Source organism: Chelatococcus caeni, assembly GCF_014196925.1.
In the GTDB taxonomy this organism is placed as follows: domain Bacteria; phylum Pseudomonadota; class Alphaproteobacteria; order Rhizobiales; family Beijerinckiaceae; genus Chelatococcus_A; species Chelatococcus_A caeni.
The window spans coordinates 615483-722470 of record NZ_JACIEN010000002.1 but is presented as its reverse complement, the minus strand read 5'-3'; the positions used below and the strand labels follow the sequence as shown (position 1 = coordinate 722470).

Here is a 106988-nt window from a genome sequence, read left to right as displayed (position 1 = left end):
GGCGTCGGTGCCGCCGGGGATGACGTAGTCGTAGTTGGAGATGCCGACGTCGGTGCGGGTGTTGAGCACCGTGCCGCCGACAGTGATCGCCATGTCGCCCAGCGCCTCAATGACCGAGGCGTGGTTCCTGAGGTCGCCGGCCGCGCGGATGTCGGCATCGCCGCGGGTGAACAGGACGCCGCCGCCGGGATTGCCCGGATCATTGCGGCCGACGAGGATCGAGCCGCCGGTCGAGGCGAGGCCGAGGAAAGAGCGCGAGGCGATGGTGCCGAGGACGGTGAGGTTGCCGGCCACGGCAAGCGCGAGGCTGCCGTCGACGATCAGCTGCTCGCCGGCGCCGATGGTGAGCCCCTGCCCCGTCAGGGTGAGCGCCAGGTCCCTGCCGAAGTTGAAGGTGCCGCGATCGGCGCCGCCGGCGCGCGTCAGGTCGAGGTCGGTGGTGGCCGCCTGGACGGCGGCGCCGTCGCGGCCCTGCAGGACGGAATGGGCGCGGTTGGCGAGATGGCCGGCGACGAGCGCCGTCAGGGTCTTGCCGGACAGGACGGCGAGGCTGCCGGCGGCGCCACGGCTGTCGAGGCTCGCCGCCTCAAGCTGCAGGGCACCCGCCGCATCGACGATGCCGGCATTGACGAGCGCGCCGGCGAGCGCCAGCGTCACATTGTCCCCCTCGACATGGGCGCCGGCGGCATTGGTGAGCCCGGCGGCCGCCAGGAAGATATCGCCGGCCGCCTTCACCGTGCCGCTGTTGGCGATGGTGCCGCCCGCCGCGATGCCGATGGCGCCGCCGCTCTCGATGCGGCCCGCATTGGCGAGGACCCCGCCGATCTCGGCCTCGACGAGGCCGAGCGCCTCGATGACGCCGGCATTGTCGACGTTGTCCGTGACGGCGAGCGCGACGAGCCCGCCCGCAAGGCTCGCCCCGGCGCGGTTGGCGAGGGAGCCGGCGGCGAGCGCGAGGCTCTCGGCGCCGATGGCGCGGCCGCCGTTGTCGAAGGCCCCGGCGACGATCAGGTCCGCCGTGACGGCCGACAGGAGGCTCGCCGCCGAGCCGGCGCGGTAGGAGGCGGAGCGCAGCGTTAGCGCCCCGTCGCTGGCGATGACGCCGCCCGTGTTGGTGACGTCGCCGGCGACGATGGCGAGGCTGCGCGGCGACAGGATGCGGCCGAGGTTGGTGAGGTCGCCGGCGACGGCGAGCGTCAGCTCCGGCCCGTAGACGACGCCGCCCGCTTCATTGGTCAGCACGTCGCTCGCCAGCGTCGCCGTCAGGCGGCCGTAGAGCGTGCCGGCATTGACGATGGCCTCGCTCGCGGTGAGCGCCAGGTGATCCTGGACGAGCGCGCCCGTGGCGCGGTTCTCGAAGCGCTTGCCGACGGTGAGCGCAAGATCGGGATAGTCGAGGACCGTGGCGTTGGTCAGCGTCTCGCGCGCGGCAAGCGTAACGCGCCCGGGCGCCGAGAAGGCCGTCCCCTCCCCGAGCGTCAGGTCGGGGGCCGCGACGGTGACGTCGGTCTCGGCGGCGAGCCCCGTGGCGTCGAGGCGGATGCGGCCGAGGCCCGAGACGGAGATGTGCCGGCCGGCGGCGACGAAGCCGTCGGTCGTGACGTCATCGGCCTCGATGGCCACGTTGCCGAGCGCCGAGGCGGTGCCCGTGGCGAACAGTGTGCCCGACGCGCGCAGGCTGATCGCCCCGCCGGCGGCGAGCGTGCCGCGGCTGTCGAGCGAGCGGATCGCCTCGGCGACGATGTGCTCGTTGGCGGCGAGGCGCGCCCCCGCCGCCACCGTCACGTCGCGGCCGCGCGCCGTGAGCCGGCCGGCCGCGGCATGGTCCCCGGCGAGGCTGAGCGCGCCCTCCGCCTTGAGGTCGAGGTCGCCCGCCGCCGCGGCGCCGGCGAGCGACAGGTCGCCGAGCGAGCGCACGACGAGGTCGCCCTCCCCCGCGCTCAGCGTGCCGGTGAGATGGACGCCGAGGTCGAGGTCGCGCGACAGCACCGAGATGCTGCCGGCGCTGACCGTGCCCGCCGCGCTCGAGCGGATGGCCGGGCCGGAGACGGCCGGGATGTCGACGCCGGCGAGCGGCGTCGCGACGTCGCTCTGCTGGTCCCAGTGGACCGCACCGGCCCTCAGGCGCACGCGCTCGCTCGCCGTCACCGCCCCGTCGATGGCGAGCTGGCGGCCGACGAGATCGATGCGGGAAAGGGCGCCGTCCGGCGCCGAGACGCCGGTGCCCTCGATCGACACGGTGCCGCGCCGCACCGCGAAGCCGACCGTGCCGGTCGTGTAGTCCGGCACCGGCACGCCGGTCGACAGCGTCACCCGGCCGGTGTTGAGGAAGGCGCAGGAACGGCAGGTCACCCCGTTCGGGTTGGCGACGATGACGTCGGCCTTGGCGCCGAACACCTCGGTCGGGCCGTTGAGCAGCGAGGACGCGGTGCCCGTGACCTCGTTGAGGATGACGCTCGCCGGCCGCCGGCCGACGAGGTTGGGGTTGGCGCCGATCTCGCCGCCCAGCACCGAGGTGCCGCCGAGCCCCGAGTTGTTGAGGATGAGGCCGCGCGTGTCGACGTTGTACGCGCGGAACTTGTTGTGCGAGAGCCCGCCCAGCGACGGCGCCGTGATGTCGACCACGGGCGCCCCGCGCGGCGAGACCCCCACCCGCGGCCGGAATTCGATCGGCGCCGTCGGATCCGTGATCACCTGCGCCTCAGCCAACCCCGCCGTCAGCGGCTGCAACGCCACCAGCACCGCCGCCAGAAGGCCGCCGGCCCGCCCGGCGAGCGAAGCCCCGATCCGCGACAGGCGAAACCCGGCCGGACGGGCGCTCGGACGCATGGCATCGACAGGAAAAGGACGCATCGGGAGGGATCTCGGACGTGGGCGGGCGAACAGGCGTGGCGGAATGGTGCTCAGCGCTCCGGAGGAGCCTCGGGCATGCCGTCGAGACGGGCGTAGACCTCGGCCAGGGTCGATTCCGGAGCCGGGCAGCGCTTGGTCCTGGCGATGTCCTCGAGCACGCGGTTGCGGTTGCGCAACGCGTCGATCTCGACCTTCTCCGGCGACTTCGGATCGATGAAGAAGAGCGCGGGCAGGAAGAGGACGACGCCGGTCGTCGCCAAAACCGCGTTCTTGACGTTGGCGCTGTCCTTTTCCTTGATCGTCGCGACGATCTGGCGCTCGTTGGCCTCGAACTCGCGCGCGATTGCCGGGCAATCGAGCGACACGTCCGCCACATTGGTCGCGGGGACGGGCTTCGCCTCACGCCCGCCGCAGCCGGACAGTGCGAGACCGGCGGACACGATCACAACGAGCGCCCCGGCCCGTCCAAGAACAGTCGTCATCATCTTCTTCCGTAAATGGCCGGGCATCGGCGCCGGCAGAAAATTCGCGCTCACCGCGCCGCCCTCCACGCCTTGGCCTCGGCCTGCGCCTTTGTGACGTCCTCGGGGGACAGCCCGGCCGTGACGCGGGCGAGGGCCTCCGTGCCGCCCGGGTGCTGGCGGGCGGCGGCGAGGTTGTAGTGGACGTGCGCCTTCATGAGGTCGGGCGGCAGGCCGAGGCCCGCCTCGTACATGGCGCCGAGCTCGAACAGGGCGACCGGATTGCCGAGGGCGGCGGCCCTGCCGAAATAATCCGCCGCCTTCCCTGGATCCCGGTCGACGCCGAGGCCGTCGCGCCAGATGAAGCCGAGCGCGTTGAGCGCGCCGATGTTGTTCTCGGCGGCCGCCTTCTCGTACCAGGCACGGGCCTTGGCCGGATCCTTGTCGACACCCCTGCCCTCGGCGAAGAGCCCGGCGCAGTTGAAGGCGGCATCGGCATCGCCCTTCCCCGCTGCCTCGCAGATCAGCTCCTGCGCCGCCGCATAGTCCTGCAGCACGCCCTCGCCGCGGTAATGCATGAGGCCGAGGCGGTTCATGGCCTTGGCCGAGCCCTTGTCGGCGGCGGCGAGGTAGAGCACCCGCGCCTTGTCGAAGCTCGCCTCGACGCCGATGCCGAGCTCGACCATGCGCCCGAGATAGAAGGCCCCGTCCGGCGCGCCGGCGTTGAAGGCCGCATTGAAGCGTGCGAGCGCCGTCGAAAAGTCCTTGCTCTCCAGCGCCGCAAGGCCCGCGGCCAGGGCGTCCGGGGCCGGCGCTGCGGAAGCCTTGTCCGCAGACTTATCCGCAGCCTTGGCCGCTGCGGGCTTGTCCTTCGCCGGCGGAGTGGCGGGCGATCTGGCCGGTGTCTGCTGGGCGACAGCCGCGGTGGCTGTCAGGAGAATGGCGGCGAGCGCTACCGTCGGGCGCATGAAAGGACCTTTCAGAGCAGTTTGAAGCTGGCGGTGAGGTAGACTTCTGGTGTCGTCGGCCCCTTCAGCCCGCGCTGGTAGACCGGCTGGGCGATGCTGGCGTCGAGGTTGAGCCGGCCATGGCGGTAGCGCAGGCCGGCACCGAGGCCGGCGCGGGCGAGGTTGCGGCCTTCGGCGAGATTGCGGCCGTAGCCGAGGTCGGCGAAGACATAGGGCTGCAGGGCCGAGAGCACCTCGTGGGCGAGGACGAGGTCATCCTTCAGGTCGCCGATGATCGCGTCGGCCGGCACGGCGAAGGCGAATTCGCTGCGCAGCACGGCCCCGCTGTCGACCTTGACGGCGCCGTTGGTGAAGCCGCGCACGGTCGACGAGGAGCCGAGCGTCATCTCGTCGTCGCCGTAGAGCGGCACGGGCGAGAACTGCGCTGCAAGGTCGAGGCGCAGGAGGCCGATGTCCGGCACGGCCTTGGCGAAGCCGGCGAAGGCGTCCAGTTTCCAGAACTGGGCGTGCGGCGCGTCTGCCGGCAGGTCCGGCGCATCCTTCGTCGCCCCGAGGACGGGAAGCCCGCGGTTGATGCCGGCGCCGTAGGAGAGTTGCGCCTTGTCGAAGAACAGGGTCTCGGAGAGCCCGAGGCGGGCCACCGAGAGCGCCTGCGGCGTCAGCTGGGCGGAATTGACGAAGCGCTCGGAGCGTCGCCATTGCAGCGAGCCGTCGATGGCGACGAGCCGGTCGGCGTTCTTGACGAGCGCATACGACAGCCCGCCCGTCACCGTGCCGCTGCGGCTGAAGAGATCGACGGTGGGGACGATTTCCGTCAGGGATTCCGAATAGCCGGCGGCGAAGGAGAAGGTGAAGCGCCGGAAGGGCAGCGAGGCGGCGGCCCGCACCTCGTTGCTGTCGACGCCGCCGGCATAGGACAGCTGCCAGGCGTCGCTGATGCCGATGAGATTGTCCTTGGAAAGGTCGAGCCGCAGGCGGTTGGCGACGGTCTGGCCCGAGCCGTTGATATCGGCGCCGTTGATCTCGTAGCCGGCGAGAAGACGGAAGCTGTCGGCCGGCCGGTTGACGACGACGACGTTGCTCGTCGCCGGCGCCTCGCCCGCCTCGAGCTTGGCCTCCGCATGGCCCGAGCCGACGCGGTTGATCTGGTCGACACCGTGCTGCACGTCGTGGAGCTGCAGCACGTCGCCAGGCCCGATGGCGAAGGCGAACCAGGGCTTGAGGCCGGGGTGGGACGCCCCGTCGAGGATCTGAAAGCGGTCGAGCGGGTCGTCGAGCGTGTCGAGAAGGCCCGAGAGGCCCGAAATGACGCCCCAGAGCCCCCGCGCCTCCTCCACCGTGCCCCAGGCCTTTGAGAGGCGTTCGCCGAGCGGCAGCGCCTCGTCGCCGGCCTCCTCGCGGTAGGTGATGGCATCGACCCGGCCGGTGAAGACATTGAGCGCGAGCGCCCGGCTCGCCACCACGTCCTGCTCCGGCACATAGGCCTGCGTGGTGACGTAGCCGCGGTCCGCGTGCAGCGCGTTGACGGCGCCGACAATGGCGTTGAGATCGTCCGTGGTGACGCAGGATCTCACCTTCGGCGCGACCGCCTGCCGGATGTCCTCGTCGTCGATGAGCTCGATGCCGGCGATGCGGATCTCGTCGATGGCGAAGCAGCCGGACGCCTCGGCCCCGTCCTGTGGCCCGGCGCCGCTCGCGATGGTCAGCGAGCGTCCCGTGGGCTGCAGCGGCTTCTGCCTGCCGGCCGCCTCGCCCTCTGCAGCGATGACCGGCGCTACGAGCGCGCCGCAGGCGAAGGCCGTGCAGGCAAGGGCCGCGACGAGGCCGCGCGCGATGGACCGGAGCGCTCTCGCCATCTCAGAACCAGTCCGCGACGAGGCCGATCTTGCGCCGCGGGGCAGCCGGACGCGTATCGGGCGAAGAGACCGCCAGGATTCCGTTCGCGATGTCGCTCGCGGCCCCGGCAAGGATGGCGCCGGCGTCCAGGATCACGGGCCCGTCGGAGACGATGCGCAAGGTGCCGAAGGTCGTCTCGAAGACGCCGCCGACCTGCTGGAAGGAGACGACCGTCGTCGGGCCGGCGAAGGCATTGCCGAGGCCGCCGGGCATGGTGGCGAAGACCGGTACGCTGCGGGCGGTGCCGCGCACCTCCGGGGCGGTGATGACCAACTCGCCGATGGCCCAGATGCGCCCGCCGTCGTTGACGACGCTCTCCCCGGCCGTGATCAGCATGCCGGCCTCGGCATTGATGTTGCCGCCGACGATCGCCGCGGTGGATGCTCCCCTCCTGGTGCAGGTGAAGCCGCAGGTCTCGCTGTAGCTCCAGGAGCCGCTCGCCAGCCCGATGTTGTGCAGGCGCTCGGTCTCCATGACCAGCGCGCCATAGGCGTCGATCTGGCCGCTGTTGACGACGTCCGCCGCAAAGATGAGGACCGTTTCGCCGGCGATATAGCCGAGCTGGAGCGGAATGCGCGGCAGGCCGTAGTCCATGCTCGCCACCGTGAACCGGCGGCGCTTGCCGAACAGCCGTCCGAAGAACGACCCATGCGCCCGTTGCACGACCGCCACCTGCGGCGTACCGGCCGGCGTCATGTCGGTGACATTCTCCAGCCGTGCCGCGGTGATGTTCACGCGTTCCGCGGCAACCAGGCGGCCGGTGCGGTTCTCCACCGTGCCGCCGGCCGTCACCGAGAGCCCGCCGTCGCCCGCGGCGAAGGCGATGGCGAGCCTGTCGGGACTGTCGGACAGGAGGCGGATATCGCCGGAGGCGAAGAGCGTGACGTCGCCTCTGGAATCGGGATCGTCCGCATCCATCGCCGCGCCGGTCACCCGGCCCTTCAGGACGAGGTCTCCGGCGCGCGCCAGCAGGGTCACGGCCGACTTGCTTGAGGCGAGCGTGCTCTGGCGCGCCGGCGCGTTGAGAACCTCGACGGCATCGGCGGCGATCTTCACCGCCCGGTCCGCCTCGATCGCGGCGCCCGCGAGCGTCACCTTGCCGTTGGCGTCGATCGTGAAAGTGCCGCGCGCCGCCTGGCCGGCGCCGGCATAGCTCACGCCGGCGCCCTTGGCGTTGACGGCGATGCTGACGCGGCTCGCCGACAGGGAACCGCGCTGCGTGACGTCGACGAGGACGTCCTCGGAAGCACCCGCCTTGATGCTCCGGCTCGTGATCCAGCCGGGAATGCTGTCGCCCGCGCGGACGGCGGCATCGAGCGTCAGTTCCGCGTCTCCCGCCGTCAGGCCGACGTCGGCCTCGGACATCGTGTTCGTGTTGGTGACGGGCCCGTCGATCCTGATCCTCGCGGCGAGCATCTGCAGGCTCGCCATGGTTCCGCCGAGCCCGCCGGGGCCGACCTCGATGTCGCCGGCACCGGACGTCGCCGTGATGGCGCCGCCGTCGATGCGCACCTGGCCGGTCGACAGCAGCACGCCGCTCGTGTTGATGAACGAGCCGCCGTTGACGGTGATGCCGTTGGGGTTGGCGAGGATGACGTGCGCCCTGTTCCCGAGCACCTCGAGCGGCCCTTCGATGCGGCTGCGATTGGCGGAGGTGACCTCGTTGAGGATCGTCCTGGCGCCGGCCCCGGCGCTGTTGTCCAGCACCACGCCGGCGGCCGGCACGGAGAAATGCGTGTAGGTGTTGCGGCTGATGTCATGGGCGCCGGGCGGCGCGATTCCGACGGTGATCCGCCCCCCGGCGCCGACCGTCACCATCGTCGCGGTGCCGCCATCGGCCTGCACGGCCTGCGCCAAGGCCGCCCCGTTCGCACCGAGGGCAAGCGCGGCGAAGCCGGCGGCCAGCGCGAGCGGCCGCCCCGATCGACGGGAGGGGATCATCGGGCCGGCCCGTCCAGCGCGCCGATAGCCTTGGTGAAGCCGGCGAGCGACACGGTCACGTCGGCCGGCTTCTCCTTCGCCGTCCAGACGCGGAACACCGCCTTGTCGCCCGCCTTCATCTGCGCGAGCACGTTGCCGGCGAGCGCAAAGCCGGCGTGGCAGCCCGAGGCGTTGCAGGTCTCGACGAGCAGCTTGTAGGGCTTGCGCCCGTCGATCCTGAGCTCGATGCCCGGCGCGAGATAACCGCCGAGCGGCACCGAGACGATGCCGACGAGCCCCTTGCCGCCGGCGTCCGGCAGGACGGTGAGGAGGAAGACGGTCTCGCCGCTGTCCTTCACCGCGAGCCGCTGCACGGCCTTGCAGTTGCCCTTTGCCGCGGCCGTCGCCCCCGTCCCCTCCCCGCAATGCACCTCCCAATCGTCGAACCGCTCCACCGCCGGCGCGGCGAGGGAGCGATCAAGGCCGGCGCCAAAGGCGGCAGCCAGGACGACGGGCAGGAGGACGTGAACGCGGGAGGAAAGCGCGAGGAACATGACCGGATCGCAATGGGGGACGAGCCGCGTGCGATCTAGCAGGGGTCAACCATAATCACAACCCCTGATTGGATATACATTGCGTGCACAACTTTTAATAAAATTTGTTCGAAATGTGGCGGACGGCGTTCAAAAACATGGCGCGAGGCCCGTTGTCAAGGCATCGCAGGCTCGGCGGGATACCCATGCTGCAGGTCGATCAAGCAGGACGGCCCTGTCCGCGATCTTGTCCGCTAGCGCCCCGTCGTGCGTGACCAGGAGCACGGCGAGCCCGGTGTCGCGCACGATCTCGAGGAGCAGCTCGACCACCTCCTTCTGGCTGACCGGATCGAGACGCGAGGTCGCCTCGTCGGCAAAGAGGAAGACGGGGTCGAGCAGGAGCCCGCGGGCGAGCGCGAAGCGCTGCAGCTCGCCGCCCGAGATCTCGCCCGGCCGGCGGTCGAGGAGGTGCTCACCGAGCCGCAGGCGCGCGATGAGCGCTTCGGCCTTGCCCCAGGAGAGGCCGTGGAGCCCGACGAGATCCGCCAGCGCGCGCCGGATCGTCTGATGCGGGGCGAAGGCCGCTGGCGGGTCCTGATAGAGCTTCTGGAAACGCACCGGCGGCACGCCACCTTGCCGCTCGACGGTGCCGCTGCCGGCCGGGGCGAGGCCGAGGAGGATGTTGCCGAGCGTGGTCTTGCCGCAGCCGCTCGGCCCGACCACCGCCACGATCTCGCCGGCGCTAACCTCTATGTCGAGCCCCTCGAACAGGCTTCGCCCGCCATAGGCCTTGGCGAGAGCGCGGCCGGTCACGACCGGGGCGCCGGCCTGTGTCGGCACCCGGCGCTGCCACGTCGCCGGATCGGCGGCGAGGAGTGCCTTCGTGTAGGGATGGGTGGGAGCCGACAGAACCTCCTCCGCCGGCCCGTAGTCGACGAGCCGCCCGTCCAGCATCACGCCGATCATGCCGCCGAGCGCGCCCGCGACGGCGACGTCATGGGTGATGGTGAAGACGAGCCGGCCGGCCGCGATCTCCTGCTTCAGCCGCTCCACCACGCCGTCGCGCAACGCGGCGTCGAGCCCCTTGGTCGGCTCGTCCGCGATCAGGAGGGCGCTGTCACTCGCATGGGTGATGGCGATGGCTGCCCGCTGGCACATGCCGCCCGACATCTGGAAGGGATAGAGCGTCCCGGCACGGTCGAGGCCGACCTCGGCGAGGTTCTCCTCGGCCCGAAGCCGGCTTTCCTGCGCGCTGCGCCCATGCACGAAGCGGTGCACCTCGGCCACCTGCCCGGCAATCCGCATGGTCGGATCGAGGGCGAGCCAGGGTTCCTGCGGCAGGAGCGAGATGGTGCGTCCCCAGCCCTTGCGGCGGACCGCGGCCGGGGCGGCGAGGAGATCGGTGCCCGCGAGGCGGATGTGCCCCGAGGCGGTCAGGCCCGGCGGCAGGCTGCCCATCACTGCCTGGGCGACGAGCGACTTGCCGGAGCCGCTTTCCCCGAGCAGCGTGAGCGGCTGTCCCGGCCGGACAGAAAGAGTGACGTCCCGCACGATGGGCCCGGCACCGCCACTGACGCTCAGCCCCGCGATCGACAGGTCGCGCATATCGGTGGCGACGTTCATCGGCCTTCTCCGCGTGCGACGAGTTGCAGCCCGAGGACCAGGAGGACGATCAGCACCGCGGGGGCGAGCACGTGCAGGGGCGCCTCGGCGTAATAGGGAAGCAGCTCGACGATCATGCTGCCGAGTTCGGGCGTTGGCGGCTGCAGGCCGACGCTGATGGCGCTCAAAGTGGAGATCGCGATGATCGCGGTGGCCATGGCGAAGGCGGCGAGCGTCGCGATCAGCGGCGCGATGACCGGCAGGACATGGCAGCGCAGGATGTATGCCGGCCCGAAGCCGAGGAGCTTCGCCGCCTCCACATGCGGCTCCTTGAGGAGCGAGGTCGTCGTGGCGCGGGTGACGCGGTAGAACTCCACCCACAGCGTGAGTGCAAGGCCGAGGTAGAGCGGCCCGAAATGACCGGGCGCGAAGGCGAGCAGCAGCAGGACGAGCATCAGCCCGGGCAGCGCCAGGACGATGTTCGCCAGAAGCTCGAAGGCCCGCTCGGCGAGGCCACCGCGCCAGGCGGCGACGAGGCCGAGGAGGATGCCCGGCACGGCGGCCGTCAGCATGGTGAGGAAGGCCATGCCGAACGACAGCCGCGCGCCATGGGCGAGCCGCGCCAGCAGGCTGCGCCCGTAATGGTCGGCACCGAGGAGATAGTCGCCGCCGACGGGCGCGAGGCTCGCCGACAGGTCCTGCGCCGCCGGATCGACCTCGATCACGAGCGGGCCCAGGATGGTAAAGGCGGCGAGAGCGGCGATGAGGGCCGCGCCGGCCCCGCGTGCCGTCACGGCGCGGGGCCGGGACGCGGTGAGAACGTCGAGGCCGGTGCTCATCGCGCGCTCCTCAGCCGTGGGTCGAGCCATGCGGAGGCGGCGTCGACACAGGCCGTGACGGCGACGAAGATGAGCCCCATGGCGAGTGCGGTGCCCTGGACCATGGGAATATCCCGCTCGACGATGGCGTGGACGAGGGCATGGCCGATGCCGGGATAGGCGAAGAGGCTTTCCACCACGACGACCCCTTCGACGAGATAGATGGCCTGCAGGCCGAGATAGGAGACGACCGGGATGGCGGCGTTGCGCAGCCCGTGCCGGCGCACGACGACCGCTTCCGGCAGCCCCTTGTGGCGCGCGAAGGCGAAATGGGGCGCCCTCGCGACCGCCGCAACGGCATCGCGCGTGACCCGGCTCGACACCGCGGCGAGGCCGAGGGCGAGCGTCAGCGCGGGCAGCACGAGGTCCCGCGCCGTCCCGAAGCCGGCGGGCGGCAGCCAGCCGAGCCAGATGGCGAAGACGAGGATGAGGACGAGCCCGAGCACGAAGGGCGGCACGGCGCGCAGGCTGACGGAGGCGGCGAGCCCCAGCCGGTCGGCCCAGCCGGTCGGCCTGAGCCCCGCGAGGACGCCGGCCACGGGGCCGATGGCGAGCGAGATGAGGAGCGCCGCGGCGGCGAGCCAGAGCGAAGCGCCGAGCTGGACCTTCAGCTCCTCGATGACCGGGGCGCCGGTGACGAGGGAGTGGCCGAGGTCGAGCCGGGCGAGGGTCTCGAGCCAGTCCAGGAACTGGGCGGGCCATGGCCGGTCGAGGCCGAGCTCGAGCCGCACCTTGTCCGCGGCTTGCCCGGTCATGGCATCCGGCCCATAGCGACCGGCCGCGATGCGCATCGCAGCATCCCCGGGCAGCGCCCGCATCAGCGCGAATGAGAGGGTGCCGACGACCAGCGCCACGAGGCCGGCCTGTGCGAGGCGGGCCAGGAGAAAGCGTCTCACGAAGCGTCTCCTATTCGGCCCAGCGGACGGCGGCGAGGCCGTAATTGACCTCGAGCGGATCGACCTTGACGCCCGTGATGCGCTTGCTGGCGACGATGGCGAGTTCCGACCAGGTGACGGGGATGCTCGGCAGCTCCTCCTGCAGGATCTCGACCGCCCGCCGCTGCAACGGCGCGCGCGCGCCGGGGTCGCTCATGCCCACGAGCCGGCCGACGAGCGCCGGCAGCTCCTCGTTCGACCAGCCCATGGCGCCCCAGTCGCTGCCGCCGGGGCCATAGTCCTGCAGCAGGGTTCCGATCGGATCCGGGACGATGGAATAGAGGCGCGAGACGAGACCCATCTCCAGCGTGCCGTCGCGATGGCGGCTCGGGATCTCGGAGCTGTTGCCGACGGACACCTTCACCTCGATGCCCACCTCCCTCAACTGCGCCTGCAGCGCCGTGGCGATGGGCGGCAGCTCGGGCCAGTTGGCGTAGGTGACGAGCGTCACGCTGAAGCGCCGGCCGTCGCGCTCGAGAATGCCGTCGCTTCCCGGCTTCCAGCCCGCCTCGGCCAGCAGCCGCTTTGCGGCCTCCAGGTCGCGGCCGAGCGGCGCGAGATCAGGCACGTGCCAGCCGGCGAGCGCGGGCGGGAAGAGCTGCGTGGCGGCAAGGTCGGGATTGCGCAGGATCACCTTCGCGATGCCCGCCCGGTCGATGGCCTGGCTCACGGCCTGCCGCACCTTCGCGTCGTCGAAGAAGGGCGAGCCGGCATTGACCTTGAGGATGCGCGTGCGCGGGATCGTCGCGATCTGCACGTCGAGCTTGCCGTTGCGCCGCAGGCGTTCGACGGAGACCGGCAACATGGAGAAGACGAGATCGGCCTCGCCGCTCTCGGCCATGAGCGCGCGCGTCTCGCCCTGCCCGACGGCGAGATAGCTGACCTCGGCGATGCCCGGCTCCCCGCCCCACCAGCCTCGCGACGCCTCGAGCTCGAGCTTCAGGGGCGGCGTCAGGCTCTTCACCTTGTAGGGACCGGAGCCGACGATCCGCGAAACCTTGCCGGCATCATCGTAGGACGAGGGGGCGAGGATGATGGCGCTGAAATTGACGAGATAGGCCGGCAGGGCGGCGAAGGGCTTGTCGAGGCGGATCACCACGTCCCGTCCGTCGCCTGCGATGCCGGCGATCGGCACCTGCGTGAGCACGCCGACCCCGGCCCGTGCGCGCTCCAGGCTCGCCGTGGCGGCTTCCGCCGTCACGGGCGTCCCGTCATGGAAGACGGCATCGGGGCGCAGCGTGAAGCGCCAGACAAGGCCGTCGTCGCTGACCGACCACGCCGCGGCGAGCGCCGGCACGAGCCGCCCGCTCGTGTCGGCGGTGACGAGCGTCTCGGCCACCTGCAGCCGGCTGAACACGTAGCCCGACTGCGCCGGATCGACACCGGCTATCTCCCAGGGGCCGACGACCTTGAGCGGCTTCGCCGCCACGGCCGTGGACAGGGCCGCCAGCGCGGCAGCAAGGAACCATGCGATGCGCATCTGAGCCTCGAAACGAAATGTTATATCGTTTCATTAACCGGATGAGCAGGGCCGATGCAAGCCGAAGCCACGCGATATCCTCAGAACCGCTAGCCGGTTTCCCGTCAGCTCTGATCCGCAGACAGGCTTCGCCGTGTGTTGCGCGCCTTGAGGAGTGCGGCGACGAAGGCCCGGACGATGCGGCCCTTCTGGACATCGGGACGGAAGAGGAGGTGACTTCTGAACGGCACCTCCGGCTTGAACGGCCGCAGGACGAGGCCGCGTTCCTGGAAGCCGTCGGCCGCGAGCGGATTGACGATGCCGATCCCGACACCTTCAAGGGCCAGCGCGCAGACGGTCGCCGAATTCGGCGTTTCCGCAACGAGGCGGGGTTTCACGCCGGCCTGTTCGCAGATCTGGTGCAACCGCAGGCGCACGCGGTCCTCCGGCGACAGGGCGATGTAGTCGTGGCCGTCGAGATCGGGCGGGGTGATCATGCTGCGCGCGGCAAGGGGATGCCCGCCGGGAATGGCGCATACGCCCGGGAAGCTGCCGAAGAGCTGGTGATCGACGCCCGAGAGATCGACCTCGTCGGCGGCGAGGCCGAGGTCGTACTGCCCGTCCGCGACGTGGTTGCGGACGGCCGAGGATGACATGACCGTCAGGGTCACCGTGATCGACGGGTGCTGCTCGCGAAAGAACCGGATCGCCCTCGGCACCAATGTGGAGCCGAGGGCGGCGAGACTCGCCACCTTCAGGCTGCCGGATCCGAAATCCCGGATCCGCGCCGCCGATGCCCTGAGCCGGTCGAGACCGACAAAGCTGGCGTCGACATCTCGAAAGAACAGCTGCCCTTCCGGCGTGGGCACCAGCCGCCCCTTGATGCGATCGAACAGGGCAAAGCCGACCTGGGCCTCGAGCTCGGCGATGCCGCGGCTCACGGCCGGCTGCGTGATGCCCATCAATTCTGCCGCGCGGGAGACGGTGCCGCTGATCATCACGGCACGGAAGGCTTCGAGCTGCCGCAGGTTCACCGGTCGGGCATCCTATAAGCTTTGCGCATGGACTCAGGCTTGTCCGTCAATTGTCCTTCTACAGTGAGTGTGGATCAATGGTCCCGCAAGCCTTGAGCAGGAGTTTTCATGCGCGACCAGACGCTCTGCGTTCACAGACCGGCCGTATCTCAGGAGGGCTTCGCAAGTCTGGCGATCCCGACCTATCGCGCCTCGACCATCGTTTTTCCCGATGCGCGCTCCTATGCCGAGCGCAAGCAGCGCGGACCGGACGGCTATTCCTACGGGCTGCACGGCACGCCGACGACGCGCACGCTGGAAGCGGCCTTGACGGAATTGCAGCAGGGCGTGCGCACGGCCCTCGTCCCCTCCGGGCAGGCTGCCATTGCCGTCGTGATGCTGACGGTCCTGATGCCGGGCGACACCGTGCTCGTCCCCGACACGGCCTATCCCCCGGCGACGGGCCTTTGCGAAAACTTCCTCAAGCCGCGCGGGATCAACTATCGCGTCTATGATCCGCTGATCGGCGGGGGCATCGCCGACCTCATGGATCCGACCGTCAAGCTGGTCTGGACGGAGTCGCCCGGCTCCACGACGATGGAGGTGCAGGACATTCCGGCCATCGTTGCCGCCGCGCACCGGCGCGGGGCGCTGGTCGGCTGTGACAACACCTGGGCGACCCCGGTCTACTTCAAGCCCCTGGTGCACGGCGTCGATTTCGTCGCCGAGGCGCTCACCAAATATGTCGGCGGCCATTCCGACCTGCTGATGGGCGCCATCAGCGTGCGGGAGCTGCCGCTCCACCGGCGCCTCAAGGATACCATGCGCATGCTGGGCATCGGGGTCTCGCCCGATGACGCGAGCCTGGCGCTGCGCGGCCTGGAGACCATGGGCGTGCGTCTCGCGCACGTCGCGCGGGTCGCGGCCGCTTTCGCCGAGCGGATGGCCGATCTCGTGCCTCCGCAACTCGTGCTCCACCCGGCCCTGCCGCATTGTCCCGGCCATGCCCTGTGGAAGCGCGACTTTTCGGGAGCGAGCGGCGTCTTCAGCCTCCTCGTTCCGCCGGATGCGGAGGCGGCGATCCCGGACCTGCTCACGGCGGCGAAGGTCTTTTCCATCGGCGCGTCGTGGGGCGGCACCCACAGCCTGATCGCGCCCATGAATGTCGTGGCCGACCGCCGGGTCAGCCGCAACGTTCATCAGGGCACGATCCTGCGCATCAGCATCGGGCTCGAGGACCCGGAGGACCTCTGGGCCGATCTCGCGCCCATCGTCGCGGCGATCGCCGCGGCGAAGCCGCCTGCCGCGCGGCTGGCGGCGCTCTGACCCAACAAGAAGAGAGGGGAACAAGATGTCGAAGAAATCACCGATCCTGTCGGCGCTGGCCGGCTTCGTTTTCGTCGCCTCGGCGGCAGGCAGCCCGGCCGCCGCCCAGTCGACCCTGGATGCCGTCAAGAAGCGCGGCCATGTCATCTGCGGAGCGAGCCAGGGCACCGTCGGCTTCGGCGCCCCGGACGGCAACGGCTACTGGCGCGGCCTCGACGTCGAGACCTGCCGCGCCGTCGCTGTTGCCGTCTTCGGCGACAAGGAGAAGGTCGCCTTCGTGCCGCTCAGCGGCCAGCAGCGCATCCCCGCCTTGCAGACCGGCGAGATCGATCTCCTGCCGCGCACGCTCACGTGGACCCTGCGCCGGGACGCCAACGGCATCAATTTCTCCGTTCCGAACTACTACGAGTTCACCGGGTTCATGGTGCCCAGGGAACTGGGAGCCACCAAAGTCGAGGACATGGCCGGCGCCTCCGTCTGCGTGCAGACGGGCTCCACGACCGAGGTTGTCGTCAACGACGTCTCGACGAAGCACAACCTCGGCCTGAAGCCGGTGATCTTCGACAATGTCGCTGCGACCCGGCAGGCCTTCTTCTCCGGGCGCTGCGATGCGCTCATCACCGATGCGGCCGCCCTTGCCTCCGTGCGGGCGACCCAGGCCAGCAACCCGGACGACTACGTCATCTTTCCGGCCACGCAATATATGGACGCCCTGACACCGGCCGTCCGGCACGGGGACGACCAGTGGTTCGACATCGTGAAATGGTCGATCCAGGCACTCCTGGCGGCCGAGATGTACGGCATCACCCAGGCCAACGTCGATGAGATGTTGACCTCGAGCGACCCGCGCGTGCGGCGCTTTCTCGGCGTGGAGCCCGGCAACGGCGCGGCCCTCGGGCTCGACGAGACGTTCGCCTACAACGTCGTCAAGCAACTGGGAAACTACGCCGAGATCTATGACCGCAATCTCGGCGAGGGGAGCCCGCTCAAGATCGATCGCGGCCCGAACCGTCTGTTCAGGGACGGCGGCCTCATGTTCCCGCTCGACTTCCAGTAGCCGACGGCCCCGGAACGGGAGGCGCTCATGCTCACCAGCCTCTGGTACAGCGAAAGGGCACGCAGCTGGCTGATGCAGGCGCTGCTCCTCGCTGCCGTCATCGCCCTTTTTTCCTGGCTCGCCGCCAATACGGTTGCGAACCTCGCCGCCCGCGGCATTCGCGTGGGCTACGACTTCCTGTGGCGGCCGGCACGCTTCCCGATCTCGGAAAGCGTGATCGCCTACAGCCCGGCGGATACCTTCTTCTGGGCCTTTGCCGTCGGCATTGCCAATACCCTCTTCATCTCGGTTCTCGCCATCGCCCTGTCGACCGCGTTCGGCCTCGTCGTCGGTCTGGCGCGACGCTCCCGAAACCCGCTGGCGGCCGGCGTCACCGGCGCCTATATCACCGCCGTGCGGAACACGCCGCTCATCGTGCAACTGCTCTTCTGGTACGCGCTGACGACCACCGCCCTGCCTGCGCCACGCAACGCCTGGAATCCGATCGACGGCGTGTTCGTGTCGCTCAGGGGCGTGTTCCTGCCGCAGCTGAGCCTGACGGGGGATGTTGGAAACTTCTCAGGCCTCGGCGTCGCCATCATCATTGCCGCGGCCGCCGCACTCGTCCTGGGCCGGCGCGCGGGCCTGCGGTTGCGCACCAGCCATGTCGTTGCGGCGGCTCTTGTTGCGCTCACTGTCGCCGCCCTTGCCTGCGGCATCGACATCTCGGCCACGCGGCCGGAGCTGCGCGGCTTCAACTTCGCCGGCGGCTTCAGGGTGTCGACCGAGTTCACCGCGCTCATCGTCGGCTTCGTCGTCTACACCTCCGCCTTTATCGGCGAGATCGTTCGTGGCGGCATCGACGCCGTGGGCAAGGGCCAGTGGGAGGCGGGGCGGGCGCTCGGCCTCAGTGAGCGCCAAACCCTCGGCAAGGTCGTGATCCCGCAGGCGCTGCGCATCATCATCCCGCCGCTGACGACGCAATATCTGTCGACCGTCAAGAACACGACGCTCGCGCTCGCCGTCGGCTATCCCGAGCTTGGACTGATCGTCGGCACGGTCATCAATCAGACCGGCCAGGCCATCGAGAGCATCGTCATCATGCTCGCCGTGTTCCTCTCGATCAGCCTCGCGGTGTCGCTGTTCATGAACTGGTACAACCGCAAAGTCGCATTGGTGCAGCGATGACCTCCACAACCTCCGTCGTATCGGCCCCCATCGAGGTCCTGCGCCCGCCCGTCGCGCCGCGCCGCTCCGCCTTCACGCTTCTCTTCGGCGATCTTGCGAGCGCCGGCATCACCGTCGCGACCGGCGGGCTCCTCGTCCTCGCAGCCCCGAAAATGCTGGAATGGGCGATCTTCGACGCGGTCTTCGTCACGGACGACCCGCGCGCCTGCCAAGGGGCGGGGGCGTGCTGGGCCTTCGTTGCCGACAAGCTCCGTTTCATCCTGTTCGGCGTCTATCCGCCGGAGGAGCAGTGGCGGCCGCTCGCTGTCATCGGCCTCATCATCGCCGGCGTGCTGATGACCCTGTCGCCTGCGCTGTGGGGCCGGCGGCTCGTCCTCGGCTGGGGCCTCATCATCGGCGCCATGCTGGCGCTCATGTGGGGTGGCTTTCTCCGGCTCGCCTTCGTGCCGACGAGCAGCTGGGGCGGACTTCCCGTCACGCTTCTCCTGGCGGTGCTGTCCCTCGGCCTCGGCTTTCCGTTCGCGGTGCTGTTGGCGCTCGGACGGCGCTCCGCGAAGCCGGTCGCGCGCGTGCTGTCGGTGTTCACCATCGAGATCGTGCGGGGCCTCCCGCTCGTCGGCCTCCTGTTCGTCGCCTCCATCCTCCTGCCGCTCCTGCTGCCGGCGGACTGGACGATCGACAAGCTCGGCCGCACGGTCGCGGCGCTCACCGTGTTTTCCGCAGCTTATCTCGCCGAGGTCATCCGCGGCGGCCTGCAGGGCGTGCCGGCGGGGCAGGACGAGGCGGCGAGAGCGCTCGGCATCCCCTACTGGAAGACGGTCTGGCACATCGTGCTGCCGCAGGCGATCCAGAAGGTCATCCCGCCGCTGACGAACACGGCGATCGTCATGGTGAAGAACACAAGCCTCGTCATGATCGTCGGCGTGTTCGACATGCTGAACGCCGGCCGTTCCGCGGCGACCGACCCAGCCTGGCCCGCGCCTTACGCGGAGACCTATCTCTTCGTGGCCGCGGCCTATTTCCTCATCTGCTACGGGATCTCGCGCTATTCGCTCTGGCTCGAACGGCGCGTCCGCGAAAGGGATTATCGATGATCGAGACCTCGCAGCCCCCTCGAGCGGCGGACATGACGCAGGCCGAGCCGGCCGTTCGGATCGAGGCCGTGCACAAGTGGTACGGCGCCTATCATGCCCTCAAAGGGGTGAACCTCGACATCCGCCGCGGCGAACGGGTGGTCGTCTGCGGCCCCTCCGGCTCGGGCAAGTCGACCCTCATCCGCTGCGTCAACCGTCTGGAAGATCACCAGAGCGGGCATATCGTGGTGAACGGCGTCGAACTCACGGGCAACCTGCGCAACATCGACGCCGTGCGGCGCGATGTCGGCATGGTGTTCCAGCACTTCAACCTGTTCCCGCATCTGAGCGTGCTCGACAACTGCGCCGTGCCGCTCGTCCTCGCCCGCAGGACGCCTCGTGCCGAGGCGGAGGCCACGGCCAGGCATTTCCTGGAACGCGTGCGCATTCCCGAACAGGCGCACAAGTTCCCCGGCCAGCTGTCCGGAGGCCAGCAGCAGCGCGTGGCAATCGCGCGGGCCCTGTGCATGCAACCCAAGATCATGCTGTTCGACGAGCCGACGTCGGCGCTCGATCCCGAGATGGTGAAGGAGGTGCTCGACACGATGGTCGCTCTCGCCGAGGAGGGCATGACCATGATCGTCGTCACGCACGAGATGGGCTTTGCGCGGCGGGTGGCCGACCGGGTCGTCTTCATGGACCAGGGCGAGATCGTGGAAAGTGCACCTCCCGAGATGTTCTTCGCCAACCCGGCAAGCGAACGCACGAGAGCGTTTCTCAGCCAGATCGTCCATTGAACCATTCGGTGGCAAAGACCACCTATGGTCTCTCTACCCCTGACCACGCTGCCAGATGTACCTTGCTCCAGCCAGACTGGTGCAGCCAGTCTCTCGTGTCTCGCAGACGCTTGAGCATGACTACAACGCGTCGATCCACGCGGTCACTGCGGCGGTCACGTCGTCCTTGCGATCGAGCATGATCCAGTGTCCTGCTCCGGTCCACGCTTCCACCTTGGACTTGGGATTCGAGAACCACGGCCGCATGCGGCGCGCCTGGGCCGGATCCCGGCACAGGTGGTAGAACGGCATCGACAGGTGCCGGCAGAATCGGGCGCTCGCCTCCTCCACGCCGACTTGATCGGGTCCTGTGAAAAGCGGACCAAAGGACTCACGCACGACGTGCTTGGGCATGCCCTGGACCCGTCGTGTGTGCCAACGCGTGAAAGCCGGGTCCATGCCGCGGTCGTAGACGCCGGCGAACAGCGCGGGAACCACCGTGCCAGGGTCGCCGGCGGCGAGGTCCCGGGTGGTCTTGCCGAAGAGCCGCGCTGCCGCGGCATCGAAGCCGAGCGCACCGTCGATCGACACGACGGCGCGGATCAGGTCCGGTCTTTTCACCGCGAGCCGCGCCGCGATCTGGGCACCCATCGAATGCCCGACGAGGACGAACTTGCGTCCCTGATAGGCGGCGAGGATCAACGTCTCGATGTCCGCCACATAATCGGCGGGGGTGTAGGACCCGGGGGGCATGACTTCTGACCTGCCGTGTCCGCGCAGGTCGGGGGCAACCACGCGGTACTTGCTCTCGAACACCGGCAATTGCCAGCTCCAGTCGTGCGAATCGCAGGTCCACCCGTGGAGCAGCATGACGTCGGGACCGCTCCCGACATCGGTGAAGAATAGCCGTGCGGTTCGTCGCTCGTGCGCCACCGCGGGCGCGGCAGTTCCTGTTCCGGTGCCGATTGCAGCGGCTGCCGTGGTCGCCCCCATCAATCCCAGCAACTTGCGCCGGGAAAGTTCAAGACCTTCATCTGCCATGAGCCCTCCTTTGCCTTGCACCGGCAGCGCCAGGGAAGCGCGGGCCGGAATTGATCGCCTGGAGGGGATAGATATAACTTGGATATCTACGATCAATTATGCACTTTGAGGTGCGTAGATATACGCGAGGATATCGGCATGCCGAGGACCCGACCTGCGGACGTGGACATCGTCTATTTCGCCGATTGCGCGGCGCGATCCTTCTTCGACCAGGTCGCCAACAAATGGTCGGTGATGATCCTGACCATCCTCGCCGAGCGGCCGACGCGCTTCAACGCGTTGATGCGCCGATTGGAAGGGATAACCCATAAGGCGCTGACTCAGGCGCTGCGGCGGCTCGAGCGCAACGGATTGATCGCGCGCAAAGTGATGGCGACGTCGCCGGTCGCCGTCGAGTATTCGATCACCGATCTGGGGCGCACGCTGCAAGCTCCCTTCGGGGCGGTCTACGACTGGGCGATCCACCACCTCGACGACATCGAGGAAGCCCAGCGCCGATATGATGCAAGAGCCGGGCTCTGAGGGGGCGACGTGGGGACGGGGACGCGCCGCGAAGCCGACGGTCCGCTGTGTGCCCGCGTCGGCCGGCCGCCAATGACCGACAAGCGGGCGAAGAGCCCTTCCGACCAAGCGAAGCGCCTCAGATTTGGTCTGCAATCGCTGCCTTGTCGATTATCGACCAGACCCTTGCGATCCTTCCATCGGCAAATTCGTAGAACACATTCTCGTCGAACTGGATGCGCTTACCGTTGACGGGCAGGCCAAATAAGCTGCCGGTCGGAGTGCAGTCGAAATGCAGGCGGCTGGCGATGCGCGGCGGATCGGACAGTAAAAGCTCAATGTTGAAGTAAAGATCAGGGATGGCCCGAAAATCGCCTTCCAGCATCTCCCGATAACCCGCCAGCCCCACCCACCTTTCGTTATAGTGAACATTGTCGTCAACGAACTGTCCGAGATTCACCCAGTCTTGGCGGTTCAGGCAGTCGATATAGCTCCGATAGATATCGGACAGTTGGCCGTGGCGCATTGGCATTGTCTCTGGGGATAGGTTGTTCCGCTGCTGAAAATGGTGAAATGCGGGATTACCGAGGTCAAGCCTTCTCTCGCGACGCCCTTCTGTACGTTTGCGCAAGACTGCCGCAAGGCCATTTTACGATTGCGCCAAAGGGGCCGTTTGCGGACCGCTTTCAGGTGAAAAGGGTGAAGCCGTCGACATCTTTGGTCGTGCATCCAGCAGCTTCGCCGACCTGATGGAGCAATTCGGAACTTTACATATGGGATGGGACGCAGGGATGATTTCCAGCACGTTGAAGTTGGCGTTGATGTAACGCGACCTGTATTCTACTGCGTCTCATGGAATTTTCGCATCTCTGGCCTTGGATGGGGCTCGGCCTGGCCGCGATGCTCCTGCTAGGGCTCACCATCGGCGACATGCGCGGCGATCGCGCCGTGCCGCACACCCATGACATGGTGTGGCTCGCCTGGGCGGCCACTGCCGCCTATCTGCTCCACCAGTTCGAAGAGCATGGCATCGACGCGCGAGGCGCGCCCTACGCCTTCCGCGGCACGCTTTGCACCTTCTTCGGATTTGCCAGTGCGGCAGCCTGCCCCATTCCGGATGCCTTCATCACCGCGGTGAATATTCCCGTGGCGTGGCTCGCAGGTCCCATCGCCGCCCTGCTGGGGCGCCGCTGGCCGGCCATCGCGCTGAGCTATTTCGGTGTGCCGACGGTCAATGCCTTCGCGCACATCGGTCCGGCATTCGCGGCCGGCAGTTATAACCCGGGCCTGCTCACCGCGGTTCTTCTGTTCCTGCCGCTATCGCTTTGGACCTTGTGGATTGCGTTGCGGAGGCCGGACCTTGGATGGCGAATGGTGGCCGCCACCATCGCCGGCGGCATCGTAGTGCATGCGGTGCTGATCCTGACGCTCGGAGCCTTTTTGATGGGCTCGCTCGGCGAAAACACCCTCGTCGCAATTGAGGTCGCCAATCCGGCGATCCCGATCCTCCTGGTTGCCGCAATCATGCGGCGACCTCATGCTCCTTGGTCGGCGGAATACGAAAAGCAGCTCGCAGCTTTTAGGATCAGGCGTGGTCGCCAAGAATGACAGCCATGGGGGCGCGCAGCGGTAATCGCCTTGAGGAGAGCAAGATTTGCTCAAGGGCATGGAGCGAACGCGCTCATGCGGAAGGCGCAGCACCGGACGTGAGCCTTCCGAGCCCTTATCAAACCAGTGCCGAAAGCCGTTCTGCCGTATCGGGCATGCGCTTCAAACTCGCCTTGATCCGGTCACGCCAGCGAGGACCACGCGACAGCGCATCCTGATAGGCTTCTGCGAGATCGTCCGGGCGGTCCTCAGAAAGAACCGACACAAGGAACTCGGCCTGAGCCCGGTCCTTTCGAGCCTTCAACTGATCAGGCCCGCCAAGGCGCCGATCGGCCACGATCAGCTTGTGAATGGCGAATCGCTCGGGCCGCGGTATCTGAACCAGAACGCCAGAACGGTATAGAGCGACCGCATGAATCGGGTCGGCGATCAGAAAGTTCAGATAGTTCAGGGCCTGGGCGCTCACCCCCAATGCAGGCAGCGGCTTGACCTTTTCCTCGCCAAAGGCCGGCGTCAGAAACTCGACCATTGCTTCCGAGTGACTCTGCCGCCATTTCCAAATCTGCCGATCATTTATACCGGGCACCGGATCAAACTTGAGCAACTTGAGTATCTCGGCGGGATTCTCTTCAACCTTGTCTTCCAGAACAACCGACAGCCGTTCGAAACTGGCGAAATCGATGTCGCCGGTTTGGGCCAGCTCCTCGTAATCCATGCGCACCCCGAGGTCGCCCTGGTAGAGGCTGTAAGCTGATGTTCCCACGAGCGTACCGCCAAGCCGGAACACCCCTGCCCGAGAAAAAGCGAGAAGCAATGATCCTGTTTCGCGATCGGTCGTGATGAAGCCCTCGGCTCGGAGCGTCCTGGTGAGCCTCGCCATCCGCTTCCTGCGCTCTTCCGCGTCGGCCTTCAGCGCTTCCGCGCGTTCCAGGCGTTGACGCAACTCCGGTTTGTCTTCGCCGAGATACCGGCTCATCATCTCGGTTCCGATCCGGAAGCGCTCATAGAGATAGGTTCGCCCGTTGCGCTGCCGCTCCTCGATGGTGCCAACCAGACCGGAGGCCCTTTCGTCGAGATGAAGACGTAGCAGGTCCTGATAGGCCACGACGGCCGGACGGCTGTGAGCAACGATTTTCATGGCGCTCCATGTCTCCGCGCTATGTGCATCAAATAATATTTTGATGCACACGGACACAAGTGTGCAGCAGAAAAATGACTGATGCACATGGATCAGGCCTTCCGAGAAGCAGGCCATCTCATTTACCGCGCTGGCGCGCTCCGGCGTAAGCGATTGAACGATAGCGCATCGAGCCGGGGGAACGGTTCCGTTCGCCGACGACCGGCCCGGGCCGGATCATTGGATGGAGGAGATCGAGAAGATCGACCTGAGCAGCCGAACCGGCGGCCGGGGGAATGCGGCCGGGACTAAGTCTCGTCCTAACGGCGATCGACCTCGAAACCGTCAGCGCCAATGGCCGACAGGGGTGAACAGGGAAACGGCCGCTTTCCGGCGGAAGGCGGCGATGCTGCCGTCCCGAAAACGAGGGTACTCTGGGAAAATACCGCTGTCCTAATCGTTGTATCTATCGCTGCGTGGGGAGTTCGACAGTCTGGCCCACAACATCGATCGCCACCTTGCCGCGAAGCCCACGGGAGCTTCCGCCTTCGAGCAATTCATGCGCATCGCCGACCCGAGCCAGAGGCAGCACCGCGCCGATGACAGGCTTGATCAGGCCACGTTCGATGAGGTTTGTCAGCGCGTCGAGCTTGCCGCGGTTCTGCCGTGTGAACACGAAATGATAGGCGGCATTCTTGCCCCACGCCTCGATCAGGTTTTGCGGCTGTGCGATGTCGACGATGCTGACCACCCGTCCGGCATCCGCGAGGGCGAGCGGGCTTTTCGTCAGGGTGTCGCCGCCGATGGTGTCGAACACGACGTTCACCCCCTGCCCATGCGTCAGGTCCGCCACGGCTGAGACATAGTCATCGGAGGCGTAGTCGATTACCTCGTCCGCTCCGAGCGAACGGACGAAGTCATGGTTACTGGAGCGCGCCGTCGTGATGACCCGCGCACCCATCGCCTTGGCAAGCTGGATCGCCACGGTGCCCACACCGCCGGCGCCCCCGTGGATCAAAATCGTTTCATGGACGGCAAGCTGGGCGCGGGTCACCAAGGCTTCCCAGATCGTACCGCCAACCAGCGTCAGGCTGGCAGCCTCCAGATGACTGATATTGTGCGGCTTGCGAGCGACCAGATCGACATCGACGACGTGCTGCTCCGCATATGAGCCCGGGCCGCCGAAGATTTTGGGCGTGTAGTAAACCTCGTCGCCTATCTCGAACGCGCTCACGTCCGCCCCCTTCTCTTCCACGACGCCGGAAACGTCGTGACCGATGATGGCGGGGAGCGGCACGTAATCGACATAGTCGCCGCGGCGGATCTGATAGTCCAGGGGATTGATGGCAGTGGCGTGAACGCGCACCCGGACCTGTCGCGGCCCGACAGCCGGTACGGAAACATCGCGCAGCTCGAACGCGTCGTAGCCACCGAACTTTTCGAGGACGATCGCTTTCATCGTGTCGGTCATGATCTCACCCTTTATCAAACCCAATTGAGGGGAGGAGCCTTATGGGCAGGTACACATCATCGCTCTCATTTGGCTCCCGGCGACTTCCTCGGGAGCAGCGGGCCGGCCGATCAAGATGCCGGGGAGCGATGTCACGATCCGCCGGCTCCCTCTTGTGACCGACGCAGCACGTCCTGCCATTCCGGGTGGCGACCGATCTGTGCTTTCGCGAAAGGACAGAGCGGTATGATGGCAATGCCGTCGCGCCGCGCATCCTCGATCGCCTGGCGCACCAGCCGCTCGCCGACCTTGCGGCCGCGCAAGCCCGCCGGCACTTCCGTGTGGTCGATGATGATCAGGCCTTCGCCGGCCCGGCTGTAGGTCATCTCGGCCTCCATGCCGTCGACGACGAGGCGGTAGCGTCCCTTCGACGCGCCATCCTCGCGCTCGACCCGTTCCTCGCCCGTCGGGGCCGCGGGCTTGACCGTTTCGGCATCGGGCGTGCGGACCTGCCGCGGCGCTCCATGCGCGCATTCGAGAAGCTCGCGGTCCCATCCGCCCAGATCGGCGGCGGCCTCGTAGGTCGAGACGAGGAACGCCATCAGGGCTTCGTCGGGATCGGCGGCCGACCGCACGGCATCATAGGGGAGGACGAATTCCGACAGGCCCTCGTGCCAGAACGCGGCGTCGGGTCGGACCGACGCTGCGCGATAGCCGGCCGGGGCCGGATAGGCGTAGGCATAGAAGGCCGGATAGTCGATACCGTTGCCGCCCGGCCAGAAGCCCGCCGAGGACACCTCGCGGTCATAGGCCTCCTGCGCCACGTCGTCGGGCAAGGCGGGGATGCCCGCCGGATGAAGCGGCGCGCGCCTGCCCGAAAAGCGGGTGACCGCCAGGTCGAGCGCGCCCCAGAACAGATGAACGGGACTGGACTTGCCAAGAAACGACGTTCGGAATCGGTTGAAGACCCTGTCGACCGCCATCAGGGCCTGATGGAAGCGCTGGATGGCTTCGCGATCATAGGGTCGGTCGCGATCATCCTCGGCGAAGAGTACCGGGAAGGGCACCTCGTTCGGTCGGCCGTTGAAGGTCGGGGTGCCGCCGAGCTCCGTGATCAGTCGAACGAAACGCGCGTGGAACGTCGCGACCGTGGTCGGCCCGAGATCGAACGACACCCTGCGGCCGTTGCCGCTGGTGCCCACGACCTTGTGCTCGCGCAGGTCGAACAGGATTTCGATGCCCGGGCCGTCGGGAATGGGCGAGGAGGCGAGACCGTTCGGCGTGACGTAGAAGGTCGCGTTCCACGAATGGTTGAGCCATGGCGTGTGGGCGAGCCGGTACTTGCCGGCGACCTGGAGGTAGAGATGCAGCGCTGAACACGTCTCGCGCCAGCTGAGGTAGTCGAGGTCGGGCCACTTGGTCATTTCGGTCCTCCAGGCTGGCTCCGGTCAATCCGGAAGGGGAATGTGCTCGTTGCGGTCGTCGACGGGCAGATCGAAGCGGCCGTTGCCCCAGTTCGCGGCGCGCCATTCGGCCTTGGCGAGTTCGATGCGCTCCTGCGACGAGGCGACGAAGTTCCACCAGATGTAGCGCGGTCCGTTGAAGGTCGCGCCGCCGAGGATCATCAGCCGCGCGCCGCGGTCCCCGGCAGCAACCGAGATGCGGTCCCCCGGCCGGAACACCATCATCTGGCCTGCCTCGAATTCCTGTCCGGCAACCGAGATCGAGCCTTCGACGATATAGATGCCGCGGTCTTCGTGGTTGTCCGGCATCGGCAGCCGGCTTCCCGGCTCGAGCCTTACATCTGCGTAGAACGTCTCGGAGAGCATCGTGGCGGGCGCCGCCATGCCGTAGGCATTTCCGAGGATAAGCCGAACCGAGACGCCACGGTCCTCGATGACTGGAAGCGTCTCCTTGCCATGATGCTCAAAGCTGGGGGCCACATCCTCATGGCTGTCCGGCAAGGCCAGCCAGGTCTGGATCCCGAACAGGCTGTTCGGGCCGCTCCGCGCCGTCGCGGAGGTGCGCTCCGAATGCGTGACGCCGCGCCCCGCGACCATCCAGTTGAGCGCACCGGGCCTAATGATCTGATCGGCGCCGGTGCTGTCACGGTGATGGAAGTCGCCCTGGAAAAGATAGGTGACCGTGCCGAGGCCGATATGCGGATGCGGCCGGACGTCGACGCCCTGTCCCGTCAGCAACTCGGCCGGCCCGGCCTGATCGAAGAAGATGAACGGCCCGACCATCTGGCGCTTCGGTGCGGGCAGGGCGCGCCGGACCTCGAAGCCGCCAAGGTCGCGCGAGCGCGGGACGATCAGGGTCTCGATCGCATCGACCCCGACCTCGTCGGGACAGCCCGGTTCGATTGATGGGTTCCAGCTCATGTGCGTTATCCCTTGTCTTCGGAGCGCCTGATCCTGCCGAGCGATCGTCGGAGCTGGCGGCCGAAACGCCCCCGACATCGGTAATTTCCGCGAACGTCCGCGACGCAGCGTGGCAGGAGCAGGCCCTGCCGTATCGGTCTGGCAGTCACGCATTCCCGCAGGCAGATGCGTCGAAATTTGGTCGCACCCTTTCCGAGAAAACGAACGAACTCAAGCCTCCGCGTCGCGACGCGCCGGAAAGGGAGCAAGAACGGCACCAGAGCGGCATGTCCTGCACCGCAAGGCCCAAGCGCATTCGCTAGTTACCAGCCGCCGATGAGCGCTTCCCTCAGGACTCAGGAGATTGGAATGACTTTTCGCAACGGCCTTGCTTCGCTTCTTCGCCCCGAGGATTCCGTACTGGTCCTGATAGACCATCAGCCCTACCAGCTGGCGAACCTGAACAGCCACGATCCGCATACCGTGGTCAACAATTCGGCCGCGCTGGCGAAGGCTGCGAAGGTCTTCGGCGTGCCCACCATCCTGACCAGCGTCGTCGCGGATCGTGGCGGTCATATCTTCCCGCAGATCACCGACGTGTTTCCCGGCCAGGAGATCATCGACCGGACGCTGATCAACACCTGGGAGGATCCCAAGGTTGTCGACGTGGTCAAGGCGACAGGTCGCAAGCAACTGGTCCTGGCCGGCCTGTGGACCGAGGTCTGCGTCGCGATGCCGGCAATCCAGGCGGCCGGCGAAGGCTGGGACGTGACAGTCGTCACCGATGCGTCCGGCGCCGTTTCGACAGAGGCGCATGAAATCGCCATCCAGCGCATGATCGCGGCCGGCGTGAACATGATCACCTGGATGGCGCTGGCGGCGGAATGGCAGCGCGACTGGGCGCGGAGCGAGACCGCCGGGGCGCTCAACGAGGTGGTCATCCAGCATGCCGCGGGCAGCGGCATCGCCTATCTGTGGGAGCAGCAGTTGCTCAACACGCCGGTGCCGAGCCCGGCGAGCTGATTTGAGTTGCGATGGCGAGGCGAGCCCGAGGCATCCCGCGAACGGGCGTGGCCTCGTCATCCATGGCGCTGCTCAAAGCTGCCGCGAAGGAGGCACGGATGGATTTTGAGAAACTCATGCAGGCCAACCTCGATCTGGTGTTCGGCGAACGTGACCCCACGCGGCGCATCGCGGCGATCCAAAGGATCTACGCAGAAAACGCGGAGCTTCACGAACCCGAGCGTTCGGCGCGAGGACATGAGGCGATCTCGCAGGCCGTAGCGGACGTTCTGGAGCATCTGCCTCCGGGCTTCGTGTTCACCGCATTGAGGCCGGCAGTGGGCCACAACGGCGTCGGTCGCTTGCAGTGGGGCGTCGGCCCGGCCGGAGGTCCGTTCGCGGCCACGGGCACCGATGTCGCGCATGTCGAAGGCGGCCTCCTTCGAACCCTGCATGTTTTCCTCGATCAACCGGAACCTTGAATGGGGATGGCGTCCTGAGCGGAGAGCGTGCTGGCGACGACCCCGCCGGGGCCTCTGTCGGTTTAAAGGAGCTGCTGCACATGACCGGATCTGGCTTTCCTGTGGGACTGGAGATGGATGTCTCCTATCCGAATTTCCAAGTCAGCCTGACGCTCCTGTCCACTGAGCAATTGAGGTTCGAGATCAAGGAAGGACCGTTCGCCCGGACCGAAACCGTCGATATTCAGGTCGTGCCGATCGGCAACAGCATCTTCGCGGTCAGCTGGCAGGAGGAGAGCGGCGCGACGGTCACGAATGTTCAGGACTACGATCGCAGTCTGGTCTTCTCGTTTGCGACACTGCCCGACGGGCAGTTCCTACGAATGACCGGCAAAATGGCGATCACACGGCCCGCGCATCGCAGCTCCGACGATCGGCCGCGGCGCAACAAGGAACTCGTCCTCGAGGCGATGATCTCTCTTTTCCAGCGTCGTGACGCGTCGGCTGTGGAACGGCTCTACGCCCGGGACTACATCCAGCACAACCCCAACATCCCCCAAGGTCGCGACGCGTTGCAGGCGATCGTCACCGGCCTGCCGGAGCACGTCTTCTACGAGCCCGGACTGATCGTCGCCGGCGACGATCTCGTCGCCATCCACGGACGCATCCGCGGCTGGGCGGACGAACCGCTGATCGCAGTCGATATCTTTCGGATCGAGGACGGCAGGCTGGCCGAGCACTGGGACGTGTTGCAGAGCGAGGTGGCTGCGACGGCGGCCGACGGCGGCATTTCGATGTTCGACCCCGAGGAAGGAGCACATGGCACTGCGCCGAAGCCGGGGTAGTCGCGAGCCACCCCATCCGATGCGGTCCATCAGGATCGACAATGACTTGTGAGAACCCGTCATGGAACGGGCGTCGACAGTTTCGCGGACCTCCTTCCCGGCTGAGCGCATCTCACCGGGGCCAGCCGAGCGAGGGGCTCGGCGGCATCTCGCGCGTCACCTTCCAGATGAGCACCGCCTCGCGATGAAGCGGTCCATCGAGGTTCTTGGCACAAGTCGCCCCAATCGTCCGGGCATCTCATCAGGGACCGCACATGATCTGATCGGTCGTCGGCGACATGACTCCGGGGCGATGGTGGCAATTGCACTTACCCCTGTATGATCGCCGCGCGTTCCGTCGAAACCGTCAACACAAGGCTCTAAACCATGCCCAAAGGATCGGACCTTCTTGTTGCCGCGCTGGAGAACGAGGGCGTGGACCGCGTCTTCGGTGTGCCGGGCGAAGAGAATCTCGACCTCCTGGAGTCGTTGCGAACCTCCGGTATCGAACTGGTCTTGACGCGCCATGAGCAGGCCGCGGCCTTCATGGCCGCGACGCATGGGCGGCTGACGGGCAGACCCGGTGTCTGCCTGGCCACGCTCGGCCCCGGCGCGCTGAACTTCTCCACCGGTGCGGCCTATGCGCATCTCGGGGCCATGCCGATGATCCTCATCACTGGCCAGAAGCCGGTGATGAGCGCCAAGCAGGCCCGGTTCCAGATAGTCGATATCGTGGCGTCGATGAAGCCGCTGACCAAGATGACGCGTCAGATCGTCAGCGCAGCCGCCATCCCCTCCACGGTGCGTGACGCCTTTCGCGTCGCGACGGAAGAGCGACCCGGGCCGGTGCATCTGGAATTGCCGGAGGACGTCGCGGCCGAAGAGGTCGAGAACGCCTCCGTCATTCCGGTCCACACCGCAGAGCGGCCTGTTGCCTCGGCCCTGTCGCTCGATGGCGCGGCGGAGATAATCCTTGGCGCCGGCCGACCGCTCGTCATGATCGGTGCGGCAGGCAACCGGCCTGCTCTGGTCGAGGCGCTTTCGAGCTTCGTGAGGCGCACACGGCTGCCGTTCTTCAACACGCAAATGGGCAAGGGCGCGGTCACCGGCGGCTCGAATCTCTACATGGGAACCGCGGCGCTGTCGGAGGGCGACTACGTCCACGAGGCCGTCGAGCGCGCCGACCTGATCATCGCCATCGGCCACGATACGGTCGAGAAGCCGCCCTTCCTGATGAAAAGCGCCGGCGGGCCACGAGTCATCCATGTCGGCTACCAGTCCGCCACGGTCGAGCAGGTCTACCACCCCGATATCGAGGTGATCGGCGACATCGGTGCTGCCGTCGAGGGGCTTGCCGAGCGGCTCGAAGGAAAGCTGACGCCCGACGAGGGAATGCTCGATCTGCGCCAGCGTATTCTCGCCCGCCTCAACGACCGCGCCGAGGAGGACCGTTTTCCGGTCACGCCCCAGCGCATCGTTCATGACGTTCGCAAGGTGATGCCGGAGGACGGCATCGTGTGCCTCGACAACGGCATGTACAAGATCTGGTTCGCGCGCAACTACCGCACCCATGTCGCCAACACGCTGTTGCTCGACAATGCGCTTGCGACGATGGGCGCCGGCCTGCCCTCGGCGATGATGGCGGCAATGCTTCATCCGGACCGCCGCGTCATGGCGGTCTGCGGCGACGGCGGCTTCATGATGAATTCGCAGGAGATGGAAACGGCGGTGCGCCTCGGCCTGAATCTCGTCGTCGTCATTCTCAACGACAGCGCCTATGGCATGATCCGCTGGAAGCAGGCGGTCGACGGTTTTCCGGATTTCGGCATGAGCTTCGGCAATCCCGACCTCGTGCACTATGCCCAGGCCTATGGCGCGAAGGGTTCACGGGTTACGGCGGTCGAGGATCTCGTGCCGACGCTCGAGGCCGCTTTCGCCGGCGGCGGGGTCCATCTGGTAGATGTGCCGATCGACTATTCCGAAAACACGCGCGTGCTGGTCGACGAATTGCGCAACCGCACACCCGACGTGGAATGCGCGTGAATGCAGGTCGAGGAGCACCGCCAATGCTGACAGTCGTGCAAGCCTTCGATCGCGCGCCGATCGTGGAGATCGAGTCCGACGATGCCGCCGCGCTGGAGCGCAAGTTGCAAGCCGCCGATCGCGTCTTCAGGGATCGCGACGGCTGGCTGAAGCCTCACCAGCGCATTACGATCCTGCGCAAGCTGGCCGCGCTGATGGAAGGCAAACGCGATCATCTCGCCATGCAGATCGCGCGCGAGGGCGGAAAGCCGCTGCCCGATGCCACCGTCGAGACCAATCGCGCCATCGACGGGGTCCACAACGCCGCCGACGAGCTGCGCAATTTCGCCGGCCGCGAGATCCCGATGGGACTGTCGACGGCCGCCGAGAACCGCTGGGCCTTCACGACCAAGGAGCCCATCGGGGTCGTCGCGGCGATTTCCGCCTTCAACCATCCGCTGAACCTGATCGTTCACCAGGTCGCGCCGGCCATCGCAGTCGGCTGTCCGGTCATCGTCAAGCCGGCGACCACGACGCCGCTGTCCTGCCGCGATTTCGTGGCGCTGGTTCGCGAGGCGGGCCTTCCCGAGCATTGGTGCCAGACCTTCGTCACGGAAGACAACGCACTGGCAGAAAGGCTGGCGACCGATAGCCGTGTTGCCTTCCTCAGCTTCATCGGCTCTGCCCGGGTCGGCTGGTCCCTGCATTCCAAGCTCGCCCCCGGCGCGCGCTCGGCGCTGGAGCATGGCGGCGCCGCGCCGGCCATCGTCGACCGCAGCGCCGATCTCGACAAGGTCATCGAGCCGATCGTCAAGGGCGGCTACTACCATGCCGGGCAGGTCTGCGTGTCGACGCAGCGCATCTTCGTTCATAGCGACATCGCCGATGACTTCACGCAGAAGCTCGTCACCCGCGTCGACAAACTGCGCACCGCCGACCCCACCCTGAAGGACACCGAAGTCGGACCGCTGATCCTGCCGCGCGAGGCCGACAGGGTCGGACAGTGGATCGAGGAAGCGGTCAAGGGCGGGGCCACGCTTGCGACCGGCGGCAAGCGCCTGTCCGAGACGACCCTGCAGCCGGCGGTTCTGCTCGACCCCGCCGCCGATGCGAAGATTTCGATGCTGGAGGTTTTTGGCCCTGTCGTCGCGGTCTATCGCTACCGCGATCTCGACGACGCGATCCGTCAGGCCAATGCGCTGCCGACTGCCTTCCAGGCGAGCATCTTCGCGCAGGATATCGATGTCGCGTTGCGCGCCGCCGACCGCCTCGATGCCTCGGCCGTGATGATCAACGATCCCACCGCCTTCCGCACCGACTGGATGCCCTTTGCCGGCCGCAGGGAGTCCGGATACGGAACCGGCGGCATTCCCTACACGATGCGCGACATGACGCAGGAGAAGATGATCCTGATGCGCAGGAGCTGACCTCGTTCGATCAGAACTGCGGGTCCAGCGCGTCCAGCGCGGCGCAGACCTCGGCGCCGAAGTCCGGATGGACCTGCCGAAAAAGCTCGATCTGCCGTTCTTGCGATGTTTCGCTGCGGGTCGGAGATCGACGGACGGTCGCGCCATGCCGGCAGGAACGACGTGCTGCGTCCCCGCGCTGGTGCCGGCCCTGCTTCAACAGGTCCTGATGGCGGCATGCAGGGCGATGCCCAACCTGTCAAGTTCGGCCTTCGTGAAGCTTTTCCCTCGGACGATCATGCGTGAGTAGAGGGGAGCAAAGAGAAGATCGAGCGCCAGCTCCCTGTCGAGATCCGCGCGCAATTCGTTTCGGGCAATGGCGCGATCCAGCAGTCGATGTCCGAACTGTCGCCGTGCCTCCGCGATGCCATGCAGCATCGACGCCAATTCGTTCGATCGCAGACGTTCGGCAATCAGATCGGGGATTATGCGGCGGACCAGAGGATGCCGCAGGACCGCGCGCGTCGCTCGAAGGTACTCCCTGATGTCCGCCTGCAGAGAGCCTTGGTCTGTGGCACCCAACCGCATGACCTCGACACTTCGTATCGCTTCGCACGCGAATTCCAGCTTCGACGGCCAGCGCCGGTATATCGCCGCCTTGCCGGCGCCCGCCCGTGCCGCCACGCGCTCCAGGCTTACTGCCGCAAAGCCGGTTTCTGCCCACTCCTCGAACAAGGCTCTGAACAGCGCCGTCGTCAGTTCGGGCCGGATGACCGCCGCCCCACTCGGTTGCCGTCTTTTTGTGAGGTCGACACTCTTGCGTTCCATCCAAAAGCCCTCCACTGTGGATGGAACGGTAGCGTCTCAACCTATGCGTGAGAAGAGATCGAGGCGAGCTTCAGCGGGTATTTCTGACTGACTTCGGGGCCGGAGACGAAGATCGCGGCAATGCCTTTCGCACACCGCCGGAAGGAAGGATTTGCTTTGGCCAATTGCGTCTACCGGTCGGTCTGCGCGGCGCGAAACAGGCCCCCGGCTCGGATTGGGAGGGCTGCGAGAAGCATAGGAGACACCGCATGACCGTGCCTGCCTATTCCTCTTTCGCTCAATGGTACAGCAACGGTCACCTTGCGCACTATGTGCGCACGATTAAGTCCGCAGGTGACATCATTCATCTGCTGGAGGCCGCGCAGCCGGCCGGGGACATGTCCGACCCCGCCGTCCCGGATCTCGTCCTATACCAGGACCTGCATGGTGGCAGTCGTGTCAGCGGCGATATGGGAGGGGGGCGCTTCGTTGTGAGGAGTGAAAAGGGCAGCTTCTTTCTCTCTGCTCCGCGGTTCGCAAACACGGTCATTGTCGACGCAGCGCATGAGCTTCGCAGCTTGTCGTTTCCGTTGGCGCAGTGGCAGCCTGTTCTGGATGAAGCCGCCGAAGGGCGGTTTTCTCTGGACTATCAGAAACTCTGTATGGGGGCGTTCGCTTCGCCAACGATCCGGTCCGCGGTGCGGAACCTGTGGGTCTTGTGCGATGAGGAGGGTGCGCCGTCGCGCCTGTTGGCGCAGGCCGCAGGCTGCGAGATTTTGGCCGAGTTGTGCCGGCTGGGCGGAGCACCTTTCACTCCGACAAAGGGCGGCCTTGCCCCCGGGGCGGAGCGGCGCTGCCTGGAACTGCTGCGGACGCGGCTTTCGGAAGACATCAGCCTCGACGAACTGGCGGCCGAAGCGCGGCTCTCTCCCTTTCATTTCGCGCGCATGTTCAAGCAGAGCGTCGGTGTGCCGCCACGGGTGTACCTGACCCGGCTGAGGATGGAGAAAGCCTGCGAACTTCTCGAGCGGACGGACCTTCCGATCACGGAGATCGCGCAGGAGGTGGGATATTCGTCGAACCAGGTTCTCGCCCGGGTATTCATCAAGCATCAACACATGAGCCCGTCCGACTATCGTCGGGCCGTTCGCGATCCGGTTCGCCCATCGATCTCACTTCGCGCGCGTCCGGCTCTGGAGGGACGGCAATGACCGTCCATGCCCATTCGTCATTCGCCCAGTGGCACAGCAACGGCCGACATGCGTCCTACTTGCGCACGATGAAATCCCCGGGCGCAATTCTCGACCTTCTTGAGGTCCAGCGACCAGCCGGGGACATGTCCCGCCCGGCCCTGCCGGACATCGTCCTGATGGAGGACATGCTTGGCTGCAGTCGTGTCAGGGGAGACCTGGGAGGAGGCCGCTTCGATATCACGACCGTGAAAGGCACCCTCGCCGTCGCCGCGCCGAACTTCGCGACCACGGTGATCAATGACGACAGCCATCGGCTCCGCAGCCTGGCGTTCCCTGTGGCACAATGGCAAGGCGTGCTTGACGAAGCCGCCGGCGGCCGGTTCTCGCTCGACAACTCCTGCATCTACGGCCGAGTGTTCGACTCACCGGCCATCCGGTCGGCGCTGCGGAACCTGTGGGCTCTCTGCAATGACGAGGGGGTACCTTCGCGGCTGCTGGCGCGGGCTGCAGGTTTGGAGATTATGGCCGAGTTGTGCCGGTTGGGCGGGACACCGTTGGCGACTGCAAAGGGCGGTCTTGCTCCGTGGGCTCAGCAGCGGTGTTTGGAGCTTATGCGGGCGCGGCTTTCGGAAGACATCAGCCTCGATGAACTGGCCGCGGAGGCCCGACTCTCACCCTTTCATTTCGCGCGCATGTTCAAGCAGAGCGTCGGTGTGCCGCCACGGGTGTACCTGACCCGGCTGAGGATGGAGAAAGCCTGCGAACTCCTTGAGACGACGGACCTTCCGGTCACCGAGATCGCGCAGGAGGTGGGATATTCGTCGAACCAGGTGCTGGCCCGGATGTTCATCAAGCATCGGCACATGAGCCCGACCGACTATCGTCGGGCGATTCGCGATCCAGTGCGTTCTATCGCGCCGCAGTGACTTTCAATGGCGGCGCCTGGCGGCGGGAAGCTTGCCGATGGAATTAGCGTGTCATGCCTCTCCTCCCGAACCACGAGAAGCCCGCGCCGCTCTCGCCGTCAGGATATGCTCGAGATCCTTCAGCGCGGCGGCCGCGGTGGCGAGAGGCTCCGTTCCGGATCCGATCGCGATCGTCTCGCCCATCGCATCCGTGGTGATGCGGATCGCCTTGTTCTTTCCCGACACATGCGCAAGCGGATCGCTCGGCGGGTAGGTCCGGACGCCGACGGCTGCCCGCGTCGCGCTGTCTGTCCGGACAAGGCGACCGACGAGCTTGGGAACGAGACGCTGCTTTCGCCACGCTTCGATATCGTGCGCCGCAATCGACTGAACGCCCTCGACGGAGAGATCGTCCATCGTCAGGTCGGCATCCAGGCCGAAATTGGCGATCAGGATGAGCTTGCTGGCGGTGTCCCAGCCCTCGGTATCATTGCGCGGGTCGGCTTCTGCGAAACCGCCCGCCTGGGCGCGCGCCAGCGCCTCGTCGAAGCCGAGGTTCTGATTCATCATCGCGTCGAGCAGGTAGTTGGTGGTGGCGTTCAGAATGCCCTCGATCTCGAGCACTTCGCAGCCTTTCAGGCTGTGCTCGAGAAGGTCGATCGTCGGCAGCGCGGCGGCGGCGGCGCCGCTGAGTTTCAGCATCGCGCCCGAGGATCGCGCCAGGGCCCGCAACTCCGGTCCGCTGTGGACCAGCGCACCCTTGGATATGACGATCGCGTCGCGCCCCGACGAGAGGGAGGATCGGATATAGGCGAGGCCGGGACCCCCGGTTCGAAAATCGCTGGGGCCCGCCTCGATGAGAATGTCGGCGCCGCTCGCCTCGATGAAGGCCGGGCCCGACAGACCCGGCTCGAGCGCATCCAGGCGCCCGGGTTCGAGACCGTCCGCGTCGGCCAGTCCGGATCGCGAGCCGCATACGGCGACGAGGCGAATGTCGGCTCCATGGACCTGCCGGTAGCGCTCGCGGCGGGCCAGGAGAAGGTTGGCTGTGGCGCGGCCCACGCCCCCGAAACCGGCAATCGCGATCCTGACGACATTCATGGTTTCAATGCCTTATCTTCGAGCATCGAGCACGGATCGCCAAAGCTTCCAACAGCGCCGAACACATTCCCGTTGAAAGCCGACCCTATCCGGCCGTCTATCCTCGCGCCAGCGACGGCGAGCAGGGCGTGCACGAAGGCGCGCTTGCGGCGATCGCGGCCGGCGCGGCCGCCGACTGCCTTCGGCGAAGCCGTCTCAGGCGCGGATGAAGGCCAGCATATCCGGGTTCACCACATCCGGATGCGTGGCGAACATGCCGTGAGAAAGGCCGGGATAGGTCTTGAGCGTGCCGTCCCTGACGAGCTTGATCGCCTTCAAGGCCGAGTTCTCGATCGGCACGATCTGATCGTCCTCGCCATGGATGATCAGCACGGGAACGGTGATTACCTTCAGATCCTCCGTGAAGTCGGTCTCCGAAAACACTTCGATGCAGTCATGATGCGCCTTGGCGCCGCCGCTCATGCCCTGGCGCCACCAATTGTCGATCAGGCCCCGGCTGACCTTCGCGCCCTCCCGGTTGAAGCCGTAGAAGGGTCCGCTCGGCAGATCGCGATAGAACTGCGCGCGGTTTGCCGCCAGGGCGGAGCGCAACCCGTCGAAGACCTCCATCGGAACGCCGCCCGGGTTGGCGTCGGACTGAGCCATCACCGGCGGGATCGCTGCGATCAGAATGGCCTTGGCCACACGGCCGCGTTCGGCGCGCGCCGCATAACGCGCGACTTCGCCGCCGCCGGTCGAATGGCCGATATGGACCGCGTCGCGCAGATCGAGCGCCTTGGCGATCTCAGCCACGTCCGCGGCATATGTGTCCATGTCGTTGCCGGTGTCGGTCTGGTCGGACCGGCCGTGGCCGCGCCGATCATGCGCGATCACTCGGTAGCCTTCGGACAGGAAGAACAGCATCTGGTTGTCCCAGTCCTCGGCGCTGAGCGGCCAGCCATGGTGAAACACGATAGGCTGCGCGTCTTTCGGTCCCCAATCCTTGTAGAAGAGGGTGGTCCCGTCGGATGTGGTGATGGTTGCCATTGCACGTCTCCTTCCAAACCAGGTTGAGCGGATACCCGAAATGGCAGGAGTCTTTCGTAGCGGCGCTCTCACCGGGTCGCAACGCTTGCCACCTGCTTTTCGCGTGATGGTTCTAGCGGGTTGGCGAACGTGCTGCGGCGCGGAAGCTGCTGCGCAAGTGCCGATCTTGCGGGCCGATTGCCGCCGCAGACGGATTCCTGCCCCGGAACATCGTGGCGAGGCGCGTACCGTGCCATCGCTCGGTCATAGAGGTCTCAGGAGATGACGCCGGCAATCCGACCAGGCTGCTGCCGGCGCAGCCCAATGCGACGATCCTCTGTTCGCCGCTGGCCAAAGGGGCCGAAGCTGGATTGCGAGTACCAGATCAATTCGTCCCGCCATTGCATGCGCGAGCGGAACAGCCTCGGGATGACGAGCGTCGTCGACGCCGACGGCGGTTTCCGGAGCTATCCCGACGACGACGCGATCATCGAGAAGCTGCGTGCCGAGCCGGCTCCAACCCAGGATGGGAGAACTCGACCGCGAGATCGACAGGCTGGTCGTCTCGCGATCCCTCGAAGCCGGGCGGGGTCCAGGTCGAGATCGCCGGCCGGCTCAATGCCCTCCTCGGGGAGACGGCCTATCCGAACGGCGTGCGTGGGGTGTGGGGAAAGGTGGTAGCGGAGGCCCGTTTCGGCCGCTATAGCCGAACGCAAGCCGTTGAAATCATTGACCTCGGATTGTGGCGCGGGTTCGGCGCGCCGAATGAGGTTGCCGAACTGGCCGCTTGATTGATGAAATGGCGGCGAGCCGACGAGGAGCCGCCCATGTGCAATCTCTACAATGTCCGGAGCAACCGCGAAGCGATCCTTGACCTTACGCGCGGCATGGTCGACCGAAGCGGCTGGAACGAACCGTCGCGCGACATCTATCCCGGCACGCTCGCACCTGTCGTCCGCGTCGGGGCGGACGGTGAGCGTGAGATGGTCATGGCGACCTGGGGCATGCCCTCGCCGCCGGCCTTCATCAAAAACTACGACCCCGGCGTGACTAACATCCGCAACACGAGCTCGCCGCACTGGCGCCGGTGGCTCGGCCCCGAGAGCCGCTGCGTCGTGCCGTTCTCCAGGTTCGCCGAGCCAAACCCGGCGGCCAAGGTCGAGGGGCAGCGGACACCGAACGCCTGGTTCGCACACCGCGATGAGCGGCCGATCATGTTCTTCGCAGGCATTTGGGCGCCGTGGCGCGGCGTCAAGAAGGTGCGGGACGGCGAGAGAGACTTTGAGCTTTATGGCTTCTTGACCTGCCCGCCAAACGCTGTGGTCGCACCGATCCATCCCAAGGCCATGCCGGTGATCCTCACAGACGCCGAAGAGGTCGAGACGTGGATGACGGCGCCGTGGGAGATCGCCCGCGAGCTGCAACGCCCACTGCCCGACGACATGTTGGCGATCGTGCCGCCGCCGGAGCGCCCGGAGTAGCGCCTCGCCGCTTGACCTCCCACATGAGAACGATACAAGAACGCCCCTTCCGAACAGGAGGGTATCATGTCGGGCCGCTCGATCACGATCGCCACGATCGCACAGTGCATTCGGTACGGGCACCGCATCACGGCGTACTGCCTCAATCTCGACTGCCGACACTCGCAGGAGCTTGACCTGCACGCCCTCGCCGAGCGCCTTGGCCCGGATCACAGCACCCTGCACAAGCACCTGGCGCCGCTCCTCAGATGCAAGGCCTGCGGCGGCAAGCGCGTCCAGCTCACAGTGCACCCGGATCCTCGCCCAGCGTGGAAGACCGCCGAGGAGCGAGGCGGCGCTTGACTATACACCATAACGGTGTATGTTAATTCCATCAGCGACGCGCTGAGCCCGCTCCTCGGGGCCAACAGTGGGAAGGATACAAAGATGACCCGCCTCGTCGTCACCCTCAAGGACAACGGCAGCGCCTACACCGGCTATCGCGTCGAGCTCGTCGAGGCGCCGGAACTCGTGGGCTCCGAAAAGCAGGTCGCCTGGGCCAAGGACATCCGCGCCAAGGCGCTTGACGAGGTCGCCGACATGGTCGCTCGCGCCGCTCAGGCGCACGGCATGAGCGTTGGCCCGATCCGCCTCGACGATCCGGCCGAGTGGATCGATGAGACCAAGGCCAAGGCGGCCGCCCTCACCGAGAAGCTCGCCGGCGAACGGGCCCTCATCAAGATCTTCGCGCAGTCGGGCGCCAAATGGTGGATCGACCGCCGCGACCTGGGTCTTGCTGCCCTCGCGAAGGAGGTCCGCTGATGTTCGTCGCTCCCCGCCCTCGCATGGCGCTCCTTTCCCTGGTCGAGGCCGGCCGTCAGGCCGGTCTCTACCTCGAGGCCAAGATCACCCGCGGCCGCGGCTGGCGCAGCCGGCATGGCCGCGACGACGGCTCCCAATGGGCGTGGATCGGCATGGATGCGCAGGTGCATGGCCGCGCCATCGGTTACGAGTTGATCCATGCCGCGAAGTACCTGACCGGCTACCGGACGCGCGAGGAGGCTTGATCGTGGACGTCTCACCCGAGACCCAAAGGCTCAGAGACGGGGCCTTTTTCGAGGACTGGTCGGCATGGCGAGACCTGGGCGGAGGCCCACGATATACCAGCCATCCGGTTGGCAAGCGTCCGACGGGCAGACCCGTCTATAGCTGCACCCTCCATGGGAGGGCCGTGCTCTTGGATGGCGCGCCCGGCTTCGAGGTCGCGTTGCCACCGGACAGTCGGTGCGTGCGCCTGATCGAGAGCGTTCAGGGTGCCCGTAAATGGCCGCGCGGCCTGGTCAGAGAGGGGCACGTCTGGATGTGGTCCGTGCCGGCGGAGCGGTGGCGCGAGATGCGCAAGATACTGCCGATCCTCAAGGGGATTATCACAGTCAAATACGCCAAAGAGGGCGCCCCCGCATGACCTATCTCTGGCATTATACCATCGACACCGGCCATAGCCGACGCTCGCCGCGAGACGAGATACCGGAGCACGTATTGCGCGCCATGCGGGTGCATTTGTCGCGAGCGCTCGAGGACGGCCGCGATCCGGTCCCGACGCTCGCGCCGTATCGCCTGCGCGCCACATCGCACGGTGGATTTCTCGTGGCGACGGTCGAGGATGGCGACGGCATGCCGCTGGCGACCCTCGGCGTCGCGCCTCGATCGCGGGGCGCGGACAAGCTGTGGCGTAGCCTCCATAAGGCGAGCGCGGGAGATATCGGCCCAATGCCTGATGCGCCATGGCTCGCGGTGCGGATCGATAATCCCGATCTGCTTATCCCGGCCGCCTCGTGGTTAGCTGATTACGAGCGCTGCATCGCCTGGGCATGGATCGAGATGGGAGACGCGCCCCGTGGCTGATCACGATTGGGAGGCAGACCCGCGGCCATTTAGCGAGTGTCTCAAGGCATGGGTCGCCGAGCGCGGTTGGACGCGCAACCAGGCTGCGGCCGAGCTGCGCGTGCCGCGCTCCACCTATGACAAATGGTGCGACGGCGGAAAATGCGACCGCGAGGCAAGCCTGCGACGGCTGATGACGCTGATCGACCGCGCCGGCCCCTGAAACGTGAAAAAGCCCCGCCCGGCCGAAGCCGAGCGGGGCAAGTCAGGCAACAGCCAGAGTGGCGCTGGGAGCCACTCGGCATCCGGACTGTCCGGATCTATGAGGCGCCGGAGCGCCAATTCTCAACAGCGGTTGATGGGAGGCGATGGCGGCAGGCTGTCGCGGAGCTTGCGTGCCCAGCCGACGGCGAGGTCGCCGCGTTTGCGAGGCGCTTCATATCCCATTAGATACGTGGCCCGGGGCAATTTTGGGCGGGAGGCTGGCATGGAGTTTATCTTTGCGTCTATTTGCTTTTTCGCTATTGCAGCGATAATTTGGAACTTGGCGGCCGCCGCTTTCTTCGGAGACAAGGAGAAGCGCAAGGCGCTAGCCGGATTCTTCTTAGTTATTGCAGCTATTGCCGTGTATGCTGGCATGGAATACGCCGACTATAATTCTCGCAGGGCAGGATTTATCGACAACAAAGACCGCATCGCTGCCGAGAAGGAGGGTTTTTCACGGGCTGATGAATGGCGCGCTTTCAACGAGGAAAAGCTCGCGAAACAAAAAGCCGATGAAGAGCAGAAGGTGGCGGCATGCCGATCTGATCTCGAATGCTGGAGCAAGAAAGCCGTACAGGTGGGGATATCCCTTTGTCTAAAGCGGGTCCAAACAATGGCCGAGTACGAATATGAGTGGCTTGGGGGGGTATTTGATCGGCTGTCGAGAGTTCGCTGGCAGGATAAAGAAAATGGCATTATCACGCTTATTGGAGACAAGATTGCGATGCGGGATGAATTCGGCTCGTGGGCGCGCAAGATGTATGAATGTGACGTCGACCCCGTTGCGGAACCCTATGATAAGAGGCTGCTAGAAGTCCGGATTTATTGAGCCCTCACGCGCAACTCAAATCTCGCGGCGCTCGCTGATCCCTGGCCATTCGAACAACTGAGCGATAAAGTGGCCCGTGGGCTCAACATGTTCTTTGCGGTGGGGGCGGAAGGGGAGCGGACGGTGGACCGTCGCGCCAGCGACGCGCCCAGCGGATCACGGCATCGCAGATCGTCATGCCGCACAGCCCGAGCAGGAAGCCCACCGAGCCCTCGACATCGCCGAAGGGGTACCCCCAGAGCTCAAGCCAGCGGCGGACGAAGTGTGCCGTCGCGGGCGTGCCGTAGCCGGCCGTGAGGCCGCCGACCACCGCCGACGAGATCCGGGCCGTCCAGGTGTAGGAGGGATTGATCAGGCCCCGCACGATGCCGCCGGCTACCCCCGACGCGAGGTGAACGACGTTGACGCCGAGGAACACCAGGTTGCCCGAAGGCGGCTGCAGATCCGGCATTACTGTCCCCTTGCCCCTTGCATCAGGCGCGCCCTGATGTCCTCGACCCACGCCCGGGCGCCGACGATCCGGCGGTTGGCGATCGTCAGCGCCGCTGTGGTTTCGGCGAGCTTCTGCCGGGCGTCGTCGCCTTCCCGGACGGGTGGATGCGGCACCGGCTGGAATAGGGCGCCGGCGGTCGCGGTCGACGGTATATCTCGCGATGCCGGCGCATTACCGGTTGCCGTGCACGCGGCGTACATCAGCGCCAGTGAGGCGGCAGCGATCATCCGGCCTCTTCGCCAGATCGGCGGCATAGGCATCGTTCTTCCCCCTGAGTTCGGCCTGCAGCCGGTCGAGATCGGCCGTCTCGACCGCGACGATCTCGGCCGCCCCCTTGGCAATGGCGAGGTCGATCCGCAGCGTGGCGACCTCCGACCGGAGATCGCGGACAGTTGCGCCGCGGCCGGCGACGTGGTGACCGTAGAGAAAGCCGGCGACGAGCCCGATCGCCGCCAGGCCGGCACGGGACGTCGCCGCCGACACGACGGCGGAGATCATGACCATTCCCCGGCGCGGTAGCTCTCGACCTCGTCTCGGAAGATGTGACGGCCGACGAGGAAGAGGATGGCGCCTCCGATCAGGAGCAGCAGGGGCCAGTTGCCGGCGAGCGACGCGAACAGATCGCGGAACGGCGCGAGCGCGCCCGTGAACGAGCCGACCATATCGCCGATGCCCGTCAGCCATCCGAGGAAGCCGCTGATGCCCCCGGCCGGCTCAAGGGCCGCGTCGGCCGCGCCGACGCCCGCTGCCGTGCCCCCGATCAGCTTCGTGGCCTGCGCCGCCTTCGCGGCTGCGCTCGGCGCCGTCTTGGCCTCCGCTCGCGCCGTCGAGACCTCCCGCGGCGCAGCACGTGCCAGCGCGGCCCACGTCGCCTCGTCGAGCTCGGTCGAGACCGGCAGCCCGTTGTCGGCCTTGAAGGCGAGCAGCGCACCGCGCGTGCGGCTGCCCCACTTGCCGTCGACCATGCCCACCTCGGCATAGCCGAGATCGCGCAACATCCCTTGCAGGCGCATGAGATCCGCCTTCGACGCCCGGGAGGCATCCTTGCCCCCCGACACCTTCGCCGGGGCGGCCATCACGCCGAACGCCGACTTGGCGCGCGCCAGATAGGTGCGGCGCGCAGCAAGGTTCGTGAGTGCGCCGTTGAGCGCGCGCGTGGTGCCCTCGATATCGTCCCGGTCGGCCGCCGCCGTCATCCGGGCGGCGAAGTACCGCGCCGCCACCTCGATCGCCGTTTCCGGATCTCGCGCCAGCTCGGGGTTGCCCTCGAGATCGATGCCGGCCGCGGCACCGAAGCGCCGGTAGTTGTCGCGGCCGGTGAGCATGTACGCTCCGCCGCCGCGATAGCGCCAGCCGTCGCCGGGCGCCGTGTTGCCGAGCCTCCGGCCATAGACCTTCTCGGCGAGCGCCTCCGGCTTGCGCACGAACGGCTTTGCCGCGGCGTCCGTTTTGAACCGGGACGGCCACACCTGCCGGATCCTCGCGGCCGAAGTGTAGTTGAGGTTCTCGACCAGGGCGCGGAACCCGTCGGTCTCTTCGGCCATGTGCGCCAGGAAGTGCGCCATGCGCAGCGGCGTCGTGATGCCCTGCGATGCGGCATGCGTGTTGATGGGCCCGACCAGCTTCGAGGCGAGCGGAGCCGGCCCGCCTGCGATGGCCCGCAGGTCGGCGACGGTGACGGTGCGCATGGGGTCTCCTTCAGAAGCTCATCATTTCACGCGCGGGAACAGGGCGGTGGACGCTGGCAGCGAGAACTACCGCGAGCGCGACCACCATGAGAAATGCGATGGTGCGGGATATGTCGATGATCCGTCTTGGGAAATTCACTCTGTCGAGCTACCTGTCGCCGTTCTACCCCCTCCCGATGGGTGCATCGGCGGAATTGTCCTCGCGGCCCAAAGCCGCTAATGAGCGCGCTGCAACATGCAGCCCAACGACGGCTCCTACCGTCAGAGAATGGTCGAATATGAGTGACCTAAGCCAAGACGCGCGGACGCGCAAAATGCCGAGCCAAGTCGAGATGGCAATCGACGACCTGAAGCGGGCCCTCAGCCTCACCTGGTTCTGGGTCTCGCTCGGCTGGCAGGATATCGTCCAGCGCTATCGGGGTTCGATGCTGGGTCCGTTCTGGCTCACAATCACGACTGGCGTGTTCATCGCCGGTCTCGGGCCGCTCTACGCCCGCCTCTTCTCGCTCGATATGGCGCACTATCTGCCCTACATGGCACTGGGTGTCACGACGTGGGGCTTCATCACGGGCACGATCAACGATAGTTGCAACGCGTTCGTGTCGGCGAGCCATGTCATGAAGCAGATGAAGGTTCCACGGCTCGCCATCGTCTTTCAGGTCATATGGCGCAGCATCATCGCCTTCATTCATAACCTTCCGATCTACGTGATCATCTTCTTGTGGTTCCAGATACCGTTGACCTGGGAGACGCTGCTCGTCATTCCCGGTTTCGTGATCGTATGCCTCAATCTCGTGTGGATGGGGGTGGTTGTCGCTATCCTGTGCGCCCGCTTCAGAGATATCGCCCCTATTATTGGCTCCATCCTGCAAATCGGGTTCTTCATCACGCCGGTCATGTGGAGCTATAAGCTTCAGAACGTCAGTCCGTGGATCGTGAACATCAATCCGTTCGCGGCGCTCATCGAACTCATCCGGGCCCCGCTGCTGGGCGAGGTCATTTCAGCTCCCCTCGTCCTGCTCGCCCTGGGGTGTCTTCCCGTGGGCTTCGCGGTAGCCGCGGCCTTATTCGTGCGGGCGCGCCGGCAGATTGTCTACTGGGTCTGAGGCATTAAGCATGGCCGAAATTCTGATCGAAGACCTCCATCTCAGCTTTCCGGTGCTCCACACTGGACATCGTTCACTCAAGAAAACCATCGTCTCCACGGCGACGGGAGGCGCTATCCAGCGAGACGCGAGAGCCCTTCCCATTGTGCACGCGCTGCAGGGCATCTCGATGCACATCCATCCTGGCGATCGTATCGCACTCATTGGCCCGAACGGTTCGGGCAAGTCGACGCTCCTGCGCGTCATGGCCGGCATTTATGAGCCGACCGCCGGCTATATCCGTACGGATGGCGAGATCGTCCCGCTGCTCGATCTAAATCTCGGCTTAAACGGCGACATGACCGGCCGAGAGAACATCCTGACCCGCGGCATGTACCTAGGCATTCCACCGAAGGATTTTGAGCGGTTCGCGCCTGAGATCGAGGAGTTCACCGAGCTCGGCCCATATCTCGACCTGCCGGTTCGCACCTATTCGTCGGGCATGCAGATGCGCCTGTCACTGGGGGTCGCAACCACCCTGGAACCGGACATCCTGCTCATGGACGAGTGGGTTCTCGCCGGAGACGCGAAGTTCCTATCGAAGGCGCGCGAGCGGATGTCGCGGTTCGTAGAAAAAGCTAGCATCCTCGTGGTCGCCTCACATTCCGAGGAGATCATCAAGACTTGGTGCAACAAGGCTGTCTACCTGAAAGCAGGGGTCATTCAGGCAATCGGCAGCGTTGACGATGTCATGCGTGAATACAAGAAAGCTGCATAGGTAAGAAGTATCGAATGTCATTTTTTGGGGGGGCTGACGCAATGATCCGGAACCTGATGTCTCGACTGCGCACAGGCACCAGCGGCGAGCCTCGATACAAGGTCGTGTCGTTCTTTACGGAGGACAACGAATACGCAGAACATGCGGCGCGGCTCCGGGAAACTCTCGACCGCTGGCAGGTTCCTTACGAAATCGCCCCATTACGAAGCTCAGGTGTATGGGAGGCCGACTGCGCCCGAAAGGCCAGGTTTATCCGGGACGCTTGGAACGCTTCCGGCGTTCCTATCGTATGGCTCGACGCCGACGCAACGGTCGAGACTTACCCAAAGCTCTTCAATACCATCGATGCCGACTTCGCCGTCCATCGTTGGAATGGCTGGCAATTCGGCAGCGGGACACTCTATTTCGGCAAGTCGCCGGCCGCTGGAGCGCTGCTCGATCAATGGGTCCTTCGATGCGAAGCGGATCCGATAACGTGGGATCAAACACATCTCCAGTCGGCGTGGTGCGACACGGCAGCGACTCACCGACTGCGCACGTATTGGCTACCGCGCTCATACCTCCAGATATTCGACGCTGAGCAGGAGGCGGATCCGGTTATCAAGCATTGGCAGGCCTCTCGCGGGCCCAAGACCGATGGAAGAGCGAGTAGCAAGCCGCAGTTCGAAATCACACCCGAGGGCATTGAGCAGCGAAAATCCGGCAAACCGTGGCGCAATTCGGAGGAGGCATTCTGGATCTCCCAGGGCACCGCTCACATCAAGCCGGAAATCGGCCACGACTTCCCAGAAGGCTTCGATATCCGCCGGGTCCTTGATAATGCGATAGGTGGCCACTCACCAGTTCTTGAGATTGGATGCGGAGTTGGTCGGATAGCATCGCTGTTCAAACCGGACGAATATCTCGGTGTCGAGATCAATCCAACGGCAGTAAATGTCGCAAGGTCGTTATTGCCAGCACACGACATTCGCATCTTCGACGAAGGATATGCGTACCCTCCCGCTCCTTGCGTGCTGTTCTATACAGTCCTCCTGCACATAAATGACGATGTACTGCCAGGCATTCTTCGGAAGGCTGCAGGAGGTCGGAAGCGCTTCATCATCGCCGAGATTATGGACGACCGCTGGCGTCGAGACGGCGATCCCCCGGTGTTCAACCGGAACCCTGAGAGCTACATCCTGGCGATGCAAGCTCTTGGGTTCCGTTTGGTCCACGCGGAGAAGGCCGCCTACGCTCGTTACGACGTCGAGCCTTGGAATGTGGGCAGGGACAGTCGGTTGACAGTCCTCGCCTTTGAGCCGAATTCGACGCCTTAGGGTCACAAACCAGATAGCGGTATTCTGGTCGCCCCGATCGTCTCCTTCGCGATCGAGTAGCTGACCCACAGGTCCGTGGCGCCGATGGCAAGCGAGGCGTAGGAGGCGCCGCCCCCCTTGTATTCGCCGGGATAAGTCGGCGTCGTCGGTACGCCTTGGCGGACATACCAGAGCGACTGCCGAACCCGATATTCCTCTTCGAACAGAGCCAGATAGAGGGGGTCTCGGTCCGAGTTGAGGTTGCCCGTCACGGCAATGCGGCCATCAGGCAACCTAATGCCGTAGGCGGTGCTCGGCGAGTTCGGCAGGTCGGTCTCGCGGATATCGCTCCACAAAAGGCCGCCGTCGGTCGAGTATTGCGCCCACAGGTTGTTGGTCGGAGCTGTGACGCGGCGCCACAGTCGCACAAGTGCGTAGCCGTCCCCTTTCGCGTCAACCGTTGTCGGCTCGGCGAACAGATCCCCAGCCTGCTGCGCCCACATCGTCCAGGACACCGTCGGTGATAGTCCTGGGGTCGTGCCGCCCCATTGGCCGTAAAGGATCGCCTGTTCAAGCAGCGGCGGTCCCAGCACCGGGTCGTAGTCGATGGCGGCAACCCCGCTGGCCGGCGTGTAGCTCTCCGTCGAGATGCGGAACAGCGGACCTACAGTGCCATCGTCCAGGCACTCCCGAGCGCCGAGAAGAATGCCCAACATCTGGTTCGGCGCGATGACCTGATCAACGGCCGAGATGACGTAGAGCTTTCCTTCATGCTTGGCGAAGCACCGCGGATAACTGATTCGTGTACCGGCGACATAGCTCGCACCGGTGCCAGAAAATGCCGACTGCGGCGGCATGACGAGGATGGGCGCGGAGAAGGATACCGTCCCCGTGGGGCTCTGCGCCACGACCGTCATCTGGCCGCCCGCATCCTCGTTCGTCCCGCTGCTGCTGTTGGCAACCCACACGCGGCCATTATGCTCTGCGACTGCGGTATGGTGGCGGTACCGATGGGAAGCCAGATCGCCCTGGGTCGGCGCCGCGCCGCTCGGTGCGCCGACGGTGTAGTTCGTGAGGCTTGGTGCTGGCGCCGACAACGTTCCGCTTTGAGGCTCGCTCTGAAGCGAGCTGGGCCCCTGACCGCCGGCCCACGTGATCACCTCGCCGGCTACTTCGGTCACCCGGAGCTGCGTTCCAAGCGCGCCGCCCCAGGTGGCAGAGGCGCTCGATCCGTTGAGGTAGACCGGCTCGTTGTTGTTGCCGGGCCCCACGTTTGCATAGACCGTGTGGACGCCAGCCGCTCCAGGGATCATTTCCCCGGCCGCTCGCAGAATTGCCGCGGAATTCGCCGGTGGCGTCAACCACGCGCCGGCTCGCGCGCTGGTCTCATTGTCCAGGAACAGCGTGACCGCTGGGTGCGTGGTGTTGGCGCCTCTCGCAACCACGCCCTCCCACTCGACCCACAGCCGGTTATTCGGTCGGCTGACTTCAAAGGACACGGCCTGCAATCGCAGTCCCTCGTCGAAGCGCGGCGGCGTTCCGTCGAGAGGTATTGATGGTGTGGTGATCGAGGTCCACGTTCGATAAGGTGTCGCGACATGGGTCCCAAGCGGTGTGCCAGGCCGCGGGCCGAGCGGGCCTCCCACCGCTACCTCATCAATCGCATCCTGAACGGTCTGCGCGTCGAGGCCGCTGTTGGCGTTCTCATACCCAATCTTCGTTGCAGAGATCCCAGCGTTCGGATCGACATGCTCGTCAAGCAGGAAATTCTTAGCCATCTTCGCCCGGCCATCCGCGTCGGCTGACAGGGCGCCATCGGCGAGACCTTCCACGGTTAGCTTGCCGAACGATCCGTTACCGAGAAGAGGCTTCTGCGCATCGCCAACGGCAGGCGCCGGGACAAGACCGATCGCCCCTCCCTCCCCGCTGTCCCCCTGGAAGACCGGCGGCTCTGTATTATCGACCTTGCTCCATGCTACACCGTCGGAAATTACCCAATCGCCCACTTCCCAATCGGTAATGCCGCTGATATCCGTCGCTCCGGCAACAGCGACGATGTAGTACCATCCCTTGTTCCCGGGGGCCGCTGCCGGAACCGCAGGGGAGTTTGTGCCCGCGTTCCACGTGCCCTGATACGAGACAGCGCCGAGCACCGTCTCTGGCAGCTGGTTGGTCGGTATCTTCCCGCCTTCGTCGAGGCCAGCATAGCCGTTCGGTTCGCCCTTTCTCGCCGCATTCTCGGGCGCATAACCAAGGGCAGAGACGATCCCGTCGGTGGAGTTCAGTGCGCTTATTTGGGCCTGCATCCCATCGTCGGCATTGGCGCGCGTCTGTTGCTCAACCGACAGCGCGGAGTTCGTGGCGGCCTGACCGGCATACAGGTCGCTGAAGTTCGCGTTTGCCTTAGAGAATGCCTCGCGCAGCGGATCTCCATCTCCAGAGTTCGGCGCGGTGCCAATGTTGATGACCTGCTGAGCCATTGCAAAAAGCCTCCTGCGTCCGGCAGCCCCTCGGCGCCGAACGGCTCGATTTCCAGAAGTGATGATAAGGATCCCGCTATTGCGGGCCCGGCCATGTCACGGACTGATACGCCGCCAATGCCTCGGAATCATCCAATGCAGCCTTGACCGCTTGCCGTGCAGCCATCCTGACACGCTCAATTCTGGCAGCCGCCTTCCGCCATGCGTCTTCTTTCGCGAGGACCGATTCGGCGATCTCCGTGATTGATTTTCCGTCAACGCCGAGGCTGGCTGCGAGCAATGGAAAGTCGGCGGCCTTTGGTCGGCTGGCGGTCAGCGCTTCCCGCGCTTGATCAAGCCTGGCCAGATAGACGAGCCCATGGCCAGTCCCCGGAACGATGAAGCGCTGGTACTCCCGTTCAGCATCCTCGTCGATCGCGGCCAGAAGTCGTTCCTTGGCCACACCGATGGTGGAATGTGGCCCGCCGGGCGGTGTGGGAGCGGGATGGTACTCGCCGTCGATGTAAACCATACCGACATCAACGACGTCTGGCGCCGCCAGCATTCCGGCATCCGGATGAAAGCAGTCCTGGATACCGAACCCGTCGGGGACCGGGGCGACCTCGACGACGATGCCCCCCTGCAAACGCACTGCCTTCATACTACCACTCCACAATCACGAGGCCCGGAGAACCAGGCGCCGGTGTATTGCCATTGGCGGATCCACCGCCGCCTCCGCCAGGGGAATTCGACTGGCCACCAACGGAGGTTCCAAACCAGGTTCCCGAGCCCCCGAATGGTGCCGCCCCGCCTGCTCCGCCCAACCGATCGTTGTTGCCTCCACCCGAGTTGCCCGGTGATCCAGACAAGTTGATTGCACCTCCCGTGCCTGTGCCCCCCAAGCCGCGCGTCCCGAGATTCCCGAAGCCGCCCAGGCCACCGTCGCCGCCACTCGCGGAGCAGAACGCACCGAACGACGATGTCCCTCCAGCACCTCCGTTACCACCTGCCGCCCCCCCGCCGCCGCCGACTGTGACCGGTATCGACTGCCCCGGGGTGACGGCGAAGAAGCCCTCGGCGTAGCCGCCCCCGCCGCCACCACCGCCGGCCCAGCCAGCATTGGAACCACCCCCCCCGCCTCCGCCGCCCCAAACGCGTGCGCGCATGCGGAATACGTTTGGGGGAACGATGATAGATCCGGTCGAAGTGAAGATCTGGGCGCCTCTCGGAATGGCACCAAGCGTCGAGATGTCCATCGGCGAGAAAACCCGTCGGAACCGAAAGACCTGACCTGCATCCAAAACCACCTCAATGAGTTCGGAGGCACCCCAGTCACCGGCTGCAATCTCGCTGTCTCGAGGATAGCGAACGGGACGAGCGCCTAGGGCATTCACGTTGAGGGTCGCGGGGCCCGTGGAAGCCAGTGGAACGACAATCCGCAGAGGCGTTCCGATGATGGCGGAATAATCCGTGGGCGCCGGGTCGAGCGACAATGTCATCGCCGTGGCCGTTCCGCCAGCTACGATGTAGTTGAGGCTCTGGCTACGGATTGCAGCCTCGAAGATGGCCAGCTTTTGCGCCATATCGCCGTCATCTAACACGTCCTGGCCAGTCAGATCGGCCATGAATTGCCCGATCATCGCAGCCATGAATGCGGCCTGGCGCCACGTCTTGTTCAACTGAGGGGACTGGGCGATGCCCGCCTGAAAGCCCGTCTGGCGCGCCTGAAGGGCAGCCCAGCTCGCCTGGTCGAGCACGTTCGCGCCCGCCCCCGTGCCGAACGGCAGGAAGTCATTCGTTGCCATCGATGATGGTCCCTATGGGTCAGGAGGTGAAATGCTCCGGCGGGACGCCCCACGCGCCCTTGTCAAAGCCGCCGATGTATTCGTTCTCGATATCGAAGCCGAAGAGCGGCGCGTAGTTGACCGACGTGATCAGGTAATTGACGCGAACGCCTTCAGGCTTCAGCGGGATGTAGCCCTGGCTCAGGATGGCAAGGAACAGAATGGACGGGACCTTGCCGGACACGCCGATGGTCATGGACATGTCGTAGTTGTCGATGACGGACAGGTATGTCGATCCATCGGTGAAGATCGTGTCGAGCGCCTCCTTGATCGTCTCGTTGGTGCCGTCCCACTGGTTCGCGATGATCTTGGCGCGCAGCAGGATCCGGTAGGTGTCGTCGTCGAGCCGGTTGATGCCGGTTTCGCTGTCGTACGGCCCCTTCCAGATACCCTCGTCAAAACCCCTCCCCTCGGTGTCGAACGAGAAGTAGAGCCCGGGGATCGGCGTCTCGATGAAGCGGGACCGCCCGATCCACTCGCCGACGACGTCGAGTTGCGCCCCTATGGCCTGGTCGAGGTCGAAATCCTCGGGAAGGTCGGCCGTGAAGTCGGCGACGTCGACCATGACCTGGGCGACCGCCCGGACCGTCGCGACGAATTTCGGCTTGCCGCGGTGCCAGGAGGTGATGCGGCCGAGGTATTCCTCGACGTTCTCGGCCGGTGCAGGCGGTGCCGGCGCCACGTCCGCGGTGACGACCGTGCTGTCCGCCGTGAGCACGAAGCTCGCAGCGGTCGTGTCGAAGTCAGCCATGGGACGCTCACGGGGCGATGGAGACAGTGACGTCGGCGATGTCGCAATGCGACGCTTCGTCGAAGGCGAGCGTGATATCAGGCGTTCCCGGGCCGCCGGGCGACGACAGGTCGAGCGACACGAGGCGGAACGCATCCTTGCCGGCGATGCTCTTGATCGCCTCGATGACCTCGCCCCATTCGACGACGCGGGCCTCGCCGCCACCGATCTCGACGGCGTTGATATAGTCGACGGCCGCCTGCTTGATGCTCTCCTCGACGCCGGTCGTGTAGCCGGCGAGCGGCTTGAGCACGATGGCGACGCTGATGTCGACCTGCACCGGCCGGGAGAACCTGACGTCGTGGGTCACGCCATAGGCGTCGATCACGGTGACCGTGGTCGATCCGAAGGTCCCGGCACCCGGCGTCTTCTTGCGTGCGATCGTCTCGGCGATCGTCTGGGCATCGCCGCCCTCGACCACAAACGCGATCGAGTGCGACGGGATGCCGTTCACGTCCGTGATGTCGGTGTCGTTCTCGTAGACCCGGTACCGGTTGACGCCGCTGATCGACGCCACGGCGCCGACGATGCCCTCGAGGACGGTGCGCGAGGGCAGTGCGGTCGAGACGGCCTGCCGGCGCCTGAGCGCCGCATCACGCTCGACCGGCGCGCCCGGGACCGCATCGCTCGGATTGGTCACGGACTGCCACCCGCGCGTCGGCGTGGCGATGGTCGTGATGGTGTCCGGTGCGGCCTTCATGTCGCCGGGCTGCGCCGCGATCGCGGTGACCGTGATCTCGCCCGCCGGCGGAATGGTGACATTGACGGGGAGAAGCCAGCGGTTGCCGGCATCGTCGGCCGCGGCGCCGTTGCTGATCGTCGTGCCGGCGACGCCGACGATCCTGAGATCGACTGTCGACGATGTGGCGACGTTCCGCCTGAGGCCGTTGATCTTGACGACGCGCGACAGTCCGACGCCCTGCGCCGAGGAGGGCGAGAAGGCGTTGTAGACCGACACCGACATGCTGTTGGCATCGTGCAGGGCGAGCGCGAAGAGCGCGAGGAGCTGGCCGTCCTGGCTGTCGTTCTCGAGGTAGACGTCCTGGCCGTAGATGCCGCGGTATTCCGCCTTGAAGTAGTCGAGGCACGCCTGATAGGTCGGGGCATGGATGCCATTCTCGTCGATCGTGCAAACCGGCGTCGCCATCAGATCGGCCCCTGAACCGTGGTGCGGCCGTAGATCGTGTCGATCTCGGCCTGTCCGAAGAACTTGCGGGTGTTGCGATCGAGGTCGCTGAAGTAGCTCACGACCTCGGTTACGCCCTCGGTGCCGAGGATGCGGGCCCGGATCACGGGATCGCGCGTCGATCCGGTGTACTTGCCGAGCACCCTGGTCTTCCACGGCGTCCCGTCCGTGGTGTCGAGAAACCATTCGCCGTACTGCATCTGCAGCCGGGTCCACACCGCCTGTGCCGGCGCCTCGGGCACGTCGCGCCAGAAATCGGCCTGCTGGCGGCCGAAGACATAGTCGCCGTTCTCGTCGAGCTTGCGATAGCGCACCCCTTTGCCTCCTATTGATCCGGCGGACCCGACAGGCCTGCGCCCGGCTCGACGTTGGTATGGACGTGGTTCAGGAGGCTGACGCCGCCGGCACCGCCGGCGATGACGTCGCCCTCGACGACCAGCGTCCCCTTGATGGTCGCCGTGCCCGAGCCGCCGTTGATCTCCATCTCCAGGCCGTTCCCGGCGCTGATGCCGACCTTCTGCGGCGTCGTCAGGCCAATGCCGTTCGACGGGTGCAGGTCGATGTTCGTCTGGCCATCGTCGCTTCTGATCTGCGTCGATTCGGCACTGACGTTGCTCAGCTTGCGCGGCTGCGACCGGAACCCGACGAAGGCCATGGCGTCGCTCAGATCATGCATCCGGGCGCTGGTCTGCTGCTGTTCGCCGCCGGACTGATGCCAGCTGTCGATCGGCCGCGACGAGATGACGGCGAGCGCCTCGTCGCCCTCCTTGATCGGGAAGGTCATGGTCACGCCGCCGCCGCCGGGGAAGTGCAGCGGCACGTCCTGCAGGACCGGCAGGCTGACCCATTCCTGGGAGCCGTCGGGCTTGCGCACCGCCGCCTTGACTGTCGGCTGAAGGACGCAGGTCTGGTTCGCGAGGTCGACGCTGACGACGGTGCACGGCAGCGCGGTCCACATCGCGGCCTGGCGTCCGTCGAGCGCCGCCTGCAAGCCCTCGTCGAGGTCGCCGATGCGTTCGCGAAGGTCCATCAGCTTTGCTCCGGGTCGAGTGCGATGCCTCGCTGGGCGAGGCCGAGCGGCAGCGGCCCTTGGCCGTCGGCGCGGATGCAGGTGAGGTCGGAATACCAGGGCTGGCCGCGCGTATCGCCGATGTGGTCGACCGCGAGCACCTTGTAGAGCCCGTCGTCGGCCGTGGACGGGATCATGGCGTTGTGCACCTCGGCCGTGAACGACGGATTGAACCGGGCCTCCTGCACGCTCGCCTGATCGATCTTCACCCGCTTGCCGGGCACGATCTGCGGATTGAGCAAACAGCGCACGAGGATGCCGTCGATGGTCTGCACGGGCAGGCCGATCATACCGGTCCGCGAGTTCAGCACGATGGCCTCACCCGGCGCGGCCTCGCGGTTCGGCACGATCTGCAGCCGATCGTTCTGGATCGACCAGCTCATGTTCGTCGCGAAGCAGACGCGCCGCAGCACGTCGCGCGCCATGCCGAAGAGGCTGGCCGCCCGCGGCATCTTCTGCGAGCCGAGATCCGCGATATGGCCGACCTGCACCCCGTAGGGCTTCATCGCCTGGATGCACGTCTCGACCTGATCGCGGAAGGTGTGTCCGGCCGCGAGGGTCTTGTTCACAACGGCGTAGTTGTAGGCGCGGTCGGCATTCGCAGCGAGGATGGCGAGGTATGTGTCGACCGGGTTCTCGCGTCCCTTGCGGATCTGCTTCACCTCCCCGCGGAAGATGAGGCCGAAGTTCTCCCGATAGCCCGCCTCGAGCGAGACGGTGGTGAACTCCTTCTTGATGCGGTTCGCGGTCTCGTCCGACAGGTTGTAGATGATGATGTCGGAATGCGCCGGCGTCTGGAGCTCCCAGTGCCGCACCACGAACTTGATGCGCATCTGGGAGACGTCGATCTCCTGCGAGTTGCTGCCGACCTTGAGCCGGATCTCGCGTAGCCACTGCTTCGCCATCAGTCCTCGACCGTGAAGAAGAGATGAGCCTCGGTGCCGAGGTTATGGAAGGTCGGCGCCGCGTCGAGGTCGCCGTCCGTCGCAACCGTGAGCGCGCCGGCAAACCCCATGTAGCCGTATTGCTCGAGGAGGTCGGCGCCGGTCACGAGCGGGATGCCGGCGATCATCGTGTTCCCGTCGACGTCCGCAATGTCGAGGATCCATCCCGCCTCGGGCGCGTCACGATAGGTCAGCGTCAGCTGATACTCGGTATCGCCGAGCGTGATCAGGAACCGCTGCGGCATGGGCGACAGCGGCACTTCGAAGGTCGTTGCCATGAGGTCGGCATCCTCGTGTAAGGGCCGGTCGGATCTGGTAGGATGCGCGGCATGGGAGCCGACACATGCTGATTTCCCTTCTCGTCCTGATCCTGCTCGCGATCCTCTTCCCGGGGTTCATGCGGGTCGTCTTCGGCCTGATCGGCCTCGGCATCCTGTACATCCTGGTGCAGATGCCGTCGGCGGGCGCCGAGACGTGGGACGAGAGCATCAGGCGCCTGTGCACCTCCACCCAGCAGGAGGCATGCTGGGTGAAGTCCGGGGCTCCGGTCTGCGACCGTGACCAGGTCGTGTGCAGATCGGTCCCGGACCACGCGCCCGCTAAGATCCTGGGCAAGGACGGCAAGCGCTGGCAGGTCCAGACCGCCTACGGCAGCGGCTGGGTCAACGAACGCCTCATGATGATCGACGGCAGCAAGTAGGCGAGCGCTACAGGCCACCCGGCGCGTACTGGGCCTGCGCGAGCTGCTTTTGGCCCGTGTTCGCCGTAGCTGCCGTCTTCTGGGGCGAGGCCTGCGCGCTCTGAGGCGCTCCCGAGGTCGTCTGCGTATCGGCGATGATCACCTCGCGCAGCCGTGCCGTGACCATCAGCACGAACTCGGTATGCTCGTCCGTCGTGACCGACAGCGAGCCCAGGAGCATGTTCTCGTAGGCCCGCTTGCCGGTGTAGACGTCGAACGGCTCGCGCACCGCCTGGAGCGCCAGCAGCGTCTCGTAGACCTCCTGGACATAGCCCTCGGCGCGGGCCGTGCTGTTCGACCAGCCGCAACGCATCTCGATCTCGGACGGCCGCTTGAAGGCATGGTCCGAGATCGCGGCGCCCCGCTCGACCGGGTGATCGGTAATGATCAAGTCGTCGCGGTGCACCTCCTGCACCACGACGTGGGGCATGATCGGTCCGATCGCCCGGCCGTTGCGGATCAGCAGGGCGAAGGCCTCGTCGAGAATGCTCATCGGAATGCCCCCTGCGCATTGCGGAGCAGCGTCGAGTTGACGCCCTGCTGCTGGCCGGCCACCTGCTGCGCCGTCGCGGCCGGATCAGAGGAGCCGAGCACGTTGATCTCGGTCCGCTGGTGCAGGTTGACGTTCGACGATCCGCCGGCCACGTCGGGCGGCATCAGCATGGTGCGGCCACCCCCCATCTGCCATGGCGAGCGCCCCCCGATGGCGAACCGGCCGGGATCGAATGCCGGCGGCGCGGTCCACCCATGGGCCAGTTCCGACCATCCCTCTGCGATGGCGGCGCGCTTCCTCGATTCTCCGGCGATGTCCGCCGGGCGCTCGTAGAGCCTCGTCACGATCGCAGCCGCCTCGCCGGCCGACTTGACGCCCTGCAGCGCCCGCCAGGTCGCCCGCTCCTGCCCTTCCGTCATCTCCCAGTAGGCCGCCTTGAGCTGGTCGGCATGCGAGGCCGTCGAGATGTCGATGCCAGTGCCGGCGAGGATCTTGGCGCGCCGGTCGGGGTGATGCTGGAAGATGCCGTGTGCCCGGCCGCCATCACCGCGGGCGTTCGGATTGAAGCCGCTCTCGGCCTGCTCGTTGGCAACGAGCCCGAGGGCCGCTTCGTGGCTGAGGCCCTTCGAACGCCAGAAGAGATAGCTCTCTTTGGCATAGGCCCGCTTCTGCTCGCTGGTCGGCGGAGCGGTCTTGCCGCCGCCCCCGAGCCAGGTCGGCATGTTCCGGCTCCACCAGCCGCGCAAGTCGTTGATGTTGCCGAGGCCTTCCTTCTGGTAGCTCTCCCACGCCTGCCCGGGCGTGATGCCGGTGACCGCGGTGGCACCCTCGGAAGCGATATAGGCGCCAGCCCCGACGATGCCGAGGCGCAGGAGAAGCGCGTTCCACCCGAGCCCGACCGCGCTGAAGGCGCCGAGCACCCGCATGAGCCACTTCGTGGTCAGGTAGATCGCGAAGGCCTCGAATGCGACCTGCAGGCCATTCTGGCCGGTGATCGATTCGGCGAGCCTGTCGAAGGCCTGCCAGACCGGCTTGATGCCCTCGACGAGCGCGCCGAAGGCATTCGTCAGCGAGCGGATCGATTCGAGGATCGTGTGGAGCGCATTCTTGATCGTGTCCTCGTTCTGGAGGAACCACTCCTTCAGGTCCCGCATGTAGCGGGTGATGGTCGGCTGGAGCTCGATGAGGATCTTGTCGGCGACGACGATGATCGCCGTCTCCAGTGACCGGAACTCCCGCATCAGCTCCTTGGCCGATTCGGCAGCCTGCTTGTTGTCGAGGCCGACGCGCTCGGCCATGCGCTTGTATTCGTCGGCGAACTTGCCGGTGCCCTCGATCAGGGCGCGCAGCGTGCCCTCGTCGATGCCGAGCGCCTGGGCGTACTGGTTCGCGATGTAATAGGGCTGCCGGGAGAAGACCTTGCCGAGGTCCTGCAGCACATCGACCGTGTCGCGCAGGCGGCCGTTCTGCTCGGTCGCGACGCCAAGGCTGCGGATCAGGGAACCGAAGCCGGGGTTGGTGCGCAGGGCGCGTCCGAAGTTCTCGATCGAGGAGCGGGCACCCTCATAGGTGCCGCCCATCTGCGACACGGCATAGGACAGGGCCCGGATGTTCTCGACCGAGGCGCCGGTGCGCTGCGAGGCGTAGTAGAGGTCGTCGAACTTGCGCGCGATGGCGACGACCGATGCCGAGATGCCGGACACGGCGCTCGACAGCGCCGCGCCGAGGGCAAGCACATGCTTCGTGGCAGCGGCAACGCTGGCGTTGAACTTGCGTTCGGAGCTCGCGTCGACCTTGTAACCCAGGCCGACAAGAAACTCCTTGATCGTCTTGCTGTCAGCCACGGTTCATCGCCTCTCGGCCTTGCATCGCCTCTTGGGCTCGATAGGCATTCTCGTCCTGCACATCGATCGCCTCGTTCATGAGGGCGAGGTCGCACAGGTCGAGCGTGCCGTCCTTCAGGCTTTCGAACCGGCAAAGCCCCCGCATGACCGGCCGCATGAGCCAGTCGAGGTCGTCGGCGAGTGCTATGGGCTCGAAATTCAGAGCGGGCCCCTGCCGCTCGATCCCAGCGGCAGGTCGGGAAAAAAATCGCCGAGGGCCTCCTGGATCACGCGCATGGTGATCTCGAGCATGGCGAGGAGGTCGATATCCTCGAACATCGGGCCCTTGGCGCCCTTGCTCCATACCGGCGCCCAGCTGCCGCCCTCCTGCCGGCGGTCGCAGGCGCCGAGGCAGGTCGCGAAGATGAAGTTGCAGTGGTCATCGGGCAGGTTGGCAATGGCCTGCGCCACCGGCCCGAGCGCGTCGAGGCCGGTCGCGCTCTGTAGCGACGACAGGTCTCCGAGGTGATTGATGATGGGCGCGAGCCGGCGCATGACATGGAATTGCTCCATGGCCGGCAGGCGCCGCGTCTTGTAGGTGTGCCCCCTGACGGTGAATTCGCTCATCGCTCAGCTCTTCAGAGGATTTCGGGGGTGCCGACGCCGAGGATCTCGTCGATCATGCCGGCGTTGAAGGACCACTCGACCACGCCGCCCTCCTTGGCGTAGGTCAGGTCGGGCTGGCGCCGGAAGGCGCACTGCCGGCAGGTCGCGACGTCGCCGCGGACCGGATCGCGCACCACGATCGTGTTGTTGCCCCAGTTGGCGCTCGACTGCTGCTGGAAGTTGTAGAGGTCCTGCAGCCGGGCATTGGTCGGGCTCGTCTTGAGGAGGCGCACCGTCACCGTGCCGCCCTTGCCGGCGTGCAGCGAATGCATCACCGAACCGTCGGCGCCGATGGTCATGGTGTCCTTGTCCTCGACCATCGAGATGCTGATGCCCTCCTCCGAGGCGCCGGCCCCGTTGCCCAGGTTGAAACCGCCGCCCGGGCCGGTGATGGCGGCGGTCACGTTCGCAAAGCTGTAGGTCGCCATGGATCACCTCCGATCAGCGGTTGACGTTGATGGTGACGTCCGAGAAGTGCACCGCGCCGGCCATCTTGACGGCGCTCTGGACCGGCACCGACTTGCGCGCCTCGCGGTCGGCCTGGGCCTGGGTCGCAACGGGAGGCGCGTAGACGTAGTAGCCCTTCGTCAGCGTGTCGCCGCGCTTCAGCTGCCCGAAGCCGCCCGCATTCCAGACGCCCGGCGCGACAAGGCCGTTCGTCACGCCCTGTCCGAGCGCATTCTCGATCGTCGTGACGATCTCGTTGGTGCCCTCGTCGGTCTGCGGGATCTTCGTCGTCGACGTGTAGAGCAGGTTCCAGACGGCGGTCTGGACATAGTTCTCCAGCCAGTCGAGACCGTGCACCTCGTCGAAGAAGAAGCCGTTCGCCATCACGCCTTCCTGGATGATGGCGGTGTCGTTGTCGTAGTTGACGAAGACGTTTCCGTTCTTCGCCCGCAGGGTCGCGGCCTGCGTCTCGGTCAGCGTCTCCGCCGCAACGCCGGGCTCCTGCTTGAACTTCATCGTGATCGTGCTGCGGCTGGCGTTGAAGTTCACCGTGGCCGCGCGGCCGAAGAAGCTGGCGACCGCATAAGGGTCCGCCGAATACTGCCAGAAGACCTGGCTGTAATTCCCCTGCTTGAGGAGATAGCCGAGATCGCTGGTCGACAGCGGATCGAGCACCGTCGAGGACGTGATCGTGATGCCGAGGAGCCGCTTGCGCTGCGAACCCTGGATGTAGTCGGCAGCCGCGAGGACCTGCTGAATATCCGGAAGCGTCGGCACCGCGATGATGGCGGCGTACCAGTCGCTGTTGTGGTCGGCGAGAATGTGCAGCCCGTCGACCAGCGTCTCGGCCGCGATGCCGTCGACCGGGGCCGAGGCCGTGCCATTGGTCAGCTTGAGCATCCCCGACACGTCCGTGCCGGATCCGGCCGGCTCCGCGTAGCTGACCGTCGAGGTCGCGCCCGCCGAGCTGCTCTCCACCGTGAAGCGGGACGATGCGGCATCCCAGGTCATCGTCGCATCGGCGAGCGCCGTCGTGATGATCGCGGCGACGCCGTTGAGGTTCGTCGTTGCGCTGAAGTCGAGCGCCGAGAGGGTCTTCTCGACCCCGTCGATGCTGATCTTCATCGAGCCGTTGGCAATGGCTGTCCAGTTCGCCATGTCCTGCTCGGCGGCCTGCAGCACGCCGCCGCGGATCAGGCCCGAGGTCGCGGTCTGCGCCCACCGGCCGATGTAGACCAGCGACGGCTGCGGGATCTGCCCGAAGAAGCGCGCCGCGGCCCGGTATTCCGGCGCCGTGGTGCCGAAGTCCCCGGCGACGCCGGCCAGGTTGGCGTACTGGCGGATGCGCTCGGCCACGTCGATCACGTCGGACGAGCCGACGAGGAGGCCCGCACCGAAGTTGCGCGTCGGCGCGGCCAGGGGCGACATGACAATGTTCACATTGACGACGCCGCTGACGGAAAGACCCGATGCCATGGCCTAGTTCTCCACGGTGAAGGATTGCGAAAGCCCGTTGTCGGCGATGAACTCGCCCTGGGCCGAAAGCAGGTTGCGGACCGGGTAGACGCGCGTGACCTGGCGCCTCACCTGGATCGTGAAGTCGGATCGCTTGATCCATTGCTGGTTGGCGAATTCGGGCGCCGCGATGAGCGGCCCGACGCCGACAAAGCCCATGTCCGCGTGGAACAGGGGCTCGCGGTTCTGCGCGATGCTCAGCCCGTCGCGGGCCATGCCGGCATAGTGCTGCCGGTTCGGCCCGTAGAAGCTCGCGAGGATGTCGAGCACCTCGTGACGCTGGAGCTGGTCGACGCCCTCTCCGCCGGCGCCATCCGGGACGTGCCCGACATAGGCGTTGTCGTCCGGCGTCACATTGACGATGCCGATGGCGCACCAGTCCGCATCGGCGGGCGGCTGCTTGGGCGGCTTGGGCTGCCAGCGTGGCCGCACCATGGGCCCGGGCAGTCCGGTCAGGCCGACGATAAGGCCCTGGAAGAAATCATCGAGCGCATCGTCCTGCAGCGGCTGGGGCGCAGGAGGCCCATCGGGGACCAGATAGCCCCCGGTTGAGCTGTCGTTTGCCATGTGAAGGATGCCTCAGCCGGACAGGGGCTTCAGGTCGCAGACGACCTCGACGAAGCCGGCCCCGTAGGTGGAGTAGTCGTTCACCGCCGCGACGGTGTAGCGCCGGCCCTGCCACTCGACCTCGTCGGCCGTGGTGCCGTCCGCGTTGCCGTCGGTGAGCCGAAAGGTGGTGCAGATGAGGATCGAGCCCGTGATGCGCTCGCCCTCGGCGATCCGCTCGAGGATGTCGCCGCGATCCGAGGTGACGACACCGGAGAAGGGCGTAGCTGTCGTCTGGAGTGTCGAGCGCCCCCTGTCGTCGACGGTCTCGACGGACCGGAAGCACACGAGCGTGTTGTCGACGAAGTCCGGGTCGGACAGCACGTCCGAGACGTCGAGCAGCGGCATGTCACTTTCCCTTCGGCCGGATTACATAGGTGATGGCCCGCCGGTACTGCCCCGTGTCGATCAGGGGCTTTTCCCCGGTGCGGCCGCGCGCACGGCGCTTCGCCAACGTCTTCGGCGATAGCGGCTCGAATGGACCATCCGTGATCTTGCGTTGCACGGATGCCTGCGCAGTCAGGCCGACCGCGTGCATCGCCTGGTCGGCCGCTCTTGGCTTGCCGTCGATCGCCGCCTTGGCGCCGGCGCGCAGCCGCTTCGTGATCGGATCGAGCGCATCCTCTACGCCCGGCACCAGGTGCGCCCGGGCTGGGATGTTCGCAGCGGGAGAACCGAATTCCATGAGGTAGCCGATCTCAGCATTCGAGATCGGCACGCTCTCGCCCTCATCGGGCTTGCGCCCGGCATTTGCGTCCGGGATGCCGACGAGGACCTCTTTGTGGGTCAACTCGCGGACCTGCTTGAGCACCTCGGCGACGGTGTCCTTCGTGATCGTGACGCTCATAGCTGGATGCCCCCGGCGCCGAACATCATCACGAGGTCGATGAAGCGCGTTCCATAGGTGGTCAGGTTCCAATGGCCCGCGCCGGCCACGATGCCGGCATTCACGTCGTAGGAGACCGACACCTTGTCGACGGTCTTGCTCGACGTCGCGCCGCTCGACTGGCCCGGAATGCCGCCCGCGGCGGCCGTCCGCTGCGCCTGCGCCTCGAGCACGAGGTTGTGCGCGGCGAAGAGGGCGAGGGCATAGTCGAGGACGTCGCCCCACCGGCAGGCGTTCAGCAGCTTCTCGCCGAGCCCGAGCCAGAAGGTGATCTGGGCATCGGGATAGGTGGTTTCGCTGCTGAACTCCGGAAAGGTCTGCCGGAAGGTGGCGACGTCCATGGCCCTCGCCTCTCTGTCTCGATGCCGGCCGGTGTCAGGCCTTCTGGCCGGCCTCGATGGCTGCACGCAGGCGGTCGATGCCCCAGCGCTTGTCGACCTGGACACCGAGCTCGGCCGCCTTGGCAAGAAGCGCGGCCTTCTCGTCCGCCTCGGTGCTGGCACCTTCCGCCTTGGCCTCATCCTTCTGCTCGCCCGCGGCAGGCGGTTCGGATGAGGCTTCCGGCTCGGTCGCATGCTCGAGGATCGCTTCGAGCTCGTCGACACGGGCCAGCGCCTCGTCGCGCTGAGCGACGGCGGCGGCCATTTCCTCGGTCGCCTTCGCAAGGTCGGCGATGAGCTCGTCGACCTTGCTGCGCAGATCGTCAGTCGCGGCGTCGGCCTCGGCCGGCTGCTCCTGATCATCGTCCTTGGTGTGCAGCTTGGTGTACCAGTGCGAGGCAACTGCCTCGCTCACCCGATGCACGCCAACGGGGAAATGCTCACGCTGGTTGATGTCCAGCGTGAGCGTGAAGGGAGTGTGAACGCGGATCTCCGGCATGGATCACAGCCCGTCGCGGTAGCCGATCGTCTCCGGATAGACGAACTCGACGACGCCGAGGCGCCCGAAGTAGGTCGTCATCTGCCAGATCGACCGGTACTCCAGCGGGGTGCGCTGGAGCGGCGTCATGGGGAAGCGGACGCGCCGGATGTCCTTGGTATAGGCCACCATGCGGTCCACCGTGCCGAGCTGCCCCGGGGTGCCACCCACGCCGCGGCCGATGAGCCACTTGAGCGGGTAGATCTCGAGGTTGACGCCCTTCTGGCGGGAGATGTTGTTCTCCAGGATGTACTTCAGGATCGACACGTTGCCGGCCTCGGAGACCTTCACCGTGGCGATGTAGCCGTACTGCGCCGGCGGCAGCAGCAGACGGTTCGGCGTGACCGCCCAGGCCGAGGCCTGCCAGACAGAGGTCAGCAGCTCGTTGACGTCGCCGAGGATCTCGTCGGGCGTCTTCGTCGTCCATCCAGGCGTGCCGCCGGCGCCGTTGGCGACGTTGCTGACGTTCGTGACCTTGCCGCCGATGTTGGCATTGACGAGGCCGTTGTAGCCCAGCACCTCGTCGCCGACGTAGACCATCTCGTCGGTGTCCATCTGGTGCTTGAGCTGCATGCCCTCGTACTTCTGGGCATCGACCGGCCGGCCGAGCTTCATGGCGCTCTCGAGCTCGGGGATCGTGTAGGAAATCTCCTGGCCCCATAGGGTGAGCGGCTGGGCCGTCTTGCCGATATCGAGCTGCATGGCCGAGATCGAGTTGCTGTCGCTACCGATCCAGGCCTTGCCGTTCGGGTTGACGCCGCCAGCGGCCGCGAAGGACGAGTTCGTGAAGCTCGACACCTCGTCGGCGATCGAGACGTCTTCGCGCAGGTCGATATCGCGACCCCACGTGACGTCGACGAGCGGCTCGTAGAGGTTCTGGTCGAGACGTTCCAGTTCGCCGATGAGAAACGCGCCGGTCGAGTCGATGGTGCGCTGGTCGAAGGTCAGCATCCCATCCCGGGTGCGGGCGCGGATGATGGCCGGCTTGGCCAGTGCGAACATGCCCGGCACGACCTTGCGGCCGAGCATGGCGCCGGCGGCGATGCCGACAGGCGAGAGGGCGCCGAGGCCTGCCGCCACGGCCTGCGCTGCGCCGGCATCCGCATAGGCGCCGGTCGCGCTGAAGAGCGCCGCGATGGTGAGCACCGCGAGCGCGAGGACATTCCAGTTCCTCATTGGTCTATACCTTTCGTATTGTCGGGATGGGCCGATCGGCTCCCGCTCGGGTGATCAGAGGTTGTACGCGATCTCGGTGATCCCGTTGGCGTCCGCCGCGCCGGTGAAGTAGGCGTTCGTGACCTGGACCGTGTTCGCTCCATCCGCCGCAGCCTCGAAGCCGCCGATGGGCTGCTGCGCGGTGGCACTCCCGACGCGGATATAGACGGCGCCGTTCTTGGCTGCCGCGGTCGCGCCGCGCAGCTGCACGCTGACATAGCCGCGCTTCAGGACGTCGCCGATGCCAGCAGTCGGCGGGGTGGACACGCCAAGGCCATCGGTGCCACTGCCCGTAGTCGGGAACGGCCGCACGTTGATGCCGTAGAGGCTGGCCGCGGTCTCACCGCCGGCGTAGCGCTGGATCTTGCCGCCCACGACCTTGACCGGGACGCCATAGGAGGTCGGCGGGGCGGCGCTGTCGATGACATTGGGCTCGACGCTCGCCTGGTCGGGGCGCGTGATCGTGCCGGGGATGCCTGCCGGCATCCGGAAAGCGAATGCAACCATGTTTCAGATCCTTCTGGATGCTGCGGGGATGAGGTGAGGCTTACTTCCGGCTTCCCCAGAACTCCCGGTTCCTGCGGTTGATCTCGGCGAGCGGCGTGATCGCCACCTTGCTCTGGTCGCGGGTCGCGATGTCGAGACCGCGGCGGCCGTTGTTGAAGGTCTTCACGGCCTCCGACCCGGCGATGAATGCCACGCCGACCGCGTCGCAGGTCATCCGCGTGACCTCGCTCACGCCGATGGCCTGACGCACGATCTTGCCCCGGACTTCATCGGCGAGCGCCTTGCCGAGCGCCTTGCGGCGCATGGCGCACATGTTGTCGCGCATCTTCTTGCGCGGCATCGCGGCGTCATAGGTGGCGAGCTTGATGCCCGGCGAGAGGATCTCAGCCCGGGCAATGAGGTCCTGGAACTCATCCTTGAGGCCGGCGCTGTCCGAGGTGCGGGCCGCCTCGCCGAGCGGATCGTCGCCGCCGATCTCGTCCTCGTCGTCTGTCCGGGTGCCCTCCTCTTCCTCCTCGCCGTCCTCCGTCTTCGCCTCCTCTTCCTCGCCTTCCTCGTCGGCGGTTGCGGTCTGGGAGAGCTTGCCGACGGCTTCGGCGAGGGTGGCGATGGAAGCCTCGATGCGGGCGAAGCGCTCCTCGTAGGGATCGGGCTCGCCCTCGTCCTGCGCTCCCTCCTGGCCGAGCTTCTCTTCGCCCTTGGGCGCCACCTCGATCACTAGGCGATGGGTCTGGCCCTCGCCTTCCTCGTGCTCGTCCATGGTGTCCGGGGCGCTCTCGAGCGCCTCGTTCAGAAGGTCCTCGTCCTTGTACTTGAAGGCGCGGAGCACGCGGTCCTTCCAGCTCCTCTTCTTGGTCATGTCCTTGTCTCCGATCGAGCATCTCGGGCCGCAACGCCCGTCCTTCACCAGCGCAACGTGGTTGCCGATGATGTTGCGTTGCCGTCCTCGTCCAGGCTCGACTTGCTCGTAGTCGGCGTCGTAGCCGCAGGACACCTCGCGCATGCCATCGCGGACAGCGGCGATGGCCGAGGCTTTCGTGATCAGGAGGTCGGCGACGATGCAGTCGGCCATGTCGCCTTCACCGCGCCGCGGATCCATCACGACGCCGGCGGACAATTCGTCCCAGTTGTCCGGTGTGACATCCTCGTCGGGATGGTCGAGGGTGACGGGCTTGCCCGCGAAACTGGCGATCGTGTCCGGAGCGAACAGGTCGTCGGCATCGCGATAGATCCGGATAATGCCGTCCCGGCCGGCTTCGACGGGGACCTCTTTCGCCCGGTAGAGCATTTCGCCGGTGCGCGCGATCGGCACGCGACGGCACAGCAGGAAGCCCTCGGGGGTGAGCTCGCGCGTCTCCCCGATCTTCTCGGACGTATAGAACTTCATGGCTGTGCCGATCAGGATGTTGCGAGGATGCCGGCATCCCGCAGGGCTGCGAGCAGATCGTTGAAGTCCTGCTGGGTCGGCGCATCGGACAGGTCGGCGATGGGCGCCATCTGCCTGACGCCGCCGGCATCGGTCTGGGTTGCGGCCGGGATCTGCGACGCCGGCATCTGGCCGCCTTCGTCGAGCGGACCGGCCGGATCGCCGATGCCGCCGAACCCGAACTGCTCGGCGTCCAGCTTGCCTTCCTCATCGAGCGTCGCCACGCCGTTCGGGGCGCCCTTTTCGCTCTGCGGAATACCGGCCGCTGGCGCCCCGGCGCCGGAGATGGACCGGCCGACGATGAGTTCCGCCACTGCCAATCGGCCCTTCGGTGCATAGTCGGACATGCCGCGTCCCCCCATGTGGTGGAATTGCAGTCGGGTTGCAGGTAGAGTTCCCGGCCATGCGCAGCACGCCGGAAGAGATCGTCGAGGAGCTCGAAGAGCTGGCCGCCATTTCGGCCGATGATCTGAACGAGGCGAACGCCCCGCTCGCGCAGGTCATCCGTGTCCCGGACGTCGGCAAGGAAGACACCGCCGAATGGCAGGCCGCTTCCATGATCCGGCGCTTCGTCGAGGCGCTGCGGAAGATCGCGGGCGACGCGCCAGATCCGGCACGGATCGCCCGGGACGCACTCGACGACGCGGGCAGCGTCACTCCTCCGGAATGACCGGCTCCGGATAGCACCGGCAGTTCGGCAGTGCGCCGGCATGGCCGGTCAGGCCGTCGAGCGTCGGCGGATCGTCCCAGGCGACGAACTTGCCCGCCATGCGCCGATGGGAATCGCGCACATCGCTGTCGCCGGCCGTGCGCCAGATGTAGCCGGTGCTGCCGATATGTTTCGCCCGCGCCTTCGTCAGCTCGGTCGAGACGCGTCCGACCTCAGTGCGGGCGATGAGGTTCGCCCGGCTTTCCGTCACCTCTCCCGAGCGCATGATCTCCTTGGCGATCTCGCTCGCCCGGCTTGCGTTCTCGATGCCTTCGAGGGTCAGCCGGTGGACGCGCTCGGCCGCTTCGGTCGGCAGGCTCGTGATGAGCTTGACCTGCTCGGCGAGCGCCTCTCGCATGGCCTGCCCGGTGGGTGCTGTCCTGATCTCGCGCCGTAGCTCGGCCGCCATCTCGCGCGAGGCTTGCATCCAGGCGCGCTCATCGCGCGCCGCGATCTCGGATACCATCCGCTGCCCGACCGCCTCGGCCCACGGCCGGATGGTCTCGGCGTAGCGCTGAAGCGCAGCATCGAGCCGTGGCAGCGCCTCCGGATCGCCCGGCGGGAAGGCCTCGACGATCTCCCCGACATGCCGGGCGATCCGGCGCAGCTGTGCCGCATAGCGAGCCTCGAGCTTGCGCGCGCGGGTAAAAGCCGATCGCTGGCTTCTGCCCGCGGCGCGATCACGGGTTCGATATGGGCTCCGGTGCAAGCTTCGCTCCCCTGGGGTCAAGGTCGGCAAGGGCCGGATCGATCCCGGGCAGTGGCAGGTCGCCGATGATCTCGCCCGCCGGCGGCGGGTCCTTCTCCGCCTCGGCGATTTCCTCGTCGGTGATTGCCCCGAATACGCCCGTCGTCGTGCTCGCCTGCCGCAGCTCCTTGAGCGCGGTGGCGCGGCTGATGACGCCGCCCTCTTCCGCCGCCAGCACGGCGTCGGTTGTGCCGCGGGCCACCTCGGCCTTCTGCATGTCAGTGAGCTGCCACAGCGGCCGGAACTCGAAGCCGAACTCGCGTGGCGTCTCCTTCGACAGGCGCGACCTGGCGACGAGATCGAGTGCCACCTCGATGCCGCGCCGCAGGCGCGTCTCCTGCGCGTTCTTCACGCCGTCGTAGTAGGTCCGCAGGTCGCTTTCGCCGGTGGAGTTGAGCCCGGCCGGCGATTGGCCGAAGAGCCGTACGAGCGGTATCTGCAACGCGCCCGAGATCTGCTGCCCGAACTGGAGCAGCAGGTCCGACAGGCCCGAGAAGGTGTAGTTGAAGGCGGCGAACTCATCCTTGGCGTCGAGCAGCGTCAGGCCCTCTGTCGACTGGAACTTGCGGATGAAGTCCATCTGCTTGACCAGGCCTTCGAGGGCTTGGCCGCCCGTCGCGAGTATTTTGCGCAGTTCCTCGACCTTCACGGTCCGCAGATGCGCCTTGTAGACGAGCTGGGCCGCGCCCGTTGTCGTGCTGTCGAACATCACCAGCCGGTCGTAGAGGCGCTCGATGACGCTGATGCCCCACAGGTTCTCGGTGATCCGCTGCCAGTACGGCAGGTCGACGCCGACGAGCCTGATGCACCGGCTGTGGTGGACGCGCTTGCCGCGCAGGGCCGGAGCGTCGGCCGTGATGTCGTAGAACTTCGGCAGCCCGAGGTCGGGGCCGAAGTCCGAGACCAGGTCCGACAGGCTCGGCTGGACCATCCAGCGGTCGAGGACGAAGAGGCCCTTGTACTGCCCCTTCGTCACGGTTTGAGGCCGCAGTGGGGTCGCGGGGTCCTGGCCGTCGACGAGGTGCATCGCGATCGCGCCGCCATAGAGCCTCGACCACTTGATCGCTTCGTTCAGGCTCTCCCAGAAGGCGAGGTCCGACATCTCGGCCGCCATTTCGCCGAGCTCGTCGGGTTTCAGGCCGCCGTTCATGATGATGCCCTCGCGGGTCATGTCCTCGGCGATGACGTCGACCGCTTGGCCGCAGAGCCAGGACCCGCGATACATCCATTCGAGCAGCACCCGGTTTCTCGTGACCGGGTTGAAGCCGTATGTCGACGCCGACAGCATGTTGTCGGTGCCGATGCCGAGCCGAGCCTCGAAGTTCTGGAAGCTGTCGCTTGTGCGGACCGATACCGCCGGTACGCGGACACGCTGCTTCGGAGCCTCCTTCGTCATCCGCCGGCGAGCCTCTTCCAGAGTTCAGGGTCGAAGCCGTCGCCGAGCATCAACTCGGTGATGGCCCACACAAGGGCGTCGGCGCGGTTGGGCGAGTTCTCGCCGATGTAGCCGCTCGACGTGAAATTGCACATCTCATCCTCGAGGTCGTGGAAGGCACCGACGTGGTGCACCCTCCCCTGCTCGTAGAGCGCGGCGACAGGCTCCGCTCGCACGGCCTTGCCGCGCGACGCGACCACTTCCTTGAACGCGACCTGCTTGTCCGCTGTCTCGATGACGAACTTGACCATACCGCCGCCGAAGTTGCGCTCGGCAACGAGGAGGTCGGCGGCGAAGGAATGATAGGCCTCGACGGCGCGCCGGCCCCAGCCGGCCGGGGACAACAGGCAGGTGCGGTCGGCAAGGACATAGGCGTCCCCGTCGATTCCCCGGCCGGCGACAATGATGCCGATGTCATCGGAGCGCTGGTCGGGATTATCCGAAGCACCGGAAGGGTCGACCGCGACCACGATGCGAGCAAGATCCGGGGCCGCCTTGACCCTGCCCTCGTCGAGCATGGCGCGGGTCCACAGTGCCCCGGCGACGTCATCGATGATCTCGCCGTCGAGCTCCTGTCGCCCGAGCCGTGTGCCGGCATAGCGCTCGGTCACGGACTTGAGGAAGGTCGGCGCCAGGTTGCCTGCGTTGTCGCGCGTCGCGCCCCGCGTCACGCGCGTGCTCTCGGCCGCGATGATCTCGCGCAGCACCGGGATCGGCTTCGGCGTCGTCGTCACCAGTTGGCGAGGATCGGACCCGAGGCGCAGGCCGAACTGCAGCATGTCCCAGGTCTCGCGGGCATAACGCCACTTCGCGATCTCGTCGCACCATGCGCCATCGAACTGAGGGCCGCGCAGCTGATCCGGCTCGGTCGCGTTGAACAGCGTCGCCGTCGCACCGTTCGGCCACGTCAGGCGCCGCTTCGACGGCTCGTACATCGGCCGGAAGGCCTTCGGGTGAACGGCGAGAATGCCGCTGTCACCCTCGACCATGACGTCTCGCGCGTCGGCTGCCGTCTCGGCAACGAGCGCCAGGCGCATCCGCCTGCCCGGCTCAAGCGGCGTCGCGCCGCAGACCTCAGCCCTGATCCACTCGGCACCGGCCCTCGTCTTGCCGAAGCCGCGCCCGGCGAGGATCAGCCAGGTCAGCCACTGGCCCGGCGGCGGCAACTGCTCGGGACGGGCCCAGAACTGCCAGTCCCATTCGAGGGCGGACGCCTCTTCCTCACTCAGGCTTCGAAGGATCGCCATCCGCTCCCGCTCGGGAAGCGAGGCGAGCGATTCTGCCAGCGATGCGCTCACGCGGGCTCACATCCTCGGTTTGGATCGGTCCGCCGCCGGGCCCCGAATGCTCGATGGCCGCAAGCTTCGGATGCACGTAGGGAGCGGCGGCCTTGGCCGCCTCGAAGCGCACGTCGCGCGGGTTCTTCGGGTTGCGCAGGAGCTGGAGCATGTAGTCCAGCGGGGTGAGGCCGGAGGCCTTGATCTCGGCCTCGCGCTTGAGGGTCACCTTGTTCGGCACCCCCTTCTTGCGACCTCCGGTCTTAAATCCCTTGGCCATCTACTTCTCGTCTAGTTTTCGACGCCCCCCTGATGCGCTGTTGGTCACGACAACCATTGGCGCGCCACGCTCGGTCGACACCAATGGAGACCAAGCGATGAAGAAGATGATCGACCTGACCACCGTGATTGCCGCAGCGGGGCTGCTCTTCACGATCGGCGCGCATTTCAGGTGGTGGTGACCGATTCCCGGGCCCATCGCGCGCGGGGTTCTTCTCGTCGTTCTCCAATGGAGACGTCATGACTGGGCGAGCGCTCGCCTTGTGGCTCGCTCATGTCGTGACGGTGAGACTGGGAGCGACGCACCAGGAGGCCGCGCGTGAAAGGTTCGGCTATCGTAGGGGGAACGCGAGGAAAATCGGGGGTTCCAGTTCCACTTGTCAAGAGGGGTAGGTGTGACATTTGAGGGGGCGCTGTGACAGAGGCTCAACACCAAGCGCAGCTTGCGTTTGAGCCGGTTGTATTGCGCGCCGATTTTGTCACAGCTTCTGTAAGGCGTTGAAATAAAATGATCTTTTATTAAGGCTGTGGAAAAAGCTGTGACATGTGGAAAACGTGTGGATAAGTCATCTTCCGGAAGTCGAATAAACGTGCTCTGTCAACAGGATAAGACCACGGTCGACCTTCCGGTTGAAGCCGGAATAGGACCATCCCCGGTTGCGACATAGGCGACGCAGGTTGTATCGCCTTGAGGTTGCAAAAGCCCATGCCTGTAACGTTGTGGCTGCACCGGGTTCGGTCTGGCGGAGCCATAGGAGCCAGCCGAAGGCAGCGTGCATGCTGCTGATTTCGGCGGCGGTTGGGCGCACACGCGTCCGGTTGCGGCCGGCATCGTCATTGCGGCGATCATCGGCGGTTTGCGTGCCCTGAAACCAGAGATCAAGCTCCTCATGAACGTAGGCCGGCATGGCGCGGCCGTAGCCGCGGGGCCGCATACCTTCGGGCATGGCGTCGAGCGTTTGAAAGGCGCGGCGCAGATGCCAGGCGATCCATCCGGGTGTGCCGGCGGGGGGCTCGACATTGGGATCGAGCCGCCGCTCGAGGTTGTTCACCTTGAGGGCATCGAGGTCGATAGCGTCGGCGCGCAGCTTGGGGGACATCATTGTCCTTTCATAGGGACATGTTCCGATTTCAGAGGGACGGACTTGCGGCCTCAAGGGAAAACCGGCGCAAAGCCGGCGGATCGCCCATTCCTGGGCATTTTCCCAGCAATGGTGCCCGATCAATCAGGGACAGGAACGCGCCATGCTGGGGACATGAGAGCGAAAATGAAGGGACATGATCTGGATGGGTTGGGGACATTTCTTCAGAAACGAGGGACGCTCTACTCGCATCAGGCAAAGGGGACATCGAGCAGATCATCGATCGCCTCCGCAATGGCCTCCGCAATGGGCTCCGAACGCTTTCGCGTCTCCGGCGGATCAATGCCGAACACCCTCTTGCTCGTGCGCCATATCCATTCGCCGTCCTTACCGATGAAGCCCGCCAGAAGAAGCTTCTCGGCCGCCCGGTCGCGGGCCTTCTTCACCCGCTCCTTGAGCTTGTCCGGATCTTCGTCCTCGCCCTGCGCAAGGCGCTCATATTCGTCGCGCCATTCGCTCAGGGTGACGCACTCGACATTAGCCGGCGCCCGGATTTCCTGCGGCGCCGCACGGCCCTTGCGCTTGAGCGCCTCGGCAAGGCCACGGAATGCCGTCTCGAGGTTCGGCTTGAGGTGCCAGCGGCCATCCTCGGAGATGCGTGGCCCCTTGGTATCGGCGATGCGGGCGCTCGTGTCCTCGACGGCACCGGCCGGCGCGGTCACGACGCAGGACGTCACGGGGTCGCCGTCGGCGTCCCGGCCGGTCTCGACCTGGCGCAGCACGAAGGTGCAGACGGGCCCAGTCTCGCCCTCCCGCTGCTTGGTCAGCACCGCCTTGCGCAGCGGCCGGCCATCGGCGTCCTTGAGCTGGATCGCGTGCTTGCCCTCCTCGCGGGTTGCCCAGTCGACGTCGATCGTCGTCTCGAAGTCGCCGGTGAGCGATCCATGTCCGCGGGGCCGGCCGCCGCCGGCGGGCTTGTGATGCACCACCAGGACGGAACACTGGCAGGCCTCGACGATCCGCATCACGCGGGCCCGGACGCGGGACACGTCCTCGCTGGCGTTCTCGTTCGCCCCCGGCGTCGCCGCCGACCAGGTGTCGAGCACGATGAGCCCGAGCGGCTCCGAAAAGACGGACCCCCAGTGCAGGATTTCGGCGATAAGCGCCTCGACGTCCTCGTCGCCGGAGAAGAGGTCGGCGCGGCGGGTCAGCACCACCATGTCGATGCTGTCCTCGGGCCGCAGCTTGTGGTGCAGCGCATAGGCCTGCTGGCGTTTGCGGAAGCCCTTGCCGCCCTCGAAGGCGCAGTAGACCACGCCGGCGCGCCGCACCCGGTGGCCGAAGAAGTCGACGCCACGGGCGACGTGGGCGGCGAGGTCCTGTGTCCAGAAGCTCTTGCCGGTCTGGGGCGCCCCGTAGACCAGGACAGCCTCGCGCATCGGCACGATGCCCTTGACCAGCCATTCATAGGCCGGCCCGGTCTTGAAGATGTCGCCCCATGTGATGGCGCCGAAGCGTGAGTTGTACGGCGGCGGCTCCCAGCTCGGCAAGTCGGCGACATACGCCTCGAGCCGCTCGCGCGTGCCGCCGCCCTTCTCGATCCAATCGGTGACGTCTTCCTTCTCACCGATATCTGGCCAGATTGCCGAGAGGTCACAGACGCGCACGCGAGCGGCAATGCCGCGCAGCGCGCCGGCGACCTTGGGAACGCGCTCACGCCCCGCCTTGTCGTGGTCCGGCACGATGACCACGTCTGCACCGCGTAGGAGCTCAGCGTGCAGTTCCGGATCCCAATGCTTGGCACCGCCCGAATTCGTAGTCGCCGCTAGTCCCATGCGGACGAGCGTCTCGACGTCCTTCTCGCCCTCGCAGAGATAGATCGTCTCTCCGGCGGCAATAGCCTCACGAATCTCGGGAAGGCGGTACAGCGTGTGCGAAATCGGCTCTTCAAGCCTTCTCTTTTCTTTGCAGCCCCACTCCTTCCACCGGTCCTTGTCATACTTGAGCCAGTCCTGGCCCGGCGCTCGCCTCATATATTCGCCGGCATCAAGGCCCCAAAACCAAACGCCTTTTTCATCGGGCGAAGGTCGGCGCTGCGAAAATGTCTTCCTGCGCTTTGCGTTGTCGATCCACTCCTTCCGACAAACCTGATAGAGCAGTTCGCCGGCAAGGTCGGTGTAGTCGTACACCGCCGTGATCTCTGGTTTGGTAGACAGGAACGGTTGGGCGGCCGCCGCCGGCACGTCGCGCTCATCCCAGGGCGGCACACTGCTGTCGAGACCGTCATCATCATGGTCATGAACAGAGTGGGAACGGCCGCTGCCGTTGGCGCGGCGCTTCTGCTGCTCGACATAGATAGACGCACCGAGTTCCCGGTTCAGCCATTCTACCGCCTCGCGCCCATCTATGCCCTTCTCGCGCTTGAGGAAGTCGAGCACGCCTCCGCCGATTCCCTCCTCATGGTCGAACCAGGTGCCCTTTTCGATGTCGACCGAGAACGAGCCGCCCCGGCCCCAGCGCAACGTCTTGTTCTTCGACAGCACTCGGTTCGGCTCGCCGCGCAGGAGGCGGGCCGCCGGTTCCATCCATTTGCTGAAATCAATGTCGCTGGGACGAGCCATCGTTTTCGTTGTCCTTATCGGGCGTCGTCAAGGATGTTGCTGATCAGATCGAGAGCGCGCGTGTCATGTCCGATGCTCTCGATCAGCCGGTAAACCAGAGCGCATCGCGTTATGCCGCGCGCCTTGGCCGCCAGGTCGAGCACCCGCACCGTGGCCGGCGTGACCGCCGTGATGCAGATCGTGGTACCCCCGTCGGGAGACTGGACCGAGATGCCGGCGCGCCGCAGGAACTGGCGAACCGCGTCGGGCGTGGAAGCGACGACGGGATCGGCAGCGATGTCGGCGGCGCGCAGGCCTCGGCCGGCGAGGAATGATGCGCGCATGAGGCGCCGTTTTCGATCGCCATAGGCATCGCTCACGTCGACACCCCGTCATCGAGCACCGCATTGACGAGATTGCCTTCGACAACATCGGCCAGGAGCCGATAGCAGAGCGCTTCCATGGAAAGCTTCCGCGCCTTCGCGTGTGGCACGAGAAGTTCGCCAAGGTTTTCGTCGATGTTGACGGTCCACTTCTTACGGGGCAGGCGAGACGCCGCACGCGGATCGCCCTTGAGGCGCGCCTTCCTGACGGCCATCAACACCGTATTCGTGCGGTTAGCCCCGACGAGCCGCGCTATCTCGTGCCCCGGTAACCCTTGGGCCCAGAGATCAAGGACAGTGTTGTGGTCGATCATCCGCCGTCGCGGTTTCGGCTGACGGCGCGGTGTGTCCATCATCGCATTCATGCCGCCCTCCCCCCGACAGTGACCTTGGCGAGGAGCTTTCGGGCCTCATCCTGGACGCACAGCAGCCGGGCGAGGGTCGCATCGACCGCAAGAAGGAGCCGCACGTCCTCGGGCTCCAGGCGCACAAAGGTGGCGCAGAGGCGACCGTGCCGATCCGTGCAGCGGTCGACGATCCGAGCTGTCAGCGCCTGCATCTCGGCGAGCGTGGGTTTTCGTGGCTGTTCCGTCATGGCGAGCCTCCGAACAACACCAGTTCCTTGGGAGCGGCGCGGCCCCAGCGCGCCGAGGCATAGTCGTGGAGCGCGACAGCATCGGCCCGGTTGTCGTCGCGGCAGTCCCGGTCGAGCAGACCGAGCAGATGGCAGCGGTCGATGAAGAGCTGCTTCTTGAGCTTGCGGTCACCGACACGACCGCGGCCGATGAAGTGCTTCGAGATCGACTGGGCGTGCGCCGCGGCGACGCGGACCCGGTAGCAGCCGGCGACGGCATAGACGGCGCCGAGATAGCCGAAGGTGTTGGCGGCGGCATGCCCGGACTTCTGGCCGCCCGGCTCGAGCGCGGCCTCGATGACGATGAGATCGGGACGCTCGACCGAGAGGTGATCGCGCAGACGGCGCCCGAGGCGCGCCCACGCTTCCTCACGAGTGTCGTCATCGCCCTTCAGCACCCACGATCCGCTGGTCGGCCGCTTCCCGGCCGGGCCCATCGCCCAGCCGGTGCGACCGCCGAGGTCGAGCGTCCAGATCAGCATCGCGCCGCCCCGTCCGCTTTACGCCGCCGCCGGCGGCTGCGGCTGATCCCCGCTGCCATCCTTGTTCTTCAGGAAGCGCGGCCGCGGATCCTCGCCCTCGTCGTCGGCCCCGGGCATGCCGACGATGCCCTTGATGCCCTTCTTGAGGGCCTTCACGTTCTTCTGCGTCTGGGTCTCCTCGGCCTTCTGCACTGCGGCCTGGCCGAGCGGCAGGTCCGACAGGCCGCCGAGGGCCTCCCGGATCAACTCAACGCTCTCCTGGTCCTCTTCCTCGAGGCCCTCGAGCACGGCCTCGGCCTTCGCCTGCAGATCGCGCATCTTCAGGTGAGCCTTGAGGGCGCGCTTCGGCACGCCGTCGTTGCCGGCAAGCTCGAAGACCTTGTTGATCATCTCGCGCTTGTCGCGGCAGTACTTCATGTACTCGCCCTGCTTAGACAGCATGTCGGCCTTGTGCCGGTCGATCTCGCCGATCCAGCGCTTGAGCTTCTCCGCATCGAACCCGTTGGACTTCGCAGCTTCAGGCATTGCTCGCTCTCCTTTCAGGCGGCTTGCTCGGCGGTGATTTCCAGGAGATCGAACAGGGTCGGCACCGCCATCCGCTCGGCGGCGGCCTCGACATGCGAGACGCCGTCGCGGAAGTATTTCCGATCGAGTTCGATGCCGATGGCCCGGCGACCGAGCCGGATCGCGCAATAAGGGACGGTCATGAGGCCGCCGAAGGGATCGAGGACGGTCTCGCCCTGCATCGACATCTGCACGATGACGCGGTCGACGATGTCGAACTGCAGCGGGCACAGGTGCTTTTCGCGGCCGGCTGCGGCCTGGATCGTGTTGAGCGTGCGCATCCGCGTCACGTCAGTCCACACGTCCGGGTGCCGCGAATGCGGCGGGATGAGCATGAAATCCGGCGGCAGGAGGTTGTAGCGGTCGAGCTCCTCGGCGAACGCGACGTGCGTTCCGAAGTCGTAGGCGTGCTCTTCGCAATACCGCTTCCAGCCGCGGAAGATCGGCTTCTTGTCGTCGGGATTGGCGCGCCCGACGCGGACGAGGTCCTGCAGCTCGGCTGGCAGCAGGAAGCGGTTGCCGTCCGACGGCATGTAGCCGTGGGCGTCCAATTGCCACCGGCCGCGAGAGTATCCGGTGCCCGGCACCGGGCGCTTGTCCCGCTGAAAGGGCTCCGTCGGCCCATCGGACCCGGCGACATAGACGAGCGGCTTGTCCTTCACAACCGGTTCGTCGGCATAGCCGTTGCCGCGATCGGTCGGCGGCTTGCGGAAGATGAGGAGGTATTCCGGCATGCCGGCGCCCATCCGCGTGCCGTCCTTGCATTGCTCGGACCAACCGAGGCGATAGGTCTGGCTGTTCTCGCGCACGACGTCGGTCGCAATGGTCTTGCGCGCGAGGAAGGCGAAGCCGTGCCGCCGAAAGTGCGCCACCGTCAGGTCGCTGAACGGCGACACGGTCTGGAAGCCGAACCCGTTGATGCCGCCCGGCACGATCCGGTCCTTGACGTGGATGACCGCGTTGCGCCCAGGTTTCAGGACGCGCAGCAGCTCCGGCGTCAGGAAATCCATCTGCTCGAAGAAGTGCTCGTCGCTGTCGGTGTGGCCGAAGTCGTTGTAGCTCGGCGTGTATTCGTACTGGGTCGAGAAGGGAATCGACGTGACGATGAGGTCGACGCTGTCGGCCTCCATTCGTCGGGTCTCATCGACGCAATCGTTGTGGACCAGGCGGTATCCGTCGCCCTCCACTACCTCGCGCTCGACGCCGATCGAGCGGCTCAACACCTCCGTCAGCGCGGCCCGGCCGAGGCCGTACTCGCGGATTATGGCGCTCATCCGCTCTGCCTGATCCTCGTGACGGCGCCATTTCGCCTCGAGGTTCCGGCGCTGCTCGCGCTCGGCTTCCGTGTAGATGAGGTCGATGCGGACGACAGGACTGGGCTGGCCGTACCGCACGAGGCGGTGCAGCGCCTGGATGAAGTCGTGGAACTTCGGCCCGATGCCGAGGAACACGGCCCAATGGCAATGGAACTGGAAATTGCAGCCCGCCCCCGACATCGAGGGCTTGGTGGCGAGTTCCGCAAAGCGGCCGTGCTTGAAGTCGAGCGCGGTCTGCTCGTTCACCTCGGTCGGCTGCGAGCCGTAGATCGACCTGACGGTCGGGATGGCGCGCTCGATCGAGCGCCGCTCGTCCTCGAGATCGTGCCAGATGATCCGATGGGCTTGCGGGTCCTCGGCTCGGATCTCCGCCAGCTTCGCCATGCGCGCGGGCAGGCTGTCCCGCTTCTCGCGCGCCGCCTCCTGCACGCCACGGGCAGCATCGCGCAACAGGCGCATCTGCCCGTCTCGCTCCTCCCCAGCCGCGGCGTGGTCGCTCGCGACCTCGTGCCAGCGGATGTCGAGATGCGGCAGCTCATAGCCGTCGTCGGAAAAGCCGATATCGGACGGCCGCTGCAGGAAGAGTGCCCAGGACGCGACCCACAGCCAGAACTCGCGTTCCTTGTGCGGATGGAGGGTGAGCCGATCGGCCTTTTCGCTGTCGCGCCTGAAGAAACGTGTCTTGGCCTGCCCGACGTCCATGATGTCGAGAAAGGCGGCATAGGCGAGCAACTCGATATACTCGTTCGGGTCCGGCGTCGCCGTGGCCACGAAGCGATACTTCACGCCCTCCGTCCGCACGCCCGCCTTGCGATCATCGCCGGCGAATTGCGCCATCAACTGGCGGAAGGTCTTCGTGCTGCCGAATCCGCGCAGTACCGCGGCCTCGTCGAGCGAAACGAAGCCGAAGGCGGATGGATCGATCTTGCCCTCGCGCAGGGTCTCGTAGTTCGTGAGGTTGATCGAATGCTCGTCGACCTCGTCCATGGATCGGATGAAGCGCATCTTCACGGCGCAGTCGCCGCGAAAGCGCGTCTCCGCCTCCTCGAAGAACTCGTGGCGCACGCCGAGCGGCACGCCGATGAGCGGCACGACGCCGGTGTTCTTCATGGCGAGACGCGCGAGCTCGATTTGGGCGCTCGTCTTGTGCATGCCGAAGCGCGAGAAGAGCGCGCGACGGCCGCCGTGGGCGAGCACCGGCACGATGGCGCGCACGAAGTCCTTCAGGTCGGGGTTGACCTCGGCCGGATCGACCTCGAAGCCGCGCACCGGCGCGACCTTGATTTTCCCCTCGAGGAACTGGCGATAGGGATCGCTCATTTCTTGTCCCGCTGTGGCGGGGCCATCCACACCCGGGCGTGATGCTCCGGGCAGTAGGACGAGCCGAATTTCGTCTGGCAGCCGCAGTAGGTCGGCATGCCGCCTGGAGACGGTGCGCAGAGCCAGCGGCAGTGATTTTCACGAAGGTCGATGAGGGAGACCCTGCCGGGTGCGGTTGCCTCGGCTTCCATCAGAGCGAGGGTCTCGCGTCCGCGGCGCGCCTCCGGATTGACGTGCTCGATCCGCTTGGCTTCGGCCTTGCGCGCGATGTTGCCGGGATGGAGGCGCTGCTTCTGTTCTTTCGCGGGGACGGCGGCCGGAGCCGCCGCCCCCGTCGTGCCGACCTGGCGATCTTGCGGGCAGCCCATTGCTGAAGGCTCACGCCCTCCCCTTCCGGAGGTCCCGCACGCAGATCGCCCTTTTTCCGGACTTGCACCGGCCGCCCCGTCGACCCGGGCCGCGGTGATGTCTCCCCCGGAAGGGATCCTGGAATTCTTCGCCGCCTTGGCGGCCCGCGGTGCGTGGCGTCGCTTCTGCGACGGCCTCTCGTCGAGGGCCGGGAAGTCGCGCCGCCGCAATCCGAGATGATGCAGCTTGCCTGCGACCACGTTGCGCGTAGGGGCGCCTATCTCGACCGCGATCTCCGTCGCGCCGAGGCCTCGGTGAAAAAGGCGGCGCAGGTCTGCGAGCCGCTCCTCGGTCCAATCGAACCTAGCCATCGGTCTGCCCCAGAAGCTTGCGGACCTCGGCCTCGTGGCCGATCAGGGACTTGAAGATCCCGGCGGCGGCGGCGATCACTTCTGCCGACCGGCGGACCTCGACGACGGCCACCGCAAGGGCCCTCTCGCCGCTGCTCGCCGACAGATGCTCGAGCTTCTCCAGCCCGAACGCTTCCCGCGTCGCCGCGAGCTGCAGTTCGACCGCGATCTCGGCAAAGGTCGGCGCGCGCGACATCAGCGGACCTCGCGGCGCCGCGTCAGGATGGCGACGATCTCGTCCTCGGCGTCCTTGTCGTCGGCCGAGAAATGCTGAGCCTCGTCGAACTGCTGCTTGGCGAGCAGGATGATGTTCGTGACGGCGGCACGCACGGTCTGCATGCGGCGCTTCTCGTCCGCTGCCACGTTGCGGCTCGCCTCAATCGGATCAGCGCTCATGCTGATGCTCTCCATGTTCTTCGATGTGCCGGGAGACCACGGCATCGGCCGCGGCCTGGATGATGTCGTAAGCGGAGCGGGAGCCGAGCCGGACCACCAGGTATCCGAGCGCCCCGTATAGGCATCCCTCGGCGAACTCGTGGGCCACTGCCGGGCCCCTATCGCTTTCGAGCTGCAGGATGGTCTTGACCATCTCTTCGGAGGTGGACGCGGTCAGCGTGTTCTGCATAAGCGCCTCCGGGCTGCTCAATCGCGTCCCGTGGATCGGGCGCGCTCCTCACACCTTCGAGACCACTTCAGAAGTACCCCCGCAAAATCGGCGAAGAACTCCGCGAGGCGTTGCAGGATGATCGCCAGCGCAAGCCAGAAATAACGACCGATGCCGCTCATACTGGTTCCTTAGAGAGAGGCGAGCTCGGCTTTGATACTCTCCAGCTTTCGCTCAAGTTCTTGCTGACGGTGCTCGCGCGCGGCCCGATCGAGCCACCGCGGCTTTTCCTTCACCATCGATGCCAGGAACTCGGGCCCATAGTTCAGCGCGAGCGTCACCGTCGCTCGGAACCCCGGCGCGCTGACGCCGTTGAGCCAGTTCTTGATGCTTTCGACGGGCAGGCCGGTGTCCGCAGCGACGTGCATGGCCGTCTTCTGCGGGTAGATGGAGCGCAGGAAACGCGCCATCCCATCGGCATCGATCGATCCGGACCAGTTCTGGCCCACACCGGGGCAGGATTGCCCCTGGTTCCGTGCAGATATCATCGCGGCTTTCTCCGATGCTTTGGACATCGGAGCGGCGACCGAGCGCTGGGAACGCTTGGTGGTCGAAGCCGGACGGCCCGAGGTACTGGGAACACCCGGTCCGGAGATGGCGAAAGCCGACAGGGAAACAGAGGCGGAGGCGGGCATGTCAGAGCGCCTCCAGAGGAAGAGAAGGGCCGACGCTCGCGCGCCGGCAAGTCGGGCGCCCCATGGGAGCGCCTCGGGAGGAGATGGAAAAGAGGTCGCCATGCCGAAGGCGAAGCACATCGCCCCGAACGAGATCATCCATACCCCGGACGTCTTCGCCAGCGGCGTTGATGTCCACGATTGGGAAGACTGGATCCGAATGACGTTCTGGGCAGACGCGCGGCCCGGCATCGATGATGGGGACGCAAAACACGAACGACGCGTCGTCGCTCATGTCGTCATTCCGCGCTCGAGCCTGCCCAATCTGATGCGATCCCTGCGGCAGAGCGCAGGCCACCGAGAAGAGCCACGCCGACACAGCTGAAGCAGGAAGAGGGGCCGTCATTGGGCGGCCTCGCTTGCTTCCGGAGCCTGGTCCGACACGGCGCCTGGTGCGCCACCGACAGCGCCGGCATGAATCTTCGCGAGCGCCTCATAGGTGACGCCCGGAAGGTCCAATCGCTTGGCGCCCTCGACGATGCCCATCCAGTATTTCGGCGGGATGTTCCCGCGCCGCTTCATTTCGGACGCGGTGGATGCCCCTACGCCAAGAACCCTGGCGACGGCACTCGACCCTCCGAAAGCGTCAAAGATGTCAGCGATGGTTTGCATGGCGAGAAACATCTACACGCAACGTGTTGATGAAGTCAACATGATTTATGTCAACACGCCGTGGCATGGTTCTGCCATGGAAATGGGCGATCGCCTCCGGCAGGCGCGTATCGAAGCCGGGTTCAGCTCTGCGATGGGCGCGGCCAAGCGGTTCGGCTGGTCGCCGTCGACCTATGCCGCGCATGAGAACGGCCAGAACCGCTTCGACGAAAAGGCCGCCCGGAAATACGCCGATGCGTTCAAGACCTCAGCAGCTTGGCTGCTGACCGGCGAAGGGGACGCGCAAGCCGGCCATTCCGTCCCGATCATGGGCTATATCGGCGCCGGCGCGGAGATCCAGCCCGAGTTCGAGCAAGTGCCGCCGGAGGGGCTCGACACGGTAGAGCTCCCCTTCCCCGTGCCGGACGACATGATCGGCCTTGAGGTCAGGGGCGATTCGATGCTGCCGGCCTATAGCGATGGGGACGTCGTCGTCGTGTATCGCGACCAGCGGTACGACCCGGCCACCTACATCGGCGAGGAGGCCGCGGTGCGTACCCACGATGGGCGCCGCTTCCTGAAGCGCCTGGCGCCGGGGCCGGAGCCGTACACGTTCACGCTGGAGAGCTTTAACGCACGGCCGATCATCGGGGCTCGCGTTGCCTGGGTCGGCGAGATCTGGGTGACCGTGAAACGTGGGCAGATCCGCCGAATCGAGCAGCGGGCACGCGCAGCGCAGCTGCGGCGCGATAACAACCGCGCGGCTATGGGCGTCGGCATGGAAGAGCTGCCGCTCGAGGATCGCAAGCAGTCCTGAACGTCAGGGACATTCGCAGGGACAGAACCTATTCCCACAGGGACAGCGGCTCGGGCGACAACCCGCGCGCCCACGCGCGCGGGGATTGAGAACAACCTATAACGTTGTTCCTGAGATGAAGGGTGGGGCGCTGGGAGCGCCCCCTTCGTTCACAACGATTCCCGCTTGAGATCGGCCGCCGCGCGCGTCGCGTGCGCGCGAGGATCGCCGTCGTCCCGCATCAACATAATTCGTGTTGACACGCTACATGTAAGCCGGTAGCGTCAACATGTTCGATGTTGGAGGCACCGATGGCCCTCTCGTCCTATCCCTTCATAACCGCCGACGGCCGCTACGACCGTCCTGCGATCATGCGCGAGGCGTGGGCCCTGCGTCGCAAGTGGGGCAAGCCGGCACCGCTCGGCGCATTCCTGCGCAAGGTCTGGAAGCAGGCTTCGATCCAGCGCAGCCAGTGGGAAATCGATGATGCGCGCTCCCGCATGTCGGCGGTCGAGCGTTGTCGCGATGAGCTGCAGCACGCGCTCTATGCCGCGAACTGCATCGGCGAATTCACCGCATGGAAGCGTGAGACGGCGCGGATCGAGGCCGAACTGGCGGCGCTCGACACGGTCGCCCCGGCGTTTCTGCAGGCCGCGGAGTAACCGCCATGCCCCTCGATTGGACCGCTCACTTCGTCTCGGGTCTGTGGCACGCCACCGACGTCGACGGCACCCGCTTCTCCATCCAGCGCCTCGATGCCGACCGCTGGTCCTACGCGTGGTCGAGCGATTGCAGCCCAATCCATCTGGGCGTCCGCGAATTCCCGACCTTCGAGGCCACCAAGGCTTTCGTCGAACGAAACCTCACGGCAGCGGCCACGCAGGCCTACGCCACGCTGGAGGTTGCCTGACATGAGCATGATCACCGCGCGGCCGTGGAAACTGCTGAAGTGCCCCTGCGGGCACCCATCCTGCCGGCAGTACCAGTTCGCCAATCAGGGATCCTACGGCCTCGACAAGGACGATGCCGAGTTCGCCCTCCGCGCCATCAATGCCTTCGACGCGATGGTGGAGGCGGCCGAGGAACTGTCCGACGCTCTGTCTCGATACGGCTTCCCGGTATCCGCTGCAGCCGAGAACGCCCTTGCGGCGGCCGGCAGTAAGGAGGCGCGGGGGCTCCATAGGGCAGCCACCCAGTTTCGCACCGCCCTCGCCCTAGCAAGGGGAGAGCGGTCATGACCCCCTGCCCCATGGCCGACGCCCGGCTTTTCAACTGCTGCACGGACTACGCCGAGCCGGACTGGTCGCGCTTCGCGTCGCTGGAGCTCGCCGGCTGCTGCGATCTCATCATCCCCGCTGACCCAGAGGCGACGATGGTCGCGGCAGGGCAGTCCGCGGCGGTCGCCGAGTTCTTCTGCGTCTACGGCCGCAGCGCCGAGGGAGAGGCCGAGGCAATCACCGACATCGATGACCCGCGCGACGCTCTGGCTGTAGCGGCCGAACTCGGCCTGCGCTCCCGGCTACCGGTGTCCCTGTCCCTGACGCTCGCTTCGCATGGAGCACAACCGTCATGAACCGCGACCACATCGAAGCCGCCGCCGGCTGGGCCGTGATCTTCGGCCTGTTCTTCGCCTTCTGGATCGTCACGCCCGCCCATGCCGCCGAGCCTTGGCCGCGCTGGGCGTGGCACGACTACGCCGCCTTCGCGGTCGGGACGTTCTTCATCCTGCCGTCCCTCATCCTCATCGCCTTCTGCGTCCGCGCCGTGCTGCGCGACATGCACCGCGGCCTGGAAGATCCGCACGCCGAGCCGCACGGCGATGTGCCCCATACCCGCGCCATTGACGAGGAGACCACGCCGTGACGAGGCACCATCGCCCGCGCCGTGAGCGCCCGCTCGACATCCGCCGCCTCAACATCGCGGCGATGGCGGCGAACCTGATCGCCGACGAAGCAGATCTCGACGACGAAGGCGACGTGCTGCGCGCCCTCATGGGCCGCGGCTACGGGCCCGAGCTCATCGACCAGAACATCGACGAAGCCATCAGCGAGGCCCGCTCGCTGCAGCGACTGCGCGTCGATGCCGAGAGGATTTCCGCATGAAACCCGAACGCCTTTCGGCCGCCGCTCTGCTCAACCTCGCGGCGAAGAAGCGGGGCACCGAAGTGCTCAAGATCGCGTCGCACGACAGCTGGCTCGGCAATCGTCGCCAGGACGTGACCGCCTCGACGATCGGCGCCCTGCTCGGGGTTCACGAATATCAGACGGCCTATGGCCTGTGGGCGCTCAAGGCCGGCCTGGTGCAGGCCGATCCGGAAGAGACGCCGGCCATGCGCCGCGGCCGTCTTCTTGAGCCGGTCGGCATCAAGCTGCTCGGCGAGGAGCGCCCGACCTGGCAGATCATGGCGAACCCGGTCCCGGGAGGCGTCTACCTGCGGGACCCGGCGCGCCGGATTGGTGCGACACCGGATGCCTTCGCCGTCGATCCGGAGCGGCCGGGCTTCGGCATCGTGCAATTCAAGTCCGTCGAGCCGGGCATCTTCCGCCAGAAATGGCGCGAACCCGATACCGATGAGATCGAGCCGCCGCTCTGGATCGCGGTGCAGGCCATTGTCGAAGCCGAACTTGCCGGCGCGAGCTGGGCATGCGTCGCGCCGCTCGTCGTCAGCTACGGCATCGACATCTACCCCGTCGAGGTGCCGCTGCACGCCGGCATCGTCAAGCGTGTCGGCGACGTGGTGGCCGACTTCTGGCGCCGCGTCGCGGAGCGGGACGCGCCCGATCCCGACTACGGCCGTGACGGCGAACTGATCGCCTCGCTCTACCGTGAGGACAACGGCCTCGAGAAGGACCTGTCCCGCGACAACATGATGCCGGTCATCCTGCAGGAGCGCTCGCAGCTCAAGGCCGAGATCAAGCAGCGCGAGAGCCGCATCGGCGAAATCGAGAACGAGATCAAGGCGAAGCTCGGCGAGTACGAGCGCGCCTACGTGCCCGGCTGGAAGGTCGAATGGTCGACCATCAACCGCGCCGGATACGCCGTGAAGCCGACGACCTATCGCCGGCTCAACCTCAAGGCCATCGCCTGAAAGGAGCCGCCGAAATGACCGTTGCAGAAGCCATCGATCCCCGCCTCGGCATCGGAGGCAACAACCCGCCCGACCTGCGTGAGCGACTGGCCGAGGACCATGCCCAGTTGCGGCATGAAATCGAGAAGATCGCCAGTCGCGCGAACGGCGCGCCCAAGGAGGTCAAGTCGGACGATGACCTCGTCGCCGTAGGCGAGATCATCAAGGACGCGCGGGAACTGACGAAGCGCGTCGACCGGGCGCGCGTTGCGGAAAAGGAACCGTTCCTCCAGGGCGGTCGGGACGTCGATGCCTTCTTCAAGGTGTTCATCGAACGTCTCGACAACATCGCCAAGAAGCTCGGCGACCGGGCCACGGTCTACCAGCGCGAGAAGGCCGCCGAGGCTCGCCGCAAGGCCGAGGAAGAGGCGCGCAAGCTGGCGGAGGAGGCCGAGCGCCAGCGCCAGATCGCGGAGCGCGAGGCCGAGCGGAACCGGCCGACGGCATCCGCCAAGCACGAGGACAAGGCCGAGGATCTCGCCGAACGCGCGGCCCAGGCTGAAGCCGCCGCGGCCGCGAAGGCGGCGGACCTGACGCGGGTGCGCAGCGATACCGGGACCGTCGCCAGCGCCCGCGCCGAGTGGAAGGGAGAGATCGTCTCCATGGACGCGATCGATCTCAACGCGCTCCGCCCGTACCTCAAGCGCGACCACGTGCAGATGGCGCTCAACACCTTCGTGCGCATGGGCGGCCGCAAGCTGGCCGGCGCGAAGATCTTCGAGGACGTGAAGGCCTCGTTCCGCTGATCCCTCCTCGCCCCCGCAATCCCGACAGGAGACCACTATCCATGAACGCGAATGCTCCCGCCGTCGTGCAGGACGAAGAGATCAGCCACCAGTTGCCCGTCGGCTATGAGGGCGGCGGCATGCAGAGCCTCGCCGTTGCCCTCTCCCGTGCCGAGGTCGACACGCAGATCGCGACCGCGCGGGCGATGCCCCGCAGCATCCAGCGCGCCGTGCAGAACATCCTCACCCTCGCGACGCTCGACGAGGAGACGGCGGAGGAATGCGTCTACGCGCTCCCGCGCGGCGGCAAGCCGATCAAGGGGCCGTCCGTGCGCCTCGCCGAGATCATCGCCGGCCAGTGGGGCAACTGCCGCGTCGGCGCCCGCGTCGTGCATGTCGATCGCTTCGAGAAATACATCGAGGCCGAAGGCGTATTCCACGACCTGGAGACGAACACCGCGACAACGGCCCGCGTCCGGCGCCGCATCAGCGACAAGAGCGGGCGCGTGTTCAACGACGACATGATCGTCGTCACCGGCAATGCCGCCTGCGCCATCGCCAAACGCAATGCGATCCTCGGCGCCGTTCCGAAAGCCGTGTGGCGCAAGGCTTATACCGCCGTCGAGAGCGTGCTCGCCGGCGACGTGAAGACGCTCGTCGAGCGCCGCGACCGCGCGATGAAGGCCTTCGCCGCATTCGGCGTGACGCCGGAGCAGATCTTCACCGCCCTCGACGTCCAAGGCGTCGACGACATCACGCTCGACCACATGGCGACGCTTACGGGCATGCACTCGTCACTGAAAACCGGCGAGGCCACCGTCGAGGAGATGTTCCCGCGCATTGCTCCCGCCGGAGCGGCGACCGATCGCCCCAAGGACCTCAAGAGCAAGCTCGACCAGGTCGCGGAGGGCGACACGCAGCAGAACAAGGCCGACGAGGCCGAGGAACCCGGGCCGACCGAAGCGGCCCGGAAGGACGCCGGGGCGCCTGCCAAATCAGCCCCCCAGCCCCAGGAGGGCGCCCCGGCGTCGACCGCGAAGAAGTCCCGGAACAGCCAGGCGCAGACCGCGCCTGCAGAGGCCTCGGCCACTGGGCCGAAGGCGGGCTCGAAAGAGCCCAAGGACGCTGCGCCTGTCGAACAGCAGCAGGACGCCGGGCCGGAGCCATCGGCCGGCTCGGCGTCCACCTCCTACGACGAGCTTATCGAGAAGTATGAAGCGGCCTGCTCCGCAGCGGCGACGATCGAGGACCTCGACAAGGCCACCGACATCGTCACCGACGCCCTCGACGAGATGAGCCTCGACGAGCGCACCCGCGTGCAGAACGCCTTCGAGGCGCACGAGGCGCGCATCAAGTCTGCCGCCGCGCCGGCCGAGGAGGAGACGGAAGAGGTTCGCCAGCTCCGGGAGACGGCCCGGGCCAAGGCGAAGCTGGGCAGCAAGCGCCTCAAGCTGTGGCGCGGCGCCCTCTCGGCCGAGCACGAGAAGCTCCTCGCGCCCATCGCCGACGAGTTGAACGAGCTAGCGGCCTACGCCGACAGCAAGGGAGGCGAGTGAGCCATGCGCATTCGCGTCGTCGACCTCGAAACGACGGGCTTCGCGCCCCCTGAAGATGGCGTCGGCACCGGCGTCTGCGATCTCGGCTGGGTCGACCTCGTGCCGACCTCTGCCGAATTCCTCGGATGGCCGCGGGAATGGACGATCTGCCCGATGGTGCAGATGTATGTGCATCCCGGGCATGCGATCCCGGCGAAGGCCTCGGCCATCCATCACATCGTCGACGAGGACGTCGCCTGCGCCCCCTCTTGGCCCGAGGCCCTTGAGATGGTCGCCGCTCCTGCCGACGCGACCATGTTCGCGGCGCACAACGCGAAATTCGAGCGCCAGTGGTTCACGGACGAGGTGCTCGCCGGCCGGCCGATCATCTGCACCTACAAGTGCGCGTTGAGGCTCTGGCCCGACGCGCCGGGGCACAGCAACCAGGCGCTGCGCTACTGGCGCAATCCGGAGGGGCTCGACCGGCATGTCGCCGACTTCGCGCACCGCGCCGGCCCTGACGCCTATGTCACGGCGCACCTGCTGCGCGACATGCTGCAGATCGCCACGATCGACGAGCTCGTGCAGTGGTCGAGCGAGCCCGCGCTTCTGGTGACGTGCCACATCGGCCGGTATCGCGGCACGCCGTGGCGCGACATCGACAGCGGCTTCCTCTGGTGGGTGCTCGAGCGCGACTTCGACGAGGACGTGCATCACACGTGCCGCTACTGGCTCGACCAGCGGCGCGCCGAGGCTGCGGCCGGGGAAGTCGCGTGATGATCCCGGGCGGCTGGCACCTCATGAGCGGGAGCAACGTCGTCGCGACGGGACCTCTCGCCGAGGTCATAGCCGAGGGCGAGTTGCGCGGGCTCATCACGAGCGAGCGCTACGCCGCCAGCCGCACCGGTGACGACGTCACCCGCCGCCGGCTCCAACCCGGCATCTGGATCGTGCCGGCCGCCGGGCAGCGCGTCCGACGCCATGCCGGGCCGCCGGCACGGCCCGTCGAGGCCGATACCGACTGGTATTCCATCCCGTTCTGAGGGTGTCATGAAAACCGACATCGCCATCTGGAACATCGTCGCCGATCGGCTCGACGCGGCAGCCCAGGCTCACCGGGCCGGCGCTGAGAGAATGTCCACGACCGTCCCGACCAAGACCGGGGACGACGTTGCGATCGCCACGGCCGAGGCGGCAGTAAAGCGCAGCATCGCCGACACGCTGGAAGGCCTCGCGAACGACGTTCGCCAGGTCCTGCAGGAAGAGGCCTCGCAATGACGACGGCCTTCCCGCTCTCCTGGCCGGATGGCTTTCCGCGGTCGAAGAGCCGCGAGACGGGCCAGTTCCGGACGTCGCTGGCAGGCGCGCTGAACAACGTGCGCACGAGCCTCAACCTCTTCGGGCGCGACAGCGGCAAGCCTGTCACCGACGTCGTGCTGTCGTCGAACGTCTCGCTCGGGTGCGAGAAGCCGGCCGATCCGGGTGTCGCGGTCTGGTTCCGCTGGCAGGGCATGCAGGTCTGCATCCCGGTCGATCGCTACGCGACGCCTGCCGCGAATCTGCAGGCGATCCACCACGTGCTCGAGGCGCGCCGCGTCGAACTCCGGCACGGCACCCTCGCCCTCGTCATGGCGTCGATGAAGGGGTTCGCCGCCCTCCCCGCTCCGGCCGGCCGCCACTGGTCCGAGGTGCTCGGCGTCTCGCGCACGGCCGGCAGGGACGAGATCGAGGCCGCCCATCGTCTCCTCATCCGCCAGCACCACCCGGACAGCGGCGGCTCGGAAGCGGCTGCCGCCGAGATCAATGCCGCGCGCGATGCTGCGCTGAAGGAGCGGACATGATCGGCACCATCCTCATCTCGCTCCTCGGCTACGGCGGAGCGCTCTTCTTCATGTTCGCCTTCATCGTGTCCATGCGGAAGTTCGCCGCCGCATCGGCCGACAGCTACCAGGAGGAGCGGTTCGCAATCGCGGCCGTCATCTCCTTCTTGCTCGCCTTCGCGCTCGCCGCGCTCACCCGTCTCCTCGGAGGACTTTGATGGACATCGAGCGCGAATATCGCGTCGCCCATATGTGCTGCAGCATCGGCGGCGGCGCCAAGGGATTCCGCAAGGGCAGTGCCCGCGTCGGCAGCATGCGGGCGAAGTTCCGCAACATCGGCGGCATCGACGTCGTGCCGTCGGCACTCGCCGATTTCGAGCACATGGCCGGCTGCAAGGGCACGCTGCTCGACCTGTTCTCGCTCGACCAGTACCGCGCGTTCCACGGCAAGGAGCCGCCGCCGGGCTGGCGCGAGGCGACGCCGGCGGACATCCACCGCGCCTTCGGCTACGAGCGGCCGCACATAGTATTCATGTCGATGCCCTGCAAGGGCTTCTCCGGCCTACTCGCCGAGAAGGTTTCCCTCAGTCCGAAATACCAGGCGCTCAACGGCCTCACGCTGCGCGGCGTGTGGCTCCTGCTCGAAGCCTACAAGGACGATCCGCCGGAATTCCTTCTCTTCGAGAACGTCCCGCGCATCGCGACGCGGGGCCGATGGCTGCTCGACCAGATCCAGGCGATCTACGACGCCTATGGCTACGCATGGGCCGAGACGACGCACGACTGCGGCGAGCTCGGCGGCCTCGGGCAATCACGCAAGCGCTTCCTGATGGTGGCCCGGCACCGCGAGAAGGTGCCGCCGTTCCTCTATGAACCGCCCAAGCGCCGGCTCCGCGGCGTCGGCGAGGTGCTCGAGAAGCTGCCGCTGCCGGGCGATCCCGCCGCCGGCCCGATGCATCGCATGCCGAGCCTGCAGTGGAAGACATGGGTGCGGCTCGCGTTCGTCGAGGCCGGTTCCGACTGGCGGTCGCTCAATCGGCTTCGCGTCGAGGACGGCGCGCTCGCAGACTACGGGATCGCGCCCGAAGGCGACTGGCAGGCGAGCGTCCTCGGCGTGCGGAAATGGGAGGAGCCGAGCGGCACGGTCGCCGGGCGGTCGAGCCCGACGAACGGCTCGTACAGTGTCGCCGACCCGCGCTATGGCAACTGGCACGATGGCGCCTCCAGCGCGAAGCTCCGCGTCACGGACTGGAACGGCTCCTCGTTCTGCGTCACCGGCGCGCAGCACGTCGCCTCCGGGGCACTGTCTGTGGCCGATCCGCGCATGCCGCAAGGCTCCTCGGAATACGGCCAGTACGGCGTCCGGCGGTGGGAGGAGACGGCCGGCGCCGTCATCAATGTGAAGTCGCCGGGCCAAGGTGGTTTCGCCGTTTCGGATCCGCGTATCCCCGGGCCGCCCCGCTTCAACAACGTGTTCCGCATCGTGCCGTGGGGCAGCACGTCGCCGGCCATTGCCGGCCCCGGCGGTCCGGCAGGCGGCCTCGCGGTTGCCGATCCTCGCGCTCCGCAGCGCGAAAACTATAAGCCGATCAAGTACAAAGTCTCTGGCTGGGACGAGGCGTCTAAGACGGTGATCGGCGCCAGCCACGCCGGAGATGGCGCATTCGCGGTGGCCGATCCCCGTCCCGACTGCCTGCCGGCCGACCGGGAGACGTACCGGACGCAAGGGCACTACGGTGTCCGGCGCTGGACGGAGCCGACCGGCGCGGTGCCGGCCTATGCCAAGTACGACCGGGGCGCTTGGGCTGTCGCCGATCCGCGCGAGCCGCAGGCGTCGGGAGACGCGGGCGCATTACCGGCGCCCGACGATCGCCTCGTCGCCGTCATCCGCGCCCTCGACGGCACGTGGCACCGGCCCTTCACGACACTCGAACTGGCCGCCCTGCAATCGCTCGTCGATCCCGAGGAAGTCGGCACCTGGTGCCTCGCCGGCTCGTCGGACAGCGCGTGGCGTGAGCACATCGGCAATGCCGTGCCGCCCGATGCCGCGCAGGCAATCGCGGAGGTAATGGGCCGCACACTGCTGCTCGCCGAGATGGGCGAGACCTTTATGCTGAGCGCGGATCGCATCTGGGTGCAGCCGATCGAGGTCGCGCTCGCCGTCGACACGCCGGTGCCGGAGGTGAGGCCATGATCTGCGCCCACTGCAACACCGACACCGTCCAATGGACCGGCAGCATCCTGGCACCGACCGGGATCCGATGCACCGCCTGCGGCTGGAGCGCCTCAGGCCCGGCGCCCGAACCGGCACAGAACGAGGAGCCCGACGAGGGCGGCCCGTGCCCGCATTGCCGGACCATCGGCCTCGAATGGCGCCAGGACGAAGAAATGGGGGGCTGCTCGTGCCATCGGGGACACGCCCCCTGCGGCTACTGCCTGAGCGCGCACCTCTATTGCTCCGAATGCGGATGGGAGGGCGAACGGCCATGAGCGACATCAAGACCATCCCTGATTTCTCGCCGCCGATTTGCACAAGCGACCACTGCCGGCACTACAGCTTCGATCTCGACGGGTTCCTCTCCGGCACCGGCCCGCGATGCGCCAGGGGGATCGACATCTCGGGACCGGGCGAAGCCAGTCCTTGCCTGCCGGCTGGCAGCCAGTTCCGCGCAAGGATCGATTGCCCACTGCGCGAAGACTACACCGATGAGGAGCGCGCAGCCTGGCGCGCATGGGTCAATGAAAGCCTTGAGCGGGTCCGTATCGTCATGCCGGCGATCCCGAAGGGCCAGGGCGGCGTGATCGATTGCCCAGCCTGCAAGGTCGGCCGGGTGCATTGGTCCCGATCCCCGCGCAACGGCCATCTGCACGCCCAGTGCACGACGCCGAATTGCTTCTCGGTCATGCAGTAGAGGGCCGACGTCATGGCTTCCAACACCAAAATCGAATGGGCGCATCACACCTTCAATCCGTGGGTCGGTTGCACGGCCGTCTCGCCGGCCTGTGACCACTGCTACGCCGAAAGCTGGGCGAAGCGCACCGGGCAAGCACACCTCTGGAAAGGCGACCGCCGCCGGACGTCAGAGGCCAACTGGCGCCTGCCCCTGAAATGGAACCGACAGGCTGAAGCGGCCGGTATCCGATTTCGCGTGTTCTGCGCCAGCCTCGCCGACGTGTTCGACAACCAGGTCCCCCAAATCTGGCGCTCGGACCTGTTCGCCCTGATCGAGGACACGCCGCACCTCGACTGGCTGCTTCTGACGAAGCGTCCGCAGAACATCCAGAAGATGATCTGGCCGAAATGGGATGCCGGACTGCCCTGGAATATCTGGCTCGGCACGACTGCCGAAGACCAGCACGAGGCCAACCGTCGCATCCCGCATCTTCTGGAGGCGCCGGCGGCGGTGCGGTTCATCTCGGCGGAGCCGTTGCTCGGTTCGATCATCTTTGAGCCGTGGCTGAGCCGGATCGACTGGATCATCGTCGGCGGCGAGAGCGGCCCCGGCGCCCGGCCGATGCATCCCGATTGGGCCCGGTCGATCCGCGACCAGTGCGCGGCGGCGGGCACGGCGTTCTTCATGAAGCAGATGTGGGGCGCGGCCAAGTCAAAGATGCCGCCGATCCCGGGCGACCTCATGATCCGGGAGATGCCTCGTGCCCAGAGGTAAGCACAACAACCACCCGAAGGCTTCGCAACAACACCGATGGAAGCCGGGTAGCCGTGTCGGGAGCAATGGCTACGTCAAGGTGAGGGTCGGAAAAGGACACCCCTTGGCCGATCCGAACGGCTGGGCCTACGAGCATCTTGTGGTCTGGTGCGCTGCAGGCAGTCCGCGTCCGAAGCGCGACGAGATCCTTCATCATCGCAATGGGGACAAGACGGACAACCGGATTGCAAATCTGGAGCTGATGAAGCGTCGCGCCCACAACGCGCATCACCTCGCCGAAGATGGCCGCCGGTGCCGAGTGACAGGGCGGTTGCTCCCCCGCCGCCTCCTCGACGGCCGTGAGCACAACGACATTTCGGAGGCGCGGGCCAATGACTGACCGCCCGATCCCGTTCTCCCCGCCCATGGTCCGCGCGATCCTGCGCGAGATCGAGCAGCCCGGCACGGGCAAGACGCAGACGCGGCGGGTGTTGAAGCCGCAGCCCTATGACTTCCCCCACCCGGGCGATGGGCTCCGTTGCTGGAATGCCAGCGGCGTTGTCGGCGGGCGCATCTGCATCACCGACCGTGGCCTGCTTAATCTACACCGCAAGCCGCGCGCCGGAGACCGCCTCTGGGTGAAGGAGGCGTGGCGAGTATGGGCCGGTGTCGACAAACTCCCGCCGCGCGATCTCCGGACTGATGCGATTGTAATATACGGGGCTGGCGGATCGAGCGAGGCGTCCGAAGGATACCGTCGCACATCTGAATGGCCCGCATCCGAGAGCAGCAGGCCCAAGAACCTCGGTCGCTACCGCCACGCCCGCTTCATGCCGAGATGGGCGAGCCGCATCACGCTCCTCGTGACCGACGTGCGCGTCGAGCGCCTGAACGACATCAGCGAAGCCGATGCGATGGCCGAGGGGATGCCGGCGAGCGTGGCGAATAGCCCTCGCGTCTGGTTCATGACTCTCTGGAACAGCCTCCACGGCCCCGGCTCATGGGAGGCAAACCCCTGGGTGGCCGTCTACGGCTTCCGGCCCGTCCTCGCCAATATCGACGCCATGGAGGGGTGAGATGAGCCGTGAACACGACGTTGTGACGCTTTCAGGCGCCGAGTACGACGCCCTCCTCTCCGAAGCAGAGGAGGCAAAAAGACTGAGGGAGGAACTCGCCGCTCTCCGCGCCGCGCCGGCCGACCCAGCTATGTGGAGATGGCGCGGACCCAAAGGCGGCTGGATTGCGGACGAACGCAAACCATCGGCATGGGACGCGGAACCGCTCTACACCGCCCCGCCAGCGCCGGTGGCCGTGAAGCCGCTGGAGTGGCACGCGAGCACGTGGCGGGATAACTCATGGCTTGCCCCGCACGGATTTGGCGAAAACTACGTCGCGTATCTCAATGGCGAGACGTGGCGTTGCGTCGGTCATGATTTTCCCTCGCTAGAAGCCGCCAAAGCCGCCGCCCAAGCGGACTACGAGCGCCGCATCCGTTCGGCTCTTGTCGCCGCGCCGGCCGCTGAGCCGGTGGCGTCGCCTAGGTGTCCTATGCACGGCTCTCCGGACAACTTACCGGCGGAGTGCCCGTCTTGCGGGCGCGCGATTCATACCGGCTGCGGCCTCTATGACAGCGCGGATGGTGTGAGCGATCCGGAATTGGTCCTGGACGGCATCGCTGATGAGCTCCTGAACTGGGGCTACACCGACATGGCGAACCGCGAAGGCATCAGGACATTCATGTCGGAGCTGGCGACCCTGCGCGGTGACGATTACATCGCCGAACTGATCGGTAGAGCGCACGAGGCTGCCGTCAAGGCGTCGGCGAAGTACCCGCAGCCCAACTATGTGACGCTGAAAATCGCGGAGGAGGCCGGAGAGGTCGTTCGGGGCGCAGTCCACTACGCCGAAGGGCGCATGAACTGGTACGAGGTTGAAGATGAAATCGTGCAGCTGTTGGCGATGCTTATCCGCTTCGTCACCGAGGGCGATCAAGTCAATGGCGTGATTCCTCCGCATCTCGCTGCACCGGAGTTGGGGCGATGACAAACGCTCCCAAATTGCCAGAACACATCTCATCGGATGGTCGCGAGGTTTGGGCATGGGCCGCCGCGTTCTCGGCACATGTCCAGCGGCAAGATCAGATCCGCCGCATCTCCACAGACATCGTCCGCATCGGCACACGGTGCGTCGATTGTTCGAAGTGGATGAAGAGCCGGGAATGCCCGCGCGAACGGAATGTAAACGGGCGCAGCCAAGGACCGTCAGGCGACGCGCCCCGGTGCTCGGCTTTCACCGAATGCCATTTCGCCACGAAACGCCGAGATGAACTCCGGGGAAAGCTCGCCGCCCTGAAGGAGGGACGAGATGAGTGAAGTCGCCACTTATGCCGGGCCCCTCCGCGGCATGCACGTCTACCTGGTGCCGTCGGGCACGACTGTCATGGATGAGCGCTCGGGCGAGAGCATAGAGATTACGAACAACTCCGTCGCGATAAAAGGCAACGTCATTTGGTGCACGGCCGCTTTCGCCGAGAAGCTGCGGGCCGCCGTCCTCAGGGAGACGCAGGATGGCTGAGAGGCCGGATCCCATCCCACCGCGAGAGGTGCAGGAGCGCATGCGCACCGGCTGCCTCGTCGTGATCGCAGCCTGCCTGCTCGGGATCGTGCTGGCGCTCCTTGCCGAGCGCGCGTGGGGCGCCGAGCCGCTCATCGTGGCCGTCGACGGCGACACGATCCACGTCGACGACGAGCGCATCCGCATCGTCGGCCTCGACGCGCCAGAGACGTACCAGGCGCGGTGCGACAGCGAGCGGCAGCGGGGCCACCGGGCCACCGCCCACCTGCGGCGCCTGCTCACCGGCGGCACCGTCACCATCCGCCGGCAGGGCCGCGATCGCTATCGCCGCACCCTCGCACGGGTCTACATCGACGGCCGCGACGTCGCCGCGATCATGATCCGTGCCGGTCATGCCGTGCCCTATGATTGCCCGCGCGGCCGCTGCCCACGGCGCATCGACTGGTGCAGCGCCACCACATGACCCTTCCCCACCTGCAAAGAAGAGCTCGCCAGATGTGCGGAGCGGAAAGGCCTCCCTTGAATGACGACGAAATCCACAGCGGCTCTGCCGCCGGGGACAACGTCTGGTCCATCCCTCGATCCCGAATTGCGCGCCAAGGCAAAGGCCGCTTTGATCAGGTTCGTGGAGGCGCTCGCCGATCGGCAAGCTCTGATCGACCACGAGGCGGCGCTAGGCAAGGGTAGCCCCAATGACCAGACACGCTCGAGGAACCCGCGCCGCCGTCTACGCCCGGTTCTCGACTGACCTTCAGCGGGACCGGTCCATCGACGACCAGGTGGCGCTCTGCCGTACCTTCGCCGAGCGCAGTGGGTACGAAGTTGTCGCCACGTTCCACGACCGGGCGCGCTCCGGCGCATCCATCTTCGGCCGGGACGGCTTGATGCGCCTGATAGAGGCCTCGCGTGCGCAGGCCTTCGACATCCTGATCGTCGAGGCCCTCGATCGTCTCTCGCGCGACCAGGAAGACCTCGCCGGCCTCTACAAGCGCCTCACGTTCCAGGGCGTGAAAATTATCGCCGTGCACGACGGCGCGGCCGATCCGGTGCAGATCGGCGTGCGTGGCATGCTCGGAAGCCTCTACCTGCTCGATCTGGCGAACAAGGTGCGCCGCGGCATGGATGGCGTGATCCGCGACGGCCGGCATGCCGGCGGCCGTGCATATGGCTATCGGCCGATCCCGGGCAAGCCGGGCGAGCTCGAGATCGTCCCGGAAGAGGCCGAGGTGGTGCGCCGCATCTTCGGCCTCTACCGCAGGGGGACCTCGCCGCGCTCAATCGCCGCCATGCTCAACAAGGACGGCGTTCCGCCGCCGCGTGGCCGCGCCTGGAACGCCTCGACGATCAACGGCAACAAGGCGCGCGGGCACGGCATCATCCAGAACCCGCTCTACCGCGGCCAGATCGTCTGGAACCGGGTCCGCATGGTGCTCGACCCGGACACGGGCAAGCGCATCTCGCGGGTCAATCCCGAATCGGAATGGCGCTATGCCGACGCTCCTCACCTGCGCATAGTTGAGGACGGCGACGCAGAGGCAGCGATCCAGCGCAAGGCGGAAAGGACGCGGGACGTGACGCGTAAAGAGCCGCGGACAAAGAGGATGCTTTCAGGCCTTCTCAAGTGCGGGTGCTGCGGCGGCAGCATGGTCATCTCCGGCAGTGACCGTAGCGGTCAGCGCATCATCTGCAGCACGTTCAAGGAGAGCGGCTCGTGCTCCAATCGCGGTCGCTACTACATCGAGAAGGTCGAGCGTATCGTTCTGGATGCGCTTCGGCAGCAGCTCGCCGACCCTGACGTCATCGCGGCCTACCTCAAGCGGTATCAGGCCAAGAGGCGAGCCTTGGAAGCTGACGCGCGCCGCTCACGGGCCAACGTCGAACGGCGGCTTGCCGAAGTCGACACGTCGATCAAGAGGCTCGTCGACGCCCTTGCCGACGGCACGGTGGAAAAGGATGACGTCGCGGCGCGTATGGCAGAGCTTAAGGCCGAGCGCGAGGATCTGAACGCACAACTGAGGCTTGCCGGCAGCGACACTAATGTTGTGGAGCTGCATCCCCAGGCGATCGAGCGCTATCGCCAGAACGTTGCCGAGCTCGGGATGATCATGAGCGGCAGCAAGGAACTGCCCTGGGAGATCGTCGCACCGCTGCGCGAAGTCGTCGACAGCGTTATCGTGATGCCGCGCGCGGCGCGCGAGCCTTATGAGATCCGGATCATGGGTGTACTGACCGCCCTGACAGGGCAGCAGATCTGGCCATCCGGAGTTTCGGCTATAGAAGTGGTAGCGGAGGAGGGACTCGAACCCCCGACACGCGGATTATGATTCCGCTGCTCTAACCAGCTGAGCTACTCCGCCCCTTCGGGCGCGGCGCTTGGCACCGTGCGGCGGGATATAATGAGGTGGCGCGGCGGCTGTCAAGGAAGCTCGCGCGCTTTCCACGCATTGTGCAGCAGGCGTGTGCGCCCTTGGATTGCCCGCCGGGAGAGACCCGCGGTCTCTCGCCTTCCCCGACGGTCAGGCGAACTTGCGCAGTTGCATGACCTTGAAGAAGCCGCCGGGGAAGACCGACTCGAGCGAGACGACTTCGGCCACCCCGCGCGAGCGCGCCCAGCGGGCGATGCGCTCCGCCTTGAAGGCCGAGCTCCAGCCCACCTTGCTGGCGAGCGGCGCCACCGCCTCCTCGAGGCTGGCGAGCGCGCCGCCGGCAGCACCGAAATGATTGGCGAGGACGATCTCGCCGCCCGGCCGCAGCACCCGCGCGAATTCGTCGAGCGCGGCCTCGGGATCGGGCACGAGCGTGATGACGAACTGCGAGACCACGGCATCGAAGGTCCCGTCCGGGAAGCCGAGGCGGCAGGCGTCCATCACCGCGAGCGCCTCGACCTGGCGAAGGCCGAGCCGGTCGACCTTCTGCTGCGCCCGCCGCAGCATGTGTTCGGACAGGTCGACGCCGGTCACCTGCGCGCTCTTGGGATAGGCATCGAGCGACAGGCCGGTGCCCACGCCCACCTCGAGGATGCGCGTACCGCAGGCGAGCGCCGCCGCAACCGCCCGCTGGCGCGCCGGCGCCGTCAGCTTGTCGTAGACGACATCGTAGACCGGCGCCCACCGCTCGTAGGCCTTGCGCATCGAGGCCGTATCGGGCCCCTTGATGTCGGCCGCTGCCATTGTCCCCCTCGTCGAACCGTCTCCGTCAGGCCACCGCGCCCTCTCCGAGCGTTTCGCGCATCGGCACCGGACGCGTGGCGCGGATGGTGCCGCCGCCCAGCACCTGCGCACGACCATCTACACCATCGTAGATGACACAGGCTTGACCGGGTGCAACCCCCTCCTCGGCGCTGGCCAGGACGATCTCCACACCTTCCGCGTCGCGTCGCAGGAAGGCCGGGCAGGGCTGGCGCGTGGAGCGCACCCGCACGGCCACCTCCAGGCCCTCGGGCGGCAGCGCGTCGAGCGCCACCGGGCCAAGCCAGTTGACGTCGCGCAGCCTGATGCTCTCGGTGCCGAGCATCTCGCGCGGACCGACGATGACCCGGCCCTTCTCCGCATCGAGCTTGAGGACGAACAGCGGCTCGCCGACCGACAGGCCGAGGCCGCGCCGCTGGCCGACGGTGTAGTGGATGATGCCCTCGTGCCGGCCAAGCACCCGGCCGTCCACGTGCACGATGTCGCCGGGCGCCACGGCGCCGGGCTTCAGCCGCTCGATGATATCGGTGTAGCGGCCGTTGGGCACGAAGCAGATGTCCTGGCTGTCGGCCTTGTCGGCCACCGTGAGGCCGAATTCGTGGGCGAGCGCCCGCGTCTCGCTCTTGGCCATGTCGCCGAGCGGGAAACGCAGGAAATCGAGCTGCTCGGCCGTCGTCGCATAGAGGAAGTAGCTCTGGTCGCGCTCCGGGTCGGCGGCGCGGAAGAGGCCGCGGCGACCGTTCGCCAGGGGGCGGCTGGCGACGTAATGCCCGGTCGCCAGCACGTCGGCGCCGAGATCGCGCGCCGTCTCCAGGAGGTCGGCGAACTTCACCGACCGGTTGCACTCGACGCAGGGAATCGGCGTCTCGCCGGCAAGGTAGCTCTCGGCGAAACGCTCGATCACCGCGTCGCGGAAGCGCGACTCGTAGTCGAGGACGTAGTGGGCGATGCCGAGCCGCTCGGCGACCCGGCGCGCATCATGGATGTCCTGGCCGGCGCAGCAGGCCCCCCGGCGGTGGACTGCGGCGCCGTGGTCGTAGAGCTGCAAGGTGATGCCGATGACATCGTAGCCGTCGCGCTTCATCATCGCGGCGACGACGGAGGAATCGACCCCGCCCGACATGGCGACGACCACGCGCGTCTCGGCGGGTGGCTTGGCGAGATCAAGGCTGTTGAGCATGGCTCATCCTCTCCTCCCCGCCCGGCAAGGCGGAGGTGCAGCTGGCTTGGGCATACATATAATGCCCGGCAAGCGCAGTAAAACCCGGTGTTCCCCTTAGGCGGGCCGTGTGTCGGCTTTGCGGCGGCGGCTGCCCTGCAGGCTTGGAAGCCGGCAATTCCTGCCGCCTTCGCAGCGTCGTGACGGCATCACCGACGAGGATGCGCTGCAGCTTTTGCTTTAGGCAAATCTTAAATCACGCAGGTCTAAGCTCCCTCTCGACGTTGGTCAGTCGAGTTAGTGTGAGCGTATCATGACCGAACCCCAACGCCCGAGGGTGAAATACGTCATCGGGCCCGACGGCAGTCCATTGACGATTGCCGACCTGCCGCCGTCCTCCACCAAGCGCTGGGTCATCCGGCGCAAGGCGGAGGTCGTCGCCGCCGTACGCGGTGGCCTGCTGAGCCTCGACGAGGCTTGCCAGCGCTACACGCTGACGGTGGAGGAGTTCCTGAGCTGGCAGCAATCCATCGACCAGCACGGCCTCGCCGGCCTGCGGACGACGCGCATCCAGCACTACAGACAGTGAACCGTCTCCGCCGGGTGGTGCGGTCTCCCGGACGCAACCTCGGAAAGACAAGGAAACGCCGGCCCCCGGGCCGGCGTTTCCGCTTCCGAAGCAACGGCCGTCGCCCTCGGTGACCGTTTTCCATCGGGACGCGACAATTGTCGCGAGCCGTTTAACCGCTCCCTAACCATAAGCGCGAAAACATCCGCACGCACAGCGGCGGGGGCTTGCGGCTCGCGCCATCACGCACGGAGACGGCGGTATGGGAATGAAGCCCTCACGGCACGCAGGGTCGCTTCGGCAGGGATGGGCATATCGGCAGACATGGGCCTATCGGGCACACGGCCGGTTCGTTGCCGGACCTTCGCTGATGACGGCATGCGATGCCGGTGCGGCGCGATGAGCAATGCGACGCCCCGGGAGCTCCCGCCCACCCTCCCCGCCGCGCTTGCGCTCGTCGGCCAGCCCATGGCCGTCGTCGAGCGGGAGCTGATCCTCGCGACGCTCGTCCACTGCAACGGCAATCGAACCCATGCCGCGCGCATGCTGGGCATCTCGATCCGCACCCTGCGCAACAAGCTCGCCGATTACACGGCCGCCGGCTTTGCCGTGCCGGAGGCCGGCAGCGGCATCGCGCGCAACGCTCCCGCCTGAAGCAGCGGCTCGCTCAGCGCTTGCGCAGCCACAGGCTCGTCTCGAAGGCGCCGTCCACCAGCGGCAGGGCGCCTGCGGCGCTCGCCGCAACCGCCCGTTCGAGGCGCGTTGCGGCGTAGTGGCTTGCGAAGACGATGTCGTAGCCGCCGCCCTGCAACAGGGCTGCGACGAGCAGTTGCTCGTTGTAGCCGCGCCAGCCCCACGCCTGCGGATAGGCGTCGGGCAGGAAGATGTCGTGCACATGCACGAGGACGCCGGCCGGCAGCCCCGGCAGGATGTCGAGGAACAGCCGGTCGACGTCGTTGCCCGGCATCGCGATGTGGCTCGAATCGATGAACAGGACGTCACCCGCCGCCAATGGCGGAAAATCGTCGCCCTCCACATCCTCGACCACGACCGGCCGATGCGTCACGGTAAGGGCGGCGATGTCGGCGCGCGGCGCCGGATCGATGCAGGTGATTCTGGTCGCGAGGCCGCCGTCCGCGACCGCGCGGGCCATGAAGCGGGTGGAATGGCCGGAGCCGATCTCGACGATGCGCGCCGGCTTCTCGCGGCGCACGATGGCATAGGCCGCCGCCGCGTCGAGCCGGGGAAACCACATCTGCCGCCAGCGCAGCCCCGCTCCCTCGGCCGGAATGGCGGAAAGCTCCGCCGCCACCGCGTCGATCGCCGCGAGCGTCGCCGCCATCGCCGGCTCGGCGGCCGCGAAGAGGGGCTCGAGCGCGGAATAGCGGGCAGAGCGTGCCTCGCGGGCGTGCCGGTAGGGGATGAAATAGCCGCGGCGCGCAAGGCCGGTGACGGTGCCGAGACCGAAGGCGAGGCGGCGCAGGCGCGTGCGCAGCGCCGGCATCAGGAGGCGCCATCTCCCGAACGCGACGGGCCCGCCTTGCCGGTGCCGACCTTCGCCGTGACCCGCTCCTTGAGCGTGCGGGCGATGCGCGAGCGCTCGAACAGCACCACGACGACGATCGAGAAGGCGAGCGGGATCAGCAGGTAGAACAGCCGGAAGACGAGCAGCGCCGCGAGCACGTCCGCCGGATCCATGTCCGGCATCGCCTTGAGGAAGACGAACTCGAGCACCCCGAGGCCGCCGGGCGCGTGCGAGATGAGCGCCGCCGAGAAGGAGGCGAGGAAGACGCCGAGGACGACGAAATAGCCCGGGTTGCCGGCTTCCGGCAGCGCGAAATAGATGATGCCGGCGGCGCCGAGCAGCTCGAGCGGGGCCGCGAACAGCTGGCGCAGCGTGATGTTGAGGCGCGGGTAGTAGATGGCGAAATTGCCGATCTTCAGCGGCTTGAACTCGCGCCACGACCCGAGCACGTAGAGCGCGACGAAGGCGAGCATGGCAATGCCGGCAAGCCGCGACAGCCAGATGGGCGCGTCCTCGACGAGCCGGTTGACGATCTCCGGCTCGCCGACGAGCACGAGCCCGCCGAGCAGGACGCTGCCGAGGCCGAAGGTGAAGGAGCACAGGGCGACGAGCACGCCGACCTCGGCGAGGCTGAGCCCCATCGTGCCATAGGCCCTGAGGCGCACCATGGCGCCCGACAGCACCGAGGCTCCGATATTGTGCGACAGCGCGTAGGTCGTGAAGGAGACGAGCGAGATGACGACCCAGGAGAGCTTCTTGCCGAGATGCAGGAGCGCGATGCGGTCGTACCAGGCGAGCGCGCCATAGGCGACGATCGTGGACAGGCCGGCGAGCAGCCAGTGCTTCAACTGGATGGCGGCGATACTGTCGAACACCTCGCTGGCGGAAATGTCCTTCAGCTCCCGGTAGAGGAGCCAGGCGGAAAAGACGACCGCGGCAAGGCCGACGACCGGCCAGACATACTCGAGCTTCTTCTTCATAGATCCTTGAGCTTCGCCCCCGCTGCCAAATGCTTCCTCAGTGCATTCCCCGATGCACTCCCGGTGCATTCTTCGCCGATCCCTGTCGGCATCTGTGCCCGACCGGGCGCCCGCCCGCAAGGCTTTCTTGACGCCGGCCGGCCTTCTCGTGCAAGGGCAGGGAAAGGCTCGCGCCGCCGGCTTCAGGGGCCACGGCGCGGGCCCCTATCAGGATCTGGAGAAGCGCCGGCCATGCTTTGCGACGGCTATACCGACATCCCTGCCGGCAAGCTCGCCACGGTGGTCACCTACCTCGAGATGACCGCGCCGCCGACCACCGGCAAGGGGGACAGCGGCGATTTGTCCCTGCGGCGGCTCGGGGCAGCCGACGTCGACCGTTATCTCGCGCTGTTCAGGACGGTCGGCGGGCCGTGGCTGTGGTCCAGCCGGCTGACGATGCCGGCGGCGGAGGTGGCCCGGATTCTCGCCGATCCGGACGTCGAGGCCTATGCCGTCGTGCTCGCCGGCGAAGAGGCCGGCCTGCTGGAACTCGACTTTCGCGGCGGTGACGAGACCGAGCTCGTCTATTGCGGCCTGGTGGAATCAGCCGTCGGCCGCGGCACCGGACGGGCGCTGATGCAGCCCGCCCTCGCACGGGCATGGTCGCGCCCGATCCGGCGGCTGATGGTGCACACGTGCCACCTCGACCACCCGAGCGCCCTGCCCTTCTATGTCCGGATGGGGTTCCGCCCCTATAAGCGGGCCGTCGAGGTGATGGACGACCCGCGTCTCGCAGGGCTCCTGCCGCCCGATGCGGCGCCGCACGTGCCGGTGATCGCGCCGCCGCGCTGAGCGGCCGGCGCGGTCAGCAGTGGGCGACCACCTCGCGGGCGGAATCGCGAACCGTCTCGCGATCGTCGAGCAGCTCGACCTTGCGCAGTTCCTCCAGCGCCTCGTCGAGCTCGGCCCGGGCCTCGTCGAGCTGCCCGCGCAGTTCCTCGGCGGAGCGCACCAGGTTGTCGCGCCGCTGCGCCGCCGCCTTCGCATAGGTCGGATAGGCGAAATGAGCCGGATCGGTGATGCCGGCCCGCGCCTCCTCGGCCGCGATCTCGCGCGCCAGCTCGTCGGCCATGCGCGTGAACTCGGCCGACATGGTCTCGATCTGGTGGACCCTGCGGCGCTTCTCTTCCACGTGGAAGCGCTTCAGGCGAATAAGCGTGTTCCGCGACTTCATCGCTTGTACTACTCCTCGACAAGCCGCCAAAGACGGGGCACAGCCGCCGCAAAAAGGCCGCTGACCTGTCGAACCATCGCCGATGGAGGTTAGTTCTTCCTTACCCGGAGGCATCTGCTGCCGTGGCGACGGCGATGACGCGGCCATTGCGACATTCCTGCAACAGCACCCGGCCCGGACGAGCAGGACGATCCCCAGCGCGAGCGCCCGGACGCGTGCGAGTTATCCAACGCCGCCGTTCGTGGGGTCGCCCGTCAACCTTTCATTTACCGAGGTCGTTAAGACTGAGGCTACGTCTGCTCCACCGGCGGCACGGGCTGCCATGCCGGAGCAAGCGAGTCACATGAGTCACTTGCACCGATTTCCTCATGCGTTGCGTTAACTGTGTAGAAACTGGAAACCGACTGCGATTCAATCTTTTACGCCGACTTTCACATGTTTTGGCGAGAGGTTCTTGCAAGAGGGAATCAGTTTTTGTTAACCATTTGGGCGTAGCGTCGCGAGTCGGAACGAGTGGGAAGATCGGACGCCAGCGCCGCGGCGTAACGCGGGCAGCGTCGGAAAGCCGGGACACCGCCAGCGC

Annotated in this window: 127 protein-coding genes, 1 tRNA gene and 2 pseudogenes (1 of these 130 only partly in view); 57 read left to right on the top strand and 73 right to left on the bottom strand. The window is 66.5% G+C overall.

Annotated features, from left to right (window positions below; translation table 11 throughout):
• From GGR16_RS12220 to GGR16_RS12170, 11 genes are all read right to left on the bottom strand, one after another.
• Positions 1-2853: the start of a hemagglutinin repeat-containing protein gene (locus tag GGR16_RS12220; protein WP_183316783.1), read on the bottom strand. 3729 nt of this gene lie to the left of the window's left edge; the window shows 2853 of its 6582 coding nt (coding positions 1-2853); the start codon lies at positions 2851-2853; its stop codon lies beyond the left edge, outside the window.
• Positions 2854-2903: 50 nt separating this feature from the next.
• The gene (locus tag GGR16_RS12215) at positions 2904-3335 is read right to left on the bottom strand and encodes a hypothetical protein (protein ID WP_026015309.1); all 432 of its coding nucleotides are present in this window, start codon (positions 3333-3335) and stop codon (positions 2904-2906) included.
• A gap of 50 nt (positions 3336-3385) precedes the next feature.
• Positions 3386-4282, bottom strand: coding sequence for a tetratricopeptide repeat protein (locus GGR16_RS12210; RefSeq protein ID WP_183316782.1), 897 nt, complete (start codon positions 4280-4282; stop codon positions 3386-3388).
• Between the two features lie 11 nt (positions 4283-4293).
• Complete coding sequence (locus GGR16_RS12205) at positions 4294-6138, bottom strand: ShlB/FhaC/HecB family hemolysin secretion/activation protein (protein WP_183316781.1); 1845 nt, start codon at positions 6136-6138, stop codon at positions 4294-4296.
• A 1-nt stretch (position 6139) separates the two neighbouring features.
• Positions 6140-8119 (bottom strand): filamentous hemagglutinin N-terminal domain-containing protein, encoded by a 1980-nt coding sequence (locus GGR16_RS12200; RefSeq protein WP_183316780.1) that lies wholly within the window; start codon positions 8117-8119, stop codon positions 6140-6142.
• A complete protein-coding gene (locus tag GGR16_RS12195; protein ID WP_183316779.1) occupies positions 8116-8652 on the bottom strand; it encodes an invasion associated locus B family protein in 537 nt (178 codons plus the stop codon). The genes GGR16_RS12200 and GGR16_RS12195 overlap by 4 nt, the downstream gene beginning before the upstream one ends.
• Before the next feature lie 129 nt (positions 8653-8781).
• Entirely contained in the window at positions 8782-10254 is a 1473-nt protein-coding gene (locus GGR16_RS12190; RefSeq protein ID WP_246373000.1) for an ABC transporter ATP-binding protein, read from the bottom strand.
• Positions 10251-11072 (bottom strand): ABC transporter permease, encoded by an 822-nt coding sequence (locus GGR16_RS12185; RefSeq protein WP_183316778.1) that lies wholly within the window; start codon positions 11070-11072, stop codon positions 10251-10253. The genes GGR16_RS12190 and GGR16_RS12185 overlap by 4 nt, the downstream gene beginning before the upstream one ends.
• Entirely contained in the window at positions 11069-12007 is a 939-nt protein-coding gene (locus GGR16_RS12180; RefSeq protein WP_019403205.1) for an ABC transporter permease, read from the bottom strand. The genes GGR16_RS12185 and GGR16_RS12180 overlap by 4 nt, the downstream gene beginning before the upstream one ends.
• Before the next feature lie 10 nt (positions 12008-12017).
• A complete protein-coding gene (locus GGR16_RS12175; protein WP_183316777.1) occupies positions 12018-13526 on the bottom strand; it encodes an ABC transporter substrate-binding protein in 1509 nt (502 codons plus the stop codon).
• Between the two features lie 104 nt (positions 13527-13630).
• On the bottom strand, positions 13631-14539 hold the full coding sequence (locus tag GGR16_RS12170) for a LysR substrate-binding domain-containing protein (RefSeq protein ID WP_183316776.1): 909 nt from the start codon (positions 14537-14539) through the stop codon (positions 13631-13633).
• Between the two features lie 108 nt (positions 14540-14647).
• On the opposite strand from GGR16_RS12170, the gene GGR16_RS12165 reads away from it, so the two are divergent.
• The 5 genes from GGR16_RS12165 to GGR16_RS12145 are packed head-to-tail and all read left to right on the top strand — an operon-like array spanning position 14648 to position 19938.
• Entirely contained in the window at positions 14648-15844 is a 1197-nt protein-coding gene (locus GGR16_RS12165; RefSeq protein ID WP_019403202.1) for a trans-sulfuration enzyme family protein, read from the top strand.
• Positions 15845-15869: 25 nt separating this feature from the next.
• On the top strand, positions 15870-16901 hold the full coding sequence (locus GGR16_RS12160) for an amino acid ABC transporter substrate-binding protein (RefSeq protein WP_183316775.1): 1032 nt from the start codon (positions 15870-15872) through the stop codon (positions 16899-16901).
• Positions 16902-16928: 27 nt separating this feature from the next.
• Positions 16929-18068 carry an amino acid ABC transporter permease gene (locus GGR16_RS12155; protein WP_183316774.1) on the top strand — a complete coding sequence of 380 codons (1140 nt, stop codon included), beginning with the start codon at positions 16929-16931 and terminating at the stop codon, positions 18066-18068.
• Positions 18065-19162 (top strand): amino acid ABC transporter permease, encoded by a 1098-nt coding sequence (locus GGR16_RS12150; RefSeq protein WP_183316773.1) that lies wholly within the window; start codon positions 18065-18067, stop codon positions 19160-19162. Before GGR16_RS12155 ends, GGR16_RS12150 begins: the two co-directional genes overlap by 4 nt.
• A gap of 32 nt (positions 19163-19194) precedes the next feature.
• Positions 19195-19938, top strand: a complete 744-nt coding sequence (locus tag GGR16_RS12145; protein WP_183316879.1) for an amino acid ABC transporter ATP-binding protein — start codon at positions 19195-19197, stop codon at positions 19936-19938.
• A 120-nt stretch (positions 19939-20058) separates the two neighbouring features.
• On the opposite strand, the gene GGR16_RS12140 is transcribed toward GGR16_RS12145, so the two are convergent.
• Positions 20059-20958, bottom strand: a complete 900-nt coding sequence (locus GGR16_RS12140) for an alpha/beta fold hydrolase (protein WP_246372999.1) — start codon at positions 20956-20958, stop codon at positions 20059-20061.
• 162 nt (positions 20959-21120) lie between these two features.
• Here GGR16_RS12140 and GGR16_RS12135 point away from each other — a divergent pair, with 162 nt between their 5' ends.
• Positions 21121-21480, top strand: a complete 360-nt coding sequence (locus tag GGR16_RS12135) for a winged helix-turn-helix transcriptional regulator (protein ID WP_019403196.1) — start codon at positions 21121-21123, stop codon at positions 21478-21480.
• A gap of 118 nt (positions 21481-21598) precedes the next feature.
• Here the strand turns inward: GGR16_RS12135 and GGR16_RS12130 are convergent, their stop codons facing one another.
• Positions 21599-21985, bottom strand: coding sequence for an ester cyclase (locus tag GGR16_RS12130; protein ID WP_183316772.1), 387 nt, complete (start codon positions 21983-21985; stop codon positions 21599-21601).
• Between the two features lie 353 nt (positions 21986-22338).
• Between GGR16_RS12130 and GGR16_RS12125 the strand changes: the two genes are divergently transcribed.
• On the top strand, positions 22339-23067 hold the full coding sequence (locus GGR16_RS12125; RefSeq protein WP_183316771.1) for an HXXEE domain-containing protein: 729 nt from the start codon (positions 22339-22341) through the stop codon (positions 23065-23067).
• A 118-nt stretch (positions 23068-23185) separates the two neighbouring features.
• Here GGR16_RS12125 and GGR16_RS12120 read toward each other — a convergent pair whose 3' ends face one another.
• From GGR16_RS12120 to GGR16_RS12105, 4 genes are all read right to left on the bottom strand, one after another.
• A complete protein-coding gene (locus GGR16_RS12120) occupies positions 23186-24205 on the bottom strand; it encodes a nucleotidyltransferase family protein (protein WP_183316770.1) in 1020 nt (339 codons plus the stop codon).
• A gap of 445 nt (positions 24206-24650) precedes the next feature.
• Positions 24651-25655 (bottom strand): zinc-dependent alcohol dehydrogenase family protein, encoded by a 1005-nt coding sequence (locus GGR16_RS12115; protein WP_183316769.1) that lies wholly within the window; start codon positions 25653-25655, stop codon positions 24651-24653.
• A gap of 131 nt (positions 25656-25786) precedes the next feature.
• Positions 25787-27058, bottom strand: a complete 1272-nt coding sequence (locus tag GGR16_RS12110) for a DUF5996 family protein (RefSeq protein WP_183316768.1) — start codon at positions 27056-27058, stop codon at positions 25787-25789.
• A gap of 24 nt (positions 27059-27082) precedes the next feature.
• Positions 27083-28018, bottom strand: coding sequence for a pirin family protein (locus GGR16_RS12105; protein ID WP_019403190.1), 936 nt, complete (start codon positions 28016-28018; stop codon positions 27083-27085).
• A gap of 348 nt (positions 28019-28366) precedes the next feature.
• Here GGR16_RS12105 and GGR16_RS12100 point away from each other — a divergent pair, with 348 nt between their 5' ends.
• The 5 genes from GGR16_RS12100 to GGR16_RS12080 all read left to right on the top strand — a co-directional run bounded on the left by GGR16_RS12100 (position 28367) and on the right by GGR16_RS12080 (position 33733).
• Positions 28367-29020 carry a hydrolase gene (locus GGR16_RS12100; RefSeq protein ID WP_183316767.1) on the top strand — a complete coding sequence of 218 codons (654 nt, stop codon included), beginning with the start codon at positions 28367-28369 and terminating at the stop codon, positions 29018-29020.
• Positions 29021-29082: 62 nt separating this feature from the next.
• Positions 29083-29481, top strand: a complete 399-nt coding sequence (locus GGR16_RS12095; RefSeq protein WP_183316766.1) for a nuclear transport factor 2 family protein — start codon at positions 29083-29085, stop codon at positions 29479-29481.
• 80 nt (positions 29482-29561) lie between these two features.
• On the top strand, positions 29562-30305 hold the full coding sequence (locus GGR16_RS26075) for a nuclear transport factor 2 family protein (RefSeq protein WP_210289522.1): 744 nt from the start codon (positions 29562-29564) through the stop codon (positions 30303-30305).
• A gap of 366 nt (positions 30306-30671) precedes the next feature.
• The gene (locus GGR16_RS12085) at positions 30672-32327 is read left to right on the top strand and encodes an acetolactate synthase large subunit (RefSeq protein WP_183316765.1); all 1656 of its coding nucleotides are present in this window, start codon (positions 30672-30674) and stop codon (positions 32325-32327) included.
• Positions 32328-32350: 23 nt separating this feature from the next.
• Positions 32351-33733 carry an aldehyde dehydrogenase family protein gene (locus GGR16_RS12080; RefSeq protein ID WP_183316876.1) on the top strand — a complete coding sequence of 461 codons (1383 nt, stop codon included), beginning with the start codon at positions 32351-32353 and terminating at the stop codon, positions 33731-33733.
• A gap of 195 nt (positions 33734-33928) precedes the next feature.
• Here the strand turns inward: GGR16_RS12080 and GGR16_RS12075 are convergent, their stop codons facing one another.
• Complete coding sequence (locus GGR16_RS12075) at positions 33929-34540, bottom strand: TetR-like C-terminal domain-containing protein (protein WP_019403184.1); 612 nt, start codon at positions 34538-34540, stop codon at positions 33929-33931.
• Positions 34541-34788: 248 nt separating this feature from the next.
• On the opposite strand from GGR16_RS12075, the gene GGR16_RS12070 reads away from it, so the two are divergent.
• Positions 34789-35730: a helix-turn-helix domain-containing protein gene (locus GGR16_RS12070; protein WP_053193351.1), complete on the top strand. Its 942-nt coding sequence runs from the start codon at positions 34789-34791 to the stop codon at positions 35728-35730.
• Entirely contained in the window at positions 35727-36638 is a 912-nt protein-coding gene (locus tag GGR16_RS12065) for an AraC family transcriptional regulator (RefSeq protein ID WP_053193364.1), read from the top strand. The genes GGR16_RS12070 and GGR16_RS12065 overlap by 4 nt, the downstream gene beginning before the upstream one ends.
• A gap of 51 nt (positions 36639-36689) precedes the next feature.
• Here GGR16_RS12065 and GGR16_RS12060 read toward each other — a convergent pair whose 3' ends face one another.
• Positions 36690-37718, bottom strand: a complete 1029-nt coding sequence (locus tag GGR16_RS12060; RefSeq protein ID WP_019401575.1) for a homoserine dehydrogenase — start codon at positions 37716-37718, stop codon at positions 36690-36692.
• A gap of 195 nt (positions 37719-37913) precedes the next feature.
• Positions 37914-38744, bottom strand: a complete 831-nt coding sequence (locus GGR16_RS12055; protein WP_183316764.1) for an alpha/beta fold hydrolase — start codon at positions 38742-38744, stop codon at positions 37914-37916.
• 260 nt (positions 38745-39004) lie between these two features.
• Here GGR16_RS12055 and GGR16_RS26245 point away from each other — a divergent pair.
• The 9 genes and pseudogenes from GGR16_RS26245 to GGR16_RS12015 form a co-directional block, all read left to right on the top strand.
• Positions 39005-39233: pseudogene (locus tag GGR16_RS26245) on the top strand (amidohydrolase); the annotation flags it as partial.
• Between the two features lie 317 nt (positions 39234-39550).
• Positions 39551-40204: an SOS response-associated peptidase gene (locus GGR16_RS12050; RefSeq protein ID WP_183316763.1), complete on the top strand. Its 654-nt coding sequence runs from the start codon at positions 39551-39553 to the stop codon at positions 40202-40204.
• A 66-nt stretch (positions 40205-40270) separates the two neighbouring features.
• On the top strand, positions 40271-40546 hold the full coding sequence (locus tag GGR16_RS12045) for a hypothetical protein (protein ID WP_183316762.1): 276 nt from the start codon (positions 40271-40273) through the stop codon (positions 40544-40546).
• 84 nt (positions 40547-40630) lie between these two features.
• Positions 40631-41005 (top strand): hypothetical protein, encoded by a 375-nt coding sequence (locus GGR16_RS12040; RefSeq protein ID WP_183316761.1) that lies wholly within the window; start codon positions 40631-40633, stop codon positions 41003-41005.
• Positions 41005-41250 (top strand): hypothetical protein, encoded by a 246-nt coding sequence (locus GGR16_RS12035; protein ID WP_183316760.1) that lies wholly within the window; start codon positions 41005-41007, stop codon positions 41248-41250. The genes GGR16_RS12040 and GGR16_RS12035 overlap by 1 nt, the downstream gene beginning before the upstream one ends.
• 164 nt (positions 41251-41414) lie before the next feature.
• Positions 41415-41648, top strand: a complete 234-nt coding sequence (locus GGR16_RS12030) for a hypothetical protein (protein ID WP_183316759.1) — start codon at positions 41415-41417, stop codon at positions 41646-41648.
• Positions 41645-42088: a hypothetical protein gene (locus GGR16_RS12025; protein ID WP_183316758.1), complete on the top strand. Its 444-nt coding sequence runs from the start codon at positions 41645-41647 to the stop codon at positions 42086-42088. Before GGR16_RS12030 ends, GGR16_RS12025 begins: the two co-directional genes overlap by 4 nt.
• On the top strand, positions 42081-42290 hold the full coding sequence (locus GGR16_RS12020; protein WP_343059689.1) for a helix-turn-helix domain-containing protein: 210 nt from the start codon (positions 42081-42083) through the stop codon (positions 42288-42290). The genes GGR16_RS12025 and GGR16_RS12020 overlap by 8 nt, the downstream gene beginning before the upstream one ends.
• Positions 42291-42554: 264 nt before the next feature.
• Complete coding sequence (locus GGR16_RS12015) at positions 42555-43160, top strand: hypothetical protein (protein ID WP_183316757.1); 606 nt, start codon at positions 42555-42557, stop codon at positions 43158-43160.
• 82 nt (positions 43161-43242) lie between these two features.
• On the opposite strand, the gene GGR16_RS12010 is transcribed toward GGR16_RS12015, so the two are convergent.
• The 3 genes from GGR16_RS12010 to GGR16_RS12000 form a co-directional block, all read right to left on the bottom strand.
• Positions 43243-43611, bottom strand: a complete 369-nt coding sequence (locus tag GGR16_RS12010) for a hypothetical protein (RefSeq protein WP_183316756.1) — start codon at positions 43609-43611, stop codon at positions 43243-43245.
• Positions 43612-43824: 213 nt separating this feature from the next.
• Positions 43825-44151 (bottom strand): hypothetical protein, encoded by a 327-nt coding sequence (locus GGR16_RS12005; protein WP_183316755.1) that lies wholly within the window; start codon positions 44149-44151, stop codon positions 43825-43827.
• A complete protein-coding gene (locus GGR16_RS12000; RefSeq protein ID WP_183316754.1) occupies positions 44148-45341 on the bottom strand; it encodes a peptidoglycan-binding protein in 1194 nt (397 codons plus the stop codon). The genes GGR16_RS12005 and GGR16_RS12000 overlap by 4 nt, the downstream gene beginning before the upstream one ends.
• A gap of 86 nt (positions 45342-45427) precedes the next feature.
• Here GGR16_RS12000 and GGR16_RS11995 point away from each other — a divergent pair, with 86 nt between their 5' ends.
• Genes GGR16_RS11995 through GGR16_RS11985 form a run of 3 tightly spaced genes read left to right on the top strand, consistent with a single transcriptional unit; the run spans position 45428 to position 48520 of the window.
• Entirely contained in the window at positions 45428-46447 is a 1020-nt protein-coding gene (locus GGR16_RS11995; protein WP_183316753.1) for an ABC transporter permease, read from the top strand.
• Between the two features lie 10 nt (positions 46448-46457).
• The gene (locus GGR16_RS11990; RefSeq protein ID WP_183316752.1) at positions 46458-47204 is read left to right on the top strand and encodes an ABC transporter ATP-binding protein; all 747 of its coding nucleotides are present in this window, start codon (positions 46458-46460) and stop codon (positions 47202-47204) included.
• A 41-nt stretch (positions 47205-47245) separates the two neighbouring features.
• On the top strand, positions 47246-48520 hold the full coding sequence (locus GGR16_RS11985; protein ID WP_183316751.1) for a class I SAM-dependent methyltransferase: 1275 nt from the start codon (positions 47246-47248) through the stop codon (positions 48518-48520).
• Positions 48521-48522: 2 nt separating this feature from the next.
• On the opposite strand, the gene GGR16_RS11980 is transcribed toward GGR16_RS11985, so the two are convergent.
• From GGR16_RS11980 to GGR16_RS11940, 9 genes are all read right to left on the bottom strand, one after another.
• A complete protein-coding gene (locus tag GGR16_RS11980; protein ID WP_183316750.1) occupies positions 48523-50979 on the bottom strand; it encodes an exo-alpha-sialidase in 2457 nt (818 codons plus the stop codon).
• A gap of 76 nt (positions 50980-51055) precedes the next feature.
• Positions 51056-51619: a hypothetical protein gene (locus GGR16_RS11975; RefSeq protein ID WP_183316749.1), complete on the bottom strand. Its 564-nt coding sequence runs from the start codon at positions 51617-51619 to the stop codon at positions 51056-51058.
• 1 nt (position 51620) lies between these two features.
• Positions 51621-52763, bottom strand: coding sequence for a glycine-rich domain-containing protein (locus GGR16_RS11970; RefSeq protein ID WP_183316748.1), 1143 nt, complete (start codon positions 52761-52763; stop codon positions 51621-51623).
• Between the two features lie 19 nt (positions 52764-52782).
• Entirely contained in the window at positions 52783-53553 is a 771-nt protein-coding gene (locus tag GGR16_RS11965) for a DUF2612 domain-containing protein (protein ID WP_183316747.1), read from the bottom strand.
• Between the two features lie 7 nt (positions 53554-53560).
• A complete protein-coding gene (locus GGR16_RS11960; RefSeq protein ID WP_183316746.1) occupies positions 53561-54739 on the bottom strand; it encodes a baseplate J/gp47 family protein in 1179 nt (392 codons plus the stop codon).
• A complete protein-coding gene (locus tag GGR16_RS11955) occupies positions 54739-55092 on the bottom strand; it encodes a contractile injection system sheath initiator (RefSeq protein WP_183316745.1) in 354 nt (117 codons plus the stop codon). Before GGR16_RS11955 ends, GGR16_RS11960 begins: the two co-directional genes overlap by 1 nt.
• An 11-nt stretch (positions 55093-55103) precedes the next feature.
• Positions 55104-55808, bottom strand: coding sequence for a Gp138 family membrane-puncturing spike protein (locus GGR16_RS11950; protein WP_183316744.1), 705 nt, complete (start codon positions 55806-55808; stop codon positions 55104-55106).
• Positions 55808-56752, bottom strand: a complete 945-nt coding sequence (locus GGR16_RS11945; RefSeq protein ID WP_183316743.1) for a phage protein — start codon at positions 56750-56752, stop codon at positions 55808-55810. Before GGR16_RS11945 ends, GGR16_RS11950 begins: the two co-directional genes overlap by 1 nt.
• Positions 56752-57069: a phage baseplate plug family protein gene (locus GGR16_RS11940; RefSeq protein WP_183316742.1), complete on the bottom strand. Its 318-nt coding sequence runs from the start codon at positions 57067-57069 to the stop codon at positions 56752-56754. Before GGR16_RS11940 ends, GGR16_RS11945 begins: the two co-directional genes overlap by 1 nt.
• A 65-nt stretch (positions 57070-57134) precedes the next feature.
• On the opposite strand from GGR16_RS11940, the gene GGR16_RS11935 reads away from it, so the two are divergent.
• Complete coding sequence (locus GGR16_RS11935; protein ID WP_183316741.1) at positions 57135-57491, top strand: hypothetical protein; 357 nt, start codon at positions 57135-57137, stop codon at positions 57489-57491.
• A gap of 7 nt (positions 57492-57498) precedes the next feature.
• On the opposite strand, the gene GGR16_RS11930 is transcribed toward GGR16_RS11935, so the two are convergent.
• From GGR16_RS11930 to GGR16_RS11860, 15 genes are read right to left on the bottom strand one after another with little or no spacing between them, the layout of a single operon-like run.
• Positions 57499-58023, bottom strand: a complete 525-nt coding sequence (locus GGR16_RS11930; protein WP_210289521.1) for a phage baseplate protein — start codon at positions 58021-58023, stop codon at positions 57499-57501.
• Positions 58020-59867: a phage tail tip lysozyme gene (locus GGR16_RS26525; protein ID WP_183316740.1), complete on the bottom strand. Its 1848-nt coding sequence runs from the start codon at positions 59865-59867 to the stop codon at positions 58020-58022. The genes GGR16_RS11930 and GGR16_RS26525 overlap by 4 nt, the downstream gene beginning before the upstream one ends.
• Entirely contained in the window at positions 59860-60024 is a 165-nt protein-coding gene (locus tag GGR16_RS11920) for a DUF6889 family protein (protein WP_183316739.1), read from the bottom strand. Before GGR16_RS11920 ends, GGR16_RS26525 begins: the two co-directional genes overlap by 8 nt.
• 41 nt (positions 60025-60065) lie before the next feature.
• Complete coding sequence (locus GGR16_RS11915; RefSeq protein ID WP_183316738.1) at positions 60066-60473, bottom strand: phage tail assembly chaperone; 408 nt, start codon at positions 60471-60473, stop codon at positions 60066-60068.
• Between the two features lie 11 nt (positions 60474-60484).
• A complete protein-coding gene (locus GGR16_RS11910; RefSeq protein ID WP_183316737.1) occupies positions 60485-60940 on the bottom strand; it encodes a DUF3277 family protein in 456 nt (151 codons plus the stop codon).
• Positions 60941-60953: 13 nt separating this feature from the next.
• A complete protein-coding gene (locus GGR16_RS11905) occupies positions 60954-62435 on the bottom strand; it encodes a DUF3383 domain-containing protein (RefSeq protein ID WP_183316736.1) in 1482 nt (493 codons plus the stop codon).
• A gap of 3 nt (positions 62436-62438) precedes the next feature.
• Positions 62439-63041: a phage neck terminator protein gene (locus tag GGR16_RS11900; RefSeq protein WP_183316735.1), complete on the bottom strand. Its 603-nt coding sequence runs from the start codon at positions 63039-63041 to the stop codon at positions 62439-62441.
• Positions 63042-63053: 12 nt separating this feature from the next.
• On the bottom strand, positions 63054-63428 hold the full coding sequence (locus GGR16_RS11895) for a head-tail adaptor protein (protein ID WP_183316734.1): 375 nt from the start codon (positions 63426-63428) through the stop codon (positions 63054-63056).
• A 1-nt stretch (position 63429) separates the two neighbouring features.
• The gene (locus tag GGR16_RS11890) at positions 63430-63927 is read right to left on the bottom strand and encodes a phage virion morphogenesis protein (RefSeq protein WP_183316733.1); all 498 of its coding nucleotides are present in this window, start codon (positions 63925-63927) and stop codon (positions 63430-63432) included.
• Positions 63924-64307, bottom strand: coding sequence for a DUF4054 domain-containing protein (locus GGR16_RS11885; protein ID WP_183316732.1), 384 nt, complete (start codon positions 64305-64307; stop codon positions 63924-63926). The genes GGR16_RS11890 and GGR16_RS11885 overlap by 4 nt, the downstream gene beginning before the upstream one ends.
• 34 nt (positions 64308-64341) lie before the next feature.
• The gene (locus GGR16_RS11880) at positions 64342-64845 is read right to left on the bottom strand and encodes an STY1053 family phage-associated protein (protein WP_183316731.1); all 504 of its coding nucleotides are present in this window, start codon (positions 64843-64845) and stop codon (positions 64342-64344) included.
• Between the two features lie 3 nt (positions 64846-64848).
• A complete protein-coding gene (locus GGR16_RS11875) occupies positions 64849-66060 on the bottom strand; it encodes a DUF2184 domain-containing protein (protein ID WP_246372998.1) in 1212 nt (403 codons plus the stop codon).
• Positions 66061-66114: 54 nt separating this feature from the next.
• On the bottom strand, positions 66115-66606 hold the full coding sequence (locus GGR16_RS11870) for a structural cement protein Gp24 (RefSeq protein ID WP_183316730.1): 492 nt from the start codon (positions 66604-66606) through the stop codon (positions 66115-66117).
• Between the two features lie 40 nt (positions 66607-66646).
• Positions 66647-67993 (bottom strand): DUF2213 domain-containing protein, encoded by a 1347-nt coding sequence (locus GGR16_RS11865; protein WP_183316729.1) that lies wholly within the window; start codon positions 67991-67993, stop codon positions 66647-66649.
• A gap of 11 nt (positions 67994-68004) precedes the next feature.
• Positions 68005-68379, bottom strand: a complete 375-nt coding sequence (locus GGR16_RS11860; RefSeq protein ID WP_210289520.1) for a head fiber protein — start codon at positions 68377-68379, stop codon at positions 68005-68007.
• A gap of 56 nt (positions 68380-68435) precedes the next feature.
• Between GGR16_RS11860 and GGR16_RS11855 the strand changes: the two genes are divergently transcribed.
• Positions 68436-68702 carry a hypothetical protein gene (locus GGR16_RS11855; protein ID WP_183316727.1) on the top strand — a complete coding sequence of 89 codons (267 nt, stop codon included), beginning with the start codon at positions 68436-68438 and terminating at the stop codon, positions 68700-68702.
• Here the strand turns inward: GGR16_RS11855 and GGR16_RS11850 are convergent.
• The 4 genes from GGR16_RS11850 to GGR16_RS11835 are packed head-to-tail and all read right to left on the bottom strand — an operon-like array spanning position 68686 to position 72481.
• Entirely contained in the window at positions 68686-69450 is a 765-nt protein-coding gene (locus GGR16_RS11850; protein ID WP_210289519.1) for a phage minor head protein, read from the bottom strand. The genes GGR16_RS11855 and GGR16_RS11850 overlap by 17 nt on opposite strands.
• Entirely contained in the window at positions 69422-70885 is a 1464-nt protein-coding gene (locus tag GGR16_RS11845) for a DUF1073 domain-containing protein (protein ID WP_183316726.1), read from the bottom strand. Before GGR16_RS11845 ends, GGR16_RS11850 begins: the two co-directional genes overlap by 29 nt.
• Complete coding sequence (locus GGR16_RS11840) at positions 70882-72171, bottom strand: DNA-packaging protein (RefSeq protein ID WP_183316725.1); 1290 nt, start codon at positions 72169-72171, stop codon at positions 70882-70884. The genes GGR16_RS11845 and GGR16_RS11840 overlap by 4 nt, the downstream gene beginning before the upstream one ends.
• The gene (locus tag GGR16_RS11835; protein WP_183316724.1) at positions 72146-72481 is read right to left on the bottom strand and encodes a hypothetical protein; all 336 of its coding nucleotides are present in this window, start codon (positions 72479-72481) and stop codon (positions 72146-72148) included. The genes GGR16_RS11840 and GGR16_RS11835 overlap by 26 nt, the downstream gene beginning before the upstream one ends.
• Positions 72482-72521: 40 nt before the next feature.
• Between GGR16_RS11835 and GGR16_RS11830 the strand changes: the two genes are divergently transcribed.
• On the top strand, positions 72522-72662 hold the full coding sequence (locus GGR16_RS11830; RefSeq protein WP_183316723.1) for a hypothetical protein: 141 nt from the start codon (positions 72522-72524) through the stop codon (positions 72660-72662).
• A 384-nt stretch (positions 72663-73046) separates the two neighbouring features.
• On the opposite strand, the gene GGR16_RS11825 is transcribed toward GGR16_RS11830, so the two are convergent.
• The 14 genes from GGR16_RS11825 to GGR16_RS11760 all read right to left on the bottom strand — a co-directional run bounded on the left by GGR16_RS11825 (position 73047) and on the right by GGR16_RS11760 (position 82918).
• Positions 73047-73583: a DUF6362 family protein gene (locus GGR16_RS11825; protein ID WP_183316722.1), complete on the bottom strand. Its 537-nt coding sequence runs from the start codon at positions 73581-73583 to the stop codon at positions 73047-73049.
• Positions 73584-73813: 230 nt separating this feature from the next.
• On the bottom strand, positions 73814-76183 hold the full coding sequence (locus GGR16_RS11820) for an AAA family ATPase (protein ID WP_183316721.1): 2370 nt from the start codon (positions 76181-76183) through the stop codon (positions 73814-73816).
• Positions 76184-76197: 14 nt separating this feature from the next.
• On the bottom strand, positions 76198-76542 hold the full coding sequence (locus GGR16_RS11815; RefSeq protein WP_183316720.1) for a hypothetical protein: 345 nt from the start codon (positions 76540-76542) through the stop codon (positions 76198-76200).
• Complete coding sequence (locus GGR16_RS11810) at positions 76539-76910, bottom strand: hypothetical protein (protein ID WP_183316719.1); 372 nt, start codon at positions 76908-76910, stop codon at positions 76539-76541. The genes GGR16_RS11815 and GGR16_RS11810 overlap by 4 nt, the downstream gene beginning before the upstream one ends.
• Positions 76907-77140 (bottom strand): hypothetical protein, encoded by a 234-nt coding sequence (locus GGR16_RS11805; RefSeq protein WP_183316718.1) that lies wholly within the window; start codon positions 77138-77140, stop codon positions 76907-76909. Before GGR16_RS11805 ends, GGR16_RS11810 begins: the two co-directional genes overlap by 4 nt.
• Positions 77137-77661, bottom strand: coding sequence for a hypothetical protein (locus GGR16_RS11800; RefSeq protein ID WP_183316717.1), 525 nt, complete (start codon positions 77659-77661; stop codon positions 77137-77139). The genes GGR16_RS11805 and GGR16_RS11800 overlap by 4 nt, the downstream gene beginning before the upstream one ends.
• 18 nt (positions 77662-77679) lie before the next feature.
• Entirely contained in the window at positions 77680-78186 is a 507-nt protein-coding gene (locus GGR16_RS11795) for a hypothetical protein (RefSeq protein ID WP_183316716.1), read from the bottom strand.
• A 14-nt stretch (positions 78187-78200) separates the two neighbouring features.
• Positions 78201-80861 (bottom strand): DNA methyltransferase, encoded by a 2661-nt coding sequence (locus tag GGR16_RS11790; RefSeq protein ID WP_183316715.1) that lies wholly within the window; start codon positions 80859-80861, stop codon positions 78201-78203.
• Complete coding sequence (locus GGR16_RS11785) at positions 80858-81580, bottom strand: GcrA family cell cycle regulator (protein WP_183316714.1); 723 nt, start codon at positions 81578-81580, stop codon at positions 80858-80860. Before GGR16_RS11785 ends, GGR16_RS11790 begins: the two co-directional genes overlap by 4 nt.
• Entirely contained in the window at positions 81573-81815 is a 243-nt protein-coding gene (locus GGR16_RS11780; protein ID WP_183316713.1) for a hypothetical protein, read from the bottom strand. Before GGR16_RS11780 ends, GGR16_RS11785 begins: the two co-directional genes overlap by 8 nt.
• Complete coding sequence (locus tag GGR16_RS11775) at positions 81815-82015, bottom strand: hypothetical protein (protein ID WP_183316712.1); 201 nt, start codon at positions 82013-82015, stop codon at positions 81815-81817. The genes GGR16_RS11780 and GGR16_RS11775 overlap by 1 nt, the downstream gene beginning before the upstream one ends.
• On the bottom strand, positions 82005-82244 hold the full coding sequence (locus GGR16_RS11770; RefSeq protein WP_183316711.1) for a hypothetical protein: 240 nt from the start codon (positions 82242-82244) through the stop codon (positions 82005-82007). Before GGR16_RS11770 ends, GGR16_RS11775 begins: the two co-directional genes overlap by 11 nt.
• A 17-nt stretch (positions 82245-82261) precedes the next feature.
• The gene (locus tag GGR16_RS11765; protein ID WP_183316710.1) at positions 82262-82405 is read right to left on the bottom strand and encodes a hypothetical protein; all 144 of its coding nucleotides are present in this window, start codon (positions 82403-82405) and stop codon (positions 82262-82264) included.
• Positions 82406-82414: 9 nt separating this feature from the next.
• Positions 82415-82918, bottom strand: coding sequence for a hypothetical protein (locus GGR16_RS11760; RefSeq protein WP_183316709.1), 504 nt, complete (start codon positions 82916-82918; stop codon positions 82415-82417).
• 100 nt (positions 82919-83018) lie between these two features.
• Between GGR16_RS11760 and GGR16_RS11755 the strand changes: the two genes are divergently transcribed.
• Positions 83019-83282 carry a hypothetical protein gene (locus tag GGR16_RS11755; RefSeq protein ID WP_183316708.1) on the top strand — a complete coding sequence of 88 codons (264 nt, stop codon included), beginning with the start codon at positions 83019-83021 and terminating at the stop codon, positions 83280-83282.
• A 17-nt stretch (positions 83283-83299) separates the two neighbouring features.
• Here GGR16_RS11755 and GGR16_RS11750 read toward each other — a convergent pair whose 3' ends face one another.
• Positions 83300-83569: a carph-isopro domain-containing protein gene (locus GGR16_RS11750; RefSeq protein WP_183316707.1), complete on the bottom strand. Its 270-nt coding sequence runs from the start codon at positions 83567-83569 to the stop codon at positions 83300-83302.
• Here GGR16_RS11750 and GGR16_RS11745 point away from each other — a divergent pair.
• The 24 genes and pseudogenes from GGR16_RS11745 to GGR16_RS26235 form a co-directional block, all read left to right on the top strand.
• On the top strand, positions 83568-84365 hold the full coding sequence (locus GGR16_RS11745; RefSeq protein ID WP_183316706.1) for an XRE family transcriptional regulator: 798 nt from the start codon (positions 83568-83570) through the stop codon (positions 84363-84365). The genes GGR16_RS11750 and GGR16_RS11745 overlap by 2 nt on opposite strands.
• Positions 84366-84655: 290 nt before the next feature.
• Positions 84656-85006 carry a hypothetical protein gene (locus GGR16_RS11740; RefSeq protein ID WP_183316705.1) on the top strand — a complete coding sequence of 117 codons (351 nt, stop codon included), beginning with the start codon at positions 84656-84658 and terminating at the stop codon, positions 85004-85006.
• A 5-nt stretch (positions 85007-85011) separates the two neighbouring features.
• Positions 85012-85254, top strand: coding sequence for a hypothetical protein (locus GGR16_RS11735; protein ID WP_183316704.1), 243 nt, complete (start codon positions 85012-85014; stop codon positions 85252-85254).
• 1 nt (position 85255) lies between these two features.
• Positions 85256-85582: a hypothetical protein gene (locus GGR16_RS11730; RefSeq protein WP_183316703.1), complete on the top strand. Its 327-nt coding sequence runs from the start codon at positions 85256-85258 to the stop codon at positions 85580-85582.
• A complete protein-coding gene (locus tag GGR16_RS11725) occupies positions 85579-85917 on the top strand; it encodes a hypothetical protein (protein ID WP_183316702.1) in 339 nt (112 codons plus the stop codon). The genes GGR16_RS11730 and GGR16_RS11725 overlap by 4 nt, the downstream gene beginning before the upstream one ends.
• Positions 85914-86207, top strand: coding sequence for a hypothetical protein (locus GGR16_RS11720; RefSeq protein WP_183316701.1), 294 nt, complete (start codon positions 85914-85916; stop codon positions 86205-86207). Before GGR16_RS11725 ends, GGR16_RS11720 begins: the two co-directional genes overlap by 4 nt.
• Entirely contained in the window at positions 86204-86446 is a 243-nt protein-coding gene (locus GGR16_RS11715; RefSeq protein ID WP_183316700.1) for a hypothetical protein, read from the top strand. The genes GGR16_RS11720 and GGR16_RS11715 overlap by 4 nt, the downstream gene beginning before the upstream one ends.
• On the top strand, positions 86443-87432 hold the full coding sequence (locus GGR16_RS11710) for a YqaJ viral recombinase family nuclease (protein ID WP_183316699.1): 990 nt from the start codon (positions 86443-86445) through the stop codon (positions 87430-87432). Before GGR16_RS11715 ends, GGR16_RS11710 begins: the two co-directional genes overlap by 4 nt.
• A gap of 14 nt (positions 87433-87446) precedes the next feature.
• Positions 87447-88217 carry a hypothetical protein gene (locus tag GGR16_RS11705; protein WP_183316698.1) on the top strand — a complete coding sequence of 257 codons (771 nt, stop codon included), beginning with the start codon at positions 87447-87449 and terminating at the stop codon, positions 88215-88217.
• A gap of 41 nt (positions 88218-88258) precedes the next feature.
• Positions 88259-89752, top strand: coding sequence for a hypothetical protein (locus GGR16_RS11700; RefSeq protein ID WP_183316697.1), 1494 nt, complete (start codon positions 88259-88261; stop codon positions 89750-89752).
• A gap of 3 nt (positions 89753-89755) precedes the next feature.
• Positions 89756-90508, top strand: coding sequence for an exonuclease domain-containing protein (locus tag GGR16_RS11695; protein WP_183316696.1), 753 nt, complete (start codon positions 89756-89758; stop codon positions 90506-90508).
• Between the two features lie 23 nt (positions 90509-90531).
• Complete coding sequence (locus GGR16_RS11690; RefSeq protein WP_183316695.1) at positions 90532-90774, top strand: hypothetical protein; 243 nt, start codon at positions 90532-90534, stop codon at positions 90772-90774.
• Between the two features lie 7 nt (positions 90775-90781).
• Positions 90782-91009, top strand: coding sequence for a hypothetical protein (locus tag GGR16_RS11685; protein WP_183316694.1), 228 nt, complete (start codon positions 90782-90784; stop codon positions 91007-91009).
• A complete protein-coding gene (locus tag GGR16_RS11680) occupies positions 91006-91572 on the top strand; it encodes a J domain-containing protein (RefSeq protein WP_183316693.1) in 567 nt (188 codons plus the stop codon). Before GGR16_RS11685 ends, GGR16_RS11680 begins: the two co-directional genes overlap by 4 nt.
• A complete protein-coding gene (locus GGR16_RS11675; protein WP_183316692.1) occupies positions 91569-91769 on the top strand; it encodes a hypothetical protein in 201 nt (66 codons plus the stop codon). The genes GGR16_RS11680 and GGR16_RS11675 overlap by 4 nt, the downstream gene beginning before the upstream one ends.
• A complete protein-coding gene (locus GGR16_RS11670) occupies positions 91769-93745 on the top strand; it encodes a DNA cytosine methyltransferase (protein WP_183316691.1) in 1977 nt (658 codons plus the stop codon). The genes GGR16_RS11675 and GGR16_RS11670 overlap by 1 nt, the downstream gene beginning before the upstream one ends.
• Before the next feature lie 292 nt (positions 93746-94037).
• On the top strand, positions 94038-94463 hold the full coding sequence (locus GGR16_RS11665) for a hypothetical protein (RefSeq protein WP_183316690.1): 426 nt from the start codon (positions 94038-94040) through the stop codon (positions 94461-94463).
• 12 nt (positions 94464-94475) lie between these two features.
• Positions 94476-95219 carry a phage Gp37/Gp68 family protein gene (locus tag GGR16_RS11660; protein WP_183316689.1) on the top strand — a complete coding sequence of 248 codons (744 nt, stop codon included), beginning with the start codon at positions 94476-94478 and terminating at the stop codon, positions 95217-95219.
• Positions 95220-95322: 103 nt separating this feature from the next.
• The gene (locus GGR16_RS11655; RefSeq protein WP_183316688.1) at positions 95323-95598 is read left to right on the top strand and encodes an HNH endonuclease; all 276 of its coding nucleotides are present in this window, start codon (positions 95323-95325) and stop codon (positions 95596-95598) included.
• Positions 95591-96274, top strand: coding sequence for an ASCH domain-containing protein (locus GGR16_RS11650; protein ID WP_183316687.1), 684 nt, complete (start codon positions 95591-95593; stop codon positions 96272-96274). The genes GGR16_RS11655 and GGR16_RS11650 overlap by 8 nt, the downstream gene beginning before the upstream one ends.
• A gap of 1 nt (position 96275) precedes the next feature.
• The gene (locus tag GGR16_RS11645) at positions 96276-97241 is read left to right on the top strand and encodes a hypothetical protein (RefSeq protein WP_183316886.1); all 966 of its coding nucleotides are present in this window, start codon (positions 96276-96278) and stop codon (positions 97239-97241) included.
• A gap of 321 nt (positions 97242-97562) precedes the next feature.
• Positions 97563-97772 carry a hypothetical protein gene (locus GGR16_RS11640; RefSeq protein WP_183316686.1) on the top strand — a complete coding sequence of 70 codons (210 nt, stop codon included), beginning with the start codon at positions 97563-97565 and terminating at the stop codon, positions 97770-97772.
• On the top strand, positions 97765-98235 hold the full coding sequence (locus GGR16_RS11635) for a thermonuclease family protein (protein WP_183316685.1): 471 nt from the start codon (positions 97765-97767) through the stop codon (positions 98233-98235). The genes GGR16_RS11640 and GGR16_RS11635 overlap by 8 nt, the downstream gene beginning before the upstream one ends.
• 229 nt (positions 98236-98464) lie before the next feature.
• Positions 98465-99535: pseudogene (locus tag GGR16_RS26235) on the top strand (recombinase family protein); the annotation flags it as partial.
• A gap of 99 nt (positions 99536-99634) precedes the next feature.
• Here GGR16_RS26235 and GGR16_RS26230 read toward each other — a convergent pair.
• The 4 genes from GGR16_RS26230 to mnmA form a co-directional block, all read right to left on the bottom strand.
• On the bottom strand, positions 99635-99826 hold the full coding sequence (locus GGR16_RS26230) for a hypothetical protein (RefSeq protein WP_246372996.1): 192 nt from the start codon (positions 99824-99826) through the stop codon (positions 99635-99637).
• Between the two features lie 226 nt (positions 99827-100052).
• Positions 100053-100129 (bottom strand) — tRNA-Met (locus GGR16_RS11625).
• A 159-nt stretch (positions 100130-100288) separates the two neighbouring features.
• The gene (locus GGR16_RS11620; protein ID WP_019401577.1) at positions 100289-100942 is read right to left on the bottom strand and encodes a class I SAM-dependent methyltransferase; all 654 of its coding nucleotides are present in this window, start codon (positions 100940-100942) and stop codon (positions 100289-100291) included.
• Between the two features lie 25 nt (positions 100943-100967).
• Complete coding sequence (gene mnmA / locus GGR16_RS11615) at positions 100968-102140, bottom strand: tRNA 2-thiouridine(34) synthase MnmA (protein WP_019401578.1); 1173 nt, start codon at positions 102138-102140, stop codon at positions 100968-100970.
• A gap of 292 nt (positions 102141-102432) precedes the next feature.
• On the opposite strand from mnmA, the gene sciP reads away from it, so the two are divergent.
• Positions 102433-102708, top strand: coding sequence for a CtrA inhibitor SciP (gene sciP, locus GGR16_RS11610; protein ID WP_026015031.1), 276 nt, complete (start codon positions 102433-102435; stop codon positions 102706-102708).
• 378 nt (positions 102709-103086) lie between these two features.
• Positions 103087-103341, top strand: a complete 255-nt coding sequence (locus GGR16_RS11605; protein WP_183316684.1) for a helix-turn-helix domain-containing protein — start codon at positions 103087-103089, stop codon at positions 103339-103341.
• A gap of 13 nt (positions 103342-103354) precedes the next feature.
• Here GGR16_RS11605 and GGR16_RS11600 read toward each other — a convergent pair whose 3' ends face one another.
• Positions 103355-104191, bottom strand: coding sequence for a class I SAM-dependent methyltransferase (locus tag GGR16_RS11600; RefSeq protein WP_183316683.1), 837 nt, complete (start codon positions 104189-104191; stop codon positions 103355-103357).
• A complete protein-coding gene (locus GGR16_RS11595) occupies positions 104191-105192 on the bottom strand; it encodes a lysylphosphatidylglycerol synthase domain-containing protein (RefSeq protein ID WP_183316682.1) in 1002 nt (333 codons plus the stop codon). The genes GGR16_RS11600 and GGR16_RS11595 overlap by 1 nt, the downstream gene beginning before the upstream one ends.
• 231 nt (positions 105193-105423) lie before the next feature.
• Between GGR16_RS11595 and GGR16_RS11590 the strand changes: the two genes are divergently transcribed.
• Positions 105424-106023: a GNAT family N-acetyltransferase gene (locus GGR16_RS11590; protein WP_183316681.1), complete on the top strand. Its 600-nt coding sequence runs from the start codon at positions 105424-105426 to the stop codon at positions 106021-106023.
• Between the two features lie 13 nt (positions 106024-106036).
• On the opposite strand, the gene GGR16_RS11585 is transcribed toward GGR16_RS11590, so the two are convergent.
• Positions 106037-106405, bottom strand: a complete 369-nt coding sequence (locus GGR16_RS11585) for a hypothetical protein (protein WP_019401584.1) — start codon at positions 106403-106405, stop codon at positions 106037-106039.
• Positions 106406-106988: the final 583 nt, after the last annotated feature.

What these genes read in the sequence shown, in the direction of transcription:
- GGR16_RS12215 (WP_026015309.1), bottom strand. Translation starts at nt 3,335, where the DNA reads ATGACGACTGTTCTTGGACGGGCCGGGGCGCTCGTTGTGATCGTGTCC.
- GGR16_RS12210 (WP_183316782.1), bottom strand. Translation starts at nt 4,282, where the DNA reads ATGCGCCCGACGGTAGCGCTCGCCGCCATTCTCCTGACAGCCACCGCG.
- GGR16_RS12205 (WP_183316781.1), bottom strand. Translation starts at nt 6,138, where the DNA reads ATGGCGAGAGCGCTCCGGTCCATCGCGCGCGGCCTCGTCGCGGCCCTT.
- GGR16_RS12200 (WP_183316780.1), bottom strand. Translation starts at nt 8,119, where the DNA reads ATGATCCCCTCCCGTCGATCGGGGCGGCCGCTCGCGCTGGCCGCCGGC.
- GGR16_RS12195 (WP_183316779.1), bottom strand. Translation starts at nt 8,652, where the DNA reads ATGTTCCTCGCGCTTTCCTCCCGCGTTCACGTCCTCCTGCCCGTCGTC.
- GGR16_RS12190 (WP_246373000.1), bottom strand. Translation starts at nt 10,254, where the DNA reads ATGAACGTCGCCACCGATATGCGCGACCTGTCGATCGCGGGGCTGAGC.
- GGR16_RS12185 (WP_183316778.1), bottom strand. Translation starts at nt 11,072, where the DNA reads ATGAGCACCGGCCTCGACGTTCTCACCGCGTCCCGGCCCCGCGCCGTG.
- GGR16_RS12175 (WP_183316777.1), bottom strand. Translation starts at nt 13,526, where the DNA reads ATGCGCATCGCATGGTTCCTTGCTGCCGCGCTGGCGGCCCTGTCCACG.
- GGR16_RS12165 (WP_019403202.1), top strand. Translation starts at nt 14,648, where the DNA reads ATGCGCGACCAGACGCTCTGCGTTCACAGACCGGCCGTATCTCAGGAG.
- GGR16_RS12160 (WP_183316775.1), top strand. Translation starts at nt 15,870, where the DNA reads ATGTCGAAGAAATCACCGATCCTGTCGGCGCTGGCCGGCTTCGTTTTC.
- GGR16_RS12155 (WP_183316774.1), top strand. Translation starts at nt 16,929, where the DNA reads ATGCTCACCAGCCTCTGGTACAGCGAAAGGGCACGCAGCTGGCTGATG.
- GGR16_RS12150 (WP_183316773.1), top strand. Translation starts at nt 18,065, where the DNA reads ATGACCTCCACAACCTCCGTCGTATCGGCCCCCATCGAGGTCCTGCGC.
- GGR16_RS12145 (WP_183316879.1), top strand. Translation starts at nt 19,195, where the DNA reads ATGACGCAGGCCGAGCCGGCCGTTCGGATCGAGGCCGTGCACAAGTGG.
- GGR16_RS12140 (WP_246372999.1), bottom strand. Translation starts at nt 20,958, where the DNA reads ATGGCAGATGAAGGTCTTGAACTTTCCCGGCGCAAGTTGCTGGGATTG.
- GGR16_RS12130 (WP_183316772.1), bottom strand. Translation starts at nt 21,985, where the DNA reads ATGCGCCACGGCCAACTGTCCGATATCTATCGGAGCTATATCGACTGC.
- GGR16_RS12125 (WP_183316771.1), top strand. Translation starts at nt 22,339, where the DNA reads ATGGGGCTCGGCCTGGCCGCGATGCTCCTGCTAGGGCTCACCATCGGC.
- GGR16_RS12120 (WP_183316770.1), bottom strand. Translation starts at nt 24,205, where the DNA reads ATGAAAATCGTTGCTCACAGCCGTCCGGCCGTCGTGGCCTATCAGGAC.
- GGR16_RS12115 (WP_183316769.1), bottom strand. Translation starts at nt 25,655, where the DNA reads ATGACCGACACGATGAAAGCGATCGTCCTCGAAAAGTTCGGTGGCTAC.
- GGR16_RS12110 (WP_183316768.1), bottom strand. Translation starts at nt 27,058, where the DNA reads ATGACCAAGTGGCCCGACCTCGACTACCTCAGCTGGCGCGAGACGTGT.
- GGR16_RS12105 (WP_019403190.1), bottom strand. Translation starts at nt 28,018, where the DNA reads ATGAGCTGGAACCCATCAATCGAACCGGGCTGTCCCGACGAGGTCGGG.
- GGR16_RS12100 (WP_183316767.1), top strand. Translation starts at nt 28,367, where the DNA reads ATGACTTTTCGCAACGGCCTTGCTTCGCTTCTTCGCCCCGAGGATTCC.
- GGR16_RS12095 (WP_183316766.1), top strand. Translation starts at nt 29,083, where the DNA reads ATGGCGCTGCTCAAAGCTGCCGCGAAGGAGGCACGGATGGATTTTGAG.
- GGR16_RS26075 (WP_210289522.1), top strand. Translation starts at nt 29,562, where the DNA reads ATGACCGGATCTGGCTTTCCTGTGGGACTGGAGATGGATGTCTCCTAT.
- GGR16_RS12085 (WP_183316765.1), top strand. Translation starts at nt 30,672, where the DNA reads ATGCCCAAAGGATCGGACCTTCTTGTTGCCGCGCTGGAGAACGAGGGC.
- GGR16_RS12080 (WP_183316876.1), top strand. Translation starts at nt 32,351, where the DNA reads ATGCTGACAGTCGTGCAAGCCTTCGATCGCGCGCCGATCGTGGAGATC.
- GGR16_RS12075 (WP_019403184.1), bottom strand. Translation starts at nt 34,540, where the DNA reads ATGGAACGCAAGAGTGTCGACCTCACAAAAAGACGGCAACCGAGTGGG.
- GGR16_RS12070 (WP_053193351.1), top strand. Translation starts at nt 34,789, where the DNA reads ATGACCGTGCCTGCCTATTCCTCTTTCGCTCAATGGTACAGCAACGGT.
- GGR16_RS12065 (WP_053193364.1), top strand. Translation starts at nt 35,727, where the DNA reads ATGACCGTCCATGCCCATTCGTCATTCGCCCAGTGGCACAGCAACGGC.
- GGR16_RS12060 (WP_019401575.1), bottom strand. Translation starts at nt 37,718, where the DNA reads ATGAATGTCGTCAGGATCGCGATTGCCGGTTTCGGGGGCGTGGGCCGC.
- GGR16_RS12055 (WP_183316764.1), bottom strand. Translation starts at nt 38,744, where the DNA reads ATGGCAACCATCACCACATCCGACGGGACCACCCTCTTCTACAAGGAT.
- GGR16_RS12050 (WP_183316763.1), top strand. Translation starts at nt 39,551, where the DNA reads ATGTGCAATCTCTACAATGTCCGGAGCAACCGCGAAGCGATCCTTGAC.
- GGR16_RS12045 (WP_183316762.1), top strand. Translation starts at nt 40,271, where the DNA reads ATGTCGGGCCGCTCGATCACGATCGCCACGATCGCACAGTGCATTCGG.
- GGR16_RS12040 (WP_183316761.1), top strand. Translation starts at nt 40,631, where the DNA reads ATGACCCGCCTCGTCGTCACCCTCAAGGACAACGGCAGCGCCTACACC.
- GGR16_RS12035 (WP_183316760.1), top strand. Translation starts at nt 41,005, where the DNA reads ATGTTCGTCGCTCCCCGCCCTCGCATGGCGCTCCTTTCCCTGGTCGAG.
- GGR16_RS12025 (WP_183316758.1), top strand. Translation starts at nt 41,645, where the DNA reads ATGACCTATCTCTGGCATTATACCATCGACACCGGCCATAGCCGACGC.
- GGR16_RS12015 (WP_183316757.1), top strand. Translation starts at nt 42,555, where the DNA reads ATGGAGTTTATCTTTGCGTCTATTTGCTTTTTCGCTATTGCAGCGATA.
- GGR16_RS12010 (WP_183316756.1), bottom strand. Translation starts at nt 43,611, where the DNA reads ATGCCGGATCTGCAGCCGCCTTCGGGCAACCTGGTGTTCCTCGGCGTC.
- GGR16_RS12005 (WP_183316755.1), bottom strand. Translation starts at nt 44,151, where the DNA reads ATGATCTCCGCCGTCGTGTCGGCGGCGACGTCCCGTGCCGGCCTGGCG.
- GGR16_RS12000 (WP_183316754.1), bottom strand. Translation starts at nt 45,341, where the DNA reads ATGCGCACCGTCACCGTCGCCGACCTGCGGGCCATCGCAGGCGGGCCG.
- GGR16_RS11995 (WP_183316753.1), top strand. Translation starts at nt 45,428, where the DNA reads ATGAGAAATGCGATGGTGCGGGATATGTCGATGATCCGTCTTGGGAAA.
- GGR16_RS11990 (WP_183316752.1), top strand. Translation starts at nt 46,458, where the DNA reads ATGGCCGAAATTCTGATCGAAGACCTCCATCTCAGCTTTCCGGTGCTC.
- GGR16_RS11985 (WP_183316751.1), top strand. Translation starts at nt 47,246, where the DNA reads ATGATCCGGAACCTGATGTCTCGACTGCGCACAGGCACCAGCGGCGAG.
- GGR16_RS11980 (WP_183316750.1), bottom strand. Translation starts at nt 50,979, where the DNA reads ATGGCTCAGCAGGTCATCAACATTGGCACCGCGCCGAACTCTGGAGAT.
- GGR16_RS11975 (WP_183316749.1), bottom strand. Translation starts at nt 51,619, where the DNA reads ATGAAGGCAGTGCGTTTGCAGGGGGGCATCGTCGTCGAGGTCGCCCCG.
- GGR16_RS11970 (WP_183316748.1), bottom strand. Translation starts at nt 52,763, where the DNA reads ATGGCAACGAATGACTTCCTGCCGTTCGGCACGGGGGCGGGCGCGAAC.
- GGR16_RS11965 (WP_183316747.1), bottom strand. Translation starts at nt 53,553, where the DNA reads ATGGCTGACTTCGACACGACCGCTGCGAGCTTCGTGCTCACGGCGGAC.
- GGR16_RS11960 (WP_183316746.1), bottom strand. Translation starts at nt 54,739, where the DNA reads ATGGCGACGCCGGTTTGCACGATCGACGAGAATGGCATCCATGCCCCG.
- GGR16_RS11950 (WP_183316744.1), bottom strand. Translation starts at nt 55,808, where the DNA reads ATGGACCTTCGCGAACGCATCGGCGACCTCGACGAGGGCTTGCAGGCG.
- GGR16_RS11945 (WP_183316743.1), bottom strand. Translation starts at nt 56,752, where the DNA reads ATGGCGAAGCAGTGGCTACGCGAGATCCGGCTCAAGGTCGGCAGCAAC.
- GGR16_RS11940 (WP_183316742.1), bottom strand. Translation starts at nt 57,069, where the DNA reads ATGGCAACGACCTTCGAAGTGCCGCTGTCGCCCATGCCGCAGCGGTTC.
- GGR16_RS11935 (WP_183316741.1), top strand. Translation starts at nt 57,135, where the DNA reads ATGCTGATTTCCCTTCTCGTCCTGATCCTGCTCGCGATCCTCTTCCCG.
- GGR16_RS11930 (WP_210289521.1), bottom strand. Translation starts at nt 58,023, where the DNA reads ATGAGCATTCTCGACGAGGCCTTCGCCCTGCTGATCCGCAACGGCCGG.
- GGR16_RS11920 (WP_183316739.1), bottom strand. Translation starts at nt 60,024, where the DNA reads ATGCGGCCGGTCATGCGGGGGCTTTGCCGGTTCGAAAGCCTGAAGGAC.
- GGR16_RS11915 (WP_183316738.1), bottom strand. Translation starts at nt 60,473, where the DNA reads ATGAGCGAATTCACCGTCAGGGGGCACACCTACAAGACGCGGCGCCTG.
- GGR16_RS11910 (WP_183316737.1), bottom strand. Translation starts at nt 60,940, where the DNA reads ATGGCGACCTACAGCTTTGCGAACGTGACCGCCGCCATCACCGGCCCG.
- GGR16_RS11905 (WP_183316736.1), bottom strand. Translation starts at nt 62,435, where the DNA reads ATGGCATCGGGTCTTTCCGTCAGCGGCGTCGTCAATGTGAACATTGTC.
- GGR16_RS11900 (WP_183316735.1), bottom strand. Translation starts at nt 63,041, where the DNA reads ATGGCAAACGACAGCTCAACCGGGGGCTATCTGGTCCCCGATGGGCCT.
- GGR16_RS11895 (WP_183316734.1), bottom strand. Translation starts at nt 63,428, where the DNA reads ATGCCGCTGCTCGACGTCTCGGACGTGCTGTCCGACCCGGACTTCGTC.
- GGR16_RS11890 (WP_183316733.1), bottom strand. Translation starts at nt 63,927, where the DNA reads ATGAGCGTCACGATCACGAAGGACACCGTCGCCGAGGTGCTCAAGCAG.
- GGR16_RS11885 (WP_183316732.1), bottom strand. Translation starts at nt 64,307, where the DNA reads ATGGACGTCGCCACCTTCCGGCAGACCTTTCCGGAGTTCAGCAGCGAA.
- GGR16_RS11880 (WP_183316731.1), bottom strand. Translation starts at nt 64,845, where the DNA reads ATGCCGGAGATCCGCGTTCACACTCCCTTCACGCTCACGCTGGACATC.
- GGR16_RS11875 (WP_246372998.1), bottom strand. Translation starts at nt 66,060, where the DNA reads ATGAGGAACTGGAATGTCCTCGCGCTCGCGGTGCTCACCATCGCGGCG.
- GGR16_RS11870 (WP_183316730.1), bottom strand. Translation starts at nt 66,606, where the DNA reads ATGGTTGCATTCGCTTTCCGGATGCCGGCAGGCATCCCCGGCACGATC.
- GGR16_RS11865 (WP_183316729.1), bottom strand. Translation starts at nt 67,993, where the DNA reads ATGAAGTTCTATACGTCCGAGAAGATCGGGGAGACGCGCGAGCTCACC.
- GGR16_RS11860 (WP_210289520.1), bottom strand. Translation starts at nt 68,379, where the DNA reads ATGTCCGACTATGCACCGAAGGGCCGATTGGCAGTGGCGGAACTCATC.
- GGR16_RS11855 (WP_183316727.1), top strand. Translation starts at nt 68,436, where the DNA reads ATGCGCAGCACGCCGGAAGAGATCGTCGAGGAGCTCGAAGAGCTGGCC.
- GGR16_RS11845 (WP_183316726.1), bottom strand. Translation starts at nt 70,885, where the DNA reads ATGACGAAGGAGGCTCCGAAGCAGCGTGTCCGCGTACCGGCGGTATCG.
- GGR16_RS11840 (WP_183316725.1), bottom strand. Translation starts at nt 72,171, where the DNA reads ATGGCGATCCTTCGAAGCCTGAGTGAGGAAGAGGCGTCCGCCCTCGAA.
- GGR16_RS11835 (WP_183316724.1), bottom strand. Translation starts at nt 72,481, where the DNA reads ATGGCCAAGGGATTTAAGACCGGAGGTCGCAAGAAGGGGGTGCCGAAC.
- GGR16_RS11825 (WP_183316722.1), bottom strand. Translation starts at nt 73,583, where the DNA reads ATGATGTCCCCCAAGCTGCGCGCCGACGCTATCGACCTCGATGCCCTC.
- GGR16_RS11820 (WP_183316721.1), bottom strand. Translation starts at nt 76,183, where the DNA reads ATGGCTCGTCCCAGCGACATTGATTTCAGCAAATGGATGGAACCGGCG.
- GGR16_RS11810 (WP_183316719.1), bottom strand. Translation starts at nt 76,910, where the DNA reads ATGAATGCGATGATGGACACACCGCGCCGTCAGCCGAAACCGCGACGG.
- GGR16_RS11805 (WP_183316718.1), bottom strand. Translation starts at nt 77,140, where the DNA reads ATGACGGAACAGCCACGAAAACCCACGCTCGCCGAGATGCAGGCGCTG.
- GGR16_RS11800 (WP_183316717.1), bottom strand. Translation starts at nt 77,661, where the DNA reads ATGCTGATCTGGACGCTCGACCTCGGCGGTCGCACCGGCTGGGCGATG.
- GGR16_RS11795 (WP_183316716.1), bottom strand. Translation starts at nt 78,186, where the DNA reads ATGCCTGAAGCTGCGAAGTCCAACGGGTTCGATGCGGAGAAGCTCAAG.
- GGR16_RS11790 (WP_183316715.1), bottom strand. Translation starts at nt 80,861, where the DNA reads ATGAGCGATCCCTATCGCCAGTTCCTCGAGGGGAAAATCAAGGTCGCG.
- GGR16_RS11785 (WP_183316714.1), bottom strand. Translation starts at nt 81,580, where the DNA reads ATGGCTAGGTTCGATTGGACCGAGGAGCGGCTCGCAGACCTGCGCCGC.
- GGR16_RS11780 (WP_183316713.1), bottom strand. Translation starts at nt 81,815, where the DNA reads ATGTCGCGCGCGCCGACCTTTGCCGAGATCGCGGTCGAACTGCAGCTC.
- GGR16_RS11775 (WP_183316712.1), bottom strand. Translation starts at nt 82,015, where the DNA reads ATGAGCGCTGATCCGATTGAGGCGAGCCGCAACGTGGCAGCGGACGAG.
- GGR16_RS11770 (WP_183316711.1), bottom strand. Translation starts at nt 82,244, where the DNA reads ATGCAGAACACGCTGACCGCGTCCACCTCCGAAGAGATGGTCAAGACC.
- GGR16_RS11765 (WP_183316710.1), bottom strand. Translation starts at nt 82,405, where the DNA reads ATGAGCGGCATCGGTCGTTATTTCTGGCTTGCGCTGGCGATCATCCTG.
- GGR16_RS11760 (WP_183316709.1), bottom strand. Translation starts at nt 82,918, where the DNA reads ATGCCCGCCTCCGCCTCTGTTTCCCTGTCGGCTTTCGCCATCTCCGGA.
- GGR16_RS11755 (WP_183316708.1), top strand. Translation starts at nt 83,019, where the DNA reads ATGCCGAAGGCGAAGCACATCGCCCCGAACGAGATCATCCATACCCCG.
- GGR16_RS11745 (WP_183316706.1), top strand. Translation starts at nt 83,568, where the DNA reads ATGGCGAGAAACATCTACACGCAACGTGTTGATGAAGTCAACATGATT.
- GGR16_RS11750 (WP_183316707.1), bottom strand. Translation starts at nt 83,569, where the DNA reads ATGCAAACCATCGCTGACATCTTTGACGCTTTCGGAGGGTCGAGTGCC.
- GGR16_RS11740 (WP_183316705.1), top strand. Translation starts at nt 84,656, where the DNA reads ATGGCCCTCTCGTCCTATCCCTTCATAACCGCCGACGGCCGCTACGAC.
- GGR16_RS11735 (WP_183316704.1), top strand. Translation starts at nt 85,012, where the DNA reads ATGCCCCTCGATTGGACCGCTCACTTCGTCTCGGGTCTGTGGCACGCC.
- GGR16_RS11730 (WP_183316703.1), top strand. Translation starts at nt 85,256, where the DNA reads ATGAGCATGATCACCGCGCGGCCGTGGAAACTGCTGAAGTGCCCCTGC.
- GGR16_RS11725 (WP_183316702.1), top strand. Translation starts at nt 85,579, where the DNA reads ATGACCCCCTGCCCCATGGCCGACGCCCGGCTTTTCAACTGCTGCACG.
- GGR16_RS11720 (WP_183316701.1), top strand. Translation starts at nt 85,914, where the DNA reads ATGAACCGCGACCACATCGAAGCCGCCGCCGGCTGGGCCGTGATCTTC.
- GGR16_RS11710 (WP_183316699.1), top strand. Translation starts at nt 86,443, where the DNA reads ATGAAACCCGAACGCCTTTCGGCCGCCGCTCTGCTCAACCTCGCGGCG.
- GGR16_RS11705 (WP_183316698.1), top strand. Translation starts at nt 87,447, where the DNA reads ATGACCGTTGCAGAAGCCATCGATCCCCGCCTCGGCATCGGAGGCAAC.
- GGR16_RS11700 (WP_183316697.1), top strand. Translation starts at nt 88,259, where the DNA reads ATGAACGCGAATGCTCCCGCCGTCGTGCAGGACGAAGAGATCAGCCAC.
- GGR16_RS11695 (WP_183316696.1), top strand. Translation starts at nt 89,756, where the DNA reads ATGCGCATTCGCGTCGTCGACCTCGAAACGACGGGCTTCGCGCCCCCT.
- GGR16_RS11690 (WP_183316695.1), top strand. Translation starts at nt 90,532, where the DNA reads ATGAGCGGGAGCAACGTCGTCGCGACGGGACCTCTCGCCGAGGTCATA.
- GGR16_RS11685 (WP_183316694.1), top strand. Translation starts at nt 90,782, where the DNA reads ATGAAAACCGACATCGCCATCTGGAACATCGTCGCCGATCGGCTCGAC.
- GGR16_RS11680 (WP_183316693.1), top strand. Translation starts at nt 91,006, where the DNA reads ATGACGACGGCCTTCCCGCTCTCCTGGCCGGATGGCTTTCCGCGGTCG.
- GGR16_RS11675 (WP_183316692.1), top strand. Translation starts at nt 91,569, where the DNA reads ATGATCGGCACCATCCTCATCTCGCTCCTCGGCTACGGCGGAGCGCTC.
- GGR16_RS11670 (WP_183316691.1), top strand. Translation starts at nt 91,769, where the DNA reads ATGGACATCGAGCGCGAATATCGCGTCGCCCATATGTGCTGCAGCATC.
- GGR16_RS11665 (WP_183316690.1), top strand. Translation starts at nt 94,038, where the DNA reads ATGAGCGACATCAAGACCATCCCTGATTTCTCGCCGCCGATTTGCACA.
- GGR16_RS11660 (WP_183316689.1), top strand. Translation starts at nt 94,476, where the DNA reads ATGGCTTCCAACACCAAAATCGAATGGGCGCATCACACCTTCAATCCG.
- GGR16_RS11650 (WP_183316687.1), top strand. Translation starts at nt 95,591, where the DNA reads ATGACTGACCGCCCGATCCCGTTCTCCCCGCCCATGGTCCGCGCGATC.
- GGR16_RS11645 (WP_183316886.1), top strand. Translation starts at nt 96,276, where the DNA reads ATGAGCCGTGAACACGACGTTGTGACGCTTTCAGGCGCCGAGTACGAC.
- GGR16_RS11640 (WP_183316686.1), top strand. Translation starts at nt 97,563, where the DNA reads ATGAGTGAAGTCGCCACTTATGCCGGGCCCCTCCGCGGCATGCACGTC.
- GGR16_RS11635 (WP_183316685.1), top strand. Translation starts at nt 97,765, where the DNA reads ATGGCTGAGAGGCCGGATCCCATCCCACCGCGAGAGGTGCAGGAGCGC.
- GGR16_RS26230 (WP_246372996.1), bottom strand. Translation starts at nt 99,826, where the DNA reads ATGCAGCTCCACAACATTAGTGTCGCTGCCGGCAAGCCTCAGTTGTGC.
- GGR16_RS11620 (WP_019401577.1), bottom strand. Translation starts at nt 100,942, where the DNA reads ATGGCAGCGGCCGACATCAAGGGGCCCGATACGGCCTCGATGCGCAAG.
- mnmA (WP_019401578.1), bottom strand. Translation starts at nt 102,140, where the DNA reads ATGCTCAACAGCCTTGATCTCGCCAAGCCACCCGCCGAGACGCGCGTG.
- sciP (WP_026015031.1), top strand. Translation starts at nt 102,433, where the DNA reads ATGACCGAACCCCAACGCCCGAGGGTGAAATACGTCATCGGGCCCGAC.
- GGR16_RS11605 (WP_183316684.1), top strand. Translation starts at nt 103,087, where the DNA reads ATGAGCAATGCGACGCCCCGGGAGCTCCCGCCCACCCTCCCCGCCGCG.
- GGR16_RS11600 (WP_183316683.1), bottom strand. Translation starts at nt 104,191, where the DNA reads ATGCCGGCGCTGCGCACGCGCCTGCGCCGCCTCGCCTTCGGTCTCGGC.
- GGR16_RS11595 (WP_183316682.1), bottom strand. Translation starts at nt 105,192, where the DNA reads ATGAAGAAGAAGCTCGAGTATGTCTGGCCGGTCGTCGGCCTTGCCGCG.
- GGR16_RS11590 (WP_183316681.1), top strand. Translation starts at nt 105,424, where the DNA reads ATGCTTTGCGACGGCTATACCGACATCCCTGCCGGCAAGCTCGCCACG.
- GGR16_RS11585 (WP_019401584.1), bottom strand. Translation starts at nt 106,405, where the DNA reads ATGAAGTCGCGGAACACGCTTATTCGCCTGAAGCGCTTCCACGTGGAA.